At 38.9% G+C, this 115,343-nt stretch carries 86 protein-coding genes, 2 tRNA genes and 3 pseudogenes (1 of these 91 running past the window's edge); 53 read left to right on the top strand and 38 right to left on the bottom strand.

Annotated features, from left to right (window positions below; all coding sequences use genetic code 11):
* From EO98_RS17005 to EO98_RS16990, 5 genes are all read right to left on the bottom strand, one after another.
* Window positions 1-826: the 5' portion of a right-handed parallel beta-helix repeat-containing protein gene (locus EO98_RS17005; protein ID WP_048131223.1), read on the bottom strand. It extends 71 nt beyond the left edge of the window; the window shows 826 of its 897 coding nt (coding positions 1-826); it begins with the start codon at window positions 824-826; its stop codon lies beyond the left edge, outside the window.
* A gap of 1,209 nt (window positions 827-2,035) precedes the next feature.
* A complete protein-coding gene (locus tag EO98_RS18640) occupies window positions 2,036-2,179 on the bottom strand; it encodes a hypothetical protein (RefSeq protein ID WP_156161171.1) in 144 nt (47 codons plus the stop codon).
* A gap of 420 nt (window positions 2,180-2,599) precedes the next feature.
* The gene (gene mch / locus EO98_RS17000) at window positions 2,600-3,565 is read right to left on the bottom strand and encodes a methenyltetrahydromethanopterin cyclohydrolase (RefSeq protein ID WP_048137701.1); all 966 of its coding nucleotides are present in this window, start codon (window positions 3,563-3,565) and stop codon (window positions 2,600-2,602) included.
* 336 nt (window positions 3,566-3,901) lie between these two features.
* Window positions 3,902-5,098 carry a peptidase U32 family protein gene (locus EO98_RS16995; RefSeq protein ID WP_048137725.1) on the bottom strand — a complete coding sequence of 399 codons (1,197 nt, stop codon included), beginning with the start codon at window positions 5,096-5,098 and terminating at the stop codon, window positions 3,902-3,904.
* A 618-nt stretch (window positions 5,099-5,716) separates the two neighbouring features.
* Window positions 5,717-5,905, bottom strand: coding sequence for a hypothetical protein (locus tag EO98_RS16990; protein ID WP_048137700.1), 189 nt, complete (start codon window positions 5,903-5,905; stop codon window positions 5,717-5,719).
* Window positions 5,906-6,350: 445 nt separating this feature from the next.
* Here EO98_RS16990 and ppcA point away from each other — a divergent pair, with 445 nt between their 5' ends.
* Window positions 6,351-7,931 (top strand): phosphoenolpyruvate carboxylase, encoded by a 1,581-nt coding sequence (gene ppcA, locus EO98_RS16985; RefSeq protein ID WP_048137698.1) that lies wholly within the window; start codon window positions 6,351-6,353, stop codon window positions 7,929-7,931.
* A gap of 291 nt (window positions 7,932-8,222) precedes the next feature.
* On the opposite strand, the gene EO98_RS16980 is transcribed toward ppcA, so the two are convergent.
* Window positions 8,223-10,850, bottom strand: coding sequence for a U32 family peptidase (locus EO98_RS16980; protein ID WP_048137696.1), 2,628 nt, complete (start codon window positions 10,848-10,850; stop codon window positions 8,223-8,225).
* Between the two features lie 344 nt (window positions 10,851-11,194).
* Here EO98_RS16980 and EO98_RS16975 point away from each other — a divergent pair, with 344 nt between their 5' ends.
* The 9 genes from EO98_RS16975 (at window position 11,195) to EO98_RS19320 (ending at window position 20,420) form a co-directional block, all read left to right on the top strand.
* On the top strand, window positions 11,195-11,392 hold the full coding sequence (locus EO98_RS16975) for a helix-turn-helix transcriptional regulator (protein ID WP_048137695.1): 198 nt from the start codon (window positions 11,195-11,197) through the stop codon (window positions 11,390-11,392).
* Window positions 11,393-11,395: 3 nt separating this feature from the next.
* On the top strand, window positions 11,396-11,836 hold the full coding sequence (locus EO98_RS16970; RefSeq protein WP_048137693.1) for a hypothetical protein: 441 nt from the start codon (window positions 11,396-11,398) through the stop codon (window positions 11,834-11,836).
* 470 nt (window positions 11,837-12,306) lie between these two features.
* Window positions 12,307-12,669: a response regulator gene (locus EO98_RS16965; protein ID WP_048137723.1), complete on the top strand. Its 363-nt coding sequence runs from the start codon at window positions 12,307-12,309 to the stop codon at window positions 12,667-12,669.
* Window positions 12,670-12,764: 95 nt separating this feature from the next.
* Complete coding sequence (locus EO98_RS16960) at window positions 12,765-15,380, top strand: response regulator (RefSeq protein WP_235284801.1); 2,616 nt, start codon at window positions 12,765-12,767, stop codon at window positions 15,378-15,380.
* Between the two features lie 1,189 nt (window positions 15,381-16,569).
* Window positions 16,570-18,045, top strand: a complete 1,476-nt coding sequence (locus EO98_RS16955) for an MATE family efflux transporter (RefSeq protein WP_048137691.1) — start codon at window positions 16,570-16,572, stop codon at window positions 18,043-18,045.
* 609 nt (window positions 18,046-18,654) lie between these two features.
* Window positions 18,655-18,879: a hypothetical protein gene (locus EO98_RS18635; protein WP_156161170.1), complete on the top strand. Its 225-nt coding sequence runs from the start codon at window positions 18,655-18,657 to the stop codon at window positions 18,877-18,879.
* Between the two features lie 36 nt (window positions 18,880-18,915).
* Window positions 18,916-19,407 carry a hypothetical protein gene (locus tag EO98_RS16945; protein WP_048137687.1) on the top strand — a complete coding sequence of 164 codons (492 nt, stop codon included), beginning with the start codon at window positions 18,916-18,918 and terminating at the stop codon, window positions 19,405-19,407.
* A 513-nt stretch (window positions 19,408-19,920) separates the two neighbouring features.
* A complete protein-coding gene (locus tag EO98_RS19325; protein ID WP_048137685.1) occupies window positions 19,921-20,109 on the top strand; it encodes a hypothetical protein in 189 nt (62 codons plus the stop codon).
* Window positions 20,110-20,171: 62 nt separating this feature from the next.
* Window positions 20,172-20,420 (top strand): phosphatidylglycerol lysyltransferase domain-containing protein, encoded by a 249-nt coding sequence (locus EO98_RS19320; RefSeq protein ID WP_235284800.1) that lies wholly within the window; start codon window positions 20,172-20,174, stop codon window positions 20,418-20,420.
* A gap of 38 nt (window positions 20,421-20,458) precedes the next feature.
* On the opposite strand, the gene EO98_RS16930 is transcribed toward EO98_RS19320, so the two are convergent.
* Window positions 20,459-21,163 carry a type 1 glutamine amidotransferase gene (locus EO98_RS16930; RefSeq protein ID WP_048137718.1) on the bottom strand — a complete coding sequence of 235 codons (705 nt, stop codon included), beginning with the start codon at window positions 21,161-21,163 and terminating at the stop codon, window positions 20,459-20,461.
* An 804-nt stretch (window positions 21,164-21,967) separates the two neighbouring features.
* Between EO98_RS16930 and EO98_RS16925 the strand changes: the two genes are divergently transcribed.
* From EO98_RS16925 to EO98_RS16910, 4 genes are read left to right on the top strand one after another with little or no spacing between them, the layout of a single operon-like run.
* Complete coding sequence (locus tag EO98_RS16925; protein ID WP_156161169.1) at window positions 21,968-22,699, top strand: hypothetical protein; 732 nt, start codon at window positions 21,968-21,970, stop codon at window positions 22,697-22,699.
* Window positions 22,696-25,851 (top strand): tubulin-like doman-containing protein, encoded by a 3,156-nt coding sequence (locus tag EO98_RS16920; RefSeq protein ID WP_048137679.1) that lies wholly within the window; start codon window positions 22,696-22,698, stop codon window positions 25,849-25,851. The genes EO98_RS16925 and EO98_RS16920 overlap by 4 nt, the downstream gene beginning before the upstream one ends.
* On the top strand, window positions 25,838-27,292 hold the full coding sequence (locus EO98_RS16915; RefSeq protein ID WP_156161168.1) for a hypothetical protein: 1,455 nt from the start codon (window positions 25,838-25,840) through the stop codon (window positions 27,290-27,292). Before EO98_RS16920 ends, EO98_RS16915 begins: the two co-directional genes overlap by 14 nt.
* The gene (locus tag EO98_RS16910; protein WP_156161167.1) at window positions 27,264-28,973 is read left to right on the top strand and encodes a hypothetical protein; all 1,710 of its coding nucleotides are present in this window, start codon (window positions 27,264-27,266) and stop codon (window positions 28,971-28,973) included. Before EO98_RS16915 ends, EO98_RS16910 begins: the two co-directional genes overlap by 29 nt.
* 697 nt (window positions 28,974-29,670) lie before the next feature.
* Here EO98_RS16910 and EO98_RS16900 read toward each other — a convergent pair.
* Window positions 29,671-30,042: a response regulator gene (locus tag EO98_RS16900; RefSeq protein WP_048135407.1), complete on the bottom strand. Its 372-nt coding sequence runs from the start codon at window positions 30,040-30,042 to the stop codon at window positions 29,671-29,673.
* Between the two features lie 242 nt (window positions 30,043-30,284).
* Between EO98_RS16900 and EO98_RS19465 the strand changes: the two genes are divergently transcribed.
* The gene (locus tag EO98_RS19465) at window positions 30,285-30,413 is read left to right on the top strand and encodes a hypothetical protein (RefSeq protein WP_255350289.1); all 129 of its coding nucleotides are present in this window, start codon (window positions 30,285-30,287) and stop codon (window positions 30,411-30,413) included.
* Window positions 30,414-31,808: 1,395 nt separating this feature from the next.
* On the opposite strand, the gene EO98_RS19315 is transcribed toward EO98_RS19465, so the two are convergent.
* The 9 genes from EO98_RS19315 to nifS all read right to left on the bottom strand — a co-directional run bounded on the left by EO98_RS19315 (window position 31,809) and on the right by nifS (window position 44,771).
* Window positions 31,809-32,906, bottom strand: a complete 1,098-nt coding sequence (locus EO98_RS19315) for a restriction endonuclease (RefSeq protein WP_235283957.1) — start codon at window positions 32,904-32,906, stop codon at window positions 31,809-31,811.
* Window positions 32,907-33,605: 699 nt separating this feature from the next.
* Window positions 33,606-34,355 carry a hypothetical protein gene (locus EO98_RS16880; protein ID WP_048137669.1) on the bottom strand — a complete coding sequence of 250 codons (750 nt, stop codon included), beginning with the start codon at window positions 34,353-34,355 and terminating at the stop codon, window positions 33,606-33,608.
* A 684-nt stretch (window positions 34,356-35,039) separates the two neighbouring features.
* Window positions 35,040-36,425: a hypothetical protein gene (locus EO98_RS16875; RefSeq protein WP_048137715.1), complete on the bottom strand. Its 1,386-nt coding sequence runs from the start codon at window positions 36,423-36,425 to the stop codon at window positions 35,040-35,042.
* A 942-nt stretch (window positions 36,426-37,367) separates the two neighbouring features.
* On the bottom strand, window positions 37,368-38,978 hold the full coding sequence (locus EO98_RS16870; RefSeq protein ID WP_048137667.1) for a homoserine O-acetyltransferase: 1,611 nt from the start codon (window positions 38,976-38,978) through the stop codon (window positions 37,368-37,370).
* 6 nt (window positions 38,979-38,984) lie between these two features.
* Window positions 38,985-40,373, bottom strand: a complete 1,389-nt coding sequence (locus EO98_RS16865; RefSeq protein ID WP_082098663.1) for an O-acetylhomoserine aminocarboxypropyltransferase/cysteine synthase family protein — start codon at window positions 40,371-40,373, stop codon at window positions 38,985-38,987.
* A gap of 1 nt (window position 40,374) precedes the next feature.
* The gene (pscS, locus tag EO98_RS16860) at window positions 40,375-41,742 is read right to left on the bottom strand and encodes an O-phospho-L-seryl-tRNA:Cys-tRNA synthase (RefSeq protein ID WP_048137665.1); all 1,368 of its coding nucleotides are present in this window, start codon (window positions 41,740-41,742) and stop codon (window positions 40,375-40,377) included.
* A gap of 312 nt (window positions 41,743-42,054) precedes the next feature.
* Complete coding sequence (gene nadA / locus EO98_RS16855) at window positions 42,055-42,969, bottom strand: quinolinate synthase NadA (protein ID WP_048137711.1); 915 nt, start codon at window positions 42,967-42,969, stop codon at window positions 42,055-42,057.
* A 149-nt stretch (window positions 42,970-43,118) separates the two neighbouring features.
* Window positions 43,119-43,508, bottom strand: coding sequence for a Fe-S cluster assembly scaffold protein NifU (nifU, locus tag EO98_RS16850; RefSeq protein ID WP_048137663.1), 390 nt, complete (start codon window positions 43,506-43,508; stop codon window positions 43,119-43,121).
* Between the two features lie 105 nt (window positions 43,509-43,613).
* Complete coding sequence (gene nifS / locus EO98_RS16845; protein WP_048137709.1) at window positions 43,614-44,771, bottom strand: cysteine desulfurase NifS; 1,158 nt, start codon at window positions 44,769-44,771, stop codon at window positions 43,614-43,616.
* A 274-nt stretch (window positions 44,772-45,045) separates the two neighbouring features.
* On the opposite strand from nifS, the gene EO98_RS16840 reads away from it, so the two are divergent.
* The 3 genes from EO98_RS16840 (at window position 45,046) to cysE (ending at window position 47,990) form a co-directional block, all read left to right on the top strand.
* On the top strand, window positions 45,046-45,411 hold the full coding sequence (locus EO98_RS16840) for a transcriptional regulator (protein ID WP_235284799.1): 366 nt from the start codon (window positions 45,046-45,048) through the stop codon (window positions 45,409-45,411).
* 513 nt (window positions 45,412-45,924) lie between these two features.
* Window positions 45,925-46,851 (top strand): cysteine synthase A, encoded by a 927-nt coding sequence (gene cysK / locus EO98_RS16835; protein ID WP_048137707.1) that lies wholly within the window; start codon window positions 45,925-45,927, stop codon window positions 46,849-46,851.
* 167 nt (window positions 46,852-47,018) lie between these two features.
* Window positions 47,019-47,990 (top strand): serine O-acetyltransferase, encoded by a 972-nt coding sequence (gene cysE, locus EO98_RS16830; protein ID WP_048137658.1) that lies wholly within the window; start codon window positions 47,019-47,021, stop codon window positions 47,988-47,990.
* A gap of 218 nt (window positions 47,991-48,208) precedes the next feature.
* On the opposite strand, the gene thiE is transcribed toward cysE, so the two are convergent.
* The 6 genes from thiE to EO98_RS16800 form a co-directional block, all read right to left on the bottom strand.
* Entirely contained in the window at window positions 48,209-48,907 is a 699-nt protein-coding gene (thiE, locus tag EO98_RS16825; RefSeq protein WP_052734436.1) for a thiamine phosphate synthase, read from the bottom strand.
* A gap of 314 nt (window positions 48,908-49,221) precedes the next feature.
* Window positions 49,222-50,007: a hydroxyethylthiazole kinase gene (gene thiM / locus EO98_RS16820; RefSeq protein WP_048137655.1), complete on the bottom strand. Its 786-nt coding sequence runs from the start codon at window positions 50,005-50,007 to the stop codon at window positions 49,222-49,224.
* 134 nt (window positions 50,008-50,141) lie between these two features.
* Complete coding sequence (gene fdhD, locus EO98_RS16815; RefSeq protein ID WP_048137653.1) at window positions 50,142-50,930, bottom strand: formate dehydrogenase accessory sulfurtransferase FdhD; 789 nt, start codon at window positions 50,928-50,930, stop codon at window positions 50,142-50,144.
* A 16-nt stretch (window positions 50,931-50,946) separates the two neighbouring features.
* Window positions 50,947-52,128 carry a cysteine desulfurase gene (locus tag EO98_RS16810; protein WP_048137651.1) on the bottom strand — a complete coding sequence of 394 codons (1,182 nt, stop codon included), beginning with the start codon at window positions 52,126-52,128 and terminating at the stop codon, window positions 50,947-50,949.
* 533 nt (window positions 52,129-52,661) lie between these two features.
* Window positions 52,662-53,858 carry a PKD domain-containing protein gene (locus tag EO98_RS16805; protein WP_048137649.1) on the bottom strand — a complete coding sequence of 399 codons (1,197 nt, stop codon included), beginning with the start codon at window positions 53,856-53,858 and terminating at the stop codon, window positions 52,662-52,664.
* Window positions 53,859-54,231: 373 nt separating this feature from the next.
* Window positions 54,232-55,461 carry a hypothetical protein gene (locus tag EO98_RS16800; RefSeq protein WP_048137647.1) on the bottom strand — a complete coding sequence of 410 codons (1,230 nt, stop codon included), beginning with the start codon at window positions 55,459-55,461 and terminating at the stop codon, window positions 54,232-54,234.
* A gap of 796 nt (window positions 55,462-56,257) precedes the next feature.
* On the opposite strand from EO98_RS16800, the gene EO98_RS16795 reads away from it, so the two are divergent.
* The 3 genes from EO98_RS16795 to EO98_RS16785 all read left to right on the top strand — a co-directional run bounded on the left by EO98_RS16795 (window position 56,258) and on the right by EO98_RS16785 (window position 58,892).
* Entirely contained in the window at window positions 56,258-56,689 is a 432-nt protein-coding gene (locus EO98_RS16795; RefSeq protein WP_235283457.1) for a serine O-acetyltransferase, read from the top strand.
* A gap of 380 nt (window positions 56,690-57,069) precedes the next feature.
* A complete protein-coding gene (locus tag EO98_RS16790) occupies window positions 57,070-57,579 on the top strand; it encodes a nitroreductase family protein (RefSeq protein WP_048137641.1) in 510 nt (169 codons plus the stop codon).
* A 245-nt stretch (window positions 57,580-57,824) separates the two neighbouring features.
* Window positions 57,825-58,892 carry a hypothetical protein gene (locus EO98_RS16785; RefSeq protein WP_048137639.1) on the top strand — a complete coding sequence of 356 codons (1,068 nt, stop codon included), beginning with the start codon at window positions 57,825-57,827 and terminating at the stop codon, window positions 58,890-58,892.
* A 346-nt stretch (window positions 58,893-59,238) separates the two neighbouring features.
* Here EO98_RS16785 and EO98_RS16780 read toward each other — a convergent pair.
* Window positions 59,239-60,345: pseudogene (locus EO98_RS16780) on the bottom strand (transposase).
* 104 nt (window positions 60,346-60,449) lie between these two features.
* On the opposite strand from EO98_RS16780, the pseudogene EO98_RS16775 reads away from it, so the two are divergent.
* The 5 genes and pseudogenes from EO98_RS16775 to EO98_RS16755 all read left to right on the top strand — a co-directional run bounded on the left by EO98_RS16775 (window position 60,450) and on the right by EO98_RS16755 (window position 66,785).
* Window positions 60,450-61,412: pseudogene (locus EO98_RS16775) on the top strand (hypothetical protein).
* A 375-nt stretch (window positions 61,413-61,787) separates the two neighbouring features.
* A complete protein-coding gene (locus tag EO98_RS16770) occupies window positions 61,788-62,573 on the top strand; it encodes a winged helix-turn-helix domain-containing protein (RefSeq protein WP_048137637.1) in 786 nt (261 codons plus the stop codon).
* Between the two features lie 83 nt (window positions 62,574-62,656).
* The gene (locus EO98_RS16765; RefSeq protein ID WP_048137635.1) at window positions 62,657-65,275 is read left to right on the top strand and encodes a histidine kinase dimerization/phosphoacceptor domain -containing protein; all 2,619 of its coding nucleotides are present in this window, start codon (window positions 62,657-62,659) and stop codon (window positions 65,273-65,275) included.
* Window positions 65,276-65,278: 3 nt separating this feature from the next.
* A complete protein-coding gene (locus EO98_RS16760) occupies window positions 65,279-65,680 on the top strand; it encodes a response regulator (protein WP_048137633.1) in 402 nt (133 codons plus the stop codon).
* 565 nt (window positions 65,681-66,245) lie between these two features.
* Window positions 66,246-66,785 carry a response regulator gene (locus EO98_RS16755; RefSeq protein ID WP_048137631.1) on the top strand — a complete coding sequence of 180 codons (540 nt, stop codon included), beginning with the start codon at window positions 66,246-66,248 and terminating at the stop codon, window positions 66,783-66,785.
* A 149-nt stretch (window positions 66,786-66,934) separates the two neighbouring features.
* Here the strand turns inward: EO98_RS16755 and pap are convergent, their stop codons facing one another.
* Both pap and EO98_RS16745 read right to left on the bottom strand, forming a co-directional pair.
* On the bottom strand, window positions 66,935-68,449 hold the full coding sequence (gene pap, locus EO98_RS16750; protein WP_048137628.1) for a polyphosphate:AMP phosphotransferase: 1,515 nt from the start codon (window positions 68,447-68,449) through the stop codon (window positions 66,935-66,937).
* A 2,813-nt stretch (window positions 68,450-71,262) separates the two neighbouring features.
* On the bottom strand, window positions 71,263-71,727 hold the full coding sequence (locus EO98_RS16745; protein ID WP_048143996.1) for a hypothetical protein: 465 nt from the start codon (window positions 71,725-71,727) through the stop codon (window positions 71,263-71,265).
* An 844-nt stretch (window positions 71,728-72,571) separates the two neighbouring features.
* Between EO98_RS16745 and EO98_RS16740 the strand changes: the two genes are divergently transcribed.
* The 3 genes from EO98_RS16740 (at window position 72,572) to EO98_RS16730 (ending at window position 73,618) form a co-directional block, all read left to right on the top strand.
* Window positions 72,572-72,904: a DUF2551 domain-containing protein gene (locus tag EO98_RS16740; RefSeq protein ID WP_048133979.1), complete on the top strand. Its 333-nt coding sequence runs from the start codon at window positions 72,572-72,574 to the stop codon at window positions 72,902-72,904.
* 37 nt (window positions 72,905-72,941) lie between these two features.
* Window positions 72,942-73,343, top strand: a complete 402-nt coding sequence (locus EO98_RS16735) for a hypothetical protein (RefSeq protein WP_048139580.1) — start codon at window positions 72,942-72,944, stop codon at window positions 73,341-73,343.
* A 202-nt stretch (window positions 73,344-73,545) separates the two neighbouring features.
* A tRNA-Gln gene (locus EO98_RS16730) sits at window positions 73,546-73,618 on the top strand.
* Between the two features lie 364 nt (window positions 73,619-73,982).
* Here EO98_RS16730 and EO98_RS16725 read toward each other — a convergent pair.
* Window positions 73,983-74,147: pseudogene (locus EO98_RS16725) on the bottom strand (IS4 family transposase); the annotation flags it as partial.
* Window positions 74,148-74,321: 174 nt separating this feature from the next.
* On the opposite strand from EO98_RS16725, the gene EO98_RS16720 reads away from it, so the two are divergent.
* Together EO98_RS16720 and EO98_RS16715 are read left to right on the top strand one after the other, a co-directional pair.
* Window positions 74,322-77,489, top strand: coding sequence for a tetratricopeptide repeat protein (locus EO98_RS16720; RefSeq protein WP_048139583.1), 3,168 nt, complete (start codon window positions 74,322-74,324; stop codon window positions 77,487-77,489).
* A gap of 617 nt (window positions 77,490-78,106) precedes the next feature.
* Window positions 78,107-78,514, top strand: a complete 408-nt coding sequence (locus EO98_RS16715; protein ID WP_048139585.1) for a DUF1699 family protein — start codon at window positions 78,107-78,109, stop codon at window positions 78,512-78,514.
* 325 nt (window positions 78,515-78,839) lie between these two features.
* Here EO98_RS16715 and EO98_RS16710 read toward each other — a convergent pair whose 3' ends face one another.
* The 3 genes from EO98_RS16710 to EO98_RS16700 form a co-directional block, all read right to left on the bottom strand.
* Window positions 78,840-79,364, bottom strand: a complete 525-nt coding sequence (locus EO98_RS16710; protein ID WP_048139588.1) for a hypothetical protein — start codon at window positions 79,362-79,364, stop codon at window positions 78,840-78,842.
* Between the two features lie 248 nt (window positions 79,365-79,612).
* Window positions 79,613-80,134, bottom strand: a complete 522-nt coding sequence (locus EO98_RS16705; protein ID WP_048139590.1) for a tyrosine-protein phosphatase — start codon at window positions 80,132-80,134, stop codon at window positions 79,613-79,615.
* 301 nt (window positions 80,135-80,435) lie between these two features.
* Window positions 80,436-83,318, bottom strand: coding sequence for a disaggregatase related repeat-containing protein (locus EO98_RS16700; protein ID WP_048139628.1), 2,883 nt, complete (start codon window positions 83,316-83,318; stop codon window positions 80,436-80,438).
* A 1,653-nt stretch (window positions 83,319-84,971) separates the two neighbouring features.
* On the opposite strand from EO98_RS16700, the gene EO98_RS16695 reads away from it, so the two are divergent.
* The 3 genes from EO98_RS16695 to EO98_RS16685 all read left to right on the top strand — a co-directional run bounded on the left by EO98_RS16695 (window position 84,972) and on the right by EO98_RS16685 (window position 89,788).
* Window positions 84,972-87,347 (top strand): glycosyltransferase family 4 protein, encoded by a 2,376-nt coding sequence (locus EO98_RS16695; RefSeq protein WP_048139592.1) that lies wholly within the window; start codon window positions 84,972-84,974, stop codon window positions 87,345-87,347.
* A 21-nt stretch (window positions 87,348-87,368) separates the two neighbouring features.
* Window positions 87,369-88,376, top strand: coding sequence for a glycosidase (locus EO98_RS16690; RefSeq protein ID WP_048139594.1), 1,008 nt, complete (start codon window positions 87,369-87,371; stop codon window positions 88,374-88,376).
* 71 nt (window positions 88,377-88,447) lie between these two features.
* The gene (locus tag EO98_RS16685; RefSeq protein ID WP_082098659.1) at window positions 88,448-89,788 is read left to right on the top strand and encodes a glycosyltransferase; all 1,341 of its coding nucleotides are present in this window, start codon (window positions 88,448-88,450) and stop codon (window positions 89,786-89,788) included.
* A gap of 59 nt (window positions 89,789-89,847) precedes the next feature.
* On the opposite strand, the gene EO98_RS16680 is transcribed toward EO98_RS16685, so the two are convergent.
* Both EO98_RS16680 and EO98_RS16675 read right to left on the bottom strand, forming a co-directional pair.
* A complete protein-coding gene (locus EO98_RS16680) occupies window positions 89,848-90,192 on the bottom strand; it encodes a hypothetical protein (RefSeq protein ID WP_048139598.1) in 345 nt (114 codons plus the stop codon).
* A gap of 302 nt (window positions 90,193-90,494) precedes the next feature.
* Window positions 90,495-91,250: an MBL fold metallo-hydrolase gene (locus EO98_RS16675; RefSeq protein ID WP_048139600.1), complete on the bottom strand. Its 756-nt coding sequence runs from the start codon at window positions 91,248-91,250 to the stop codon at window positions 90,495-90,497.
* A 238-nt stretch (window positions 91,251-91,488) separates the two neighbouring features.
* On the opposite strand from EO98_RS16675, the gene EO98_RS16670 reads away from it, so the two are divergent.
* From EO98_RS16670 to EO98_RS17585, 3 genes are all read left to right on the top strand, one after another.
* Window positions 91,489-91,573, top strand: a tRNA-Leu gene (locus tag EO98_RS16670).
* Between the two features lie 306 nt (window positions 91,574-91,879).
* Window positions 91,880-92,077 (top strand): 4Fe-4S binding protein, encoded by a 198-nt coding sequence (locus EO98_RS16665; protein ID WP_048139602.1) that lies wholly within the window; start codon window positions 91,880-91,882, stop codon window positions 92,075-92,077.
* 674 nt (window positions 92,078-92,751) lie between these two features.
* Window positions 92,752-94,467 (top strand): retron St85 family RNA-directed DNA polymerase, encoded by a 1,716-nt coding sequence (locus EO98_RS17585; protein ID WP_082098658.1) that lies wholly within the window; start codon window positions 92,752-92,754, stop codon window positions 94,465-94,467.
* A gap of 177 nt (window positions 94,468-94,644) precedes the next feature.
* On the opposite strand, the gene cas1 (EO98_RS16650) is transcribed toward EO98_RS17585, so the two are convergent.
* Window positions 94,645-95,862 carry a CRISPR-associated endonuclease Cas1 gene (cas1, locus tag EO98_RS16650; protein WP_048139632.1) on the bottom strand — a complete coding sequence of 406 codons (1,218 nt, stop codon included), beginning with the start codon at window positions 95,860-95,862 and terminating at the stop codon, window positions 94,645-94,647.
* Window positions 95,859-96,743, bottom strand: a complete 885-nt coding sequence (locus tag EO98_RS16645) for a hypothetical protein (RefSeq protein WP_048139605.1) — start codon at window positions 96,741-96,743, stop codon at window positions 95,859-95,861. Before EO98_RS16645 ends, cas1 (EO98_RS16650) begins: the two co-directional genes overlap by 4 nt.
* 103 nt (window positions 96,744-96,846) lie before the next feature.
* Between EO98_RS16645 and EO98_RS18940 the strand changes: the two genes are divergently transcribed.
* The 5 genes from EO98_RS18940 to EO98_RS16625 all read left to right on the top strand — a co-directional run bounded on the left by EO98_RS18940 (window position 96,847) and on the right by EO98_RS16625 (window position 101,721).
* Complete coding sequence (locus EO98_RS18940; RefSeq protein WP_200895228.1) at window positions 96,847-96,987, top strand: hypothetical protein; 141 nt, start codon at window positions 96,847-96,849, stop codon at window positions 96,985-96,987.
* Window positions 96,988-97,223: 236 nt separating this feature from the next.
* Window positions 97,224-97,622: a hypothetical protein gene (locus EO98_RS19310; protein ID WP_235283960.1), complete on the top strand. Its 399-nt coding sequence runs from the start codon at window positions 97,224-97,226 to the stop codon at window positions 97,620-97,622.
* A gap of 12 nt (window positions 97,623-97,634) precedes the next feature.
* A complete protein-coding gene (locus tag EO98_RS16635) occupies window positions 97,635-97,967 on the top strand; it encodes an HNH endonuclease (protein ID WP_048139608.1) in 333 nt (110 codons plus the stop codon).
* On the top strand, window positions 97,960-100,632 hold the full coding sequence (locus EO98_RS16630; protein ID WP_048139610.1) for a DNA polymerase: 2,673 nt from the start codon (window positions 97,960-97,962) through the stop codon (window positions 100,630-100,632). Before EO98_RS16635 ends, EO98_RS16630 begins: the two co-directional genes overlap by 8 nt.
* Window positions 100,633-100,737: 105 nt before the next feature.
* Window positions 100,738-101,721, top strand: coding sequence for an RES family NAD+ phosphorylase (locus EO98_RS16625; RefSeq protein WP_156164108.1), 984 nt, complete (start codon window positions 100,738-100,740; stop codon window positions 101,719-101,721).
* 733 nt (window positions 101,722-102,454) lie between these two features.
* Here the strand turns inward: EO98_RS16625 and EO98_RS16620 are convergent.
* Complete coding sequence (locus EO98_RS16620; RefSeq protein WP_048139614.1) at window positions 102,455-103,840, bottom strand: transglutaminase-like domain-containing protein; 1,386 nt, start codon at window positions 103,838-103,840, stop codon at window positions 102,455-102,457.
* Window positions 103,841-104,501: 661 nt separating this feature from the next.
* Here EO98_RS16620 and EO98_RS18630 point away from each other — a divergent pair.
* Entirely contained in the window at window positions 104,502-104,657 is a 156-nt protein-coding gene (locus EO98_RS18630; protein WP_156161165.1) for a hypothetical protein, read from the top strand.
* 269 nt (window positions 104,658-104,926) lie between these two features.
* Here the strand turns inward: EO98_RS18630 and cas1 (EO98_RS16610) are convergent, their stop codons facing one another.
* Together cas1 (EO98_RS16610) and EO98_RS16605 are read right to left on the bottom strand one after the other, a co-directional pair.
* Window positions 104,927-106,144, bottom strand: a complete 1,218-nt coding sequence (gene cas1, locus EO98_RS16610; RefSeq protein WP_048139634.1) for a CRISPR-associated endonuclease Cas1 — start codon at window positions 106,142-106,144, stop codon at window positions 104,927-104,929.
* Complete coding sequence (locus EO98_RS16605) at window positions 106,141-107,031, bottom strand: hypothetical protein (RefSeq protein ID WP_048139618.1); 891 nt, start codon at window positions 107,029-107,031, stop codon at window positions 106,141-106,143. Before EO98_RS16605 ends, cas1 (EO98_RS16610) begins: the two co-directional genes overlap by 4 nt.
* Window positions 107,032-107,132: 101 nt before the next feature.
* On the opposite strand from EO98_RS16605, the gene EO98_RS18935 reads away from it, so the two are divergent.
* The 8 genes from EO98_RS18935 to EO98_RS16580 all read left to right on the top strand — a co-directional run bounded on the left by EO98_RS18935 (window position 107,133) and on the right by EO98_RS16580 (window position 113,758).
* Window positions 107,133-107,282: a hypothetical protein gene (locus EO98_RS18935; protein ID WP_200895229.1), complete on the top strand. Its 150-nt coding sequence runs from the start codon at window positions 107,133-107,135 to the stop codon at window positions 107,280-107,282.
* Window positions 107,279-107,524: a hypothetical protein gene (locus EO98_RS19305; protein ID WP_235283551.1), complete on the top strand. Its 246-nt coding sequence runs from the start codon at window positions 107,279-107,281 to the stop codon at window positions 107,522-107,524. The genes EO98_RS18935 and EO98_RS19305 overlap by 4 nt, the downstream gene beginning before the upstream one ends.
* Window positions 107,525-107,659: 135 nt before the next feature.
* Complete coding sequence (locus EO98_RS19300) at window positions 107,660-107,917, top strand: hypothetical protein (RefSeq protein ID WP_235283552.1); 258 nt, start codon at window positions 107,660-107,662, stop codon at window positions 107,915-107,917.
* 12 nt (window positions 107,918-107,929) lie between these two features.
* Window positions 107,930-108,262 (top strand): HNH endonuclease signature motif containing protein, encoded by a 333-nt coding sequence (locus EO98_RS16595; protein WP_048139620.1) that lies wholly within the window; start codon window positions 107,930-107,932, stop codon window positions 108,260-108,262.
* Window positions 108,255-110,066: a DNA polymerase gene (locus EO98_RS16590; protein WP_235283553.1), complete on the top strand. Its 1,812-nt coding sequence runs from the start codon at window positions 108,255-108,257 to the stop codon at window positions 110,064-110,066. Before EO98_RS16595 ends, EO98_RS16590 begins: the two co-directional genes overlap by 8 nt.
* Window positions 110,032-110,922: a hypothetical protein gene (locus tag EO98_RS19295; RefSeq protein ID WP_235283554.1), complete on the top strand. Its 891-nt coding sequence runs from the start codon at window positions 110,032-110,034 to the stop codon at window positions 110,920-110,922. Before EO98_RS16590 ends, EO98_RS19295 begins: the two co-directional genes overlap by 35 nt.
* A 76-nt stretch (window positions 110,923-110,998) precedes the next feature.
* Window positions 110,999-112,171, top strand: a complete 1,173-nt coding sequence (locus EO98_RS16585; RefSeq protein ID WP_048160077.1) for a hypothetical protein — start codon at window positions 110,999-111,001, stop codon at window positions 112,169-112,171.
* A gap of 423 nt (window positions 112,172-112,594) precedes the next feature.
* Window positions 112,595-113,758 (top strand): hypothetical protein, encoded by a 1,164-nt coding sequence (locus tag EO98_RS16580; protein WP_048139624.1) that lies wholly within the window; start codon window positions 112,595-112,597, stop codon window positions 113,756-113,758.
* Between the two features lie 153 nt (window positions 113,759-113,911).
* Here EO98_RS16580 and EO98_RS16575 read toward each other — a convergent pair whose 3' ends face one another.
* Window positions 113,912-114,820 carry a hypothetical protein gene (locus tag EO98_RS16575; protein WP_048139625.1) on the bottom strand — a complete coding sequence of 303 codons (909 nt, stop codon included), beginning with the start codon at window positions 114,818-114,820 and terminating at the stop codon, window positions 113,912-113,914.
* 57 nt (window positions 114,821-114,877) lie between these two features.
* On the opposite strand from EO98_RS16575, the gene EO98_RS16570 reads away from it, so the two are divergent.
* On the top strand, window positions 114,878-115,237 hold the full coding sequence (locus EO98_RS16570) for a transposase (RefSeq protein WP_048142471.1): 360 nt from the start codon (window positions 114,878-114,880) through the stop codon (window positions 115,235-115,237).
* A partial coding sequence (locus EO98_RS19650) for a transposase (RefSeq protein ID WP_156161176.1) occupies window positions 115,210-115,343 on the top strand: 134 nt, incomplete at its 3' end. The genes EO98_RS16570 and EO98_RS19650, both read left to right, overlap by 28 nt.

Raw genomic sequence — 115,343 nt, 5'->3', positions numbered from 1 at the left:
CAGGAGCAGCCAGGTCATGGAAATAGTTTCCAGAGGCTTCTATGTTTACAAGAGTTCCCTGTAATTCTAAGCCTGCATATCCGCCACCGGATGTAGTACATTCATTGTTTTGCATGACTCCGTCGGTAACGGAATCGAAACGAACGGACGAATTAGTTCGGTTAATAAAGTTAGAGTTCTTAACTGTAATGCCATTAACATGATATGCATATACACCGTCATGTCCGCATTTGTTCACGGTTACCGTGTCTATCATTATGTTGCTGGACTTTGAAATAAGCATGGCATCATTACATCCGTTCTGGAATGTAACGTTCTGGATTGTTAATCCATTACAATTTACTATGGTTGCCATGTTATAACAGGAAGTTCCAAGCCTGACGTCAGGATAATAGTCACTCTGACTACCATCAACAGTTAAGTTTCCTATTGTAACATTGCTTGCAGAACTACCTCTGATCATAAGCATAGCTTTCTTTTCTGCAATACTGCTCTCACGCCCACCCCAGACCGGTAGTCCTTTGGCGAGCTTAATTGTTACATCGGAATCTCCTTCAAGGGTTGTGTCGCTGCCTATCAGAAGAGAATCGCCTATGTCATATGTGAATGGGCCTTTAAGCTGGACGGTTGTGCCAGGATTATTTGCTGCATATTCAAGAGCCTGGTTAATCTGGACGTGATCGTCTACTCCATCACAGTTGTAATCTCCGCTTCCGTCTCCGGCAACAGTTACGGTTTGCGTATTCTGGCCGCCGAGTGCAGCAGGTACGGTTGTTAAAATAAGGCATGTTACCAGGAATAGGGTTCCTAGTTGTCTATTTAGCATCGTATCACCTTTGGGTTGGATTCTAGGGATTAAGTAAATCAAAATGTTATAGGGTAATTCTTTACTTTTCCCAAATATTTTTCAAAATTCCATATTACGTACTCGTAATACTTTTTTTTCCGAACTATCCAATCAGATCGGTTTTATGCCAAACATCTGATCAGGTCGGATCTATGCATTATTCAAAATTTTATATTACGTCTGCGCAATATTTTTGAACCTATCCAATTCGGTTCTCTGCGATTTATGTGGGCCGGACACTTTGCACACAGAGTTTCCACTCTCCAATCACTTTTCTAGGGACTGGTCACTGGAGGTGGCAGGACATAAGAAGTTCTGGCTTCTACCAATCAAAATTTGCTATTGACCAAGGGACATTACTCCTTCTGATCAATATCTCCTGTTTTAATTAATCACGACCTTTAGCCGGGTCAACTCCTCTGAAACAGGTTTAATTCACCTATTATTGAATTCCTGAGTTGACATTCTGGGCTTATGTGACCGTGTTATAAAAGATTTTTGGTACTTTGGTAAATAAATTAAATCAGTTGGCCACACATTTGTGGTTTATTGGTGGTGTTTCAGGCTTTTGAGACCCCAAATAAGCAGGATTTTGAAGGGAATTATTGTGTGAATTAAAAGGATTAATGTTATGATAATTAGAAATCATCAAGTATCATATACCTGTTTTTATTAGATCAGTGCGAAGTTCAGTACATGCATAGTTTCCCTTTTCCATCCACCGAGTATCATCCTTAATAATTTTATTTATATTTATTCTTCGACACAGATATATATAAGTTGAGTTTAGAACGAATTATCTACTGTCTTGCCACTTTACTATGTATGAATGTTACTAAATGTTACTTTTTATATCACAATTCCGAGACTTTAATTATCTTCCAGGATTGTCAAAATTCAGATCCATTTTTAGCATTTAAAGGCTTCAACTAATTAAATAACCAGTAAATAATATAAGTCGTATCTGGAATAAATTACTAATATTACTGTGGGACTTATGCAGTTGCAAATTTAGTATGTGGCTTTTTTCATTACTTCGTTAATGTTACAATTAATTTGATTTTTATCCAGGCGTATTTATATATCTCCTCACTGCCACTTTATGAATCTTGTTATTACTTTCAAATCAAGTGATTCCATTTTTAATTAATTATAGCTCCAGTCTTAGAAAATATCTCAATGAGAACATTACATGCGCCCTTTATGACCTTTCTTTCTGCCAGAGACCTTTCCATACCATAAAACTGTTTTATTCTTCTGTTTTATTTCTTCAATTATCCATGACCGGTTGCCATGATATTCTCCATTTTGATTCTCCTCCATATTTCTCATTTATATAGTACATTTGTGATCCGGCACTGCATCTCTCTGTCTTTGGGAACATGGTTTTGAACGTAAATGCTTACATCTAACTCTGGGGGCGCGGAGACACAGTGGGAAGTCCCCTTCCTCGGAGGGCATCAGCCCGACAGATGAGTGCAGTTCACGACTTTATAATAATGGAAAAAACGGGACGCACAGAAAAGCTGTAACTCTTCGAATTAGCCCTCTCCAGCTCATCAAGAAAAAACAAAATCAGAAAAAGAGCAGAAAAATTAGAGATAAAGTACAAAAACAGAAAAAAAGCAGAAAAATCAGAGATAAAGTAAAAAAGTAAAAAAGAGCAGAAAAATCAGAGATAAAGTACAAAAATAGAAAAAAAGCAGAAAAATCAGAGATAAAGTAAAAAAGTAAAAAAGAGCAAATGCCCTTTCAAACGTTCCTGATTCCGAAGGATTCGAGCAGGATTTCGGGATAGAGCCCGCCGCTTGAAATGGTCTTTGTGCTCTTGAGGTCGTTTACGGTTACCCGGGCAGGAGCGAACATGCCTGCGTCAACTTTGAAGAAGTCAAAGTTTGCTGCCTTGAAGGTCTGGTAGAAGGGCTTTCCGAAATCACCGGAGGTTGTTGAGGGGACTTTCTTTACGAAGTCTTCCAGTTCAGCCAGTTCGCCTTCGAAGCGGACTGTATAGTTAGTCTCGCCGCAGTAGATCACACAGTCATTGGTTGAGCCCATGCACTGGACATCGTTTCCGACAATCGGGGCTATAGGGGCAATTCCGTACCCGCTCTTGATACAGTTGATATCAAAACCTATGGATTCGAACTTGTGGATACCGGTTTCTACAACACGGGCTGAGATCTGGACAGAGCCTGCAATGGAAGCTGTAGGGGCAACGGCGATCACGACGTTTTCAGGGTCCACACTGCAGTGTTTTGCAATATACTCGACCACTTTCTCATCAGGGATCTTGTCGGATTCCATGACAAGGACCGCAGCTTCGAAATCATCCTCATACCCGATTTCCTCATAGAGCTCTTTGGGTTTCAAACCGAGTGCACGTGCAGGGCCTGAACCCATCCCGAAGTAATTTCCTACGGAGATTCTCCAGCCTGCGTACTGGGAAGCCATACAGGCAATTACCGGGTTGTCAGTTGCCACCTGGATGGCAGGCCATTTGATGCCGTTGAGGTCAAAGGTGCTGTATTTAAGGTCAGCAAGGTCAGCAAGGCAGAGTCTTGCCAGGTACATCCCGGCTTCATATCCGCCTTCGGCTTTAACTCCACAGTCAATGATCGTGGCGCCGTTTTCAAGCTTAATTACTTCCGTTTTCAGGTCTTCGCTCCAGTCGAGCATCTCTTCAATGACGTATGATCCCATTTCGTTGACGCTTATCAAAATATCACCTTATTTATCGGTCAGAGAATTGTTTATCGATATTGTTTATCGAAGTTGTTTATCGAAATTGTTTACAGTCCAGGATTTGACTGTAAACCATATTATTGATCAGATGGCTGGCCACCAATCGAGTCAATTTACCCGGCTGGAAATTTGTCCTGCCAGATGAGTATTATACTGAATAATACTGAATAAATGAGCTTATCCTGAATAACTGAACCAACTCGTTTCAGTTGTTTCCGTAAGCCGTAATTCGTATAAGGAAGAATCCAATATATAGATACTGTTATAATATTTTAATTGAATTATACTAGTTTACTTAGATAATACAATTAATCAGATTATAAATATTCGGTCGTTTTTTCTGACCGCCTTATCAACGGCAAGACCGACTTCATCCCCTTTTTCAGCTGTTTGCAGAAGCATGCCTTTTTTTATAAGAGAGCGGACCTGCTGCTTCAGATAGGTAGTGCTTCCTTCGATCAGGATCTCGTCTCCTATTGCAAGTCCTTCTTCAAGCAGTCTTATTGCTGCAGCCTGCTGTTTTGGATAATAATTTTCTACAACTCCTGCAGCCCGGCGTTTCTTTTCCGAGGCGTTCATGCCTTTTTCAGGGGAGAAGCTTTCGAGGCCCGGAACTCCAAAATAAAAACCGGTGGAAAAGCCTCTATTATACACAGAAGACAGCTCGGATCTCCATGCATCTGCTTTTTCGCGGGTATAGCTTCCTGCTTTGCAGGCATCGATTGCTTCCCTGTAGCAGCGGGAAACCACTTCCAGATATCCGGGGTCCCGCAGCCTGCCCTCTACCTTAAATGAATCTATCCCGGCTTCAATAAGTTCCGGGACATGCTCGATCATACATAAATCTTTTGCACTGAGAAGGTATTTCCCCCTGCTTTCCGTAACAAGCCCGTTTTCTCCGTGCAGCTCCCATTCCCAGCGACAGGGCTGGGTGCATTCCCCACAGTTTCCGGATTTTCCAAGGACATATGCCGAAAGGTGGCACCTTCCTGAAACTGCCATACACATCGCGCCGTGAACAAAAGTTTCGACTTTTATCTCAGTCTGCTGCCTGATTTTCCGGATCTCTTCCAGGGAAAGTTCCCTTGAAAGCACTATACGCTCTGCTCCAAGGGTTCTGTAAAACTCTGCAGTTTCATGATTCGTAACGTTTGCCTGTGTGGAGATATGGACCCTGAGCCCGGCTTTACGTGCCTTAAGGATGACAGCCGGGTCCCAGGCGATAACTGCATCTACTCCGGCTTTTACAGCTGTATCTACCACTTCTTCTACTTCATCAAGCCTGGCTTCATTTACGGCTGAGTTTACAGCCAGATAAGCCTTAAGCTCCCGTGCCTTGACCTCATATACAAAATCTTTCAGAGTTTCAAGGGTGATCTCTTTTGCCTTTGCTCTCAGGCTGAGCCTATCCGTTGAAAAATAGACGGCATCAGCATACCTGGAACATGCCTCAAGCCCTGCAAAGTTTTTTATGCCAAGGATGAGTTCTGGCCCCGAACTGTTATGCATGAGAGATGGAAATGCTTCAACTTTCATTTAAGAATATCTTTGCTGCATTCATCAGTCTCATAAATAAGAGTAAGAAATGTAAACTATTCACATGCCGTACTAAGATGAATGGTTAACAGAAATCTATATATAAGTGTATTTCATTGGTCACCGGTTAAGGAATTTTCTTTCCCGAAAGCTATCGATTTTGCACCAGAAGCCTGCCTTAAGTTTTGGCCTATTTACATGAAATCGATATCCTATTCCAGCCTACAATAGAATAAAATATTTGACACCTGCTGTGGAAGTGGGGACAATTCATCATGATTCTTCACTTATCCGAAGACGCATGAAGTGTATTTCAGTCTTCAAAATGGGGATGAATGTTAATTCAACAGAAAACAATTTAAGGCATAAACTATACAAATAAACAAAGACTGTAGATATCTCGATCAAGGGGGTAAACAAAATGGAATACGAACTCAAAGACACGGAACTCGAAGGCATAGAACTCAAAGAAGTAAAACTCGAAGAAGTAGAACGAGATTACGTAGAATTCAGAAGGGAAATGGGGGAAGAATAAACCGAAAACTAAATAGAAGTGAATTAAAAAGATGCGTGATGGGCACAGATAAATATTCAATCAATACTTTTTTCTGTTTTTTTCTTGAAAACGTCCAGCATGCCTTTTAACCGGGCTGGCAAACTCAATCCATCTTTTTTGCCCTGGCTTTTGGCTCTTGAGAGCTCATCTCTCTGCTTTTTGCAGGGTCCGTTTTTTGTACAGCCTTTTCCACTCAAAACTTCAGGGCACTGATCGCAGTACATTTTGTTACCTCAGACTTTTTTGCGGTATCATTGACTCGTATCATTGACTCGTATCATTGACTCGTATCATTGACTCGTATCATTGATTCGTATCATTGACTCGTATCATTGTTTCCTTTTTTCTCGGAATTAATTTTTAAGAATATTTGAGTATACTTTTGATATCAATATCCTTTAGATACTATATGTATGCTGTATTTTAATGCATATATAGCAAACAGTTTCAAAGCCGATACTTAAATGTCAAAGTATTGTTAACGTATTGTTAACGTATTGTTAACGAAAACATTTATCTCTAAGTAAACATTCTTTTCCGATGCCAGTTTATGTTTATTTTACGGTTAACAATAAGGTCAATAAGGCAATTGATCTGGCAGTCAACAAAAAGAAACAAAAAAATAAAAATCTAAAAATTTGCCCTGTTGAGCATTGAGGGTTCAATTTCATGAGCAGGAAAACAACTTATCCGAAAGTTATGTGCACGCAGCACCCGGACTCTGCATCAAGGTATATATCCACACAGGAAGAGCCTGGGGAAGCCATTGAAGCTGCAGTGGTATTCGGCTGTGACGAATATATGCCGGATTATGAGGGAAAGGCAACTCCCTATCATCAGAATGTCCAGGTCGTATCAAAATTCATAGAAGAAACAGGCCTTGTGCCCGGAAAAGATATTTTTATCACTCCCCGGGCTCCAAGTGCAGTCCAGGAGAACCGGTTCAGGCAGCTTATGGTAATGATGTCCATTGCCGAAGCCAACCATAGTGCCCTTGAATACTCGGATGTCCAGGCAATCAATGAATTCGTGCACCCCATGACAGGCACGGTAAGGGAAATCATTGATGCACAGCAGCATATGGTAGATGTAAGCGAGCTTGCAAAAAAGGAATTCGGGTTTGAAATGGAGGTCCCGCGTATAATTCCTCTTATAGAGGATGCTCCTGCGCTGCTAAATGCAAAGGAACTTGCAGAAAGTACGCTTTTTGCCTGGAAAGAACGTTTTGGGACAGCCCCCGAAAAATTCAGGGTCTTCCTGGGCAAATCCGATTCAGCCCTTTCTTTCGGGCATGTGGCAAGCACCCTCTCATGCAAATACGCCATAAACGGGATTTCCGAACTGGAATCAGAGCTCGACACCGAGATGGGCATCATATTCGGAGCAGGGACTCTGCCTTTCAGAGGGCACCTGGACCTGAAAAACGCGGAAAACTTCTTCAGGGAATACAGGGGCATCGGAACAATCACCCTGCAGTCAGCTGTCAGGTACAGCCATGAAAAAGGGGATGCTGAAGCCCTGGTGAACCTTGCAAAAAAGAGGCTGCCCGAAACCCCCGAGCTCTTTTCCCTCGAAGAAAAGGAAGAGATTGTAAACCTTATAGGGATTTTCGGGACTAGGTACAGCCGCATTATCCGCGAACTGTCCTCCACTATAAACCAGCTTGCTGACCTCCTCCCCCAGCAGCGGGACCGCCTGATGCACAGAGGAAGCGGCGGGTATTCAAGAAGTGCTCCCGATATTTCAGACATGGTAAGCCTCTGCCGCAGTGACATAGGAAAAGAACTCAATTCCAGCATGCCTGCAGAAAACCTGCACCTCCCACGGGCGATCAAATTTACAGGCGCCCTCTACTCCATAGGCTTGCCTCCCGAATTCATAGGTACCGGTACCGCCCTTGAAGAAGCCCGGGAAAAACTTGGCGATGAGGCCTGTGAAAGGCTGCTTACAAAATATTTCCCTTCCCTTGCCAGTGACCTGAGTTTTGCATCCGGGTACCTGGACCTCAACGTAGCCTCCCGATTCCTCTCGGGAGCCTGCCTGAAGGAAGTCCAGAGAGATATCGAGGTTTTGAGCGATACCTTCAACCTTGAAACCAGGCCCGAACCTTCATACCGCATCCTGCTCGAAATGATGCAGCCTGATCTCCTGCAGGCGGGTACGGCAGGAAACTGTATGGATGAGGAAGTCTCACAGCTCGTGTGCTCGACCCTCACAAAAATGGGAAAAATAAGAAAGGCTCTGGGTTGATGGAAAACTTTTCCTCAACCCCTAAACCTTTTTTGAATCAATGTATTATAGGAAACCCCGCCAGCTTGTCTGGCGGCTCTTCCCAAAAAGAAGAAGCAGAAAGAGGAAAAATAAACATAAGACTTGAAAACGATTGGAAGAACGCTTTCAAGTAGAATAATTTTTTGTTCTCATTTCTCCCAGGTTGCTCGGGTTAGAATTCAGAACTTAGAATTCCAAACAATCCCATGTTTCATTTTATCGCACATCATTCCCATTATAAATGAGTAAACGAAATTTCCTTACTCTGCCTCAGACTCCCTTAAAGTAATGCCCTGTCGTATATTCAATCCCTCTTATAGGTTTCAGCTTTACATCTTTTCCTGCAAGTGCCTCTTTATATGCCTTTAAGATTTCTTCTATCTCGGCAGTAGTGTTGAACGACAGGTCAAGCCTGAGCACATCCACGCCGTACCCTTTCATGTTATTAACGTACTTTAGCATGTCAAGAACCTTTGAATTATAGATCAGGGTCCGGGTGCCAAGGCGCTGGACGGGAAACTCTGAGCCGCTCTGGTCAACAAGGAGTACTTCGCTATCTTCTCTTACGATTTTCCGGTCTACGAGGGGCTTTAAGAGGTCATTTTCCGTAATAAGCATCAGTTCACTGCCGTAAACTAATATTTCGGTCTGGCCTGAACCCTCGCATGCCTGAAGAGCTTCACATACATGTTTTATTTCGCTCAGGTTCAGTTCGCTTGAAAGGGTTGTCCTGTACGCTCCTGCCTGGTAGAAGGTGCTGGCAGTAAAAGCATTAAAGATATTGAAGTCCTTCTGAGCGACAAAAGGTATGGAAAGATCTTTTGCAAGCTGTGCTGCTCCGAGGCTGGAACATGCCACACTGAAGCCGGCATCCCTTATTTTTTCCAGCAGGGGTTTTAATTCAGCCAGTTCACTGTCATGGGTTATCCTTGGGATCCTGAAGATGAGTTCGATTCTTTCTGCTTTCAAATCCTCAAGCTTCGCCGCATTTTTGGGAGACATCAGTTCTTCGAACAGTGATACAGGGATGTAGGCGATATCTGCTCCGGATTCGGCTGCCTGTAAGAGATACGAAATTCCCTGCACTTCAACGCTCAGGAGGAGTTTCTTTGAAGCTGTATCTCTTGTCCTGGTCCTTGTAATGCTTACTTCATTCTTGCTTACTTCATCCTTGCTGCTTTCATTCTTGCTAGCGTTATTCTTATTTTCTGCACCGCTTTCTACAGTGCACAGGCGGTTGAAATCTGCCAGGTCAGGGTGTTTTTGTTCTTTTTTATACCCCCCAAGGATTTTTTCCAGCAGAAGGTCTGCAGCCTTTCGTCTTGCATTCTTCAGCACACCGACCGGGATAAAGATATTTTCGTCAGCTTCGATCTCAATGGAGGCGGCTTCGAAAGGAGTGTCTCCAAGGCTTTCCATTGCCTTTCTTATCTGCTCTTCAGTGGTTGGGACTCTTTCGGCTTCCTGGACGATATAGTCGTCTGTAAACTCCGCATACGCGGATTCTTCTGTTCTGCGATCTTTTCCGTTTTCTTCGTTTTCTTCGCTTTTCCCGCTTTCTGCCCTTATCTCAACCGTAAACCGCTCCCCTTTTCTGGCTCTTGCATTCAGGCTTACGGGGAGAGCTTCCAGTTTTGTTTTCTGAAGGGTATCAAGGAGCTGCGTGTCTGTTGTGAGGTAGAGTTCGTCCCCCCGCTGGACAGCTCTGCCTGTCTTTGAGCTGATCTCAAGCCCTACTTTTTCGCCTTTTTTTGCGTTTTTTATTTGCTCCCCTGTAATCGTGATAATGCCTGTTACCGCAGAGCCGAGCATCCTTTCCCGTGTGAAGATGCTTATGCCGTCTTTTACCTGGATGTCTTCTTCAAGCCGGACTGTAAGTTTTGTGTTCCCTTTTGAACGGGAAAGATCCAGGACTTTTCCGAGGAATGCTCCGTAGTTTGAGCTGTATTTGGGATGGGACACGCCTTTTTCCCCGAGTATGAATCCCCGCGTAAAGCCCCTGTAAAAAAGTTTTGCAAGCTTGGCTTCCCTTGCTTCAAGCTCTTCCTTTGTCGGGTTTTCTCCGGCTCTGCAGATGTCTTCAACTGTAGCTTTGTAGGCAGCGGCACTTGCAGTCACGTATTCGGGCTTTTTCATCCGGCCTTCGATTTTGAGGCTTACGACCCCGGTTTTTACTATGTCCTCAAGCCCTGTGAGAGTGGAAAGTTCGGCACAGCTTATGGGGTAACTGCCTCCTATATGCCTTTCGTCAATTTCCCTGCCGTTTACCAGGAAACTGTATCTGCGCCGGCAGGGCTGGGCACAGGCTCCCCTGTTTGCGCTCCTGTCGTGCAGGAAACTGCTGAAAAGGCATTTGCCTGAGTAGGAATAGCAGAGGGCACCATGGACGAAGACTTCTATATCCACTTTTGAGCGTTCCACAATATCCTTCACCTCGGCTGTGGTAAGTTCCCTCGAAACTATCACTCTTTTTGCGCCCAATCCTGCTGCAAAATCCACTCCCTCTTTATTGTGGATAGTCATCTGCGTGCTTGAGTGAAGGTCGAGGTCCGGATAGATCTCTTTTAAAAGCCTGAGAAGCCCGAGGTCCTGCAGGATAATAGCATCGGTTCCGGCTGCGTATGCACGGTCCACTATCTCAAGGGCATGCTGCAGTTCTTTTTGTTTGATCGGGATGTTCAGGGCAAGGTAAACAAGAACTCCGTGTGAGTGAGCCAGGTCAATGGCAGCTTCCAGGTCATCAATGGTGAAGTTTTTGGCTCCCTGTCGGGCATTGAATTCGCCAACTCCAAGATAAACGGCATCTGCTCCTCCCTTGATTGCGCCAAGCAGGGCTTCGTTATCGCCGACCGGGGAAAGGATTTCCGGGGGGTTGCAAGAATAATTTTTGTCAGACATATTAGATCAGGGGTATTTTTCTTAAGGTAACTGTAATTTCTGGTGAATGGAAAATTTCGGTAGCTGAAAAGCTATGGTAACTGTAAAGAAAAAGGCTTACGCAAATCAATTCAGAGCCGGTTTAAAACATAAAGGTGCTTCTCGCATAAAAAATGGATGGTGAAGTCCGGAATGTCAACAAAGCATGCCAGTCTCTAGTGGTTGTTTTTTAATGGCAGTTGTGCGAGATATTTATATTATCTCAAGCCGGATATTTTATAATATCTGGCTTTCTTGCCTATCAAAAGTAATGTATATTTGACATCTATTAACATATATGTTAATTTTTCTGGTGAGGTGAAAATATTGGGAAAAACCTGAAAATCAAAGTTGCTCGTGCAGCGTTAGATATGACGCAGAAGGATCTGGCGGAAGCTGTCGGTGTTACGAGGCAGACGATGAATGCCATTGAAAAGGGAGAGTATAATCCGACATTGAAATTATGTGTTTCCATATGCAAAGTATTAGGAAAAACATTAGATGAATTGTTTTGGGAAGACTAAGATATGAATCCGAAATTTGATGAACTTCAAATGCTAAACAGACAAAAAATCGCTTTTCAGACATTGATTTTTACATTGGCGTTAATTTTTGTTGATGGTTTTGTAAAGACTTTTTATATTTGGGCCACCCCAATGGTTGAAGCATTGGTATTATTAAGTATACCCACAGTGTTCTTTACAACGAGAGCGATTATGAAGAATGCTTATTTTGTAATGGGAACCAAGATAAAAAAAGAAATTTGGGGATTTGGTGCAATATGTGCTTTTGGCATCATAATTTTCGCTCAGTCTATATTTTCCGGGACATTAAATATTATTGAGAACGGAATGCTCTCTGATGATGTCTCATTCCCGATTCTGATACTGACCTACATTTTTATTGTCTTAGCTATGGTCGTGAAAGCGGTACAGGAAAGAAAAGAAGGTAAAAATGTTGATGAGTAAAAATACTACGGATAACGGGCATACAACCTTTTGCTCACTATAAGTAATCTGATCAGCAAAATTTTTCTAATTCTGATAATGGCAATACCTACAAGTACGAATTTGTACTGTGGGTATTGCGTTATAGGGTCGTTTACAATATAGGCACTCGACTGATTTGGCATAACAGCCTTGAAGTTAATTGTTTTGCTAATATTTCCCTACGACTTACACCTTTTTGTTAGCTTGTTTTCATGGGGGTTTTTCTGATATGTGTCGGTTTTAATGTTTCCCCTCCTTATAACTTTATTAATTTATTTACTTAGATATATACTGAAACTTATTTAAATAAATAAGTTAGATATACTACCAATTCTTCGTATTATTGGAAAACTTCTTTATTTTTTGGAAAATGCATTTTCAGGTCAATGAGACTATACATGTAAGGCTAAGAAAGTAATGGGAATAAAATGGTTTGGAGGTTGTTGCCTATGAAAACTATACTTGTCGTGGAAGACAATCCTTTAATAATGGAACTTGTCAGGACTCTATTGGTTTCATTTGGATATGAGCCAATAGAGGCAGTGGATGGAAATATGGCTATTGAACTTAGTAAAAAAAATAAGTTTGACATTATATTATTAGATATACAGTTGCCCGGGATTGATGGGACTGAAGTATTAAAAATATTAAAAGAAGATCCTGCCACGTGTGAGATCCCGGTTATTGCTCTTACAGCCCATGCCATGCGCGGAGATGAAGAAAAATTTCTGAAAGCGGGGTGCAGCGGTTATGTTTCCAAGCCTATCGACATTCAGAGGTTCAGATCTATCATAGCAGAGTTCATTGCATGAAGTGAAAACAGAGAGTTGGGGTATTATTTTTGTTTCATGTGGACCATAATATATCAGATTTTTTCAGACGTACGTTTGGGAGAAAATCGGACGAGTTGTTGATTATTTTAGCCGTGGGCCTTTTCTTCACATTCTTTGCCTCTTACTTTGGCCTTTTTGAATCCATAGTTTTATTTGTTGAAGAATACAATCCCTGGAAACTCGGGGGGCTGCTTACTCTTTCGGTCTATCTCACTTTTGCTCTCGGGATTTTCTCTCTGCGGCGCTGGATGGAACTTGAAAATGCCCTGGTGCTCCAGGAACAGGCAAAAGAGATTCTCAGGGAGAAAGAGGAAAAATACAGGGCTCTGTTTGAACAGTCAAATGACGCGATCGTGATTTTGAACGAGGAAAAAGTCCTTGACCTCAATAAAAAAGGCCGCACAGCTCTCGGGATAGGCGACGGAGAGCTTGAGAATGTCTCGCTGAGCTCTCTGGTATCCGAAGAATATCTGCCGACAGCCCGGAAAGCCCTGAAAGAAACTCTTGAAAACGGGGCTGCACGTTTTGAAATTCAATTTAGGAAACAGGACGGGGATATTATTGATGTGGAGGTCAGCTCTTCTTTCCTGAGCCTTGAGGACAGGGAAGTCCAGTTTGTTGTCCGAGACATAACTTCACGTAAAAAATCCGAAAAAATGGAGCGGGAAAACAAAGAGAGGTTGAAAAAACTAATTGACAATACCCTCTGCGGGATTTTGCTGGTAGACGCCTCCACACACGAAATTGTGGAAGTAAATCAGGCAGCTGAAGAAGTGATAGGACTTCCGAAAGACAAACTAATCGGAAATGTTTGTCATAAATTCATCTGTCCTGCTGAGGTAAATAAATGTCCGATAACTGATCTGGGGCAGACTGTCGAAAGGTCTGAAAGAGTACTGCTCAGCAATGGAAGAGACGAACATTTACCTGTCCTGAAAAGTGTGGTACCTGTAAAAATTGGAGAGAAAGAATTCCTTATAGAGAGCTTCATCGACCTCTCCGAACGCAAAAAGGCCGAGCAGGAGCTATTGCAGGCAAAGCTTGCTGCTGAAAGTGCCAACCGTTCCAAGAGCGAGTTCCTGACAAACATGAGCCATGAACTGCGGACTCCTCTTACCGCGATCATTGGATTTTCGGATGTGATGCTCGGTGGAATGAGTGGAGAATTCAATGAGCAGAATAAAAAGTTTCTCAACAACATAGCTAACAGTGGAAAACACCTCCTGACCCTCATAAATAACATTCTTGACCTTTCCAAAATTGAAGCCGGCAAGATGGAACTGGAGCTGGAGATGTTTTCAGTGCATGAGGTATTTAATGATACCAGGGCTGTAACATCGGCTCTTGCCCTGAAAAAGGATATCTCAATGAAATTTAATGTGGAGCCTGAAATTTCAATCTATGCTGACAGGATACGTTTTAAACAGGTAATCTACAACCTTATGAGCAATGCAATAAAATTTACACCAAAAGGTGGATCAGTAGACGTTTCTGTCGCAAAAACAGGAGACTCTGTCAGGGTCAGTGTTTCGGATACCGGAATAGGAATCTCAGAGGAAAACCAGAAACTCCTTTTCCAGCCCTTCAGGCAGGTAGATTCCAGTATCAACCGTCAGTATGACGGTACAGGTCTCGGGCTGGCTCTGGTCAGGAAGTTCGTAGAACTCCACGGGGGCAGGGTCTGGGTTGAGAGCGAAACTGGAAAAGGCTCGACTTTTACATTTGAACTACCTTTGAAATACAGGAAAATTCCCGAAACAAGCATAAACGGTTCAGGCATTTCTAATAAAACTGTTCCACTGACAGCCGAAAAGGAAGAAGCCTTAAAGCCAGAAACCTTAAAGCCAGAAACAAATGATGAAACTGGGATTCCGGCAATGGCTCCGGTAATTATAGAGCCTTCCGGAGCCACAGGAGACGAATCTCTTGTGCTGGTTGTTGAAGACGATGAAATGGCAAGGGAGCTTCTAATTATTACTCTTTCGGAGGCCGGATACAGGGTTGCTTCGGTTTCCAGCGGGAAGGAGGCTCTATTGCTCGCCCGTAAACTGAAGCCTTCTGTAATTACTCTTGACATAATGCTGCCAGGGATCAATGGCTGGGATATCCTGAAAAACCTGAAAGAAGACTCTGCAACAGCCAGCATTCCTATCCTGGTCATTTCCATGAATGACGATAAAAACTGCAGTATTCTATGTGGTGCATTTGACCATCTGATTAAGCCTGTGGAAAAAGGCCATCTCCTTTCCAGCCTGCGGAGAGTAAAAGTAACAGGGGCTACAACATCCTCTCCTCAAATTCTAATTGTAGATGATGATCCGGCTATAGTCGAGCTCCTCAGTTCCATTATAGAGAAGGAAGGATATGAGTCAGTCTGCGCATACGGGGGTAGGGAAGCAATCGATAAAACCGTAATCAGTCGTCCTGATGCAATTCTCCTTGACCTGATGATGCCGAAGTTTACGGGTTTTGACGTCATCAAGGCTCTTAAAGAAAATCCGGAGACTGTAGATATTCCTATCATCGTATGTACCGCAAAAGACCTGAGCTTTGAAGATAAGGAGCTGCTCAACAAGAATGTCTCTTATGTTATGCAGAAAGGAAACATAAGCAGGGAAATACTTTTGAGCGTACTGGATAGGATCGAGGATGGAAAATTCAAAAGCAGGCTGAAAAACCCTTCATCCTAACCTTTAATCCTAACCTTTAATCCTAACCTTTAATCCTAACCTTTAATCCTAACCTTTAATCCCAACCTTTAATCCCAACCCTTAATTCTATTAGAAGCAGGAGCAGATTTCAATGATCTGCTAGCTCTTTTTTTTAAGGAAGTTCAGGGTTGCTTCTGCATATTTCTACGGGAAAGGGAGTCCTTATTCAGCCATATGGTCCTGAAAGGTTTCCAAATCTCTTTAAGTTTTCTAATTTTAAGTTTCCGAATTTGTTTGAATATCTCTGTCGATCTCCGAACATGGGAATTCAAACACATGACTGTTTTGTCAAACACATGACTGTTTTGAGTTTTATGAATCGAGTTCGTACATTTTAAGAGAATGGATTATTTTTAACAGAACACTTATATATATATGTAAGATCATTAAACATATCTAAATTAAACGTTATACATATTAAGTTTGGAATATTTTTAAACTTTCTGGGAAATATATAGATTCTCATATTTTTTGCATATAGTTTTTCAGATAGAGGCCGACAAAAGTCGTTTTTGGTCTCAGGATAAGTAACCTGGTAAAACAGGAGAGAATGTGAATGTATAAATATGGCATAAATATTTAGCGGCGCGTAAATATCAGTTGGTCAGACTAAATATCTGAGTATTGGCTAATTTGCTTTGTTTATATTACCATAAAATCTCTATTGAGAATTTCTATCTGATATTTCTATTCAGAATTTCCTATCCGGAATTTCTACTTAGAATTCTCTATCAAGGATTGTCTATTTCGATTGAATCCGTGTTTGCCAGTTAAAATATGATGAAGCTTTGTAAAAATTTAATTGTATTGCAGAGATGTAATACAAAATGACCCTAAGAATAATACAACCCTCAGAATGTATGCAATGATTGGTTTAGTACAGGCAGATAAATTAATTCTGCAAAAAACAGCTACACCTTCGATTTGCATATTTTCCGAAGCTTCATCCGGAACAAAAAATGTCTTTATAGCAACCATTCAAAAAAGTTGATCGACGTTGTCTCAATTTTTTAAAAGAATCCAAAACCCCAAAAAAGTATAATGTTACCGATCTCGCTTTGAACAGGTCCTTCTTAAGAAAAGCCCTGGCTTTTCTCTATCAGGAAGGGCTGGAAATTCGGCTTCACGCTCCCATAATACCGGTTTTGCAGCTTGCGGAGGCCCGGATATGGTAAGTGACGAAGAGATGAGGTCAGGGAGTATTTTGAGTTTGTTCTTGAAGTTTGCCCTTCCGGCAGTTGTGGGAGTTGTCATTGCAGGAATCCAGGGCATAATCGACGGTTTCTTTATTGGAAATTTTGTCGGAAGCCAGGGACTTGCAGGCATTACCCTTACATATCCCCCTTATCTGATTATAATTGGAGCTGGCATAATTATAGGAATAGGCTCGTCCAGCCTTACAGCTCTGGAACTTGGAAAAGGCAATACAAAGGGAGCACTGGATATAGTGAACAATGCTTTTCCTTTATGCCTTCTTGCAGGAGCCATTTTTACCATAGGCGGGCTTATATTTTGCAAAACCTCTATCAGTCTCCTTGGAGCCAGCGGTACTGCCCTTAACTTTGCCCGCGAATATCTTCAGATTATCTTCCTGGGTTCTGTCTTCATGACCCTTAATATTGCCCTCGAACCTCTCGTAAGGAATGACGGAAAACCGAAGCTTTGCATGAACATAATGGTTGCCGGAATCGTTGTAAACGTTGTGCTTGACTACCTCTTTGTCATGCGTATGGGAATGGGAATGTCCGGTGCTGCCATTGCAACAGTAACTGCCTTTGCTCTGCCTGCGGTGCTGCTCATGTATTACCTTTTCGGCAGCGAGGCAAAGTTGAGACTTCAGCTTAAAGCAATGAGATTAAATACCGGAATTGTGCTGCGGATCCTTAAAGCAGGTACGCCGTCCTTTGTAATGCAGATCTCACTGGCTCTTGTGCTCTTTGTTCATAATTACATGCTGCTCATATACGGCTCCGAGCTTGCGGTCTCAGCTTACGGTATCATAGGGTATGTCCTTTCAATCTTCTACATGCTCTTTGAAGGAATAGCCCTTGGTGTGCAGCCGATTATAGGTTTCAATTACGGGGCTGGCTACTATGAAAGAGTTTCGAAGACTCTGAAACTGACAATGCTTTCGTGTATCCTCGTCGGAGCATTAGGATTTCTGTTTATCTACTTCTTTTCCGAGAACGTAGTACAGATTTTCAACCGGGATGACTCCGAACTTCTGGAAGTTACGCTTCGAGGAATGAACATTTTTATGTTATCTTTGCTTGTTGAAGGCACAGTGCTTCTCACTGCCATCTATTACCAGTCAATAAACAGGATCAAAGCAGCACTCTTCATCCATCTCGGAAAGATATTCATTTTCCTCTTTCCCCTGCTGTTCATCCTGCCCCGGTTCTTCGGGCTCGACGGTGTCTGGTCTGCAGCGCCGGTCACAGAATATATTATGATGGGAGTGGTGCTGGTTATGCTTTCAAAGGAGTTCAAGTTCCTCAAGAACAACGGAAAGACAGGGATCAGGCAGCAGCCAACAGATACAAAACATGTAGTGTCGGTGTCCAGAAACAATGTAAAGACAGGGAGTGAGGAGAGTAAAGGGGTTGTTACTTTCAGGCACGCTGAAAAAGTGGAAACCTTGTGAATCCCGCCTTAATTTTTTTATGCCTTAATTTTTTTATATATGTATGCCTGCTGTTTCGACTAAGGGCAGAAATGCCCTGCATCCTCTCTAAAGTAACCTGTGAGTTCTAAGTAAGCAGGAATTTATTGATATTTTGTCTACTGATCGTTTTGTCTACTGATCTTTTTGTCTGGAATATTTAATCCAATGAGGTAGTTGGGCCCATCCATATTTTTATTTCATATCAAATAATTTTTTATAGTTTATATGCTTTGTATATCTTAAGTTCCATTCTTTAAAGAATCAGACATTTCTATGAGCTTGTTATTATGGACTACTGAAATTAAATGGAGTTTATCGATGCCCGACGATAAACAGAATTATTCCCGAGTAATTCCGGTATGGAAATTTGCGCTTTTTTCTATAGCAAGTTTAGGACTTTATCAAATGTACTGGAATTATAAAAGCTGGAAGTTTCTTAAGGAAAAAGATAATCTTGAAGTTTCTCCTTTCTGGAGAGCATTTTTTATGCCTATTTTTATGTCTTCATTATTTGACAAGTTTTCTGACATGCTTAAAGCTGAAGGCCGTCAGACAAGTTATCCGACGCCGTTTCTTATATTTATATGGATGATTCTGAATACAGTTTGCCCGTATGCAGAAGGTCCTCTCTTGCTGCTTATCTATCTCTCATTTATAGCGTTCATTCCGGTTTTAAATTCTCTTAACGTCTACTGGAGTGAAATGTCTCCTGAACTTCCTGAAAAGCCTCTTACAGGATGGCAGATAACTCTGCTAATAATAGGAATAGTTTTCTTTTCCATAATCCTGCTGGGTACATTTTTACTATCATAAACATCAGGCTAAGGGTAAATATGGTTAGGGGTTATTATGACTGAAAATGAACAGAATTATTCCAGGGTACTTTCGGTCTGGAAATTTGCACTTTTTTCTGTAGCATCCATGGGGTTTTATGAATTATACTGGAATTATAAAAGCTGGAAATATTTTAAAGAAAAAGATAATCTTGATGTCTCTCCTTTCTGGAGAACTCTCTTGATGCCCTATTTCATGTCTTCCTTATTCGATAGGTTTTCTGATATGCTTAAAAAAGAAGGTCACCATGTCAATTATCCAACAGCAATTCTCATAATTTTCTGGATATGGATAAATACGACCACCATATGGAAAGAACCAATCTGGCTGCTTGCCCATCTCTCTTTTCTGTCGTTCATTCCGGTTTTAAATTCCCTTAACGTTTACTGGAAAGAAAAATCACCCGAACTCAAAGAAAAACCCCTTACTGTAAAAGAGATTATATTTCTTACAGCTGGAATACTTGTTTTCGTTCTCGCCCTTATGAGTTCATTCAGTTTGGATTAATAAATTCCGCACAGGATCAGGCATCCATTCAGATATTAATCTCCTGAAAAAAGTTTTTCAATCTCAGGGTAAAGTAGAATACCCCCGCCAGCTTGTCTGGCGACCCTGTAAAAAAGAACAATAGCAGATTTGAAAGAGAGATAAAGATTGAAGTTTATGCCGTTTTGATCTTTTGGTTTATAGTTCTTACTCAAAAGCTTATTCATCAGCTTTTATTTTCTGGCTTTTATGTTCTCTCTTTTATGTTCTCTCTTTTATGTTCTCTTATTCTTTTTCGCAGGAAAGACCGCTCTCCTTCGTCGAGCGTAACATGAACGACATATTGCAGTGATAAAGGTTGTAAGGGTTAGATAAATCGTTATTTAACCATGAGAGAAGCTAACAGGCAGCGAACTGGCAAAAAATATATCTCCTTTAAAAGAATAGGCTCGAAATTAGAAATTTTTAATCCTTAACTCCAATTCATAACCTTGGCTGAACTCAGATCCAACAACAAAAGGACATTTGATCCTGATGGAAGAAAAAGGTACTATACAGGAAAAAGCCCTTAAATTAAAGAGGCTTGTCAGTTATCTCTTACCGGTTATCATATATGATGAAGAAATCGTTGCCTTTGCAAACATCTGGGCAGGAGGAAAGAAAGAAGAGCTCAGTGTTGACCTCATGCGCTACGGTTCCACCGCCCCTGACAGGACTATGTAATATCTTTTATCAAACTAATGCTCTGGGGTAAAGAAAACGGATACAGGCGATTCTCTCTCGGAATGGCTCCTCTTTCAGGCCTTGAAAAGAGGCAGTTTTCCCCTCTCTGGCATAAAGTAGGATCTCTGATCTTTGCCAACGGCGACTATATCTATAACTATAAAGGCCTGCGGGATTTCAAGGAAAAGTTCAACCCTGTCTGGAGCCCGAAATACATTGCTCTCCCCACAGGGCTTAAGAAGAGCCTTGCGCTGAAAGATATTGCAACCCTTATCTCAGGGGTGAAAGATCCTTTTAAAGACATCTTTTAAGGATGTAAAGACGTTTTTCAAGGATGTAATGACATCTTTTAAGAGTGCATAATTTTTTCGAACCTGTCCAGCACTTTAAACATGAATTTCTTTGTCTCAGCCAGATACTCTTTCTGTCCGAGCATCTCTTCTTTTTTCTGGATAAACTGCCCGTTTTCAATTATAGGACCAGACTTTCCTATCATGGTTTTAATCCTTTCATCCGTAGCTTCGGGATGAAACTGGAGAGCTACAACCCTGCCGTTATGAATAAAACCCTGATTTTTACATCCCTCGCTCCGGAAAAGATGCACAGCCCCGGCTGGAAGGTCAAAGGTTCTTAAGTGCCAGTGAAAAACCGTTATCTTTTCCGGCAGCCCTTTGAGAAATTCAGGTTCATTTTCCTCCGTCCGGACCAACTTTACAGGGAACCAGCCCATTTCCTTGTGCCCGTTTTCATATACGCGCGCGCCGAGTACATCGGCAAGTAACTGGGCACCGAGGCAGATACCGAGAACTGGCTTTCCTGCTTCGATTGCCTGTTTTATGAAGGCTTTTTCGTCTCTTAGCCAGGGGTTTTCTTCGTAATCATAGATTCCCATAGGACCGCCCATAATGACAAGCAGGTCAAAAGATTCAAGCGAAGGCGGATTTGTGATTTTATAAAAGCGGGTTGACTCAAGGGGGTGGTTGTTAGTTCTGGCGTATTCTTCGATTGTGCCGAGGGTGTTAAGGGCGGAGTGCTGGAGGACATGAATTTTCATGAAGATCAATTTATTGTTTTTTCATTTAAAGTGAATAGTTCAACACTTTGTTTAAACCACAACTGAAGCGAAACTATGGCTTCAACTCGAATTTCTGGTGCAAATTAGGACTGCAAAATCTCACCTGTTAATTAAACGCAAAAAATGTATCTGTAAGAAACATAAAAATTTTTGATGAATTTTTTGAAGACCCTATGAGATAAAGATAATTACGGATTTTAGAGTAATGCCAAAAAAGATAGTAAGAGAAATGTTATTTTCTTGAGAACATCTGCGGAATGTTGAGTGAAATCCAATACAAATTAATGATGGTATAGTTAAATAATGTTAAAACAGTGGGGTAGTAAAAAGTCCTTCAATAGTGTAAACTATTTATAGTCAACACACAAATTAAATACACTGTTAAACACTATAATTCAAACTCTATAATCAAAAACACCGATGGGCATGGAAAAACTCTATCCAGACTCTATAACCACGGAGAGTAAGGAATTCTCTGTGCCCGTGTTTCCTTCAGTCCGTGTTTTCCGTGCTTTCAGTGGTTTATCTTTTCGCTTTAATTATGGCCAACTGAGAAATTATATTCAACTCAAAAATTAACTGTATTTCTCAATGTTGAACTTACAGTTATCGTTCTTGCTTATATGTGTAAATATTTTCTACGTCGACTATAAATGAATAAATGAATAATGGTATAGTTAAATGGTATTAAATAGCTGTTTAATTAAAAAATCATATGTAGTATAAACTATTTAACAAAGAGGGTATCGTTAAATAATGTTAAAGCGGTGGTGTAATAAAAAAATGAAATCATTCAAGGGTGTAAACTACTTATTTTTATCACTGTTCTTACTTTTACTTCTTGCAAGTACGGTATCAGCAACAAACATTGAGATCAATGGTCAAACACCAGACAAAGTTTTAGAGGGACAGGTAATAAGTTACACATTAACAATAAATAATATCCCACCAGCTGCAGATTATATCTCTTTTGACACTGATCTGGTTAAAGTTGATGATTTCCATTTATATAATTTCACAAATTTGAACTTTACAAGTGATGCTAACAAATTTGATTTTCCAGTTAATGAAAGCACAACATCAATTATTGTTACTATTAATGGACAAATCCCACAAATCACCAATAAGAAACAGTATGATGGAGTAACACTTGTAACATATAAACAAAGTACGGGCTACGCTTATGACAGAATAACACTTACAAACAGTAAAGGAAATCTGATCGAAAGCGTGGAAACCCGTCCCTTCGAAATTTCAATACCGGAAGTTGAATCATTCAGAGAACAGATAAATCAAATCGATGATCCCTTTTTTAAAAAATATCTGCAGGATCTGCATGATAAAGGGCTTGTTAAGGAATCAAAAACACTCGCTGATCATTTGACTGAAAATGATAAATGGCCTTCATACTGGTGGCTCATTCCAGGCACAATTATAGGCCTTCTGCTCGGTTTTTTAATTGGTGTGAGGTTCAATTCTAAGGATGACATCGATGTAGGAGAAGATACCGAATGAAAAGGGTAGATGACTCAAGTCAATCTTTTAAGTATCCTCCAAATCTAACAATTGTGGGTGTGGGTGGATGCGGAAAAAAACTTGCTCGTGAAATATGCAATTACGATTGGTTACTCCACTATTACTCCAATGATGTGAACAGGCTTAAGATTTATACGATGGATACGGACGCCAATGAATCTGCAGAGGATCAGCGGTGGGAAACAAAAATCATGGAGAAAGTGGATAATTTGGAGGGAGCGGGGAACATCGAATTTAAGTCCTACTATCTACCAAACCTTGCAAATATTACACATGTGTCCGATTTAACCAGCGCTGAAGTTTCAGCAAGCATAAAAAGATCCCGCTCAATCAAAACGTGGTGGTTGAATGATCCCGAAAACAATGGAGTTACTTTCCAGGACTTGAAACGTATTGATCACTTCATCATGGATGATTTCGGGGGTGGTGTGCATCGCAGAAGAGCTGTTTCAAAAGCTATTTTGTATAAAGTTTTGAGTGAAGGACAAGCAAATGGGTTTCCGACCTTTTCGAATCCGGGAGTCACAGCCATCATAGTAGGGATCGGGGGAGGTACTGGCTCAGGCATGTTCATAGACCTTGCAAGATATATCAAGGAAAAACGGGATGATGCAATCTATCTCTTTGCAGTGCTTCCAACAACAAAAGAAGGAGAAAAAGAACAGCTTAATGCTGCCATTTCTCTTACAGAGCTTGAATACTTAAACGTGTCTCACGACGAGAGACTTTTCGATCATGTAATATTTACATCTCTAGGTCCCACGGAGTATACCAACGGACAGTATGAGCTAGAAGAAGTGGATGAATTTGATTCTGTCTTCCCGCAGATTCTCACTAACTTCTTCCATATAGAGAGAAGTGATCTTAACCTTAGTGACGCAAGAAAATCCTATTCTTCTTTTATATTTGCCGATTCGCATGTGATCGAATACCCCGTAGAAGAGCTCAGGGAATTAAAGGAGCAGTACAGCCAGATTATTCATGAACTGGAAGAAATCGATGCTGTCAGGAAAAATGTAAACGAGATTATTGAAAGTCTCCTTATTAAGTTCAACATCAGTGGAGAAGCCACTCCAACGATGGAAGTCTTTGAGTTCATAAAAACTGAGTATAGAAATATTGAAAAAGTGTGGACAAACAACATCGCAAAACTGCTTAATTATCACAGCGTGGAACAAATAGAGGAATTTATTAAATATAACATTTCAGAGATTCAATTTGAAAAGATTGGAACTTATAATGACCTGACATCCTATATTTCACGAGTTAATAATTTTGCTCAAGGTGTTGCACAGGAGAAACTCAAAGATGAAATCGATAAAAAATTATTCCGTTTGATTCCAGAAGCTCTCGAGACTCTTGAAAAAAATGCAAGTTTATTCAAACGGGTTGCAGCGGTTGAGAATGAAGATTGCAGGTCTGTAATGATTAATATCCTGAAAGGGAAAAAGGATATCTCTCCTCTTCTTGGAGCACTGAACGCCAAGAGTCAGGAAATCCAAACTCTGAACACAAAGCTGAAGCCGACCGAGCAGAAAATGGCCGAGCTAAATTCTCTGCCCATTGAGGTCGATAAAAAGATCAAAGATAAATTAAATGATATTGATCTTGACCTTGAGTCCTATGCAAAACTCAACCGGAATATCAAATACCTCCCGGATAATGAACAAAAATTGAAAGAAACATTAGATCGATATATAGAGAAATTGAGCATCGGGAAAGTTCGAGGGAACGATAAAAATAGCTGGTTTTTATCTGCTGGCACTAAAGATATTAGAATGGAAATTGAGGCTATCTCAAAAGAGAACGAATGTGATCTTGAAAGCTTAAGCAGGTTTATTGATTCCGTTACCAGTTATTATTTTTATAAATATAAGGTAAAAGAAGTTGAAAAGGGCGGCTTGCGTGCACTTATATTGGGGAAGAGAAAGCAACTCATAAAAAAATATAAAGAACATGCCGGGAAAGAAGAAGATTATATCAAATCAAATATGAAATACTGGGCGATTCATATCGACACACCCTTTAACATCGTAATTCCGGATAATTTTTTAACTGTCGATTTAATTAAAAAGGTTGAAGTACTTCGAGAAAGGATCTGTAATTCTATATTTGCAGATCTAAATACAAATAATATAGACAGTGAAAAACTTGACAAAATATTTGCATCCGATGACAGGGTAAAAATCAGGCAGTCTTTGCGAGAAAATCTGACAGAACTCCATTTAGAAGCTGCTAATTACTTCTATAGTATGGAAGAGTTAAATAAATATATTAAAGATATAAATGGAGAAATAGAAGAAAAGCAACTGCAGTATGATATGCTTGTTAAAGTCGATGCCACCAACACGGAAACATTTTCAAGCCGAAAAAATTTCAATCTGCATTATGAGTATTTCCATGAACATTTTGAGATTATCAGTAAAAAAATAGAAGCCGGAAAACGGACGAAAAAAGGCATATACAAAACTAAATTTGGAAGTGTCAACCCCCAGATACTATCTCTTGTGGAAGGCAGGTCTGATACAAATGCCAGTCCTGATATGGGCAACCTTGACATGGACAAAAACGGGAAATTAGAACTTGATAAACTCATAAACCTCGCAAAATCTACATATCAGGATTTGTTTGAAAGTAGAAAACTCGGTGTAAATTCTTTAAAAGTTTCAATTGGCGATACCGAAAGGTGGACTTTTGGAAAAGCTGCTTTAGTTGTATCATCAACTTCCGGATATGTACGTTCTGAGCTCATGAAAAGCATGATCAGCGTGGATATCAATCAGAGCCTGTCTTTGAAAAAACCTAATGATTCCCTGCTTACTCCTCATGGACATACAAAACCCTGGGAGATTGCTCTGACCTTTTTTGCCGCATCAAGTTTTCTTGACAACATTTATCCCCTGGTAGCCGGAGGAGGTTACTGGGAAATTTATGCAAGGAATAAGGAAAATATACTGCACCATGTACTGAAACTTCAGGATGGAGAGTACATAACTCGAAACGTCCTCTTAAGTTCGGAAGCAGCAGGAAAGATTGCAAATAATGAAAGGATAGAGGAAATTCCCCAGGAGATCAAGAGCCTTTACAAAACAAAGTCATTAAAGGAGGCCTTGAAGCTTGAAAATAAGTAGAACTCATACGATTTTTGAAATCATTTTGGTTTTATTGGGGGTTCTCCTATCCCTTATTTTTTTATATATGAGTATGCCCTACTGGCTATCAGATACGGGATGGTACATAAAACTCACTTTCAGCTTTTTCGTCGCATCCTTTATTTTCAGTGCAATTGGGATGATTCTCGAGTTTCGCTCCAGAATCGGGGGAATTTTCTTACTTGCAGTGTTCTTGCCGTTTGTGTACGTCTTTTACGTAAGCGGGTTTTTACGTATTGACGGATTTGTGTTTGGAATGTTGGAAGGTGGATGCTTAAGTTTTTATTCCTATTATAATAATCGCTTTGACAGGCTTGCAATGTATTTACGTCGATTCATCATGATTTTTGTTGTATTTACCTTATTGTATCTAATCCTGGCTTTGATTAAGATTATGTGGTCTTCTCAAGAACCGGAGTTCATGTCAAGTGGTTCAAACGAGCTTTTTGACTTTATGATTTTGATAGGAATTTTATTTACATTTTCTTTCCTTCTGACGAAGACAATTCGCGGTATAAAGGCTTATGATGTATTTGTGTATGGGCCTTCAAGATCCGGAAAAACATTGTTACTGCTTGCATTCTACAATCAGTTTGTAACTGTTTTGGGGGGCCAGAGAAAAGAAATTATCGTGTCGGAAAAAAACAAAGAAAGTTTAAAGATTGAAAATATGCTTGCAGATATAGAGAAGGGAGAACTTCCAAGAAGCAACCTCCGGACAGATCTTGCAATATATTTGTTATCAGGCAAAAAAGGAGTTAAACCTGTAGGGATGACATTTGTCGACTACGGGGGCGAACATACAAAAAATTTTGACCCGACGCAGTATGGGACAACAATTGCAGAACTCAATACACGTTTCAATATAGACGTTCCCACACTGGAACAGAATATGGGAAATATAGATTTCATAAAAAATCTGCGAGATAATCATAAAAATGAATTTGCAGAGGCTGTAGAGAAAGTCACTTTTGTCCATGTATATAAAAGATTTGAAAGTGCAGGGAAAATCATTTTCCTGGTAGATGGAGATCATATCGTTGACTATCATAATGGTGGCAAAACAAATTTGACACAACTCTTCGGTCACTATTCAAATATCATCAATATATTCGGGAATGAGAAATCGTATGCGATTGTGGTGACCAAGACTGACATGTTTAAGGATCTTTCCAAGATTATGGAGGATTCAAAAGAAGCCAGGGATATAGAGCATGAAATATATGATCTGTTCTGCGAGATTACCACATTCAAGGAAATTGTAAATATGGCATATCAAATGCCGATCTACATGTACACGGTCAGTGTGGATGCAACCATGAAACCTCTCACTATGGAAAGTGAGAATCCGGAAATGCAGCGGGAATATCCAAAAATAAATCCATGGAGGGTTGGAGAAATTGGGAAATTCAGTTTCTAATCACCGTGATCAAGCTCTAGAGAGCTTTGCTTTTTTCCCCCTCTCCAATGTCAGCCATAACTCGGATTATGGAATATATAATTCAACGGGCCAGCTATTAAAAGGCAATACACTTTTTGAACAATACACTGAACTGGCAACGCAGCTTGATACAAAAAGAAGTGCTTTTTACTTGGAATCAAAAGAGAATGAACTCATTTTTGGGTGCAGTTTGAGTGTAAAGGCTGAGAATGGAAGAGAAGAAAGAGTCGTATTCATCCAGGTCTACAAAAATTTACCATTACAGAACGAGATTGTTTCTGATATTCAGTTATTAAAGCAGTTCTATGAGAGGGTTAAATTTGAGGTAGAAAATCTCGACGTGAAGAAATATAAGCTAGTTGGATTTTGGGAGGAAGGGGATTTTAGAAATATTAAAGAGGTCCCTATCGAAAAAGAAGTTTTTGAATACACAGCAGGCAAGATTCGTTCTAACATAAAAGTATCTGTAAAGATTTCGGAACTCAGTAGTGGGCTTTCCTTTATCCTTAAATTAATTTCCATATTAAGGCGCAGATTTACATTTATTTTTGATGTTTCTCAATATCCATCAGAATCTAACGTTTCTGTTAGTCTCATCAAACCAAATCCGGATTTTGAGATCGGAGAAAACGGAACGTTCCTAGAATTTACTAAAGCGGGGTCATGGAATTCCTTTAAAGAATTGGGTGAAGAATTCTTTAAAGATGAAGCTTCTTATTCAAAAGGAAGTCAAACTATATCAGATTCCGTAAGCCCTGTTGTAAGAAAGATATTAAGTTCACCATCCGATTATTATATTTCTTCTAATTCCTTTTTAGACGAGTTTGATGATACATATAAAGTTGAAATATTTAAGGGATTGGTGCAAAAAACCACTGATGTAAATGATCCTACTATTGGAAAAGTTTTCATAAATATCTCACACAAAATTGAATCGTCAGAATGTAGGAAAGATTTTTATAAAATATTACTTTCTCGAAATATATTTATTGAATCTCTCATTGCGGATCTTGTACTAACTATACATAAAAAACATAACAAAGATTTGTTCAATTTGCTCTTTAATAAGACTTCACGGGAGAATTTCCCTCAAAATTCTTTAGGTGAATGGGCACATAATTCCAGAGGAGGTTCTAAGTACAATTCTTTTGAGAAAGGGGTTAAAAAAGCACTAAACGACTTAGAATATTCAGACAAGGTTAATTTTTTAAAATTTATTGCCAGTGAATCGCCTTCAAAGCCAAAAGCTGAGGGAAAAATCCTTCTCGAAAGCCTGATAAAAGATCTTGTTGATTATAAAGGCAATAACAACTTTATTTTGGAACTAAGCGATGAAGATACTGAAAACCTGGATTATATTCTGGACAGACACTACCTGGATTCAAAAATTAGGATGAAAAAAAGGAAAAGAAACAAAAATATCAAAACAGTTTTTTGTGCTGTCGCTTTGGTTATGATTATTCTTATGTCTTATTTATTCGTATGTTATATCCATTCAACGGGAAATGAAGGAGAGAACAATTCCTCAGACACCAGTATCAAAAATACGTCTACATTTCTTGAATATTTGAATGCAGTATATGATAATAAATCCATAAATAGTTTAGAGTATGCTATAATCTCCGAGGATGATCAAAAAGCAGGAATGATAAATAACTAAATATATAAATAAATACATAAATAAATAAACGAAACAGATGAGGGGGCATGAAAGTAAATTCATCGTTTATCGGTTAAGGAATATTCTTGCCTGAAAGCTATCGATTTTGTACCACAAGTCTTCCTCTTATTTCGATTAATTCATCTAAAATCGATACCCTGTTCCAGTTTATATTATGTTAATATTTTATACCACTGTTTCTAAAAGATGATTGAAAATGAAACTTGACATTATAATACGCAGTTTTATTATAGCAGTTTTAATCTCGCTTATAGCAGTACTTCTGGAGTCGGCTTACTACGGACTGTATACAAGGACTTATTCCGCCAGTAATGCTGCTTATTCTATTACCAGTCCTTTTATCAATAATTTTTCAGGTATAAGCAGCCCAACAAATACGGCAGTAATCGCTATAATATTCGTTTCCAGCTTCTTGATAGCCTTAAACCTGATATTCAAAAGAGAAAGAGCATAATAAGTCACAAAACACTGGTTGAAGGGCACATTCGCTTTGAACTGTTAGTTTTAGCTTTGAGGGAACCCTGCCAAATAATTCCGGAAGCACCAGGACATCAAAGTTCATCTATGCTCACAAACTTTTCTTTCTTTTCATTTACTATTTTTTGACCGTATTCTGCGAACCGATTTCTGTTGTGTTAGGTGATCAGCTTCTCAATAAAAGTTACCAGGAGCTTGATTAACTGCTATTTACAACCTGCCAGATTCGTTTTGATAACTCTGAATACTGAGTTTTTGGGTCACTGGTTTTCAGAATGAAAGAATTTGCACCATTTTGCATTGCCTGGTGCATAAGTTCTTCTCCGACTCCCGTAAATAGAATAAAAGGAATGTTGATTCTTTTATCACGGATAGTCCTTAGAAACGTGATACCATTCATAACAGGCATATCATAGTCCGAGACTATCACATCATAGGAGTCTTTCTCTAACATCTTGAGAGCTTCTCTTGCAGAATCCACAGTATCGGAGGGTATATCGTGGAAAACTTCTAAGAATATCTTTGATAGCTCTAAAAATGAGGGATCATCATCTACAATCAATACTTTCATGGGGGTTCTCCTTGCGGTTAAAACTCAGTCTCTGAGATAATATTCAAAAGCTTATAGCCGATTATGAAATTTAATACCTTCAAACTTATATTAAATTACTTAAGTGAAAAATTGTCTCAAAGCAAAAAAAATATTCAGATTAAAAATTTCAAAATTAGTATAGGGTTCTATATTTATCCATTACCACAAACGAAGAAAACAATCACGAACAAAGCTAAAATAAGAGGATAATGAAATTCCATATGATTGGCTACATCACCAAAAGTGCCTGTCCGTTTCCTGAGTACATGGCAAAGCTGGATCGGATCGAAAAAAAAGATACGATAGTTATCGGCTCCCCATCCGGCTTCCGAAAACGATACGGCATTTGATATAATGTACACGGTTATTACACCCACTTTCCGCAGATGTCCTTTCAATTTCCACAATTTTTACTGCTATCGTTTTGTCTGAAAACTACTCAGGTTATTCAAATATGTGTTTTTGAAATATCCCGCAATTTTCGACCTTTTGCCTTCATTGAAAACTTCCAGCACTTATTTCCAGAAGCTTCAGTTGAGATAATAACTGCAGATTTTCGAATAATTCTCCAAAAACGATAACAAGAAAAATGTTATTTTTTTTGAAGACATCTGCGGAAGGTCGGATTACAATCCAGTCTCGAATTTCTGAGAAAAATCTGAAGTTTTTGTTAGCTATCAACCAGATCTTTAATCTCCTGCCCTGCAAGTTTTACTATCTAAAATATTAAACTTAGTCACAAAGCCGAAAGTGCTTGATTTTGTACTTCAAATGCGTAAGTCCTACTTAAGAAAAGAGCTATAATGAGCTTGAAACTTTTTACGTCAAACTATTTTTTGCTTGAAAACAATTTTTTGTATAATTAATTTAATATAATTTATACTCTTAATTATGTACTGGAGTTGGGGAATAAAGGGGTATCATCAAAATAAAAGAATCTCCTGGAGGTCGCTGATTCTTCTTCGAATTAATTTGCTTGGGGGAGCATAATATTCGAAGAGACTGTATTGGGGGATACAGTAGATTCAGCGCCTCTGGGCTTCTTCTTGCATTACATATCCTGAAGATTCCCACCAAATTTGATGATGAAAATTCAAGAGGTTTTATTTCTGTCTAACAGATCAGCGACTAAATCAGAGTCATTATAAGTGGTTAAAATTTGAGTGCTGTTTGTATCTCTTTTCTCTGATAACTCTTCTAAGGGGTTTAGGATTTTGATTGCGGGCTTTTTGCTTTGAATAACATTTTCTTTTACTGTAACATCATTGCGTACTGTAGGCGTGACAACTCTGCCTTTTAATAATTCTGTAAGCGTTTCATCCTCGAAGTGTCTTCAACATTTCATTATATCTTTAAGCAATTCTTAGATGGAAAAAGACCACCTGAAAGAAGCTCCTGGAATAGGGACTTGTCCAGATGGTCGCAAAAAGCAGAGATCAGCCCGAAAGTCGGGAATAAAACTCCAAGAAAAACAATTGAGTCCTGGATGTTGAAATGTGAAATTCCTGAGTATAGCATATACAGTAGGCAGGGTCACGATCCAAAAACATCTCTTATGCATTATCAAAGTCTTTCTTTCACCGATTAAGAAATGAGATATATTAAGAAGCGATTGACAGAGTGGGGTATATTGAGTTCATAAGAGCTTGAAAACGAGATTGAAAAGTTCTTGTAAGAAACTGTAAAATAACAACAAATTGTGGCGGATATGGTGCTACTATCCGTCACTGCATGTTGACTATTATTTAGTGATATACCTTCTTAATCATTTTTATAAGTTCATCTCTGTCAATTAAATCAATATCATTGGCTTCAGCTAATTGTTTGGCAGAATTTGTAAAATAACTATTTGTAACTACCATACCCTCTGTACATTTATAAAAACCTTTTGAAGCTACAACTTCCTGTACTGCACCATTTGAGACCTTACCCGAGTATCGTTTGATCTGGACAGCGGTTTTTATTCTGTTTTTTGATGTTAGAATAAGATCTGCACCTTGATCACCTGATGATTTAGTACGATAGACTGAATATCCCAACTGTTCACAAACATGTTCCATAAACACTTCAAACTCATATCCTTCCATCCCATCTATCTGAGCTAATATTACATTTATATCAGTTAATCTGTTTCTTTTTAATCTTTTTTGTTCTGCCCTTTTTTCTAAAGCTTTCAACAAATTCTTCCATAAATATCCTAAACTTTTAAGAATAGTCTTTAGAAAACCTTCTAATTCGTACCCTTGCCGCCCATCTATCTTAGCTACATTTATATCTGTTAATCTGTTTCTTTCCGGTCTTTTTTGTTCTGACCTTTTTTCTGAAGTTTTCAACAAATTCTTCCAGGCGACCTTTGAACGAATTATTTGTTCTTCGGGATTCCATAAAAAAGCAAAATTTAAAAATATAATTGTCATCAAGAGGAAAAATATGCCTGCTACCGGCAAGCTTACTGTGATCAATAACCCAAAGATTAAACTAATCGATGCTACTATAAAATAAGTTATATACAGGACAACGTGTGAAAATTTTGGTTTTGCAGGGGCTATTAGAGTGCTAACTTCATATTTAAAAATAATAATTGCAATTGAAATGCAAACGAAACTTCCCCCTATCAAACTCTGTGACAACATGCTCAAGCCCATAAATATAAAAATTGAGCCTAATATAAAATAAGCTACTTTTCGGGGTAAATTTGAAAACTTTAGTTTTTGTGGGGGTGCGGGAGTACTAACTGTTGGATTATCTGCTAGAGTATTATCTTCTAATGAAATTGGTACTGCACTTACATCTGAGGGGGTTGTTAGAGTACTTTTATCTACAACTGACGAAGAATCTTCCATTTTTTTCGGTCCTCTTTATAAAATATAATAATAAAAATAGAGAATAATTTAAAAAGCTTTTCCTTTTTAAAATTCAGCATTTATATATATTATCAATTATAATAATTATTGGAAACATTTGAAGTTATAGAAGCTAAAAAGCCTTTATGCAATCTTGGCAACCTTATTTATCCAAATTTTTAATAACGTATTTCCATTATCGTTGGATATAATCTCTGATAACCCTTCTAAGGGGTTTAGGATTTTGATTGCGGGCTCTTTGCTTTGAATAACATTTTCTTTTACTGTAACATCATTGCGTACTGTAGGCGTGACAACTCTGCCTTTAAACAATTCTGTAAGTGTTTCATCCTCGAAGTGTCTTCAACATTTCATTATATATTTAAGCAATTCTTAGATGGAAAAAGACTACCTGAAAGAAACTCCTGGAATAGGGACTTGTCCAGATGGTCGCAAAAAGCAGAGATAAGCCCGAAAGTCGGGAATAAAACTCCAAGAAAAACAATTGAGTCCTGGATGTTGAAATGTGAAATTCCTGAATATAGCATATACCGTAGGCAGGGTCATTAAAAAAGATAAAGGATAGAACTTTAAGAGATGGAAAAATCAACCTGAATACTAATGAAGTAAAGAAATTAGTTTCTCTTTTTATTAAATAAAAGAATTGACAACAACAAATTGATATCTGATTATATATTTTTATTCTTTCAATTTTTTTATCAGTAATTTAAAAGAATTATAACCTAAATACCAAGCTCCCTGATTAAATTCTATTGTTGAAACACCTAATTCTGAACAGGCATCAACAATTTTTTCTCTTACATTTTCATCCCTTTCATCTAGTTTATTAATAATTCCTACCTCATATGCAACTTTTCTAACCCATGTATCAACAGGTTGTAGGCAAACTAAATCTTCTCTCTTTTTTATTTTTGGTTCAAGTGAGTAAAAACTTACCAAATCCCTTAGATAAAAAGAACTGCATTTTGGTCCAATTGAATGTATTTTCTGAAGCTCCTTAAAATGATCTGCTGTTTCTCCATTCTGAATTCTAGAGAGAGAATAGTTTACGATATTTCGCTCACTATTTTCAGAAATAAATCCCAAGATTGAGATTATCATCTCAATGTCTCGACTTCTACCTATTTTTCCCTTTCCGATACCTTCCATCAATCGAGACCTAATTTCGGGAAAATTCTCTTTATTTAAAATAACTTCTGGGATACCATTGTTTTCATTAATGTATTTCTCAAGGATATCTTTTGCACGTTTTTCAATTTTCTGTGAAATTTTATCTCTTCTGCCTTGATAAAAAGAATGACCAAAATGAAAACTCAAGCTCTCTTGCCAATTTGTTAACAAGATGTGTTTGTCGTATTTATCGTTAAGATTTTCTTTCACATACTCATCGCTATAACTAGCAACTTTTTGTATTAGTTCATTTGTCACATTAATCCCCAACAACTTTATTATTGTTTTATACTCTTATTGACTTTGGTCCAAAATCCAGTGATTTTTGCATTTTTTGATTGAAACACTGAATTTGCAGGAAGAATTCAGACTTCGACTAAACTCAATATTCGACATATAAAGAATTCAATCCCGATTACGTGTTCAAAAAATTATAACCAATTTCGAAATCCAGTGATTTTTTAGTTTACACCAATCACTGGATTTTGGAACTGAGTCCATTGTTTTGTTATTAATACAAAATTAAGCCATGATTTATATTAAGAATTAAAGTTCAAAAATATAATTTGTAGTATTTAAGATAGAGTTAGCTTCATTTGCTACTCCTATGCATAAGTTCTAATAACCTGCTTTCGGCAGGTCGACATTAAAAATTAAAATATTTTTTCCAATGCCGTTTTAGAACATTAGCTGACTATATGTTATGTTCAAAGCTGGTTAACTTGTGTCTAAACTCCCTCGACGCATATAAACACTGAACCATTTTTTCATTCAAGCTTAGTATGAGATATCATGTTTGGACCATATGTTAACCTAATAACTAAATATAATTATGGGGCATAATCCCAAAATCACCATCAGTAATAATTATCAAAAATTAAATGTCGACCTGCCGAATACCGGCTAATAAGTAAAAATGGAAAATTTATTATTCCACTTAGGTTAAGAAAGTTCTGGAAAATCAACGATCTTGCCTTCAGCTTCAAAAATTGCTTTCCTACACAGCTCCGCATACATTTGATCATCATTTTCCCGTAAATATTTTGCAACAAAAAATAGATCAGGTGTTCGGACTAACGCAACTTTTGCTCGTATGGCTCCTGTACTGCACTTTTGAGTGAAATACTCACTCCTTTTTTCAATTTCAGTAAACCTATAAGCATTACCAAAGAGTACACCCTTTGCGTAATCTTCAACACCTTCTCTTTCGAAGTCTTCATGAATATTCCTTTCTAGCTGACTAAGTTTCTCGATGTTTATCGGTTTATTATCCTTTCCTTCAGCCTCGCCTAGAAAGCGTCCTTCTTTACTACTAAAAATAGCATCAAATTCAGAATCTGAGTCCTGATATCCTTCAGCGTCAAAGCCCATTATCTTTAAAGCCTTTATAATAGCCTTTTCCAAAGGTTTCCCAGTCTCAAAAAGTAAGTTACGTAATAAGCTTTCTTCCTTCAAATCTATCTCTAATAATTTCTTTTTTTCTTCTAGTAAAGAAATTTCTTTTAAGATTTGTTCAATATCAGAGGTAATTTTGTACTCAGTGGCTAATTTATATGTATTTTCACAAGTCCATTTCGGTGCTGGAGTTAAAGATTGCCTGTAATTTAAAGCTTTGTCAATTCCAAGGATAATATATTCTACCTTAGCACCAAATTCTCTACCTTTTTTTGTCCAAACATCCTCACCATAAGCATTAATCCTAGTAAGCTTTTCAGTATTATTTATAGGTGGGAGTAGTATAAGAGTCCCTTCTTCTTTCTTTATGAGAGTTCCTACCAATTTATTTCCGACTTTTGTAGTCAAAAGGGGTTTCAATTCCGAGTTTTCTAAATATACTTCATAAGATGAATATGCTCCAAACTGATCCCAATAAGTTGAAAGAACTCCTAATTCTTTTGAAATTTTAATCTCTGAACCAGAGGATGAAATAATCTTTCCTAAATTTATTGGCAAAAAGGAATAGTTGTTCACTAGGTCTACATAATTTATTGTTTTTTGATTACGGCCTGTTCCTGATACCTCATTTTTGCCAGTGTATACATATACTTCTTCAAACTTAGCTAAAAATATAAATATGGTTTTTCCATGCTCAAAAGCTACCTTTAGTTCATATCTCCAACGTTTTAGATCCTCGATTAATCTCTGAGAATCGGATTCTGTTATTTTAGGTTTACCATTGTAAGCCTGATAGCTGTTAGAGTAATCTGAGAATGTAGGCATAAACAAAATAATGTCTGCATCTAACAAAGATTGTGTTGATTTAAGAGATAGAGTATCTACAACATCTCCAGGAAAAGGATACCCAACTGAAAATACTTTTTTTACCATACTTACAAGGAACTTAAGCAAGTATATAAATCTTAATGAAATAAATGATTCAAATATCTGAGATTACTACAATGAAATTAACCTTCTGAAGATGGAATATGCTCAAAAGAATCATATGAATAAAAGAGAACAATAGCCCAATTCGTTGCAACAACTAAAAAACAGGCGATTGTTAAATTCTTCTCAGAAATAGCCCGACTCACGCCATATTTTCCCCGCTACACTTCTTATTTTCGCTTTAGAACCACAAGAATTCTTATTTAAGCTAACATACTCATTTTTAGCATAGATTCAAGTCAGGGGCTTATAATTAGTTCAATTTTCTAACATTTGCCGATTATTTCAAAATCGCTTTTTTAATCAACATTTTACTTGCCTGTATATTTTTTTTAATTTTTCAAAATAAACCACAAGCGACCTCGTGGGGAAAGGTTTTTAAAAGATTTTCAGTATCCTCTTCAAATTCAAGGGAGAATTTTCCAGCCAGAAAAATATGAAATAATTCTGTCATACAGTTCTAAAGTTGAATGCATCTCAAGATGCTGGTTTTTAAACATAGTTAAATAATTAAGTTTTCAGTAAATATGTGAAATTTACTTTTACCCATACAATTTGAAGAGGATACGATTTTCATTCTGATCAGGACAAAATCAAGGATTTATTCTGGTCTTTTTTCACTTTTTTGAAAGACCGCTCTCCTGCGTCGAGCGTGACAAAAACGACGTGAGATAGAGAGTAGAGTTGTAAGGGGCAGATTTCAAGATTCAGAATTTCAAGCCAGCCAGGCCAGCAGTATTTTTGCTCTAAAAATCAACCGGGAGCGCTGCCTGCGTTTTAATTTTCATTACTCTAAGCCGGCCGACCTCATCCGCACCCGGGCACGGGACAGGAATAAGCGGAAGTTCTTATTCAGGCCGCCCCGGACTAGAATCTCCCGGTTAGTTAACCGAATCTGCCGATAAGGGCACTTATGCTTTCGCTTGTAACAAGGCCTATTACGCGGTGCTCGGAATCTATGACCGGAAGTGCGGAAATTGAGTAATCTTCCATTATTGAGGACGCTTTCTCAATCCTTTCGTCTTCATATACGTACCTGACATCCCGGGTGATAATTTCGTCCAGCTCGTTGATTTTGCAGGCTACTGCTTTTGTAATGTCCCAGGAGGTGACGATGCCTTCAAGCTTTCCGTCCTCTGAAATGACTGGCAGGTGGCTTACACGTTCTTTTACCATGAGCCTTGAGGCGTGCTCGATTGTTTCGTCTCGCGAGACCGAATAGAAATTCCGGTTCATAACGTCGCTTACGAGGATCTGCGAGAGGAAGCTCCTTATCAGGTAGTTCAGCTGTCCCTCTTCAAGCAGGAAAGCGTCGTGTCCGTATTGAGACCTGATCTCTTCGTACCTGGCATCAACTCCGTTTGCAGTAAGAGCCGATACGATATCCTGAGCCTGGTAAGGGGGATAGAGCCAGTCCGAGGATATGGAAATTACAAGGTACTTTGCAGTAACTCCGGAAAAGCCCTCTATAAGGGAGCCGTTCCTTGAAAGGTCGAAGTAGTCCACGGCTTTTGTAATATACAGGTAGGAATTGGCATCAAAACGCTTCGTGAAATTATCTCCCTGGTAGTTCAGGTAGCTCTCAACCTGGAAGTTTGGGGCGAGATCATGTGAGGCGTCATGTGAGGCGTTAGGGGAGGCATCCGGGGAGAGTTCGGACAAATTCGTGTTTGTCGTGCCCACCGTGCCTGTTATGCCTGCTGCATCCGCATCCTGCTGAAGCCTTCCGAACTTCTTTTGCATTGAAGCGTCGCTGAGGTATGTAATATGCCCGATCATCCGGGCAAGGGCCAGGCCCTGTGCAGGGATTTCTTTCCCGTAGTAGTTTCCCCCGTTCCATTTCGGGTCATCGGTTACGGCTTTCCTTCCGATTGCTCCGAATGCTATTTGCTGCGGGGTTGTGGAGGCTGTGGTCGCTATTGCAATTGCTTTTTTTACCATCTCGGGGTAGCTGACCGTCCACTGGAGCACCTGCATTCCGCCCATTGAGCCGCCCACAACCGCAAAAAGCTGTTTTACTCCGAGGTGCTCGACAAGCTTTTTCTGGGCCTTTACCATGTCTGCGATGGTAATTACGGGAAAGGAGATGCCGTAGTGTTTTCCGGTTTCGGGGTCTATGGAAGAAGGGCCTGTAGAGCCCTTACAGCCGCCCAGTATGTTTGAGCAGATGACGCAGTATTTTTCAGTGTCAAACGCTTTATTGGGGCCGATTACAATGTCCCACCAGCCGGGTTTTCTGTCGCCTGTATGGAACCCGGCAGCATGGGCATCTCCCGTAAGGGCGTGGCAGATCAGGATAACGTTGCTCTTATCGGCATTCTGCTTCCCGTACATTTCGTACTCTATCCTGACGCCGGAAAGGGTTTTTCCGCTCTCCAGGCTGAAGGGTCCCGGGATTTTATAGTTCATTGAGCGGACTATCCCGATGCTCTGGCCTTTTTTTTCCGAAAACAGTTTTTTAGATTTAGATTTCGAAGAACTCCCGGAAACTGCCATGCTCGCTCAAACCTCTGAAAGTGCCTGTTCGATGTCGAAAATCAGGTCTTTTTCGTCCTCGATTCCTACGGAAAGCCTGATGAAGTCTTCAGTTACTCCGCATGCCAGCTGTTCTTCTTTTGACAGCTGTTCATGGGTGGTTGAAGCCGGATGGATTACGAGGCTTTTGGCATCCCCTATGTTTGCAAGGTGGGAAAAGACCTCAAGGCTTTCAATAAACGTTTTGCACTCCCCGATTCCGCCTTTAATTCCAAAGCCTACTATTGCGCCGGAACCTGACTTGAGGTATTTCTTTGCAAGCTCATGGCTCCTGTGAGACTCAAGGCCCGGATAGGAGACCCAGGAAACTTTCGGGTGGCCCTCCAGGAACTTTGCAACTGCAAGGGCGTTGTCGCAGTGTTTTTTCATTCTCAGGGGGAGAGTCTCAAGCCCCAGCGTGAACAGGAATGAGTTAAAAGGGGAAAGGCAGGCTCCGGTATCCCTCATGAACTGCACCCTTGCTTTTCCAATAAAAGCTGCCTTTCCGAAGGCTTCCTTATATTTCAAGCCGTGGTATCCGGGGTCGGGCTCGCAAATCTCAGGGAATTTCTCAGGGTTCCAGTCAAAGTTTCCGGAGTCAATAATTACCCCACCTATCGAAGTCCCGTGCCCTCCTATGAATTTTGTTGCGGAACATACGACTATATCTGCTCCGTGTTCTATTGGCCTTAAGATCAGAGGAGAAACGGTATTGTCCACGACAAGGGGGATTCCTGCCGCATGGGCAATCTCTGCAAGTTTTTCAAGGTCAGCCACATCAAGTCCCGGGTTTCCTATTGATTCCACATACAGGGCTTTTGTGTTTTCGGAGATTGCGTTTTTAAATTCTTCGGGGCTGCTTGAGTCTACGAATTTTACGGTCCTTCCGAGTTTTGGGAAAGTATAATTGAAAAGCTCGTAGGTCCCTCCATAGAGCTTGTCCCCTGAAACGATCTCGTCTCCGGGTTTTGTAAAGGTGAGAAGAGCCGTTGTAATTGCCGCCATCCCTGAGGCTGTTGCAAGGGCGCCTATGCCTCCTTCAAGGGCAGCGATTCTTTTCTCAAAGACATCGGTTGTGGGGTTCATCAGGCGCGTATAAATATTGCCTGCTTTTCTAAGCCCGAAGAGGTCGGCTGCTTCTTCGGTGTCTTTGAATACATACGCTGCTGTCTGATAAATCGGAACTGACCTTGCTCCTGTAGCCGGATCAGGTGTTGTTCCTGCATGCACGGCAAGGGTAGAAACTCCCAGATTTTCAAACCTCTTTTTTTTCAGGCTTTCCTTACTTTCTGTATTTTCCTTACTTCCCGTATTTTCCTTACTTCCCGTATTTTCTTTACTTGCTTTTTCGTTCTTGTTTCCGTTTTCGTCTGTCATCTCATCTTACCTCCAGACCGTATTTCTCTGCTATCTCGACCAGGGAATCTCCCAGGTACTTTACTCTGTCCCGGGAAAGCCCGTACGTGCTCAGCTTCCAGGCTCTTGTTGCTCCGGGGAATAAGCCGACAATTCCTCTTTTTGAAAGTTCGTCGCTCAGGTAATAGCCCCTTTTCGGATGGCTTTTCGCAACCGTATCAAAACTGTCAGTAGTATCGATTTTGGAAAGGGCATGTTTTCGGGGGTATTCGGACAATACCTTGCTGCCGGAAATCGAAAGGAGCCTGTCCATCAGGTAGTTGGATTTGTCCACTTCTTCATCCCAGTGTTTTACCCGTTCCTTTACAGCCGGAAAAGACGCCATCATTGAGAACAGAGTCCCTCCCATCAGGGTGCAGCCGAGCATTTCAACTTCTTTTATGCCAAACTTGCGTTCAGTAAGGTCCCCTTTCATCTGAGTTGTCCTGAAGACGACAGGAGCCCACTCCTCGGTTGTTGCAAGGACCCCGGACGGTGCAGCGGACGCCATGCTCTTATGGCCTGACCCTATCACAAAATCAGCCCCCAGGTCTTTTCCGTCAACAGGCATTACCCCTACGGTATAGGCTCCGTTGTAGAGAAGCGGAATATCGTACTGGTGTGAGACCTTTGAGATTTCCTTTATCTCATGCTCGTTTGCCAGCTGGTAGTCAAAATGGTCCATCATCATGATTTTAGGGGTTTTTCCGGTTTCTCTGATGATTGCTTCGATTTTTTCTGCGGTTGCTTCGGCTGTAATTATATTATTTTCATTCAGGGGTACTTCCTTTACAATGCCGCCTGCGTTTTCCACAGAAAGAAACTCGGTATAATGAGAAAGGGAAGAGACGAGGGCAATATCTCCTTTTTCGAGTAAAGAAGATGCAACTGCCTGAAACCCTCTTCTTGCCCCCGGGACAACCCTGGCTTCATCCATATTGAGAAAGTCTGCAAGTTCGGAATGGAAATCCGCAATTCCGGGCTTTGTGATCTTGTCAAGCCTGAAAGGTTTTTTGCATGAATCACAGGTAGAATAGCCGTCTCCATAAGCGATAAGCGCCTTTCTTGCGTCAACGGTCAGCTTTCCGGCTGCCTGTATAGGCTGGATGTTTATGAAGGATTCTTCTCTGTCCCTGACCGGAAGATTTCCTGCAAGCCTGAAAACTTCGGGCTTTCCTGTCCCGCTTTCAAGCTCATTTATTACTTTTTTGAGAGCCGAGATCTTTTTCTGAAATTCCTGTTCTTCGGTTTCATTCAGACCCGTGGGTAAAGTCCCTCTGAAAATCTCCCTTATATCTTCAAGGGCAAACAAGGCTTCAAACGTCTTCTGTACCCTTATATCCTGCACCATTTTCTCTTCTACCTCTTTTTCAGCTGTTATTCAAAGTCAGAAGTGAGAATCGAACTCACGTATCTCCGGGTTGCAGCCGGAGGCATAGCCACTCTGCCATTCTGACATACATTTGCTTTTTACATATCATCACAATTGTGAAGACATAATCACAATTGTGATGTAAGTATAAATAATTTTCCGTCAATAAGAAAAAAAATGAACCGGGTAAAATATGATACGGGACAGATCCTTTAGGAAAAGATATTTCGCAAAAAAGTCAGGGAAAGGAAACTGCAGTCCTTTCTAACCCTGCAGTCCTTTCTTTTAGACTCAATTTCCCCGGATCTCAAGCATCCTGTCCAGCGCTTTTTTTGCTTTTACTCTTATATGCTCCGGAACATGGACTTCGTATTCCATATTCTGGAGGCTGTTGAGAATGGACTCGAGGGTGATTTTTTTCATATTATAGCAAAAAGCCTTCTCCGAAGCAGGATAAAATTTTTTATCCGGGTATTTTCGGTTCAGGTTTTTAACAATTTCCTTTTCAGTTCCTATTATGAATTCCGTTGAATCTGATTTTTCCGCCTCTTTTATAATCCCTGAGGTACTGAGAATGTGGTCAGCAAGGTTAAGGACCTCAGGCCTGCACTCGGGGTGTGCAAGAAATTCTGCACCAGGGTGCATTTTTTTTAATTCTTTTATCTCCTCATCCCCGATGTTCTCGTGAACATGGCAGAATCCGGGCCAGAGATGTATCTTTTTATCGGTATGAAGAGCTACAAATGCGCCAAGGTTTTTGTCCGGGACAAAAATAATCTCCCTGTTTTCGACTGAATTTACCACATTTATTGCATTTGCAGATGTGCAGCAGATATCGGATTCGGCTTTTACTGCGGCTGAACTGTTTACATAGCATACAACAGCTGCTTCCGGATATTTTTCTTTTTCTTCCCGGAGGGCCTTTACAGTGACCATATCCGCCATCGGGCAACCCGCATCCGGGACAGGCAAAAGGACTAACTTTTCCGGGGAAAGAATTGATGCTGATTCTGCCATGAAATGGACGCCTGCAAAAACTATAACCTCAGCTTTTGAATTCACTGCTTCCCTGCAGAGGGAAAGGGAATCCCCAACAAAATCTGCAACTTCCCGCACTTCCCTGCGGGTGTAAAAGTGGGCAAGGATTATGGCATTCCTTTCCTTTTTGAGTTTTTTTATTTCCTCTGCAATTAACTGATCTTCCATAATAATTCCATTTTCCATAGTAATTCCGTTTTCAAAGTGATTTCATTTTCAAAGTGATTTCATTTTCAAAGTGATTTCATTTTCAAATTAATTCCGTTTTCAAATTAATTCCGTTTTCAAAGCAACTTAAATTTCAAACATGCTGCGGCTCATTCTGTCCACGGCTCAAGTCCTTTATTCTTGAGATGATCGTTAATTGCCTCATGGATTGCTTCTTCTGCAAGCATTGAACAGTGCATTTTTATCGGAGGGAGCCCGTCAAGGGCCTCTGCAACTGCTTTGTTTGAAAGTTTCCAGGCTTCTTTCAGGGTCTTTCCTTTGATAAGTTCGGTTGCCATACTGCTTGATGCAATTGCAGCCCCGCATCCAAAGGTCTGGAACTTCACATCCGCAATCCGGTCATCTTCGACTTTAAGGAAGATCTTCATTATGTCTCCGCACTTTGCGTTCCCCACCTCTCCTACACCGTCGCAGTTCTCAATGCTTCCCATATTTCTGGGGTTTGAAAAATGGTCCATCACTTTAGCGCTGTAATCCATGATTTGTCCTCAAACATTAGTTTCCAATTTTCAAATTATTCCAAAGTCAGGTTCTTTTTACCCAAATTATCCTGCAGTTTTTCCTCACCAGTCTGCAGGTGCCTCTCAAAGAGTCCTGTAATTCTGAGGGGTCAATGGAGACATATTTCTGAGTCTCTGCACTATATCAGGCAGGACCTCAAGTACCCTGTCCACATCTTCCCGGGTATTCATTCTTCCAAGGCTCAACCTCAGAGAACCGTGAACTATCTCGTGCGGAACTCCGCAGGCTGTAAGCACATGCGAGGGTTCAAGGGATGTAGAGTTGCATGCACTTCCCGTGGATGCAAAAATTCCTTTAGCATTTAACAGAAGCAGGAGGGATTCACCTTCTATGTATTCAAAAGTGACATTTACGTTGTTTGTAAGCCGCTCTGTGGGATGGCCGTTGAGGTGGGTTTTCGGGAGTTTCAGAAGCCCTTTAATCAGGTGCTCTCTCATTTCCAGCAGGGTTTTATTCGTTTCTTCAATCTCGCCTGCTGCAAGCTCTATAGCCTTTCCAAGGCCCACGATGGCAGGGACATTCTCGGTTCCCGCCCTGCGTTTTCTTTCCTGAGCTCCGCCGTGGAGAAGAGGTTCTATTTTTGTCCCTTTTCGTATGTAGAGGGCTCCACAACCCTTTGGCCCTTCGAACTTGTGCCCTGAAAGGGATAGGAGGTCAATATTCATTTTTTTGACATCTATAGGGACATGGCCTATTGCCTGGACCGCATCCGTGTGGAAATATATCCTGTTCTCTCTTGCGATTTTTCCGATTTCTTCTACAGGCTGAATTGTCCCTATCTCATTGTTCGCAAGCATTATGGAAATGAGTATTGTGTCGGCTCGGATAGCATTTTTCAGCTCCTCAGGGGACACTCTTCCATATTTATCCACCGGCAGGTACGTTACCTCAAATCCCTGCCCTTCCAGCCAGATACAGGTGTGAAGGACTGCATGGTGTTCAATAGAAGAAGTGATTATGTGATTTCCTTTATTCCTGTTTGCAAAGGCTATCCCCTTTAATGCCCAGTTATCGGATTCGGTGCCTCCGGATGTGAAATAGATCTCATTTTCTTCAGCCCCGATGGCATCGGCGACCTTTTGTCTTGCTTTTTCTGTTGCACGTTTTGAGATTTTTCCCGGATCATAGATAGAAGAAGGATTTCCGAAGTTTTCTGTCAGGTAGGGAAGCATCTCCTCAACAACTTCTTTTCTTGCAGGAGTTGTAGCAGAGTTATCCATGTAAATGGTCCTGTTTTCAACTGTCACATTTGCACCTTTACAATTGTGAGTGATGATAACTGATGATAACAATTGTGAATAAACATAACAATTGTGACTATATAAGTTTTATCCTGGAAAATTTCCCTGATAGAAACGATGAAACAGCTGAAATTCAGCAGTCCCCTTGAGAATATTGCTTCGCAGGTAAATCTTATTATTATTTTTAACACTGAAAATAAATATATATGTATATCAGATATATTCGTTCTCAATTGTAAAACCTAAAGAAGTGATGATAATCATGGAAACTCCGTGTCAGAAGATTGTGTGGGATCTGGTCCCCGCAATAAGGGCCAGTCTTGCAATCGAACTTGTAAATAAAGGACAGTCACAGGCAGCTTCCGCAAAGCTGCTGGGGATTGCTCCCTCGGCAGTTTCCCAGTATATTTCGGGAAAAAGAGGATACAGGATCGAGTTCCAGGGCGAGACGAAAGAATTGATTGAAAAACTTGCTCAGGACTTAATCGACAATAAAGTCGACGATTTTGTACCAAGGATCTGCAAGATATGTACAAGTGCAAGAGGAATTGAGAGCGACTGCAGTAGCACCTGTGTTACGGAAGAACCGGCAGTTAAAAAGAAGAAAGCTAAAAAGTGAACTGAAAACAAAAAGTGAACTGAAAACAAAAAGTGAACTGAAAACAAAAAGTGAACTGAAAGAAATGACATACTCTGATATTTAATAAGTTCACTTTAAATCAGTCTATTTAATCAGTCTATTTAATCAGTCTATTTAATCAGTTTATTTAATCAGTCTATTTAATCAGTCTATTTAATCAGTCTATTTAATCAGTCTATTTAATCAGTCTATTTAATCAGTCTATTTTAAAACTTTTATCTCATTCTGGCATCCACCTTACTGACTCTTCCATATTCATCTTCTATAATCACGCCTATGATGTCTTTTTAGACTCTTAGTTTTTCCTTTGCAGTTCATTACAGTACACTGTCTGCTCGATAACTTTATATTTAAGACCACACGTAGTTCACAATTGTGAATCTCTCTGCATACTCCTTATTACAGCGTATGATTGAGGGTCCAATTCAAGCCGGTATGAACTATGGAGAACGGCAAGTTTCAGGAAAAAAACTGCAGAAAAAGGCGGATAATATGGAGCGAATATACTCAGACATAACCCGGACAATCGGTAACACGCCGCTTGTTCGGTTAAATCACATTACTAAAGGTCTTCATGCGGATGTGGTGGTAAAAATGGAGTCCTTTAACCCGATGGGAAGTGTAAAGGACAGAATCGGATTGGCAATGATCGAAGAAGCCGAATGTGAGGGGAAAATCAAAGAGGGTACCACCATTGTTGAAGCTACCAGTGGCAACACCGGCATTGCTCTTGCAGGTGTATGCGCTGCCCGCGGCTATAAGCTCATCCTTGTCATGCCTGAGACAATGACTGTAGAACGAAGAAAACTGCTGAAGGCCCTGGGAGCAGAGCTTTTCCTGACCCCCGGGCCTGAAGGGATGAAAGGGGCGGTCAACAAAGCAGAACAGATGGCTGCAGAAGATCCTGCTCTTTACTATATACCCCAGCAATTCCAGAACCCTGCAAATCCTGAAGTCCACCGCAGGACAACTGCCGAGGAAATATGGCGAGATACGGATGGAAAAGCGGATGTGATTGTAGCAGGCGTGGGAACAGGAGGGACAATCACAGGGATTGCCAGTGTTCTCAAAAAAAGGAACCCTGCTTTCAAGGCGGTTGCTGTCGAACCTGCCGAATCTCCCGTACTAAGCGGCGGAAAGCCAGGCCCGCACAGGATCCAGGGAATAGGTGCAGGTTTCATTCCGGATGTACTCCGGCTTGACCTTGTCGATGAAATTGTCAGGGTAACTGCAGATGATGCCACTGCCACAGCGAGAAGGCTGGCTAAGGAAGAAGGTATCCTTGCAGGGATATCTTCAGGGGCAGCTGTATACGCAGCCCTGCAGGTAGCATCCAGGAAGGAAATGAGCGGGAAAATGATTGTTGTTATCCTGCCGGACACAGGGGAGCGTTATCTGAGCACCGATTTATTTGACTGATCCATTTGACAATTATGATTGATCCATTTGACAATTATGACTGAGCCATTTGACAATTATGACTGATCCATTTGACAATTTTGATTGATCTTTTTGATTGATCTTTTTGATTGATCTTTTTGACAATTTTAACTAATTTATTTGACAATTAATGCTGGAAGATTTCAATGGGAATCTGGGAAGATATCAGAGAAGATATCAGGACAGTTTTTGAAAAAGACCCGGCCGCAAGATCCAGGCTTGAGGTACTCTGCTGCTATCCGGGGCTGCACGCTATCTGGATGCACCGGGTAGCGCACTCTCTCTGGAACAAACACTTCTATTTCCTTGCCCGGTTGACATCTCATATCTCAAGGATGCTCACAGGCATTGAGATCCATCCCGGAGCAAAGCTCGGGAAGCGGGTATTCATTGACCACGGGTCCGGAGTTGTAATCGGAGAAACTGCTGAAGTAGGTGATGACGTTCTCATATACATGGGAGTTGTGCTGGGAGGGACAGCCCTGGAAAGGACAAAACGCCATCCTACTGTTGAAAATGAGGTGGTTCTGGGTTCAGGTTCAATCGTGCTCGGGCCAATTACTATTGGAAAAGGTGCTAAAGTAGGCGCGGGTTCGGTTGTGATCCGGTCAGTCCCAGCCGAAGCTACCGTGGTGGGCGTTCCTGCCAGGATTGCAGGGCCGCAATCCTCCGGGCTCGTGGGGCAGCTGAATCACGATAAGTTGTCGGACCCTGTGCTTACTGTGGTAAGCCAGATGCTTGACCGGTTAAGCAGGTTAGAAGAACGGTTTCAAATTCATGGGGAATCTTCACCCATATCCGCGCCCATATCTGCAATAACCTCGCAAAAAACCGTGCTCAACGAAGATGAGCAAATTTATTCCCTGCTAAAAGACGTGATCGACCCTGAGGTTGGAATAGATATCGTCAACCTTGGCCTGGTCAAGGAAGTTATCGTGGAGGGAACAAGTGTGAACGTAAACCTTGTATTGACAACAAGTGCCTGTCCCATGATCGAATACCTTAAGGACCAGGTCAGGCGAAAAGTTCTGAGTGTCAACGGGATAGAAAAGGTTACTGTCAATATTCTTGACGAGCCCTGGAAATGGGGGCAGGTCAACAGAAAGGCATTCCATTAAGCCCTGTACCATGAAGTTTTAAGAGGACTAAATTACAAATCTTTCGACCGTACAACCGTATTTGCCATACCGGGTCGTTCCTGTTACGCTCGACGCAGGAGAGCGGTCTTTCCCAAAAAAGCGTAAAAAGAGAAAGGAAAAGCAAGAAAGGAAAAGTGCCATAAAAAGTCTGTGAGGATGTAATCAGGACAGAATTAAGTCCGGCCTGAAAAGTGCACTTATACGCTTCTGTTTTTCATTTTTTGAATTATATCTATGAAATATTCGGTTTCCCTTTTCACATCGTCGCTGCAAACGACTGCAGAAATTGCAACAAGGCTGTCAGCTCCATTTTCAACTACAATTTTGCAGTTTTCTTTATTTATTCCCCCAATAGCAGCTACCGGGATTTTTATCGCATTTTTAACTTCTCTTATTCTGGCAGGACCAATTCCCTTTCCTGCATCTTTTTTAGTGGAAGTATCGAATATGGATCCCAGGCCTAAATAATCAGCGCTACTTTTTTCTGCTTCGATTGCTTCCTCAACGTTGTGGACAGTAAGGCCGATTATCTTATCTGCGCCCAGAAGCTTTCTTGCGGTTTCAATTTGCATGTCGTCCTGGCCGATGTGAACGCCATCCGCATCAACTGCCAGAGCAACGTCAATTCTGTCATTTACAAGAAAGATTGCCCTCTCACCGCATATTCTTTTGATTTCGGATGCTTCGTTGACCATCTCTTTTGTACTCTTGTTTTTCTCCCGGTACTGGATAATCTTACAGCCTGCTTCAACTGCTTCCTTTACATCGGATAAAGTCCCTTTCTTTGAGAGTCCGGAGTCTGTTACAAGGTAAAAGTCAATCTCTTTTAATAGGGAAATTTTCTGGTTGAAATGTGTCTGATTGAAATTTGTTTGAGTGGAATTTTCCTGGTCCATAATGCTTCAACCCATTCAGCATACGTGTTTTAAAAATAATTAGAATCCAGCTGGTTATAATAATTATACTAATAATAAGGTAGCCAGCTTGTAAATTGTTGATATTGTGATAATCGGTTTTTCTGTGCCTGATATTTAGATATTCGTTTCTTCAAAGGCGGCGGCCCGGTCGCCTGGGCGCGGGACAGAGATGATTGGAAGATGCCATTCGGGATGGCATGGCAAGGTGTACTAGCAAGGGTGCACTGGCAGAGCACCCCGGAACAGTATCCAGACCAATTAAGCAAACCGCCGGAAAGTCCCCTTTTTCGGATTCATTTTTCTTCGACTTTCATCATGTCCTTTACTTTCTCATCTGACAGGTTGAACACTTCGTCATACAGGTGAACCTTAAAACTTCCGGGCCCGCTTGACTTTTCAGCTGCAAGTTCTCCTGCAACTCCAAAGTAGCATAAAGCATCTTTGGCGGCATCACAATAATCCGGATTGACTGAAGCAAATGAGCCGATTATTGAAGCAGCCATGCAGCCGGTCCCGACAATTGACCCCATTAGTTCATGCCCGTTCTTCACAATAAATGTCTTATTTCCGTCACTTATTATGTCTTCTTTTCCTGTCATTACTACGATGCAGGATTCTGCTTTTGCGAATGCTTTTGCAACTTTTTCGGGATCGGCATTAATTGCGGTTGCTTCTACGCCTTTTGTTTCAGCTTTTTCGCCTGCCAGTTTTGCAATTTCTGAGTAATTGCCTTTGATGATGTCAATGTGGACCAAACCAAGGATTTTTGCAGCCATTTCATCCCTGAATTTCGTAGCTCCAACGCCGACTGCATCAAGTACCACCGGGATTTTCTTTTCGTTTGCAGCGGCAGCTGAGAGCAGCATGGAATCTATGATTTCGGATGTCAGGGTTCCGATATTCAGCACAAGAGCCGACGAGATCTTTGTCATGTCAGCACATTCTTCAGGAGCATGCGCCATTACAGGGAGCGCACCAAAAGCTCTTGTCATATTTGCGCAGTCGTAAATAGTTACCCAGTTCGTGATGTGATGAATCAGGGGTTTTGTTTCCCTTATTGTTTTTAGTGGCTCATTCATCAGTATTCCTCAATAGACGTTTTAAATTGTATGTGGTTTGTAAGCAGTTTTAATTGTACGTGGTTTGTAAGCATTAGCAGGATATGTGTGTAGATAATGGTCAGGACCCGTAGTTAAGCATTAAGGGCCTGTAATTAAGAAAGCTCTTGATTTTTGATCCTTTCCGTACCTGTATAGATGTTCATTTTATGGCTCCGGACAAAGCCAATTATAGTAAGACCTGCTCGCTCTCCCATACTTATGGCAAGTGTGGTGGTTGCGCCTCTGGATACGATAACAGGTATATTAGCCATAAGACATTTCCTTGCCATCTCGGAGGAAAGCCTTCCCGAGCATGCTACGATTGTCTGGGAAAAGTCCACACCGTGTTTCAGCCCATAACCTATTGCCTTGTCAAGAGCGTTGTGCCTGCCGATATCTTCCATTACGCAGATTTTTCTGTCCGGCCCGAAAAGCCCTACAATATGTATGCCACCTGTTCTGGTGTGAAGGTCCGAAACCAGCGTTTCTTTCATTATGTCCTTTATAGTTGAAACATCAATGACCATATCCGATTGTATTTTCGGAAGCCTGTCAGCGTCCAGGTATGAAGCATCTCCTCCGCATCCCGAAAGAACTGTTTTGCCTGAAAGCATGATCGAAAACGGATCTTTTGTCAGTACGCTGGCACTCATGGTACCGGCACCTTTTTCATTTATTTTTTCTTCTATGCGCAACGATTCGATATCCTCGGGTTTGCGGATAATCTTTTCTGTGTATAAAAACCCTGTTACAAACTCTTCAAGCATCGCCGGGCTTATCATTGCGGTCAGAGCGTGGCGCCCGTTGACAAAAACTGCAAGAGGCGCTTCCATTACAACGTCATGCGATGACGGGACCATTGCTCCGTCATCATATTTTATACAGGGAACAGTGCTGTACATCCTTATACCCGACTCCTTACACCACACGTGCAATTTCTTCAATTGTTTCGATAAGCAGGTCAACTTCTTCTAAAGTATTGTATAAATAAAGGCTTGCCCTCACAGTTCCGTTTTCGAGCCCGAGATACCTCATTAACGGGATACAGCAATGGTCTCCCGAACGGACAAGAACCGCTGCCCTTTCGTCAAGCAAATAGGCTATTTCATGAGGGTGAACCCTGCCCACATTAAAAGAGACAACCCCTATCCTGTTTTTTGTGTCCTGCGGCCCGTAAATTGTGACATTATCTATCCCGGCAAGCCCTGAAAGAAGACGCTCAGTCAGCTTCTGCTCATGCCTGAAGATAGCATCCATCCCGAGGCTTTCGAGATATTTTACCGCCCGCGCCAGGCCGATTGCTCCTGAGATATGCGGCGTGCCAGCTTCATATCGCTTATAACCTCCGGTTAAGGTATATCCTTTGGTGGTTACATCTTCAACAGTGCCTCCCCCTACCATAAGGGGAGAAATAACAGCTTCCCGCATCCAGAGCACGCCGATGCCTGTCGGCCCAAGCATTTTATGCCCGGAAAAACAAAGGAAATCACATCCCGTTTCCTGAGCATTCACAGGAAAATGGGGGACAGACTGGGCCCCGTCAACAAGAAAATAGGCCCCCCGCTCTTTGCAGATAGCAGCAATCTCCCGGACAGGCTGCACGGTACCGAGCACATTTGAAGCGTGGTTGACTGCAACCAGTTTTGTGTCAGCAGTAATTGCCTCATCAAATGCCTCTATATCAAAGACTCCTTCCCGACCGGGGTAAACGACCGCGACCTCAACACCTTTTTGCCGCAGCCTGAGCCATGGAAGCAGGTTAGAGTGGTGCTCCATAATTGTTGTAACTACCCGGTCTCCGGGCTTCCAGTCCAGTCCGGCTGCAACCATGTTGATGGCTTCCGTAGTGTTTCTGGTAAAGACTGTTGTGCCTTCCTTCCCGCCAATAAAACCGCTGACTGAATCATGTGCGTCCTGATACTTCTGCGTTGCAACCCTTGTGAGCCTGTGCATCCCTCTGCCCACATTGGCGCGGTAATACCTGTCGTATTCGTTCATGGAAGCTATGACAGGCTCGGGGATGAGGCTGGTTGCAGCGTTATCCATATAATGCAGGTGCCGGGGTATCTGGAAATCTGCCATGCAATCTTCAATTTTCATAACATTTCATCCATGCTGCCGCTTCTGTATCCTTTAAGGTCAGATATCTTCAAGGTCAGAGATTTAAGGTCAGAGGCGATATAAGGAAAACCGCAAAAGCAGGTATCTCCTCCCTGAAAGTCTTTTGATCAATGCATTATGTAAATGTTCTTTTTGCATGGATATATACCGACCGTTTGTACTGACCGTTGATTATTCTGTTTGCCAGCACCAGAGACTTTTAGTTTTTAATTAATTTCACAATTGTGAATGTCCTGAAAAGGGCATTTCCAGATAAAATACTTTTTGTCCCGAAAACGAATTCATTATAGTTCGCAGGACTCCTTTTCCATAAAAACCCACCTTTTCCATAAAAACCCACCTTTTCCGTAAAAACACTGGCAGAAGAATAGAAAAAAGGCAGACATTAAAAATGGATTAATGGGGTAAACCTGTCCATCTGTCAAGAAACGCAGGCATCCCCACTATGCTACTATGACTGCTTCCTCCACTACTTCTACAGCTGAAATTCTTTTTTTACACTTATATAATACTTATTTTACATGTATTGTAGCTAACTTTGAATCCGTACCGTTTGCATTGTTTACTGTCAGACAGACGGTATAGTTTCCTGCTGATAAATAAGTATGAACCGGGTCCTGTTCGTTTGAAATATCTCCATCCTCGAAGTCCCAGTACCATTCATCCGGTGTTCCTGTACCGGTGTCGGTAAAAGAGACGTTTAAAGGTGCATTTCCTGAGCTAACATTGCCGGTGAAATTTGCGGCGAGATTATTCGATGTATTTGAGAGATCATACAGATAAATATCTCTTGCTTCACAAAATTCCGGATTATTGCGACAATCTGCATATACGATTTTATCACCATAGACAGACGGGCTGAATGCAAGGGTACTGTTAGTTATGCGGGTTGTCCTGGCAGCAGATATCTCATACATGTAGATGTCTTTATTGCCACCACTATAAGGATCGCCTACCGTATATACTATTGAGTTAGCGTAGATTGCAGGCTGATATGCACTTACGTTACTGGTAACCTGAGTCGTTTTGTTGGAAGCAATATCATGCATATATACGTTGCCTGATTCTGTCCAGACTACGATATTTCCGTAGATATCGAGTTCGGATTCGGGTATTGAGATATTTGTAGTTGTTATTTTGCCTGTTTGTTGAGTGGATATATCATATAAGTAGATATCATAAGTATTGTTATTATTCTCCTGCGACCACACTACTTTTTTACCATATATGGCAGGAAAGCTGTAAACCGCAGCGATCCTGGTTTCATTGTGAGTATTGAGATCGTAAAGATAAATCCCATCATTTTGGTGATCCTCACCATAATAATAGTTATTAGTATAGACTATGTAGTTCCCGTAAATATCAGGAATACGCCTTCCGGATGCTATAAGGGTTTCATTGCCTGTAGAAATATCATACATATAAACAGTTTCACTATCCGAGGTCCATACCACCTTATCTCCATATGCATTAAGATTACTTCCTGCCGAATTCCCTGTAATATCTGTCCGGTTTCCGGTAGTTAGATCGTAAGCATGTACATCATTCCCGGCACACTCTGTCCAAAAAACATAGTTGCCATAGATTGATGTTCTCAGTGTTAACCTCTCATCCTGTGTGAGCTTATTTTCCGTTCCAGCCGATGCAACTGTCACCAGTGCAACAGAAATAAAAAAAATTACAAATATCGCTAGAGTTTTATTTTTCATATCCAATCCCCACATGTGCCATTGAAAAGAGCCAGACATATTTTTGACCTGGCTTTGCAGCACACATTATTTATTTAGCTATTATAAAATATATAATATATGCATAATCATTGGATTGATAAATTATCTGTTATTAAAAGCTAAAACCGGGAAAAGTAGAGTGGTTTTACCAGAACTTCTGCTCAATTAAACAGGAAAAAAGAAAAAGCGAAAGAGTTGAGAGTAAGCAGAGACAGGAGAGTCGGCAAAGATAGAAGAGTCAGCAGAGATAGTAACCTGCCGACCCCCGGTGAAAGAACCCGAACCGGACTGATGGTAACAGTAAACCGGAACCACTGGTAACACTTAGAGCTTATCTGGTGACAGTAAGAGCTTATACGGTACCGATACTGGTATCGTTCGCCTCTAACTGGTAAAAGTGGTACTCGTATGGTTGCCAGGTATCTTCGATGGTTCCATCAGTAACATTCACGGTTCTGTTCTCCCATAAGACATCATACGTTCCGTCTGGCACGCCGGTAATTGTTGCATTATTTGCCGTGCCGTTTGCTTCGGTAAAATCAAGCATACTTGATGACACAACTAACTTTCTATCGTCTGCATCAGTAAATATGTAAGCTGTAACTGCATCGATTATGCCGCCCGGATCTGATGTTATATTTGTCCTGCCGCTGGTTACGTTTGTTGTAAGAAGTGTCCTGTTGTCGTTCATAATCCAGGGCCAGACCTGTTCATATTTCGGCTTAAAGCTGACCCATCCGGCATAGTTTGGAGTATCTTCTGCGTATTTGTAAGCATATGAGAAAACACCCTGCGCCCCGCCCAAAATTCCCATCACTATCTGGCTTTCATGACGTGCCGCCACTTTTTGCTCAGTATCAAGGTCCGGGTCCAGATCATTCACCTCAAGAGCCTGACCGAATGCTTCTGTTGTTACATATATTGTTTTTCCTGCATTTTTCCAGTCAGGGGCATTGGCAATAAGATTCCCATATACCCAGGCGTGCGGGCGTTCGGGATGAAATTTAGTGTAGGTGGTGAAATAACAGACGTCCAGCCCCGGAATAAATTCCTCATCATCAGGCCCGGTCTGCATATCCCCTAAATAATCGCCGGCAACAGCATCGGGGAAATATTTCTTCATACCCGTGCGCATGGCGATAAGCGTTGAAGGGTCTCCTTCCTCGTCAGGGAAATACACCCCATAGAAATCATCATCAGTAACCCCCAGATCCCTGACTTCTTTCCAGAAGCTTTCAGACTCCATCTGCGGGCCGCCGGTAGCTACCAGATATTTTGAAATCCCCAGCTCTTTGCCTCTATTTACGTTGTCAACAAACTGCTGCGGAGTTATAGAAGTGCTCCATCCGAGGTGGACAAGCGTGGCGTTATCCGTTAAAAACTGAGTGCCTGTCTCCCATCCCATCATCCCGTATGCCGGAACCATACCGCGCGGATACGGAAATTCATTATTGGCCGCCGAGTCATTATCCGAAGCATTTTGCTCGCTAGATACCTGTGCAGCAGATGAGTCGATAATTAAAAAACAAGCCAGGACTGCTGAAGTCAAAAATGTTAAGGATAAATTATCCTTATTTTTCATTTATTTCAATCCCCCATTTCCCCTTTTGTTTGTGTATGTCAGTTATCCAGTGATTATTATAAAATTGGATGATATTTATAATTACAGGTGAATGGGAGATTGAAAAACATCAAATTTTCATTCATGCACACGTTTTTTATTCAAACGTATGTTTTTTATATTTTCCTAAATTTGCGGCTTTTTGCCTTCATTGAAAACTTTTAGCAGCTATTTTCATAAGCTTCAGTTGAGATAATAACTGCAAATTTTAGAGTAATTCTCCAAAAACGATAGCAAGAAAAATGTTATTTTTTTGAAGACATCTGCGGAAAGACAGCTACATATACATGTTACTTATTAATGATAAGGAAAATTGATTCTGCTTAATTTATTTACATACCAGTTATCTAAATATATATTCATGTGTGTGTAATATTTGGACAAATTAATCTAAAAATAGTTATATATAACCAAAATAATTAAGATAATAAAATGTTGTGAGTATCACACATAGATTCACATTTTTAATTTTCTTACATATTATATTCTACAGTTAAACTGGAAAACCAGTAGCATAAGACCTCAAACCATATAAATAATCATATATAAAGAGGGAATATCTATTATCAAATCAAAGGCAGATTACGATTTATACATTGAAGCAGACAAATTAGCTTTAGGGAAAAATTACAACAGGCCTAAATTAATTGGTGATGATATATGGAAATTTCAGAGATTATTAAGAAAGGCTGAATATTATAATAACTGTAAAAAATCTTTAATTCATAAACTATATTTCAAATATATACTTTTTAGATTGCATATAAAGAGTATCCATCTCGGGTATAGTATTCCAATAAATGTTTTTGGTCCTGGATTATGCATAGCCCATAGAGGAACTATCGTTGTAAATAAAGATGCCAGAGTTGGAGAGAATTGCAGAATACATGCCTGTACTAATATAGGATCTGGCAGAGGTAGCGTTCTTTTGGCACCAAAAATAGGAGATGATGTATACATCGGCCCAGGTGCCAAAATCTTTGGAAACATTGAAATTGCTGATAATATTGCAATTGGGGCAAATTCTGTAGTAAACAAATCATTTTATGAAAAAGGGATTTCAATCGCAGGAGTTCCTGCTAAAAAAATAAATAATAAAGGATCCGAGGGAATGATAATTTCAGCTACAGAAATTCTTTCAGTCCCTAATTCACAGGAAGCTATAGATCGCGTCACTGTAATTGAGTAAGTAAAGTGATAACTATTCAAACTGAGAAAAGCAGCCTCAATAAATTTGCCATAGCCATCTTTCTTAAGATTCGATTGGCAAATTTCTCTAATTTTATTTTTTAAAATTAATGGCTATTGATTGTGTTTTTTTAGAGTTAGATGAATTAGCAGTTACATATCTTTTAGAACCAAATTACGGGCCATCTTACGGATCATTTTACGGATCATCTTCTTCTTTTGAACTTTCTGATTCTTTTTCTGATTCTTTTTCTGATTCTTTTTCTGATTCTTTTTCTGATTCTGTGATTTAGATCTTTTTAACTGCTCTACAATTTATTCAGATCTGAACAATACTTTTATCCATTATAATAATACATTAATAAATGGGGGATAATATTTATGGAAACAATGGACGCGATTTTCACCAGAAGAAGCATCCGGAAATACCTGCCAGAGCCGGTTAGCAGGGATATAATTGAGAACATTTTGAAAGCCGGCATGAGTGCACCGTCAGCAGGGGATGAACAACCCTGGCATTTCATTATAATTGACAGACGTGATCTGCTTGAAAAAATCTCGGAAATGCACCCTTATGCAAAGATGTTAAAGGACGCTCCGGCTGCATTACTGATCTGCGCAGACCAGAATGTCCCGAAATTCAAGGATTTCTGGGTTCAGGACTGTTCGGCTGCAAGCGAAAACATGTTACTGGCTGCCCATGACATGGGGCTGGGGGCGGTCTGGATAGGGGTTTACCCGGCTGAAAAACTTGTCACCGGAATCCGGGGATTACTTAACATTCCTGAGCATATAACCCCATTTTCGGCAATCGCAATTGGCTATCCGGCAGAAGAAAAACCCGGAAGGTCCAGGTACGAAGTCTCAAGAATTCATGATAATTCCTGGTAAAGCTTCCCTGAATACAGGTTAGGGAAAAGATTGGAGAACTGATTGGAGGTTTTTTCTTCCTATTTTTAATCTTTAAGTGCCTTTTAATTTTCTAAGGGATTTTCATACATATTCATCGTGTTAAGTGGGAATATACCAGCAAGTGGAAATATAATAACAAGTGGGAATATACCAGCCAGAATATCCTGGTATTCGTCCGGAGCAGTTAACTGGAAAGACTCAATGATACCAAAGAAGGTGATTCTATGGAAAAGAAGCTGGCATCACTACTTATTTTATTTATGGTACTTTTTGCTGCACTGCCTTTTTCGGCAGGAGCCGTTGATGAAGAGAGCTTACTTAAATATACGAGCTCAGGAAACGTTTTCGGTGGAGGAGATGACCTTCAGATCGATCAGGATATCCCGGGAGATCTGGTGCTTGGGGGGTCCAGGCTTGAGATAAACGGAAACGTTATAGATGATTTCATCGGCGCCGGCGGAGAACTAATTATTAACGGGGATGTTTCAGGAAACATCATAGCTGCCGGAGGCTCGATTCGGGTAAATGGAAATGTTGGCGGAGACCTGGTAGTAGCCGGAGGTCAGATTTTTCTCTCGAAGGACAGCACAGTTGAAGGTGATATCCTGCTGGCCGGAGGGGGGGTAACTCTTAACGGGATCGTCAATGGAAACGGGTCAGTCTCTGCCGGGACCCTCCAGACAGGAGAGGACTTTGAGCTTAAAGGGAACCTTGAACTTGAAGCCGAAAATTACCCCTCTGACCTTGAAGATAAGGTAGAGGGAAACCTGAGTATCACACCCGTAACCAGAGAACAAGACCAGTATGCAGGTGAAGTTGAAGGTTTCAGCATCTTTTTCTTCATTATAGGGCTGCTGGCATCTCTTGCCCTGGGCTTTATCCTTATCTATACCTTCCCGGGTTTTGTAACCGGACTTGCGGAAATTTTAAGGGGCTCAGCTTTGAAAGCCGGACTGCTGGGCTTTTTGCTCCTGGTCTTCATTCCGGTCCTCTCCTTTATCCTGCTAATTACATTCTTCGGATGGAGTCTTTCGATCTTGCTGATGCTGCTCCTGACCCTCGCAACCCTTATTGCTACAGTACCGGTCAAACTGCTCGCAGGAGAGATGATTTACACCAAGGTCTTCAAAAAAGAAACAGGGAATATGATATATTACCTCACCGGAGCGGTTGTATTTGCAATAGTTTATGAAATCCCCTACCTTGGCGGGCTCATACAGTTTATTGCCCTGCTGGTAGGGCTGGGGGCACTCGGAATCTGGCTTGGAAAGAAGGCAAAGCCGGAAAATTAACCTATCAGCCGTCCGGTCTTTCAGAGCGAGTTTTCCGCGAGTTTAAGGAAGTTAGGGAAGGACTTCTTCCCTGTATTTTTCAATATACCCTGACTTTGACAGTTAAATAAAAATAAGTGCTCTTTGTTTTGTTTAATTCGGTCCAATGAATACAACTGGCTTTCCGCAGATGTCCGTTCAATTTTCACAATTTTTTCTGCTATCGTTTTTTCGGAAAAACTCCATGTTTATCCAAACGTATGTTTTTTATATTTTCCTAAATTTGCGGCTTTTTGCCTTGAGGCTCTCAAATTGAGGCTCTCAAATTAGCTCTTAAAATCTCTTATCTAATTTGATACCCATTTCTTCAAAAGTATTTCCCAAATGAATTTTTATTCCCAACTTTATTTTGCATTTCTGTCAGCGCCAGTAGTTGATATGCTATGAAACTCAATAGAGAGTAGAGTTTCCTACTCTCATTTCTCACTCTTCTGATATCGAATTTTACTGTGCCCTTAATATGTCCATGTATCTTTTCACATTCAGCTCTCTTTTTATATTGGTTATCAAAATATTCATCTCTGATGTTCTGGTTTCTCAGGTACATTCCTACCTGTTCTTTCCTTTCATTCTCATAAGAAATTTGAGTTTGTTTACCATTGGTGCATGAACATCTCCACCGATTCTCCATTTTTTATTGACCCAGTGATTGATTCTTTCCTCTTCACCTTCTTGATTGATTACGGCATTTGAGGCGTAGGAGATAATCGGTTTTGCATCCAGGTGATACCAAATATCAGAATGGTTACAGAATGAATCATAACCTCCATCTGCAGAATACAATTCGAGATCAGCATTCATCTTCTTAAGAGCTTTAATATGGTTGATAAGTTCTGGAGAGTCCCCAGCAACTCCTTTTATATGAGTCATAAAAACAGGGTAAGTTCCAACCATTGTAATATGCGCCCTATCCATTTTGCATTCATAATGAGGATTGTAATCAGCATATGTATCATATCTTGAAGCTTCGAGTGGAGTGGAATCGATCTTAGCTTCCTTTTCCGGAGAAAGTTTGAGAATTTTTTCACCTACAGCATCATTATCTCATTGATTCCCTCCTCACCAAGCCTATACTTTACAAAATGATGAAGGGTTCCACTTGAAGGAAGTTTTATCTGGCCGGTTTCATCAAAAAAGAGAGTAAGATAGTTTCTTCCTCTGTTAAGGAAGAAATGGCTTTATCATATGAAAGTTTCCTGAAACATTTCACAACAAAGAGTTTTATCATAGAAGATACACTGTATTTAAAGTGCCAACTTTTGTTGGTATAAAAAGTACGCTCGATGTGCTTTGCAATATCGTCAATGCAGAGGAAGTACAGGAATTGGCAAATTGAAGTGCTTTCTCTGCTAAGATAGTTATCGAGGGAGTCCTCGAAGAGGACTCCTTTATATAACATACTGTTTTTCGACATGAGAACGGCATATCTGGCATTGTTTAAAGTTGCCGTTATCGAATAAAGACAAGTATATCAGAGTTAGTGAAAAAAAGAATAAGTTTTTAAGTCAAAATTCTAATTTGAGAGCCTCAAATATATGTCTTCCGATTGGAACAATGCTTGCCGTCCAATCCTACTATGAAAAGCTTAATTTTTACGATATTTTTAGCAAGCATAAAAGCAAAGGTCTTGATCTCAATAGTTTACTGATAGGATTGGTAAGCTATAAGCTCACCGAGAATTTTAGTATCAAAGAAGCAGGTAATTGGTTAAACCAGAAAGACGAGATGGAGTATCTTACCTCCATGAAACTGAATACAAGTGACGACAAAATAATTGAGAAATTTGATCCGGAAAAAGCCGAACTGATAGATGCCAAAAAAGGTTTATATGGGATAAAAATCGTCAAGCCAAGTAGCATTAAATATTTCTACTTCTCTGAAGCTTTACAGAAAAGACAGTTGGAAGCAAAAGCAAGAGCTATTATGAGGAAATTAAAGGAAGCAAGAGAGATTCAGAAGGCCATTGTAAACAAGAAAAAGCTTCCTAAGAAGTTCAGAATAAATAACGAGTTAATTGAGATTGATTACTCTTTTAGGACTAAGCTTGAAGAGCTTAGTGATGAAGAAGCTATAGAACTCTTAAAAGCTTCACTGATTAATGGAAGAGAAGGATTTTTCTGCCTCAAATCAAACAAGGATTTGACACTTGAAGAGGCATTGAAAATATACCGAAAAAAGGATTCCATTGAAAAAATATTCCACTCGTTAAAAAATGAAATTCAAATTAAGCCGTTAAGAGTGTAGTCCGATGATAGCATTTATGGAGCTATTATCCTGGGATTTATTGCCCAGTTATTCATATCGCTGATGCGATATGAATTTGAGGACATTAAACACAGGTCTACGAAATTCATCAAAAAAAGCTTGAAGAATTTGACACTTACAATCAACTTCAAGAAAAATGGGGTCAAAAACTATATTTTTGCGAATTTTGACCAGATCAATAGCTTGATTGTAGCAAAAATGAGTGGGATTACGTAGAATATATAATAAATTTTTATAAATTTATAGAACCTGTCAAGTCCAATCGGACCAAAAAAAGGGAAATATTCAGTACCAATTAGTGGGTACTGTCAAACTTAGGAGATATATGAAAAATTAACCCAAAATCTAAACTTTATAGATAAAACACTGCAGTGAGTTCCTATATCTGGCTTTTGTCCAAGGTCCATAACTGATTTATGTTTTTCTATCGTTTTTTGCCTTGCTGGAATGCCAACCGTAGCCGTATATTGTGCGGGGGAAAAGGCCATGAAGATATCATCTTCGGATATTCTGGAATAATATCTCCCGATTAATTAGAGATAACCAAAACATAACATATTAATAAAAGTTTATTTATATTAGGGGGTAGCAATGAGCTCCTCTTTATGCGATACTATCTGGCTTTCTGAAAAAAGAAAAAACCTCCTCCTTTTACTTATGGAAGGACCCCGGGACATCGAGCAAATAAAGACTTCTCTTAATGTGAATTCTAAAGCTATGATGCCTCAAATCAAGATCCTGAAAAAGCAGGAGTTGATTCTCCAGAAAGGGGGCACCTACGAGCTTTCGGAGATAGGAAAACTTGTGGTCGGGAACATGCTTCCTCTCCTGAATACACTTGAGGTCCTCGAAGAAAATAAGGAATACTGGGCAAGCCGGGATACTAGCGTCATACCCCATGACCTTTTCATGCGCCTCGGTGAACTTGGAGAATGTATGGTGATTGAGCCTGACCTGAACCACCTCTTTGACCTCCCCAGGGAATTTACGGAAAATCTTGCGAAATCCAGGTGCATCCTGAGTTCTCTTTCCTATTATCACCCTCTGTATCCTTCTCTATATTCGAAGCTTGCAATGAGTGAAGTTGAAGTGAAACTCGTGCTAACGGAATCCGTGTTTGAGAGACTCAAAAATGACTATCCTGACGATCTCAGGTCCTTTCTTGATTCCAAAAATACAATTGTAGTGGTCTGTGAAGAAAGTCTCAATATTCCCACCATTGCCGTTACGGATCGTTTCATGTATCTCTGCCTTTTCAACAGGCAGGGAAAATATGACCACCGAAAGGTGATGAGCTTCGATGCAAGTGCACTTCGCTGGGGCAGAGAGCTTTTCATGCATTACAGAAAATCCGCCCGGGAAGTAACAGACTTTTAATGTCCTCTGTTTTTTAAAAACGGTAGTTGACGGTCCATGTTGAGTCTTTCCCCAAAAGCTCTAATTTATGGGAGCCTGGTACTATGAGGTTCAAAGACGTCCCCTTAAAGCCAAAGCTGGTTATTCTTATTGTTGTCGGAATTTTTCTCGTTCTTGCCGTATCCATGGCAGTCATCATCGGGACAGTAACTACTCAGGAAGAAAAGCTTGCTTATGATAAATCCATTGAGATGGCAGACAACTATGCAAATCAGTTCGATGCCCATATGAAGGCCAATCAGGCTGTTGCACGAACCCTTGCGCTTACAATGGCTGAGTATGAAGCTTCTGACAGGGAAGAGGCAATAGGCATCCTTGAAAATGTCCTTGAAGGGAACCCCAGTTTAATCGGCGTCTACCTGGGTTATGAGCCGAATGCCTTTGACGGCAGGGATCGAGACTATGTTAATACCTCCGGACACGATGCAACCGGCAGGTTTGTCCCGTACTGCAACAAGATTGAAGGGCCTCTGGTGATTGAACCTCTTGTTCATTATGATTCTTCTGACTACTACCAGCTACCAAAAGCTACTGGTGAGGATATTCTGACCGAACCCTACTTTTACGAAGGAATATTCATGATGAGTTACGACTCTCCTATTTTTAAAGACGGAGAGTTTGCAGGGATTGCCGGTGTGGATGTCCCGCTTGAATATGTGGACGAGGTCGCAAGCAATATCCGGACTTTTGATACGGGATATGCTTTCATGGTAAGCAACACCGGTGTTTTCCTTTCTCATCCCACGCGGAAAGACTGGATCGGCAAAAAGAGCTTTTCTGATTTTGATTCAAAAGAGATTAAAAATGCCTCAGATGATATTCGGCAGGGGATAGGAGGGCACATTGAAGTTAAGGACCCGACCACAGGCAAGACCGTTATTATGTTTTACGAACCTGTTGAAACAGGTGAATCTGCATTTGTGCTGGTAGTCCCTAAAGAAGAAATGCTTGCCGGGGTTGCTGATCTGAGGGACCGGCTTCTTATCATCTCTGCAATCTCGATAATTTTTATGGCGGCTCTGGCTTATATGATTGCACGGTCCATCACAAAACCTATCGATGAAATTGTTGATGATTTCAGGAACATTGCGCAGGAAGCGGTTAAAGGGAGGCTCGATGTAAGGGCAAATACCGATGTGGAAATTGATTTCCGGGAAATTCCAAGCGGTCTGAACGAAATTCTTAGGGCCGTGATTGTACCTGTCCGGGAAACCATAAGGGTAACCAACGCCCTTGCAAAAGGAGAGTTGAAGGAACGGGTCAATGTAGATGTACAGGGAGAGTTCAGGGATCTTGGAGATACCCTTGATAAGTTTTCCGAAACCCTCAACAGGATCATTGATGATTCAAATGCTGTTCTGACTGCTTTCCAGCACAACGATTTCAAGCGAGAGATCCTTGTGCATGGGCACGGAGACTTTAAGCTCCTTACGAACGGGATTGAAGAGACCCGCAGGGCTCTTGATCTTGTTACAGCGCAGCGCAGGGCAGCAGAAAAAGCCCTGCTGGATTATGCAATGGAACTGGAACGTTCCAATAAGCTTAAAGAGGAAATGGAACGAGTCATCAACAATAGTCCGGTAATCGTTTTTTTATGGAAATATGAACCCGGCTGGCCTGCAAAATTTGTCTCGGAAAACATTACGCGGTTAGGGTATGAAGTAACGGATTTTACCTCAAAGAAGGTTTTCTACGAAGATATCGTCCACCCGGAAGACCTTAAAAATATGCACGAAGAGCTTGCCCGGAATGTGGAGTCCGGCTGTGATGTCTATACTTCGGAGTACCGAATATTCACCAGATCCGGGGAAGTCCGCTGGGTGGATGAGAGGACTTTTATTCAGAGGGACGAGAAAAATGAGATCCACCTTCAGGGAATCATCCTTGATATAACCGAACATAAAAAAGCTGAAGAGGTCCTGTTACAGATCGAAGAAATCCATAAAAAGGAAATTCATCACAGGATCAAAAATAACCTGCAGGTAATCTCAACCCTGCTCTACCTGGAATCCGGAAACTTTTCAGATAGGAAGGTAATGGATGCCTTCAAAGAGAGTCAGCACAGGGTGAAGTCAATGGCACTTGTTCATGAAAAACTCTACCAGTCTGAAGATATGGTAAGTGTGGACTTTGCAGATTACATTCAGAATCTTTCCAATTATCTCTTCCAATCCTATTCAGTAGGGAGCGGAAAAATCAGTCTGAGACTTGATGTTGATAACGTTTTTCTCGGAATGGATACTGCAGTTCCCCTGGGCATTATTATCAACGAACTTATTTCAAACGCCCTTAAACATGCCTTTTCGGAAGGAGAGGACGGAGAAATCTACATCCAGTTACACAGGAACCGAAGAGATTCACTTTCTTTTAGAGAAAATTATAAAAATACAGAAGATCAAGTGGCTAAGTGCGAGAAAATTGATTGTACTGGTATTAGTGGCACACAGGGGCTAAATAAAGTAGAGGATAGGCTGACCCTGATTGTCAGAGATGATGGCAAAGGGTTCCCTGAAGGCCTTGATTTCAGAAATACGGATTCCCTCGGGCTCCAGCTGGTGACTGCACTTGTAGACCAGATTAACGGGAGCATAGAACTTGACACCAGTAGAGGAACCGGGTTTATAATTATCTTTCAGGATCTGAAGTACAAACCAAGGGTGTAAAGAATGGCAGAAGGACGAATTCTGATAGTAGAAGATGAACACATCGTTGCGATGGGAATTAAGCGCATGTTGAAGGGCCTGGGATATACGGTTACAGGTGTCGCTTCATCCGGAGAAGACGCCATAAGCAAAGCTGAGAGCACTTTTCCTGACCTGGTGTTGATGGACATAATGCTGAAAGGAGAACTTGACGGCGTGGAAGCTGCAAAGGAGATCAAAGCACGCTTTGATGTGCCTGTGATTTTCCTTACTGCTTATTCCGACAGCAATATTCTCGAGCGGGTTAAAAAGACCGGACCCTCCGGCTATATCGTAAAACCTTTTGACGAAAAAGACCTGCACAGCAATATAGAAATAGCCCTGCACAGGCACAGGAATGAAAAAGAAGACCTTGAGAAGAATTGAAGGGGAAAGATAGGCAGGTAGAGAAAGGTAATCTTTTATAAACTTTTCAGCACGATTATTCTTGAGTTCAGCTCTTCAACCCTGATTCAACTTTCTTCATGGGGGGAAAATTATTAAGGTTAAAATTTTTAATGGCGTTAAAATATCATATTCCCCTTGCCATAACCTTTCTTCTCGGCACAGGATAAAGCCTTTAAATTATCTCTTCTCTTTTGTCAGTGCCGTATAGTGGAGGCTATATAGCTTCATTTATATAGAGACTTCGCATAAGGAAAAACTATCGGTTTGAGTCTTTGTTTGACCACGTGGTTTTTACGGGAATAAAGTCCTCTGGATAGATGGAATAATGGTAATCAAGGGGGTTGCCCGAGGATTAATATTGACTACCATCAATGAGCCTGCGTCAAAAGCCCTTAAGCATGCCTTTTCTGAAGGGGAAGGGAAGATTTGAATTCAGTTGATATATAATTAAAATGATGTTTATTATGAAATCAACAATTTCAGCAGGGTAATAGGGGAGTTAAAAATAATTCCGGAGCTGAAGTGCAAAACGAAGGTGTAATGAATGTCAGAAGGAAAAATTCTGATTGTCGAAGATGAACATATTGTCGCAATGGGAATAAAACGGATGTTAAAGAGTTTGGGGTATACACTAGTAGGCGTTGCTTCATCCGGAGAGGATGCTATAAATAAAGCCGAAAGCACTTTTCCTGATCTTGTGCTGATGGACATAATGCTAAAAGGGGACATGAACGGGATAGAAGCTGCAAAAGAGATCAAAGCACGCTTTGATGTGCCTGTGGTTTACCTGACTGCCTGTTCTGACAGCAAAATAGTGGAGTGTGCCTGGAAGACGGGACCCCTGGGGTATATTGTAAAACCCTTTGATGAAAAGGACCTGAAAAAAAGTATTGATGTGGCTCTGCGCAGGCACAGGATGGAACTAAATGAGCTTGAAAAAGGCTCTGATAATGCTGAAAAAGGTTCCGATGAGCTTGAGAAAGGTTCCGATGAGCTTGAGAAAGGTTCCGAAAAGTGTGAAAAATGCTCCAGAAAACTTCCTGAGTCTGTTGAATGTACTGAAAGTCTTCTGAATTTTAAATAACTCTCTGACTTTTTGGATTATATATTCAATTTTTTTGGATTATATATTCAATTCTTCATCTCTTTTTTGATAACTCGGTTCCATTTTTGAATTTGTTTCGAATCTTTTAACTCCATTTGAGTTTTTACACCTTTTCAATTTTTGATTTATTAAGCTTTCTTCAATTCATCTTCAAGGGTTTCAGCTACGGTTTTCAGGACTTTTGCCCTTGAATACCGCTTGTCCCTGGATTCGATAATTGTCCATGGGGCACCTGTGGTACTCGTTTTCTGGAGCATCTCCTCGGCTGCAACTTTATAATCGTCCCATCTGTTCCGGTTTCTCCAGTCGTCTTCTGTAATTTTCCAGCGTTTTTCCGGGTCATTTAGCCTGCTTTCAAAACGCTCGAGCTGGGTTTCTTTATCTATCTGAAGCCAGAATTTGAGGATAATTGCTCCTGCATCGGCAAGGATTTTTTCAAACTCATTGATTTCCCTGTAAGCTCTTCTCCATTCTTCTTCAGTACAGAACTCTTCTATTCTTTCTACGAGGACACGCCCGTACCAGCTTCGGTCAAAAATAGTTATATGTCCTGCCATTGGGATTGCGTCACAGAAACGCCAGAGGTAATGGTGGGCTTTTTCAGTATCATTCGGTGAACCCACGGGCACAACCTTGTAAAGCCGGGGGTTGAGTTCTTCAACAAGGCGGCGAATGTCCCCTCCTTTCCCTGCAGCATCCCAGCCTTCAAAGATTATAACAACTGAACGTTTTTTTCTAAAAAGCTCATACTGGAGGGTTTCGAGTCTGTGCTGGTAAAGCTTTTTAGACTCCCTGTATTCTTCCACAGAAAGGTTTTTTGAGAGGTCTGCCTTTTCCAGAGCTGAACCGTTAAGTACCGGGAGATTTGTAGTTACTATGTCAAGATATTTGATTGTCTGCTGCCCGGGAATCTTTGTGATCTTTTCAATAGATTTCTCGATTGCGTGAGTTACTGTTACCATGATTTTCAGGACTGCAAAGTTCCTGTCATTCGCCTCGACTATTGTCCATGGTGCATTGGGGACATCTGTTTTCTCAAGGATTTTTTCTACAACAGGCAGGTGTTCATCATATTGTTCGATAAAATCCAGTTCTTTTCCGTTTTTTCCTTCATATTCATCAAGAATAAGGGGAATATCTTTTTTTTTGATTTCCTTGAAACGCTCTTTCTGTTCTTTTTCACTGATGTGGAGGAAAAACTTGAGTATCAGGTACCCATCATCCACAAGCTGGCGCTCAAAGTAGGTTATTTCTTCCAGGATCTTTTCCAGGGCTATTTCGTCTTTTTCTTTTCCGAAAAGCTCTATTACTGCTCTGCTGTACCAGCTCCGGTCAAAGATTCCAATTCTTCCTTTTACAGGAATTCGCGCCCAGAACCGCAGAAGGAAAGGTTTGAGGCGGTTTTCGTAACAGGGCCTGGCCATGGTGTGGAAATCAAATCCTCGCGGGTCCAGAGGCAGGATAAAACGGTTGATGTCCTCTCCCATCCCTGATGCATGCCAGCCTTCAAAAACAAGTATAATGGGTATTTTTAGTTCCCATGCCCTTCGTTGAAGCTCACCGAGTTTAACCTCAAGTGTTTTCATACTTATCTTATATTCTTCGTTTGTTATTGCCTGGGATAAATCAACGTTTTCAAGCATGTGGGAATCCTGTGTTATTTTTTAAAACCAGATTTCTAAGTGTTTAGAATAATATTAATTATGTAACTATGCAGGTATAAGTTTTGTCTTTATTTCCTAATAATAACGATATAGATATGTCCAACTAGTTATTTAAATTTTTGAGGTAGATACTATAAGTAGAGACTAAAGACAGGTAAGAAGTAATGTATGTAAAGGGGGATTATATTATCCAGAATTATCTACTATAATAAATAATATATATTTTCCATATGATCCACTATAAAATATAATTTTTATAATATTTATACGCTTCAAATATTTTGAAAATTCAAATATATTTATCCAGATACGTTCATATGTATTAAAACCTGGTTTTTTACTTACTAATATGTTTATTGCATACGATGTGCCCCAAATCGTCTATACAGACGAGATCTAAAACTATTTTATAAATATAGTCTAATACTTTACTAAAAAAACTTAAGGTGGATCCGGCAATCGCCCATTTAATATGCACTATTTATTATATGCATCATACACAATATTTTAATTAGGGTTATTATTCCATCACCCTTTTAATCAAATATATGATAAATGTCATATCAATCGATGTATGTTATGTGGTCTCTGTAATATATTTATCTACATTTATATCAAATATTAGTTATATGTATCTAAAGTTACATAATCGAATATCTCTTTTTTATAGATGCATCATTAATTTTAAGGAAACTGTGTGAATCATACATTATATATTATGACTAATATATGTTTTGCTACATATGAATAGTAGGCCTCTGCAGGGATTTTTTCCAAATGGTTCCTTGATATATAGGGTATCATATAATGCATACCTACTCAAGTTGATGTTCTTATTATGATTACAATCTCCTGACACATACAATTAACAAATGATTCCATGATCTACTAAATAATATGACGTTTTCATAAATACCTATTTTACTATATGTTTTTAAGTATCTGTGATTAAAAAATGTCTAATGTCATCCAATATATATTGATATATAAGTAATTACCATAATGATTAATAAAAAAAACTAGCTCCTTAATTATAAATTAATAATTATTCTTTTTTTAGATAATTTAATTAAAAGTTACTTATTAGGTGTAATTAGTTGTTATCATATGAGTTATATGCAATCTAATGCAGCTTTTTAATAGTTACTCAAAAAATATACTTATATTCTAGAAAAGATATTTCTTTTGTGAAGTCGTGATTCATATTATTACATCATACAACTTTTAAATATTTTTTTGCCTATGTGGTGATTTTATATATAGTGTATTTAAAATTATGTTATATTTATAATATGCTTTTTTAACCAAATAGGGTAGACTACACAGCCCATATAATCTCAAAAACACATACGTAATGGATACTCACGTGTCTAATAAATATCTTAAAATCTGATCATTGTTTGTGAGTATGAGTCTTTTTTTTGAAAACATGGTTTTCTAAAGAACCTCTGCAACAGATCCTCCTATACACATAGTATATGGGTACAATTGTCTTTATTTTCAGAATTATTTTTCAGTAATATTGTTTCGTATCTAATATTGCGGTGGTCGGCAAAAAGTACCCCATTCCTATAGTTTATGTAATGATTGACTTTACTAAATTGGGGGTTGACCTGGAAATGACGCTCAATGCAAAATTTGTTCCTATATACCATAGGAATGAATTATTTGAGACATATTCATTGGATATGGAGACTGGCTCAAAAATGAGGGCCTGAAAATAAAAAGGACTGATATGCAGATTGGTAATTATTGCGATACAAATATATTAAAAAATATAGGTTTTGTTCAGTAAAGGCGGCATTTAGATATTTGGGAGAGAATCCAGTTCTTTTGTCGACTGAATAAGTTCTAAAATTCATATTTAGGGGATAAAATACAACACCCGGTTCTGAGTAAAACTCATTTTTACTTAATTACAGTCACTTTCTCGATAAATTTATTAGACTCACTATTCATTCATCATGTATTAATTATGTATATGTTTACAAATTAAGATATTATATACCTATATTTATATATTCATATTTAGTTTGAATCCTCTACACTAACTCGGTTGTAAATGGGCCAAAACACATATGTGGAAATGAGGGAAATGTCTCCAAAAATAGTAGGGATTAATTTTCAGTTAAAAGATTGGTTAATAAATAAATATTCCGTTTGCAATTATATCGGCGGATTCGTTTATCCTTAGACGCATAATATGTATTTTCTGGGAGTAATTATATATTTATTGACATATTTATTATTTTATTGCACTGTATTTATATATACACATTTAAACCAAATCCCCTACACCAATTATGTTAAAAAGAGGTTGAAACATATATGAGGATGAATAACACAATATCATTATATATTGCCCTGTACTTTTTTTATATATTTAATTTAACTAAATACACCATTCTTGGTTTATTTGTTGTATTGGACTTGTGGACCTGGACAAGTCATTAAATAGAGTTACATAATAAGTAAATTCTTGTTAGTCACATATTGACATATTAATTTTATCACGAACTAATTATTAATATCACATCATTTTCTGATTTAACATTATGTCCAGAGTTTAAGCTCATAATTTAGTATTTTATTTTTAGATATTTTTGCAAGTATATTGCTTAAGTTTACAGTAATTAGTTATATTTTTGAAATGGGGTTGCTGTTACCTATTATTATATCCACTCGATGATCTTATTTTAAGTAACTTTATATTGTTACGTATATTTAAGCAGGTTTTAGAGTCGATTTATTCCCCATTTTTGCTAAAAAACAGAAAAACTCATGTAACGAAATTATAACTCCAGCTTTAAATCAAAAATTTCTTCAAAAAGTTCATACTTTTTGCGAGCTCTATAGAGGTACTGACGGACCGGGTTTTCATCTTTTGCCCGTGCAACAAGGGCTTCAATTTCCCCTTTTGAAAAAACTGCTTCCAGTTTTTTTATGGGGACGGCCTCAAGTTCTTTCCAGCTGTCAATCACAGGGTTACTCAGAGGAATGGGGATGGGAAGAAGCGTTACCTGAGTTTCGTCTACCCAGTTCCAGTCGGAATCATATATATTTGCATAGAAAGCCCCGCATGAAATGCACTTCGTTATGACTGCGATATTCCCCCCTGTGGAATGATAGCTAAGGCTCATGAGCATGGAGTCACAGCTGGTGCAATTTCCAATCTCGTTTTTTTCCAGGCTATACGCAGGTATTCGGTTTTCTTCGATGTAAAGAGTTTTCTCATTAAGGTCATACCTATATTCCACATTATCCGCTCCTGAATGAGGCCTGAAGTCCCGGAAAGTTAATTTTTTCTGATCCAGGTCCGGGTACTTAATTTTCCATATGATTTCTGTCTAAGGTAATAACCTTATTAATATTAATCCCTCTTTTGATAAAAACTTGTGAGTTCAAGGCCCCCTTTGTTATCCCCTTACTCTTATTTTTCCCAGCATTTATAACTCCAACTAAAGTTGCCGCACATTTATTCAACAATATACTTTTAAACCTCTTTCTTGTAGGTAATCAAATTACTTAATGAAAAAAATACCATGCCGCGTTATTATATAATCAAACTAGATATCAGCCGCATCACCCTGTTTTTCGGGATATTGCGGGACCTGGGAATACCACTGACAAATATTATTAACGAACCGAAAAACCATACTTCCATTATATCAATCAAATAACTCAGCGTATTTTAGTGAATTTAACACAAGCTTAATATATATGTTCGTAAGAATGTAATAATTTTGTTGATTAAATATATTATTTGAGTATTCAAATTTATATCAGGAAATTCAGGGCTTTTAGCCCCGAACGGAGTAAAAAGCTTTATAAAAAAGAGTCGTTAAAAACAAAAGTATAAAAGTCCTGAATCAGTGAAGGGCGACTTAAAGATAAGTCCAAGAGTATATAATGGAAATGGATCATAAAAAGCGATATATTGGAGAAAGGATATATCTATACACAAAACTGACCTTGAAGCAAAGTAAAATTGCCTGAAGAGCAGGAGCTTTAATGTCCATTCCCATCATGACGAATATATTTACAAACCTATATATAGAGCTATAACTGACATAGTTTACTACATCAGTAAGGTGGTAATTTATGGTATCCATCCGAGCTAAAATTAAAGCCAGATTAGAGAAATTTCTTGAAGTAGATTCCAGTGGATATCGAAGGGCTATTCTGTGTATCTTCATCAGGGTAAAGAAAGCAACTATTGATGAGCTGCATGAAATGCTTTCAAGTAGATATAATGTATCAAGAAATACCGTAGCATCCATGGTAGGATACATTCATTCGAAACTTGGAATTCTGAGAGCACATAAGGAGTCCTACAAAACCCCCATGGTTTATCTTTTAAGAGAAGAGTACGTAGACCTGCTTATGAAGATAGTCGCCTCTTCCACGAAAAAATCTACTAATTCCGCAGCCTGAACAGTTTATCACTTCAACCCCAATTGCCTGATAGAAAATGTCACTTGTGAAAAACGCACCAAGAACTGCAACTACCATCGTAGTGCGATCGGATGCAAATGCCCGTATAGGCCAATCAAGAGACCCATACTATAATCTTATGAGGCGTATTTTTCAGGAAGACGCAACTGCTGTACGGGGCCAGAAATTCCTGTCAATGGTTGAAGAGCGACAGGCAGCAGGCAATGCCATCCGAACTGATGAATGGAAGACCATTCTGGAAGAACTCCAGATAGGCCGTGCCTCTTTTTATGCAATGCGCAATAAACTCCTCGGAGCGGGGCTTATCTCAATAAAAAACAAGGAGTACCGGCTTTCCGGCCAGTTCTCAAAAGACCTTATAAACATGGCCCGCTGGTGGTGGACTGCTGTCCTCAACCAGTCCGAAGAAAGCCTGTGATTCGATAAGGAGTAATATCCTTCGGCCAAAATAATTATTCCTTTTTTCAAATTAAACTTTTTAGAATTCTGATTTTCTATCCAATATCTTAAACTTTTAACAAATTCAGAGGCGTTCAGACGAAAGTTATATATAGGAGATCTTCCTTTAGAAGATACGCTTCAAGGCGCAAGAATCACGCCCCACAGCGAAAAATCATCGAAGCCCGGTAGTGTAGTGGTCAATCATGCGGGACTCTGGATCCTGCAACCTCGGTTCGAATCCGTGCCGGGCTATACCCATTTTGTAAGTAACCCCCTTCTTTTGATTCATAGCGAAATGTCTTATTTTTTCTAACCTTTTAATTAAATTTTTTCTAACCTTTAAATTTAAATTATACCACATTAATTCTGAAGTTTTGCATCAGTATTATTTTCCACTCGTCCTCCTTAGAGATTAGCAGAAGGTGTCTCCAATTAGCTTTTTGGCAATATATTCAAAAATTTTTTTCAAAAACTTCATCACTATTTGTATAAACCAGGGGTTTTTGTTAAATATTGATTCATTGCCCATCAGTTAAGATTCTTTTTTATTCTTATATTACTGTTTTTCCAATCTACCATTTTTTATTCTTACGTCACTGATTTTCCAATTTACCATTTATTCAAACCATTTTTCTCTAAACCATTCTCTGTTTACATGCAAATCCAATGCTTGGTTTTCATATGCGCCCATCACTGTTTCAAAAGTAATCTCAATTCCACATCTATGCAAAATCACTGCCAATAAATTTGGTGCGTTTTCAGCAAATATATGCCCACCTCTCCCGGGAGAGATAATTGCGTGATCCATAGTCGAGTTTAAGGGGGAAAGTTTTTTTCTTTTATATGGGCTTCTTTTTTAATATGCCATACCTGACAGCAAATTAACAAAGTATATAACATATAAAATCAACTAAAATTATTAGAAAGAAAGCATAGCTTAAGTGGGGAGTTTACAATGATGGGCTTGTTTGCCGAAAAAGCAGCAATCGGAGATAAAGTCAATCTGACTTTGATTAATGGGGGAGTGTTTGAGGGAAAAATAGAAAGTTTTGGCGAGGACTTCACCATAATCAAAACTAAAAGAGGGACTGCCGGCATATATTATAAAATGGTCGGAGCCTGGGAAATCTTCTCGGACTCAAATCCGGACCAGAGTTTAGAAGACCCTGTAAGCTATATGGACCCGGGATCTGAAATTACACTATTGAGAATAGAACCTATACTGGAATCTGTGAATCCTGAATCTAAAAATCCTGAATCTTCAGGTCTGGAATCTGCAAATGAAGTGATGGGACAAACTCAAAATCCTGAAACTGGAGAAGAGATATTAGAAAACGAAGCCGATGGCTGCAATTTGATTGAAATCCGGATCGAAGAGGCTCTCGGAGATTTTAAAGCAAGAGTTGCCTCTGCAAAATTGACTCTTCATGAGCCGGATATGTCATTTCCATTAAACAGCCTCGATTCAACCCATTTGCAGGAAGATAAAAAGAAATGGGATAAAATAAACAGCCAGTACCAGAATTGCATAAAAAACAAAAATTATTCTCCACTACCTTCTCTGGTCACGGAATTGTTGAAATTTGCGGAAAAATACCCGAAAATCGGTGTTTTTCACTACAACGCAGGTTGCTATCTGGTTCACCTTGAAGCTTTCCGGCAAGCCCAGAGTTATTTTGAAGAAGCATTCTCCAGGGAACCCTTGCCTGAATATATCTATAATACTGCATATGCTGCCCTTAAAACTAATGACTATGAAAAAGCCCATATTGGCCTGGCAGCATACTTTAACCTGATACCTCTGACGGAAGATCCCGATGCATGGTACATGTTCTGCAGCCTGACTGAAAAAGAATTCGAGTATTCAACATTTGAGGATGTCCTTCTTTCATTACCGGGACAAAAACCCGGAATAGAAGGGGCTGCCAGAAAGGAAAATGAGGAGTACGTTAATGATACTCTCCCTCTTTTGCTGAAATCCGCGCTTTATGTCCTTCAGAGGGATAAAAAATACAAAGCTGCAGAACCTCTTATAACGGCCTTGCAAGAAAAGGACCCGGAACACAAAACTCTTGATCTGAAAAATGTAACGTCCCTGCTCGATTTGGCCTTCAAAAACTATCCCAGACAAACGTGTAAGGAATATGAAAGGCTTATCGGCTATGGAAAACTCACGGGCCTTTTGAACGAATATAGAGGTTCCCGCATGGAAAACTCTTCTTCTATTAAGTCTTCTCCCCCTATTAATTCCCCACCTATTATTAACCCCAATAACTCTTCCATTAACTCCTCTAATACTTCGATTACCTCCAATAACTCCCCTATTACCCCCAATAACTTTGCCATAATTACTGATAAGCTAAAATCATCCCTCGATAAAATAGATTCTTTCAATGGAAATGGGCCTGAAGATGAAGCCGGGCGAACAATGGAAGAATTCTGCAGTAAAATTCCCCGAAAGCAGGGCCAGATTTTCAAGTATCTTGCACCGCAGGGTTACGGGTTTATAATCGGCCAGGACGGGAAAACCTATTTTTTCCATGTCAGTGCAATAATCGACAGTTCGATATCTGACGTTGATTTAAATAATGTATACTGGGGAGCCCAAATCCAGGTGATATTTCAGCCCATAAAAGGCTCGCAGGGAGATATAGCTGTTCAGATCTCTGCATACCCTGTAGTGAATGAGATGCAAAAGCTAGCTGAGATATATGCGGATTCCGGAGATTTCGGAAAAGCAATAGAGCAAATAAAGTATGTGCTCTCAATTGATTCAGAACATCCTGACTCAAGAGACCTCCTTGAAGCCTGGACGAAAAAGCAAACTGAAATCCTTGAAGAGGAAAGAGCCCTTAATGAATTGATTGAAACAGACCCTGGCAATACGGAAAGCTGGCGTTCTAAAGTTGAGTTCCTCATTGGGCACAAAAGGTATGAAGAGGCACTTTACACACTTGATGAAGTAATCAGGATTACTCCAAACTTTATAAATTCCCTTTCATCAAAAAAACAGTTATCTTCCTTTAGTGAACTCTGTGATTTTAATCCCGAATACGTGAAAGCCATATGCAAAAAAGGTTTTGTGCTCTATCAGCTCGGAATGTATAAAGAGGTATTAGGACTCGCAAATAAAATACTTGAAATTGAACCGGACCATGTGGGTGCCCTTTGCCTTAAAGCTTCCAGCCTCCTGAAACTCCAGAGATTTCAGGAGGCTTTCGAGATTGTAGTCCTTGCACTTGATCTGGACCCAAAGAATGGTGAACTCCTCTTTTTGAAAGGAAAAGCACTTTTAAAGTTCCATAAATATGAAGAAGGGCTTGAGTACCTTGAAAAAGCTTACCAGCTTACGCCAAAAAAGCCAGAGGTCCTCCTGAGAAAAGGATATGCCCTCTCCAAGCTAAATAGATTTGAAGAGGCTTTAAAAGCCTATGATAAGATGATAAACATCCAGCCAGATAATGTAAAAGCGCTGTCAAACAAAGGTTTCATCCTTGTAATGACTGGAAAATATGAAGACGCGCTCAGCCTGTATAACGGGCTAATACAGCTAAATCCTTTCAACTCAGTCCTCTGGTCAAAGAAAGGAGCAATCCTTACTAAAATGCACAGGTCAGAAGAAGCTTTGAAAGCTGTTGACCGGGCTCTGGAAATTGTCCCTGACGACTCAGATTCACTTTTTACAAGAGGCTACATTTACTCTAAAAACGGAATGTATGATGAAGCATTAAGGCACTTTAACAGCGTTCTGGAACTTGATCCCTATGACCAGAAAGCTCTTGCAAAAAAGGCTTTTATGCTTTCAAGGTTGGGTAAACACGATGAAGCCTTTATATCTATTGAAGATGCGCTCAAAATTAATTGGCATAATTCAAGAACCTGGTATTACAAGGGTGTCCTCCATTACAACATAGAAGAATATGATAAAGCACTTTCAGCTTTTAACAGGTCTGCAGAATTAAACCTCGAAGATACCCGTATTGAAAAAATGAAGCAGTTTACTCTTAGTAAACTTGGCATACCTGAAGGAAAAACGGGAGTTGCAGCCAATACGTTAAAGGTTGAAGAGGAACTGTTTGATAGAGAACTGCAGGAAGAGTATGATCTGGAGTTTGAAGATTAAACCCACACCAGAAGAAAATAGGTATAGAACTCTCTTTAATGTTTACGGCAAGGATTTTTACAATATTTTCTACGGGGATTTTTGTAATGTTTACTGCGGGGATTTTTGAATCTGGTTCTCTCTGAGCATTTCCTGTCATTTGACGGAATATCTCCCACCGCTAAAGCAAGCGGACTTCCTCCTTTATAAACCGTGATCTTGATCAGCCTTTCAATTCTTTTTATTATCTGTCATATCATGTATATGAGACACGAATACTGTTCACATAGGTGGCTTCTATGTCCGTCGTAAAATCACCAAAATTTTAAGTTGAAATGCATAGAAATTCCCGGTGTTAGTGATTATGATAAGTCAAATAGTTATAAAAAAATTATACTAAGAAAAACGGCAAAAATCAAAGTAAATATAATAAAATCTTCTGTATAAAGTGATTTTATTCCATTTTAGGCTTTTTTAGGTCATTTTCCAAGGACTTAGTAGAAGTAAACAACCAATATACTATCTAAATAATGTTAGTGCAATGAGATAACTATTTATAATAAGTATAAGTAGTTCCTACTGTAGTAAAAACATAAAACAATTAAAAAATATAAAACAACCTACAGTGGGGGAAAAACATGAGAATAAGAGTAGTTAGTTCCAGAGAAGAAATCTTTACATTGAATCCAAACGAAAGAATAGTTCATCTGGCTTTCAGGCCTTCTAACAAGGACATCTTTGGATTGGTTGAAACCTGCCCGAAGATTGAAGTTATTCAGTTGCCTAAATCTTACAGGCGCACGGTTTCAAAGTCCATAGAAATGTTCCTTCAGATGCAGAGAGTCCAGCTTATTGAAGGGGATGTCTGGGGACACAGGAAAGATATTAATGAATACTACAGCATTTCATCCTCAATAATTGAAAAGATTAAAGAAATGAAAATAGAAGGTAAATCCGCTGAAGAGATTGAGAAAAGAGTTTCAAGGGAGAGCAAGTTAAACTCCGAAATGGTTGCTTATATCATGAGTAAGGAAATTACTGCCTGAATCTACATCGGATAAGGTATACACCTTGGTAATGTATGACCCTTAAGACTTTGCTGGAGATTAGACCTTACAGAACATCGATTCCACATTTAGCACCTAATCTCCAGTTTTAATCCTCTTCTAGATATATACTCCTCGTCTTATAGAATGTGGAATTTTTGAGTTAATAACTGCTTCAATTCTGAATCCTATTGACCAATATATTCAAAGAAGCTTTCTACTTGTTTCAAAATGACACTTTTCCTGAGTATATCTGCAAGTGCTTCCACTGCACACATAAAGGTGGGGGGTTAGGGTCTTTGATATATCTGATCTGGTTTGTTTTTCAATTATTAATAGTCCTTTCCACTAATTCTCTTTGTCCGATGCTGTCTTCTCCCCATTTCTGTTTCATCTCTTCACTCCATTGAAGTTTGTACTCTCCAATCATAGATATCGGAATTGTAAAAACTTTTGCTCTTGTATTTCGGGGAGTGCTGCACTTTAACCATTTATACTGGTTTGTTTCAGCATCATATACTAAGCAATAATCAAGTTTAAATGCGCCCGGTATCTCTGAGGGTTTATAGTAAACTTGCTTTAATCCTCCTTTTGGCTCCTTTCTTTGCTTGTGCTTCCCGCCCGTTACCTTAGCTTCTTCTTTTCTTATTTCTTCTAAATACTTTAAGCTTCTATCAATTTCATTTCTAAATATAATCATATGCCATTTTAGGGACAGGGGATACTGTTTTCTTAAAAGTTCCTTTAATTCGACTATTAGATCAAAGTCGTTTTTTGTGTTTTCAATTTTTACCATTATTTCTTTCATTCTGGATAGATTTGACCTCTGTCTTTCCTGACTTGTTACCATAGCCATCGCCATCATTTCAATTATATTTGTACAGTTCTTATACGAAGACTTAGTTCTTAAATTTTTTCCTCCGGAGATGATTTTCAGTAGTGAAGGACAAGGGTAAAAATGAAGCTGAAAAAAGGAAATAAAAGAGAAATATAGATACCTTGTCAAAAATTCTATAAAGAAAGTTTATGTTAAGAAATTAAAGGATTAATCAACTGAGCGTCAATTTTCACAGAATGAGTTAATTTTCACAGAATAAATCAGTACTTTCGTACCATTTCCTCCTGCCATTTTACCTCCGGCCACCCCCTTACACCCCTGATTCTGTTTATTTTGTCCAGGTAACTTATTACATCATCAGCACGAAAACCAAGGTCCCGGAGTACACATCCAAGAACAGTGCCAGTCCTGCCTATCCCGCCCATACAGTGAACAACAATTCCCTTCCCTGCATCCGCTTCTCGCCTTATTACTTCAGTTGCGTCTCTTACAAGTTCCTCCTGCATTTGAGGGTTAATTGGCGGAAAACCGTGGTGCAGATCTTCCAACTCTGCAGAAAACAGTACTTCAAGAGGATAGGGGTTATAGGAAACCTTTGAATCGCAGAGGCAGACCACACCTGAGAAACAAGCATCCCCAATATTTTCCCAGGGGGTACGCATTCCGGGATAAGACATACCGGCAAGAAGTACTGGTTCCTTAAGCACGACATATAAGTTCAGGGGAATTCTGATGCCATCTATTGCAGGCATTTCCAGAGGGCTCAATAGAGAAAGGGTCATGCAGAAGGTATGAAAACAGGATGTATAAATTATTTATTCAGTTTTAAATTAATTTTAAAAATTAAAACCAGAACATATCATGCTCTGAAAAAATGAGAAAGCATGTTTTTCAGAAGGCCTGTTTTTCAGAAGGCCTGTTTTTCAGAAGGCCTGTTTTTCAGAAGGCCTGTTTTTCAGGAGGCCCGTTTTCTAAAAAAGTTATTCGAAAGAATATACAGGGATGAAGGTTAAGCAGTTGACGTTTTTATGCTCGCCTGCATCCTGTAGAAATACCTTTCCTGAAACTAAATCTGCTAATTGATTACGATTTCAATTGCAGGTTCAGTTTAGGGCGCTGAGTCTCACTTCCTGCTTCGGTGCTGTAGAAAGCTATGTAATTATTGTTTTCCGTGCGGGCTTTGATCAGGAATCCCGTATTTTCGTATTTGCCACTGGCATATTCATTTACCAGGTCAGTTACATCAATCTCGTGGTATGTGCTATCCGGAAGTTCACTGGCTTTAAGGGTTATCGTAGCGTATGGAGTACTGCCCTGCAAGACACCATTTTTATCGTACCAGTCTCCTCCTACATTATTCCATGCAACACCTTTGTCTTTTTTACTCCAGCTCACATAATCAGGATTCCATGAAGCAGCAGGTCTGTAAACCTCGATCACAGTATCCTCAGGTCTTGAGGTTCTTGAAGGATAATACCAGTAGAGAGAAAGGGCTGCGTTAATAACTTCCCCGGAAGCTTCATATTCACTCAGGTCAAACCGCATTACATCCCTGTACCTTCCAACTCCACCAATTCCGCCGATGTCAATAAAGGACGAACTCTTGTAGACTGTGTTAGAGGAGGCTTCACGCAGGCGGTTGTCCTTTGCCCCGGTCACGGTCACATCAATAACCGGGTTTACAGCTGCCTGTTCGGTTACGGTGAGCCTGGGTTTCTGGTTCTCGTTTCCGGCTTCGGTGCTGTAAAAAGCTATGTAATTGTTGTTTTCCGTACGGGCTTTGATCAGAAATCCAGTATTTTCATATTTGCCGCTGGCGTACTCTTTTACCAGGCCAGTTACATCAAGCTCGTGGTATGCACTATCCGGAAGTTCACTGGCTTTAAGGGTTATTGTAGCATATGGAGTATTGCCCTGCAAGACACCATTTTTATCGTACCAGTCTCCTCCGGCATTATTCCATGCAACACCATTGTCTTTTTTACTCCAGCTCACATAATCAGGATTCCATGACGCAGCAGGTCTGTAAACTTCGATCACGGTATCCCCGGGTCTTGAGGTCCCTGAAGGATAATACCAGTAGAGAGAAAGGATTGCGTTACCAACTTCCCCGGAAGTTTCGTACTCGCTCAGGTCAAACCGTATTACATCCCTATACCTGAAACTATTCATTCCCCCTACGTCAATAAAGGATGAGCTCTTGTAGACTGTGTTAGGAGAAGCTTCCCGCAGGCGGTTATCGTAGACCTCTTCTGTTGCGGGCGAGGGGTTTTCCTGATTGACAACGCTTATAGCTGCTGTAGCCGAATCCTTTAGTTTTCCATCACTTACCTCAAAGGTTACGCTGTACGTCCCTTCCTGTCCGACAGCCGGGGTCCAGCTGAAAACCCCTGACTTGCTGTCAAAAGTCGCACCTGAGGGAGTACCTGAAGCAGAGTATGCGAGGCTGTCTCCGTCTGCATCCGAAGCGCTTACTGTAAAGGTAAGGCTTTTTCCAGCTTCAACACTAACATCCGGGATGGAATTTATCACAGGAGCCTGATTATCTATTATTGGTGTTCCTGATTTTGAAGCATACTTTGTGTTCCCGAATGCCCCTATGTTAATCCTGCCTCCGTTGTCCTGAGGTTCTGCAGAATAGTCCGAAGAGCTGTATCCTGTGTCGATGCAGGAGGAACTCATGCTGTCAGTTATCCAGCCGTTTCCGTTCCATCGCCCTGCTTTTGATTTCAGGTGGTAGTCGCGGCTGTTTCGGTCAGCGTACTGCGGGTCTGCCTTTATATCTGAAGATGAGGCCTGGACATTTTTGTATTCTCCACCTGCATTTCCGTAGAAGCAGTTGTTCTGCAGGACAAAAGAGTGCGTACCTTTAAGTTCGTTGTTCACCCCATACCCGCTTCCCCCGGCTGAAGAAGATCTGGAGTTTGTAATTATGTTATTTCTTACTGTAAGTACAAAACCTGACCCGGACGGGGCTGGAGAATACACCGTTTTTTGGACAATACCAGCTCCATAGGTCCCATCGACCACGTTATTTTCAATGAGTCCACCGAACCCGTTGGATAAGATTCCTCCTATTATGCTGTTGCTGGTTTTAGTTCCGGTATCGTATATCTGGTTATGGTGGATGTGAACGTTTGCCGTTGAAGCGGAATAAGATCCTGATCCGAAAATCCAGATCCCTGCAAGAGCAGTTTTGTATATTACGTTGTTGTAGACCTCAATATCGTTCATTGAGGGAGTGTTATACTTCTGGATTTCAATTCCTGCCCCACCGGAACCTTCCGATGTAATAACATTATCATGGAAGCTGGCTTTGTTTGTATTATAAAGCCTGAGGCCGCTGTTTGTCCTGCAGGTTATTATGTTGTTGTAGGCTTCCACATTTGAACAGCTGCTGGCATAGAGGCCGTCGTGCCCGAGCAGGTATATTTTGTTATTATAGAGTTTCACACCGGTGCATTTATCGGTTTTCAAACCGTCCCCGTGGTTATTGGTCAGATACATATTATACACATTTATGTTCTGACAGCTGCTGAGGTGGATAAGGTTATAATATCCTTTTCCGCTAACCACATTCGAATTCCCTCCCCGGTTTCCATCGATTGTAAAACCGCGAATGGTAATTCCGCTGCTGCCTGTACTTCTTTCTTTAATCATTGGTTTCCAGGCTGCCCAGTTAGCATTGCTGACAAGCTTTATTTTTGCACTGGAGTCGCCCTCAAGGATAGTATTGCTGCCTATAAGGAGGGTCTCGTCAATAACATAGGTAAAGGGTCCCTTGAGATGAACAGTTGTATATGCAGAGTTTTCTGCCACGAACTTGAGAGCCTGATTTATCTGGATATGGTCGTCTTTTCCATCACAGTTGAAGTCTCCGCTGCCGTCTCCTGCAACATAAACAACTGGTGCCGAACTCATGCATAAAGCTGCAGGAATGCCTGACAGGACAAGGCAGCTTGTCATAAAGAGTATTACTAATTTTTGATTCAACAGAGCTATCACCTGTAATACTATTTAATAAAATTTTAATTGACTTAAAATAAAAATTTATTCTGTATGATTCCAATTTATTCTGTATGATTTCCAAATTTGTTAATAATTTGAATTCTGGCTCGGTGCACATTATGATTGTACTTTTCACGTATGAGAAATAAGGAAGGATCTGGCAGACAGTATCCACTATCACAGTTTTGAAATTCCAGAAATAATCCTAAAATGTATCCGGATCAGAGGCTATCTCATCAGGTTAATGGACCGTAAAGATAGCACATGAGCTTCCATTTTCAGGATTTTATCCCTCGCTTGAATAGATTCTCCCAGTATCAAACAGTATAAATAAATCTCATTCTATTTACTAAATTAATTTGACATGTGATATTGTACTTTATATGTTATATTATAAAAATATTCGCGATACATATTAAAATATTTTATACAGTTTGGAAAAAGAGATAATGTGAAAGCAGGAAAAACAAAAATCATTATCTATTGGGATATTTGACTTTAAATCATAGAGATGAGTTATTTTTTAAAATGCCCTGGAATTTTATGAAAAAATGATTTTTTGTAGATTATGCTCTAACAATTTTGAATTCATTCGTATAACTTCGAAGATGCTTAAAAAGCTTTATTTTCCGGTTTCGTTTTTACCGCGCTTTCAGCAGGTCACATATTATCAATTATTTACTCTGAAATGCCTGGTTTTCATATTCACGGTTGCGCCCGGATCTACTTTGGATTAATTCTCCTGAACAAAATACAGATCTCACTGCAGAATTTTATACATTATAACAGCTTTTATTTTATTATTTTACGAGAAATATCACAGCAGGCTCAATTAAGGTAAAAATCGATATGGTTAAAAGTTATTCACATTCAAAATCCATAAGTTGAAAATCAGAAAAAATAATCATACTGTATACAGTAGCAGGAAACAAAAATCTAGTTTAAGATTACTATGCTACTTTATTTCCCCCATAATTTTTTGTTTAAAAGATATTTGTCGGGCCATTTAAAATTACAATATATTATAAAAGTTATATCATTTTTTTCAGTTAACTAGTTTAATTATATTTATAAATAATATTAAATATCATTGAATACAATTGATATATCTAATCAATATTTTGTTACTCATTTAGCTAAATTTTTGCAAAGTATGTGAGCGGGCGTGGATCATAAATTTATCGCGTGTTATCAGTAAGTTGAGCGGTTGATGATAAGGATCCTCGAAACAAAACGACATGTTTTCGATTAACGACATGTTTTCGATTAATAACTACATCTTTTTCAACCAGTTGCGGATTTTACGATAAAATATATCCAATATATGTTTAATCCGATACGGCAATAACTTTGTGGACATATAGTCTTCACATCGATACAGAAGCTGTTCACATCGATTATAGAAGCTGATATGTATTGATCTGAAAACACAGCAGAGAAATGAAGTATAATTGAAAAAACTGGGGAGTACGACTTAATTAAGCGTTACTGAGTGGGGAGCATGCTTAATTAAGTGCTTAAAGTTCTGTTAGTGGGAATTTATGCTTACTTAAGTGCTTTTTCTGTTAGCGGGAGTACAACCCTGATTACTATAAGTTAGGGGGAAAATAGTTGAATAAGCAATTGAAAGTTTTGTTTATAGGAACTTATGTTCCGAAAGAATGTGGGATTGCTACATTTACTTTTGATCTTTTGAATTCAGTATCCGGGGTGCATGACGATATACATTGTGAGGTCATTGCCCTTAATGACCCTTCCGAAACCTACAATTATCCTGAAGAGGTTGTTTTTCAAATAGAGAGGGATAAACTCGAAGATTACTACCGGGCTGCAGATTTTATAAATCGGTCCGATGCAGATATCGTATGTCTTCAACACGAATTCGGCCTTTTTTGGGGAAACGCAGGCGATTATATTTTCGCTCTTCTTTCAGGAATAAACAAGCCTGTGATTACTACAATGCATACAGTTATCCGGGAACCGGAACCGGAATACCGTACATCCACAGAAAAACTCATAAGATACTCGGAAAAGCTGGTTGTGATGAGCCAGACTGCAGTCGAGATGTTAAAAGATGTTTATAAGGTACCGGCTGAAAAAATAGAGATCATTTTTCACGGCTTACCCGACTATCCGTTTAACAATTGCAGCAAGTATAAACAGATGCTGAATCTGAAGGGGGCTCCCCTTATTCTTACCTTTGGCCTGCTGAGCCAGAATAAAGGCATCGAAAATATGCTCGAGGCTCTCCCTGATGTTGTAAGCCAGTATCCTGATCTTGTTTACCTTATACTGGGCGCCACCCATCCGGTGATCAAAAAACATTATGGTGAGACATATCGAAAGTATCTTATGAACAGGGTTTCCGAACTCGGGCTTGAGAATAACGTAATGTTTCACGATAAATTTGTCAAGAAAGAAGAGCTCTGCAATTATATCCTTGCCAGTGACATTTACGCATCTCCATATCTTTCCAGAGAACAGATAGTAAGCGGCGCTCTGACCTATGCCATAGGCATGGGAAAAGCAATAGTATCCACTCCTTACTGGTACGCCCAGGAAATGCTTTCCGATAATCGCGGGCTGCTCGTAGATTTCGGAGACACTGCCGGCTTTAAAAACTCGCTTTTATACTTAATCGAAAATCCGGACGAGTGTGAGAATATGCGCAGAAAGGCATACGGTTTTGGCAGGAAAATGACCTGGAAAAACATAGGTAAAGAATACAATACTGTTTTTTCCAGGGTTTTAAAGCACTACAATTCCTATCCAAAAGTACAAAACAGATTTAATTTCCTTCCAGATCAGCTTCCGGAAATAAAACTTGACCACCTCAAACTGCTGACCGATGACGTGGGCATTATCCAGCATACCAATCTGGGTGTGCCGGCCCGACATTACGGATACAGTACCGATGATGTGGGCAGAGGACTCGTTGCACTGACACAGCTTACCGATAGCCAGGAAAAAGCCGAGGAACTCCGGAAGTTGATTACCACATACATGAGCTTTCTTGAACATGCCCAGACCGGTACAGGGCACTTCCATAACTTTATGAGCTATAAAAGGGAGTTTCTGGACGAAGAAGGCAGCGAAGATACTCTAGGACGTGCGATCTACGGGCTTGGGCATGTGATAAGCTGCCCTTACCTATCAAAAAACACACGTACGCTTGCACACACGCTTGTAAGTAAATCTAAAACGCAGATGGAAAAACTGAGTTATCCGAGGGCAAAAGCCTACACAATGTGCGGGCTGTATGAAATGCTCAGGGCAGGCGTGGATGCGGACTCTTTTGAATCCATATTTAACTCTCGCAGGGATGCTGTAAGGGCCGTAGACTCCCTTATAGACAAAGATACCGTTGAATCCATATTTACCAGCCACGCAGACTCTCTGGTCGACCTGTATGAAGCTAACCGGAAAGAAGACTGGAACTGGTTTGAACCCACAGTTACCTACAGCAATGCAAAACTGAGTGAAGCCCTTATACTGGCGTATAACTATGCCAAAGACCGAACTTACAGAAGAGTTGGGCTTGCCACCCTGGACTTCCTTACTGAGGTCCAGTGGAAAGGCGACTTTTTTGATATTGTTGGAAATCAGGGCTGGTACTCCTGTGATGGAGAAAAACCGATTTTTGACCAGCAGCCCATCGAAGCAGGCTACCTGACTCAGGCTTATATTTCGGCTTATGAAACTGTCCATGAGAGAAAATACCTGGATCTTGCAAGATACTCTTTTGAATATTTCCTGGGCAGAAACCGCCTTCGAACTCCTATGTATGACTATTCGACAGGTGCGATCTGCGACGGACTCAACTGCGATGGGATGAACTGCAACCAGGGTGCAGAATCCGTAATCTGCTTCCTCATGGCTTTAAGTTCCTTAAGTAAACACGCAGGTGAAGCTTATAGTGCTCTATCCCAGCTTACCGTAAGTGAAGAAGTCCTGCCGAAGAAAAAAGAGCCTGTTATTAGCAAATAAGGTAGAGTGAGAAGTGACAGCATGATCTGGAAGGACCACGGAGAACTGTTTGTAAGGCATAAAAAAAATCCCATACTCACTGTTGAAGACTGGCCTTACCAGGCTAATTCGGTGTTTAACCCTGCAGCCGCTATTGTTGACGGTAAAACTCTGTTGCTTGTGCGTGTTGAAGACCACAGGGGCTTTTCTCACTTTACGGTAGCCAGGAGCAATAACGGGATAGATGGCTGGGAAATTGACACCGAACCGACCTTAACTCCGGACGCTATAAACTACCCTGAAGAGATATACGGCATTGAAGACCCGCGTATAACTTATATTGATGAGATGGGAAAATGGGCTGTAGCATATACTGCTTTTTCGGATTCCGGCCCCTTAACATCACTTGCCTTTACAGAGGATTTTCGCAATTTTGAGCGAATAGGGGCTACTCTGCCTCCTGAAAATAAAGATTCTGCCATGTTTCCTGTAAGGTTTAACGGCAGGTGGGCAATGTTACACAGACCGGTCTCTTCAATGAGCGGCGCGAAGGCAAATATCTGGATTTCCTTTTCCCCGGATATGAGATACTGGGGAGATCATCAGGTCCTTCTGTATGCCAGGGAAGGAGGATGGTGGGATGCCCGTAAAATTGGTTTATCCCCACAGCCAATTCGTACATACGACGGATGGTTAATTATGTACCACGGAGTCCGCCCAACAACGTCAAAAACAAGTTATCGACTTGGGCTGGCTCTTCTTGACCTTGAAGACCCGAGAAAAGTCCTTCACAGGTCAGAAGGATGGGTTTTCGGACCCCGTGAACTCTATGAGCGCAGTGGAGATGTAAATGATGTTGTTTTTCCCTGTGGATGGGTTTTAAATGACGATCAAATCCGTATTTATTATGGAAGCGCGGATACTTCTGTCTCCATGGCAAGCGCAAAACTTGGTGACGTCCTTGAGTATATTCATGAGTGCCCCGAGGAGCAGTGTCCTGCAGAGTTTTGCAGGGCTTTTGAAGGGCACAGGCATATCATTTTCGAATAAAAGCGGGAAATGGAGTTTAAATATCTAAATTAAATATTTAAAGTACTGGGGGGACTTTTATTAGAATTGCTATGTTATCTCCGATTGCCTGGAGCACGCCGCCTAAAAAGTACGGCCCGTGGGAGGCAATGGTATCCTTATTAACTGAGGGACTGGTGAAACGGGGTATTGACGTTACGCTGTTTGCAACAGCTGACTCGCACACTGCAGGCAAACTTCATTCGGTGTGTCCGAGGCCGTACGAAGAAGATAAAGATATGATTATAAAGGTATACGAGAGCCTTCATATATCAGAGGTTTTTGAAAGGGCAAATGAATTTGATATAATTCATAACCATTTTGATTACCTGCCTCTTACTTACAGTGGGCTTGTAGACACGCCTGTTGTAACAACTATCCACGGCTTTTCTTCACGGAAAATTCTGCCGGTCTATAAAAAATATAACGACAGTACTTTTTATGTATCCATAAGTGATGCCTACAGGTGCAATGAACTGGACTATATAGCAACGGTCCGGCATGGAATAGATATCGAGAGTTTTCCTTTTAATGCCAGTCCGGAGGACTATCTTCTTTTTATATCTCGCATTCACAGGGATAAGGGCGCAAAAGAAGCGATACAGGTTGCAAAAAAAGCCGGGATGAAATTGAGAATGGCTGGCTTTATTGCAGACTCTGAATATTTCAAGAATGAAGTTGAGCCCCATATAGACAACGAGCAGATAATTTACGAGGGGCATGTATCCCAGGAACGCAAAAAAGAGCTTCTCTCAAATGCCCGTGCTCTTCTGCACATGATCAATTATGAAGAGGCTTTCGGGCTCGGGGTGGTCGAAGCCCTTACCTGCGGGACGCCCGTAATTGCGATAAACAGAGGGGCAATGCCTGAACTGATCCTGGACGGAGAGACCGGGTTCCTCGTAAACAATGCAGATGAAGCCGTAGAGGCTGTTCAAAAAGTCAGCTCCATATCACGCAGGAGATGCCGGGAAAGCGTGGAAAAACGCTTCTCTGTTGACCGGATGGTAGAGGACTATATCAGGGTATATGAGACAATTCTGGAAAAGTGCAAACGTGAGGCAAAAAGGCCCTGGGGCTTCTATGAGGTGCTTACAGAGAAACCGGGGTATAAGGTCAAACGCCTTACGGTCCTGCCCCAGGAAGAGATCTCACTTCAGCGCCATTCCCATAAAAGTGAGCACTGGCATGTAATCAGCGGCGAAGGGCTTGTAACTAAAAACGGTGACCAGATCAGAGTTCTTGCCGGAAACTCGGTCGACCTGTTGGTAAACGACGTACACCGCGTTAGAAACACAGGCAGTCAGAACCTGATATTTATTGAGATTGCGCAGGGGGATTACCTTGGAGAAGACGATATCGAAAGGCTCGAAGATAAATACGGAAGAGCATAAGAAGGCTTATCCGTATTTTATTGATTTCCTTCGTTAAGTTAATTCCGAATCAGTCTTTTTCAGACCGGACATTCGGAATCATCATATGATTTTCTGACCTGAGATGCAACTTCTTCACCCAGCCTTTCTGATACATTTTCCACAAAGAGGATAATGTAATTAAAAGGCACGCATCCCAGGCTTTCTTCTCCGGATAAAATGAGCCTGACAAGGTATTCAAGGTCAGACATGGACAGCAGCTTGATCCTCCTCAGAAAATCGTCTGCATCTTTTGAGTAGTGGTTTGCCAGAGGCGGGAGAATGGAACGATAATGTACTCCTGAGCCGGAACAGAGGAGCCCCTCACATTCCGGGGCAACGGTTTTCAGAATGCCAATATCAAGTTCGGAAAGTATTCTTGCCATGATAATCACCGGGGGTAAAATGTAATTCTGGTCTTTCAGAGCTTTTCACAAACAAAATTCCAATAAGGTAAATTCCAGTAAGTAAAATCCAGATAAGGCAAATCCAGGTAACATAAATCCCGAATTAAGCCTCAAATTCTTGAAACAGGTGGGAAAACCGGAGAGTTAAAATCTCTGTATTTCTCCGGATTCCACAAAATTTATGATTATAATCAGATTTCAAATATTTATTTCAAATTTTCATAGTTATAATTTTCATATTTATAATTTTCATAGCTCTAATTATTACAATTTAAATTCCTTTATATTTCAAGTTTCATCAGGTCTTCTGCAAGGATCACCTCTCCATCAACATAGTCCTTGAGGCGGTGTATTGCTTCTTTTCCATGCCCTTTCATTTCGGGATAGAAGTGTGTGAGGCAGATACTTCCGATCTCTTTGTTGTAGTCTTCAAGCATTTCAGCCAGCGTGCTCGGAGTTGTGTGGTTTGTTACTTTTGTGCCAGGGGGGAAGGAGCATTCGTGTATCAGGAGGTCGGCTTCAACTGCCAGGTCCATTATATTCCGACAGGGCTCGGTATCCCCCGAGTAAACAAATTCTCCGTCTTCTGCAGTCACGCGGTATGCCAGAGTCGGAACACTGTGGGAAGCAGTTGCGCAGGTAATCTCGCAGTCAAAACCCTCAGGCGTAAACTCCTTTCCGGGAGAGATCTCTATAACATCCACGTCCACTCCATCCAGAATATACTCATAAGCCCCAAGTACCTTCGAGAACCAGTCATCGGTCCCTTCAGGTCCATATACTCGCATTTCAGTTTTTCCTCTGAGCCAGTTTGCTTTAATGAGAGGGAGCAAATCAGCTACGTGGTCAAGGTGAAGGTGTGAGAGAAATACGGTATCCACTTCTGTATGTGGGACTCCTGCATCGGGAAATCTGCTTAAGACGCCGCTTCCACAGTCAATAAGCAGAGGTTTGTCCTCAAGCCTGACAAGTATGCCGGACTGTACCCGACCCTTTTCAGGGATCGCAACTCCAGTACCAAGAAATGTAATCTCCATGAAGTAGAGAATAAACTTTAAATAATTTAACTTTATTTAGTGCATGTTCGCATAAGGAAATTTTTGCGGCTCAAAACCAGCCTGCTTTTATTCAAGCGCAAAGGTTGTTCAGCCAGTCCAAAGGCATCAAACTTAATAAACTATTTACAGGACTGAACAAAATCCGAGGAAAAGAGCTAAAAGCAAAAAGGCTATTTAAAGGTAGGACAGGCAAAAATAAAAAGTTACTCTTCAATTTGCGAGGGTTGCCCAGCTAGGTCAAAGGCGCCGGACTTAAGATCCGGTATCGAAGGATTTCGTGGGTTCGAATCCCACCCCTCGCACTGAGTTTGTTATAATTTCTTATTTTAGTTCAGATTTTCCTGACATTAACTGTTTTTACTTTATTGTGGCAATTTTAAGTCTTGCAACCAGATTAAAAGAGAAAAATATTTATAAATATGGCATAGATTTTTATATATCAAATCAGAAAAAGGAAGTGGGCTTCCTAGCAAGTAAATACTTGATGCCCCCTGGCTGTATTTGTCGAAGACTTAACTTAACGTTAGACTACCAGAACCATCAACCATATTCATATATAAAATTCGGTGAGTGAAATCAACTTCTTGATGAAATGAGGAGTGAAAACCATGGTAGCAAAAATCAATGCCAACTCCTGCGCTGGTTGCGGAAGCTGCATAGGCGAATGCCCTGCAAACGCAGTTTCCTTCAATGACGATGATATTTCATTTGTGATTGAAGATAAATGCAATGACTGCGGCTCATGTTTAGATATATGCGCACACGGGGCAATTACCATAGTACAGAGCACTAAAAAACTTATGTAAATGTATGTGCTACTCTAGAAACAGAATAAGATCAAGTTCTTGCAAAGATTAAAAATCAAACTTATTATATTTATTTATAAGTCGGTAGACAAAGATGCAAAGGGTGCCCTGCCCGGTCAAAGGCGACAGACTTAAAATCGATCTCGAAGGATTTTGTGGGTTCGAATCCCATCCCTCGCACTAAAGTTATGGGATATAGGTATCTTCAAAAAAGTGTACGCTACAGGAAAATTCTAACAGCACTGTTTTTCTTAAAGTTGCCCTAGTCTAAAATCACATTTTATAATGCTAACTATATAAAAGGTTAAAAAAGTGTACACTGTTTTGTAGCGATTATGCACAACCGTTAATTTTGAAAATTTGCCCTAACCAAAATTAATTTCTATTTTTATAATGGTCATTTGAAAAAATGAAATTCTTTAAGATCAATTTAGTACAATATTTATAATAAGTTGTCTTACTACAATTAGTTGCTCTCAGATCTGAATTATCTCTCGTCAGGGAGATATGTGTGGTGTTACGCCATGCAAATGTCATACTAAGGCAAAGGTAAACTTGACCGAAAAGTGCATGAACTTCACGAACTTCATGCACCATAAAATCGCAAGCGATTTTGTGAGGGCAACTATCCATACTATTAACTGAATTTTAAGTCATATTCGGTGGGATAAGTAATAAACAAATTAACAAAAAATGAAAAGTTAAAAATTTTATTTGATAATTATTTTGAAGAAGGTATTATTCCAGAACTAAGCAAAGAAGAATATGACGAAAATTTTAAATCTTTCAAAAATTTAAAGTCCAAAAAATTACCTTATATATATGATATTGATCATTTTTGTAACTTATCAAATTCCTCATCAAAACAAATTAGACTTTTTTTGTCAAATAAAGAGAAGGCTTATTCTACATTTAAAATACCTAAAAAAAATGGTGGTTTAAGAGAAATCAACGCTCCATCAAAAAAAATGAAGAATATTCAAAGATGGATTCTAAATAATATTTTGTATAAATTGAATGCTGGAAATTTAGCTCATGGTTTTATTCCAGACAGATCAATTTTGACAAATGCTTCGATTCACGTTGGTCAAGATCTAGTTTTAGGGATTGATATAAAGGATTATTTCCCAAGTATAAGTTTTAGATCTGTCTACTATATCTTTAAGTCCGCTGGATATACCAAAAAAATTGCGTGGTCGCTTTCTGATTTATGCACATATCATTGGAAATTACCTCAAGGGGCACCAACTAGTCCAATGCTCGCTAACCTATCTACTGTAGACCTTGACTATGAAATCGACAATTATTGTACAAGAAGAAATTTTCGATATTCAAGATATGCGGACGACATCACGATTTCAGGTTCCTATAAACTTCCAATGCACAAGCAAAAAATAATAGAAATTATTGAAAGAAATGGCTTTGTTATCAATGAAGAAAAAACTAGGGTACTTTCAAGAGGTTCACAGCAAAAAGTAACCGGCTTGGTTGTTAATGACAAGGTAAGTATTGGTAGGCGCAAGAAGAAAATTCTAAGAGCAATAGTGCATAATATTCAGAAAAATGGAGCTGAAACAGAGAATAGAGAGAAGGATCCATTTTTCAAAGAAAAGATTTGTGGTGAACTGGCATTTGCTAAAATGGTAGACCCTGACTTTGCAAATCCGTTAATAGAGAAACTTAAAGGTTTTAATTGGCTAAGTTATGATGAAAATCTAAAAAATTCAAGAGACAGCGAACTTATTGTAAGATCTCTTGAGAAAAAACATTATTTCCATCCAGTTGATGCGAATAATATTATTGAGTCAGAAAGTGATTTTTTAAAAGCCATAGCTACTACCATTACAGAATTGAAACACTATATAGAGGATCGAAGATGGACTGAACCATTTTGGGATGAGGCTCGTGAGGTAGAGATGGATGGAAAAAAGTATAAGATACCAGCTGTTCCCAAAAAAGAATCAAAAATTCAACCTACAATTCATATTTTCTTTTGTCGAAATTTACTACCTTTTGGGATACATGTTTTAAGAGAAACAGATGAAGGAATCGGAAAACTTGACTTCAAATTCCTGGTTACAATAAAAGGTAACATTCCTGTAAATGTTTGTGCAGAGTTTAAATTGGCACATAATGAAGAGTTGGAACATGGTCTAACTAAACAATTACCATTATATTTGAAAGCAAGTCCTTCCAAATCAGGTTTATTTTTGGTCATGTGGTTTAAAGATGAAAAAGAAGAGTACTTTAAAAGACCAACAAATCAAAACAAGACCCAGATGCTTAAATATTTAGAAGAAACAATTAAAAAAATAAATGAATGTGGGAAATTTAAAATTGAATCAGTTTTAATTGATGCATCTAAAAGACCTTCTGCTTCACATAGTTAATCGTTACTTTTTTACAATTGCTCTTTTTATCGTTTTACAATTTTACTGTAAATTTTACACTTTCTCTTGATACTGTTTTACTATTTTACTGTAAATTTTACAACTTCTCTTGATGCATTTTTACTATTTTACTGTAAATTTTACATTTTTACATTTTACAGTAAAAACATACACATTTTACCTTTGACTTGAAACCAATGCTTCCCACTTATTTACCCTTTCCAGAACGTGAGCATTAAGAGTAAATGGCTTATCGCTCTTGGCGTTCTGTTTCATATAATGCAATGTACCTTTAGAAAACCCTAATTTCTTCCAATCAACATAAGAAATATTGAGAATCTTTTGCCTTATATCATAAGAATCAATTCTCTCAATTTCATATTCAGGCTTAACAAAATCCAGTTTTTCTTTTTTGCTAGTAAGATAATGGGCTAATTCTCTAACCTTCAGAAAGATAACATAACTCCATGTGCTTTCTTTTCCCTGGTAGCTTACCTTTTTATTCAGCATATTGGTAAACTCATTAACAACCTTTTTGGCTCCACTAGGCTTTAACCTGAGATTGTAATTTTCTGTCCTTATGAAATCCTTACTTTCCATAGCCCCACTTTCAACCAGGCTGATTACTGCCAGATCTACAAGAAATCTGAAAGGCTCCTGAAGATCATAGGCTAAACTGTTCTTGCTTGGTGTCATTTCATGTAAAAACCCTACATGAGGATCTAACCCTACAGTATTTATGGCTCTCAAACATTCAGCCTCAAGCAAAGAATAACCATAATTGAGCATGGTGTTTACCATATCTCCAGAATTCATAGATCGGCTGTACTGGTCTATTCTGTTACAGAAATCGTATTCCTTTGGAACAGCCTTTGAAAACTCAGTCCAGTATTTACCGGCTAAGGTTCCCTCTACTCCCAAAATTTCCCTAGTGCTTTTTACATCTTTTAGTTTTGTGAGTCCATCCGAAATATCAAACTTAATTTCAGGATACCTTTGGCTCAGGAAATCAAGAACAGCCTTAGATTTGTAAAATTTGGCTTCAATGAACTTCTTTGCTATCTCAAGCCTTACTTCCTTATCCTCAAAAGCATGATACTGAGAAAACTTTGTTTTTACATTGGTACTTTCAGGAGGAAGCATTGTGGTTAAGAGCTTGCCATTCCAATCTAAAATAGAAACCTGAACATTATGTTTAATAAGCCATCTAACAGCCTCTAAGGTAAGGTTCCCACTCTTTCCATATATGATAATGCCGTCAATATCAATCCTTTTCGGAGAAAATATGTATTCTTGAGGCTCTTCAGTAGTTGAAAATCTTCCATCTTTAATATGGAGCCTGGCTCCATCAACATGCATATTTATGCCGTGACCATTCAGAAGAAGAAGTTTCACCAAGAATCATCCTCCTTTTTAGCAAAAGGGTTTTTACGCAAGCCCAAAGAAATTAGAACATCACTTCTGATATTGGAAACAAACTGAGAAGCATTCTCTTTTCCTTCTATTGCTAAATCTTCTTGCAGTTTGTAAAGTTCTTCTCTATGTTCTTCAATAAGATTAGCTGTGTATTCGGTACTGTAAACGTTTTCTATGGGTGAAAAATCTTGTAAGGTTCTTGCATCTTTTATAAACCTTTCAATTACAGCTTTATGCCCATAATGCCCAAGAAGATAAATGATGTGCGTTCTTAGATTTACTTGCCTTGGAACAGGAGCAGGATACTTATCTAGCAGTTTTACTAACAGGTCGATTGTTTTTATTTTATTAGCTGGTTCGATACCTTTTTTCAAAATATATGTGTATAATAAAAGTAATAGCGTATTAGCAAGGTCATCATCTATAGTTTCCTTATCAATACCCTTATCAAATTGCTTTACCACTAAATCCAACTGTTCAGGAGTTAAAACATATACTTGCTCATAAAGGGCAATCTCTTTTAAAGCCATTTTTTGCTTCGTGGGTTCTTTTGAAGCGAGCCTTTCTAAAATCTTATCCATATGCTCCTTTATTTTGGATATATTTTTTAAGGTTAGGTAACTGGCTCTTTTATCAGCATCTTCTATTCCTAATTTTTCAAAATCGGAGTATTTGAGACTTATAATTATTCCTTGATTAATCAAATTGTCCAGTTTGCGGTTTATACTCTTGAGGCTATATCCTCTTTCATTTTTGTGTGCTTTCATTAGGTCTTCTATGAGTTGCCGCCTTCTTGCATACCCTTTTTGGACAAGATAATTCTTTATTTCTGTGTCAAAGTCATACTCTTTCTTCTTCATATTAATCCCAAGTATATATAAAATATACATCAAACTTATACTTAAAGTTATACTCAATTCTGTACATAAGTAAGATCTGAGCATACTGTTCTTTGTGAGCTACATGACCACAAAAGACAGAGTTTTGATAACATTATCTCCTTACCTTAAGGAGAAACTGGAACAGAAAGCAGAAGAATACGGATGCTCTCAGGCTGAAGTTATGAGAACAGCTTTTATCAGAATAATGGAGGCTGACAGATGAGCCGCCCAAGATTTTCCAAAGACTACAGAACTTATGGAGAATGGCTCAAGGCTCAGCCTAGGAATACAAAATATGCAAAAGAAATCATCAGGAAACACAAATTTTTCCCTGATAAAAGCCTCAGCCAGCTTAGAAATCCGAAGATAGGCGATTTTGATCTAAGCCAGACAGCCTGGAAAACTCTTTCAGCCCAGGATAAGAGAGATAGAAATCTATCTTTCCAAATTTTAAGAGAAATGAGAAAAGGTGAAAATCTTTCTTCTGTGCTTGAAAAAATAGGCAAAAGGACAGAATTTGCAGTTAAACACCTTGGGAAGAACCTGTACAAGTCAGGAGGGAACTGGAGGGTTACAAAAGCCGATTCTATCCAGGTTAATATGCTGATCTATTCCACAGAAGGACAAAAAACGATTGTTACAGCCAGTTCTAAGGATAGGTCTTTAATTGGAGAATATTTTGCCAGCGTTCAGAAGGCAATAAAAAACAATGATCCCTCAGTTCTTGCCAAGTTCAAAGATGTTCAACTAGTGGATGCTGAAGGCAAAGTCCACCACTTTGAAACCGACCTTGATAAGCTCTATGAGATCCTGGAAGCCCAGGAAGAGCCAGAGTTTTTGGAAATTTATCAGCACTAAGGGGGTGAAACTATGGACAAGGAAACTTATCAAAAAAGTTTGAACAAACAGAAGAGAAATGGGAGCCCTTCTCTTTGCTGTGTTGTCTGTGGGGAAGATGATCCAGAAGTTATTGAAATGCATCATGTCTATGGAAGGAGCAATTCAGACAAGGTTCAGTCTCTCTGCAAAAACTGCCATTCCAAGATAACAAAGGAACAGAATAAGTTCAGCCCAAAAGTTAGGTCTAAAAACGCTTCTCCTGAACAAAAGAGAGCCTTTCAGTTAGTTTCTATTGGTGCTTTACTGAAAGAATTAGGAACTCAGCTAATTGATCTTGGAAATGAGATGGTGCAAAATGTCTAAAGTTGCAGTCAGGGGATATACTCAAAGACTTGAGAAAAAAGGAGAGTATAGGAGCTTTAGGCTTTATGATACTCCTCTGAGGCATTCAAGAGTACTGGTTTTTGATACTGAAACCACTATAGACCAGTATCAGAATTTTAAGATAGGATACTTCCAGATCTACCAAGATGGAGTTATTCAGCATGATGGTTTATTCTATGATCCAACTATCCTGAATGAAAGAGAAATAAAGATACTGGAAGCCTATTCCAAAAAGCATAACATAAGCCTGTATTCCCTGAATGAGTTCATAGACAATGTGTTTTATCCTGAAGTCTTTGAACTTAAGACCCTCTGCAATGGGTATAACCTGGCTTTTGACCTTAGCAGAATAGCCAAAAAATCAGGAGATTCAAGGGGAAGGAATAGAGGAGGCTTTACTCTTACTCTTTCAGATGATCCTTTCAACCCTCCTATAATTATCCGAAAACTTGGATACTCTAACAACTTTAAGTTTACCACAACCAAGCAGAACAAGGGAGAGAGTCATTTCTCAGGCTATTTCCTAGATACTCAAAGGTTGGCTGAAGTTCTCCTTCAGGAAAGGCGTATTTCCCTTGAAAAAGCCGCAGAAAGGCTCAATACTCCTGTTAAGAAAATGAAAGGAATTGAACATGGAAAAGTTACTGAAAAGTATATTGATTATCTGATAAAAGATGTTGAAACTACTCAGGCTGTGTATGAAAAGCTTGTTAAGGAGCTTGACGTTTACCAGATCCATATACCCATAACAAAAATCTTTAGTGAGGCTTCCATTGGGAAATATGCTCTTGAGCAGTTAGGGGTTAAACCTTTCCTAGAACTGAATCCAGATTTTCCAGATTCAGTTATCGGGAACATGATGACTTCTTATTATGGGGGAAGAACAGAATGTAAAATCAGGAAAGAGCCAACAAAGGTTACAGTTCTTGATTTTACAAGCATGTACCCTACAGTTACAATGTTAATGAACCTCTGGAAATACATCATAGCTGAAAGCCTGGAAATTCAGGACATTACAGAAGAAACAAAGATATTTATTTCAAAACTGAAGCTTTCAGACCTTCAGAAACAGGATACATGGAAAAAGCTTGTTGTTATGGTCAAGATTCAGCCTGATAATGATATTTTGCCTGTAAGAATGGATTATAAAGGGAATAATACAGGGTTTAACGTAGGAATCAATTATCTGAGTTCTGCCTCTGAGATGTGGTATTCTTTACCGGATGTTATAGGCTCATACCTTCTTACTGGTAAGGTTCCAAAGATCATAGAGGCTATAAAATTTGTTCCTGAAGGCGTACAGAAGGGGTTAAGGAAAAACAGGGTTCTTGGAATTGATATTGACCCATCAAAGGATAATATTGTTCAGGTTCTTGTAGAAGAGAGGCAGAGGATTAAGCAGGAATTGAAAAAGATCGATAAAAATGATCCTGAATATCAGCATCTATCAAGCAGAGCCCAGGCTATCAAAATTCTTGTAAATGCCCTCAGTTATGGAATCTTTATTGAGCTTAACCCAGAAGATAAGAAAAGTGATTTTCAGGTTTATGGGCTTGAGAATTTTGTTACAAAGGAAAACAGGTTTGAGAAGTCAGGCAAGTATTTTCATCCTCTCCTGGCTGTTATGATTACTTCAGGAGCCAGGCTTTTCTTAACAATGGCTGAAGCCAGGTTAAAAGAACTTGGAGCTATTCACGCTTACATGGATACTGATTCTGTGTTTGTGCCTCCTGAAAAGGCTCAGAAGCTTGTAGAGTTCTTTCAGCCTCTTAACCCCTATAAAATTGATATTCCATTGCTTAAGCCTGAGAAAAAGGATCTATGGTTTTATGGAATTGCTTCTAAAAGGTATGCTCTGTACTACTATGAGAATGAAAAAATCAGATTCATGGAAGATGAAAGGTCTTACAAGCTTCATGGGCTTGGGCATTTAACAAACCCATTTCCTAATTCAGTTGAGGATTGGCAGGCTGAAATCTGGCAGGATATTCTGAAACTTCATTATGGGCTGATTACTGAAAGGGATATTGAAGAAAAATATTCTAACCTTTATGCAATTTCTAGGCTTACTGTTAGTACTTCCAATGTATTGAACAGGTTTAAGAAACTGAATGAGGGGAAAAACTGGAAAGACCAGATTAAGCCTTTTAACTTCTTCCTTGTAGGATTCCAGGCAGTTGAAGAAGATTATAAGGCTGTCAAGCCTCTGGCTCCATTTACTAAAGACTATCAGAAGATAGTTTATGAGCCATTCATTGATTATGAAAAAGGAGAAGTTAAGGAAGGATCTCAATATTTCAAATCATTGAGCAGGACGATTTTACAATATGTTGAACATCTTGAAAATAAGTTTGATGGGAATATTGGGGTTTTAGAGAGAAGACATATTCAAGCTGATGGGTTAGTTTACATTGGGAAAGAAGCCAATAATATTGAGGATCAGCCTTTGGATGTTACCAAATCTCAAGTTTTCATTAATGAGGAAGAGATTAAACAAAAAATTTTAAACATAAGCCCAAAAGAAGCTAGGGAATTTGGAATAAAATACCGGAGCACTTTAAAAAAGATAAAGGATAAGATAATAAAAGATGGGAAAATCAATATGAAAACTAAAGAAGTAAAGAAATTAATTTCTCTCTTTTGAAGGATAATGAACTATTCCGAACTTTGAAACAATTAGGGTTTTTATTCATCAAGAGATTGAGAACAAATTTTAAAATATTAGTAAGATGGATATATCTTTCAATTGGTGCAAGAAATGGTTGATCTAATCAGATTGGATTGTTTTATAGAGTTATTCTGGCATTATTTTGAAAAGTGGTTCGATACAGACTTCTTTTTATGTGAATCTTGTGTCGATGATTTTCAGATTAAATGGGCCGGAATTAACTTATTGGACGAGCAGTTTTTAAGTACTAGTTTAGATTCTTTTTATTCAGGATCACATTTAGTAGATGTCTATTCTTTTTCAGAATTCAAGGGGTTTGTAGAAGAAATAACCTGCCCATATTGTGGAAGTAGCTTAAAATCTAATTCTTATATTTGGCCTTATATTTTAACAATAGATCTTGGTGAATTTTCAGAGGAGATTAATGATATTGCTGAAATAGCTAAAAAAACTCCTTTTATGCTTTTATCACATCCATTTGCTGAAAAGATATATGAATTAATCAAAGAAATATCAAAAGAAACCTCTGAATTAATCTTCGACTTTAATTTATATAGATGTAGAAAATTAGCTGAAACTGGCAGTCTTTATTCTTGTGATGAATTAGGGGCTGTTCCAGATAATAAAGCGACAGAAGGTAGATTCAATCATACAGGGTATGGATTCTTATATGTGGCTACAACAGAAGATGTCAGTTGTAGTGAAGTGAGATCAAATGAAAAATACCCAGTTTGTATGGCAGAAATCAATTTCTTGAAGCCTTTAAAAATATTAGATTTAACAGACCTAGAGGGTTGCAAACTTGACAACGAATTATATAAAACCCTTATTTGTTCGTCATTAATATATAATACTCCAAAAAGTAGAGAATGGGATAGACCTGAATATGTTTTTACTCGTTTCCTCGCAGATTGTGCTCTTTGTGCTGGTTTTCAAGGCATTAAATATAGAAGTAGATATGGTCGTAAAGGCGGAGATAATTTTGTAATATTTAAAGACAAAACAGATATAAATTTCCAATGGAAATCGATATATGAAATAGAAAGAATATATTTAAAAGAATAACGAGATTTGTTAAAGAGCTTTCCATAAAACTATTTTTTATTTTTAAATCATTAAGGTTTTATAACAATATATCTCACACTTAAGTATAAAACTGGTCTTATTTTTAGACACAATTATAAAAATATGAATTAATTTTGGTTAGGGCAACTTTCAAAGATTAGTGTTTGCTCATTATCTCAAAAAAACGTACTCTTTTTATTAAACTTGATTTATAAAAACTATTTATGTTTAAGCGTGTCAACTTTTGAAAAATGGGTACTGTAGAAATTTTTCAGTAGCGTACACTTTTTTTGAGATACCTATATCCCCGCACTAAAGTTATGGGATATAGGTAACTCAAAAAAACGCAACGCTGTTTTGTAAGGAATTTGCACAACCGTTTTATTTTCAAAAGTTGCCTCAACTAAAAAACTCTTTTTCTACAATTTTTGATTTAATAAGTTAATATAAATAAATAGTTAGTTGGGTGAGAGTAATAATAATGCATCAAAAATAGGACCAAGTTCGAGGAAGGACGAAGCTTGAGAATTCAGATGGATTTTTAGAACGTTGAACTTTGAACGTAGCAGTAAATTAATAGGCACAACTCATTAAATGTTTTTAGTTAATTGTTAAAAAATAAGAGAAGTTAAAAAATAAACGTGACATATATTATAAGTATATGTGAACTGTCCCTAAGCTAAAGACCTGGACGTTCATGCTTCTTTATATAAAAAAAGGAGTATTGCACCCCTCAATTGTAAATTAACTCTAATTCAGGGGTATAGGTGAAGATAGAATCAAATACACCATGCAAAATACCATCTCCATCTGGACCGTCAACACTACTCCTGCTGTCATCTGAATCATAAGCCAGGTGCGTATAATCAACAGCCTTATTATCATTGTTATAAACATGAGGATTATCATATGCTCCTGTTGCATCTGAGTGAACCCAACGGCTTCCATCCCATATCTCATTAAATTGATGAGATATAGTAGGTTCTCCGGGTTCCACTAAATTACATGCAATAGTCCTTGCTGGTACACCTAAAGCTCTTGCAAAATCACTATTTAATACAGAAAATTCATCGCATATTCCTTCATAACCATTCTCAATTATCCAATCATCTGATCCAGTTAATGTTGGGTCTAATGCAGATATATTGTATTCCATTACACCATCAACATATAGAACAATTTTACGTCCTGTAGTATAAGGAGTAGATGTATTATCTCCAGCTTGAGCTGCTAATACAGATATTTCATATTCGTTATGATGATGGAGGTCAGTCAGTTGCAAATTTCTGCCATTATCAGGGTCTTCAAGATACCCTACATTATTATTGTAGACTTCAACAAAGGGTGCACTGACGGTTGGAGCACTTGTTAAATAAACGCTTGAATTGACCACAACGTAATTTCTTATAGTTATTGACTTGCTACCCACAGTTGTGAATAAATCAGGATCTACATAAAATGGAAGGGAAATTGTAACTTCTTCACCTGGTAAAAGGTTTACGTAATTTCTTGCCCAGCCATTCGAATCTTCATAAGAATAAAGCATAACAAATCCATTAGCAGCAACTGTGCCATAATTTTTTATTGTAATTTGATTGGCTGCAGATTCATTCTGAATCCATCTCCAGTCACAAGTAGCACCCGTAACAACAACATTTGGTACCACTGTCTTTATAGAGTATTCGGAAGAGTCAGATATTGCCTTATTTTTTGAAGTTGACCAAACCATAACTATTTTATCATCCTTGATTGTGACATTTTCAGGCGAATTACTTTTTACCGAAACATCTTCGATCCCACTTATTAAGAACATTCCTTCTGGAGCATTAGCATTTATTTGAGCTATTTTTTCAGGTGTAAGTGGTTTTTTAATTAAATTTTCTTTTTCATCTTTTTCAATTTCTATTCTGAGTTTTTCCCGTTCTTCTTCGCATTTTTCAAACCAGTCGTCAGGTAATATTGGAGTACTATTTCCAAAAATTGCAATTAGTTCTTCTGGCGTTGAAACTTTTCCGGAATATAGGTCAATATTGTAATTTTGATCTTCATCTTCCTCTACTGCTGCTCCTAATCCTATCATATTGATTAGTAGGAGTACTAGAAGTATCTTTAATTTCATATTTTTACCTCTATTATTTTCTGTAATTCTGAATCATATTCACAAAATAATGGAGTTATTTGAGATCGATGCGCGAGTTATTTATCAAGAAGCAGAATCATTAAAGCTAAGTCTTAAACGCAAAGCTAACATAATTGTGCTTCTTGATATACATCTTAGAGATATTTTGTGGAGTTCAGATAATCTGAAAAGTAGATTTGAACTTCATATGATCATCTTTGGCAATGTATTTATAAATTTTACGGCAAATGTCTTAAATTAATCTTTTTTTGGAATCATTTTAATGTCTATAATTATTTTCTAATTTTGATTGTTTGATGTTCTGGCCATAAAATATATAAGATCATAGATGCCGCAAGAAGTTCCAATGTAAAACTATAAGAAAAGATATGAGTAAATATTGTATCCTCTTCAAATTGTATGGGGAAAAATAAGTTTCACAGATTTGCTGGAAAATTAAAAATTTAGCCAGGTATAAAAAACATACTTGGGAGACACAATCAACTTCATAAATGTATGACAAAATTATTGTATATTTTTCGGGGTAGAAAATTCCCCCTTGAATTTGAAGAGGATACTAAATATTATCTTATATCCTGCCTTCGGCAGGTAAACCTATAGCTTAATATTATTAATTTTATATCTCTTTCCTGGTTTTCCCATGGCAGATAAAAAAGCTCAGGATAGATTCAATAATTATCTTGTTACAAATGAAGAGAAGGAAACGAATATTTACTCACAGGGTATATATCAGATTCCAGATAGCGCTAAGGAATATAGCAGAGTAACATTAACCAGAAGGTGGTATGATAAATGATACTTTTAAGCTCCAAATTCTAATATAGACATATCAAAAATTACTTGATTTTGAACTATATCACAGAATTTTACAAAGAGATACAAAATCTAATTTACTTGTTACAATCCTTATTGATACCGTTTTACAATTTTACAGGTGAAATTTACAATTTCCCTTGATATCGTTTTACAATTTTACTGTAAAATTTACAATTTCTCTTGATACCGTTTTACTATTTTACTGTAAAATTTACAATTTTACACTTTTCAGTAAAAACATACATATTTTTACTTTTGACCTGAAACAAGAGCTTCCCATTTATTCACCCTGTCCAGAACATGGCTGTTAAGAGTAAACGGTTTATCTGACTTTGCATTCTGCTTCATATAATGCAATGTGCCTTTAGAAAACCCTAATTTCTTCCAATCAACATAAGAAATGTTAAGAATCTTTTGCCTTATAACATAAGAATCAATCCTCTCTATTTCATATTCAGGCTTAACGAAATCCAGTTTTTCCTTTTTGCTAGTAAGATAATGGGCTAATTCCCTTACTTTCAGAAAGATAACATAACTCCAGGTGCTTTCCTTTCCCTGGTAACTTACCTTTTTATTCAGCATATTGGAAAACTCATTAACAATCTTCCTGGCTCCACTAGGCTTTAGCCTCAGATTGTAATTCTCTGTCCTTATGAAATCTTTAGTTTCCATAGCTCCACTTTCAACAAGGCTGATAACTGCCAGATCCACAAGGAACCTGAAAGGTTCCTGAAGGTCATAGGCTAAACTGTTTTTACTTGGGGCCATTTCATGCAAAAAGCCTACATGAACATCCAGACCCACAGAATTAATGGCTCTCAGGCATTCAGATTCAAGAAGAGAATAGCCATAATTCAGCATAGTGTTTACCATATCCCCAGACCCTACAGGTCTTCTGTACTGGTCTATCCTGGAACAAAAATCATATTCCTTTGGAACCGCCTTTGAAAACTCATTCCAGTATTTCCAGGCTAACCCTCCCTCTATACCCATAAGCTCCCTGATGCTCTTTATATCTCTCAACTTTGTAAGTTCATCCGAAATATCATATTTAATTTCAGGGTATCTTTGGCTCAGGAAATCAAGAACAGTCTTGGACTTGTCAAATTTAGCCTCAATAATTTTCTTTGCTATCTCAAGCCTTGCGTCCTGATTCTCAAAAGCGTGATACTGAGCAAACTTTGTTTTTACATTGGTACTTTCAGGAGGAAGCATTGTAGTAAGGAGCTTTCCATTCCAGTTGAGAATAGTGACCTGGACATTGTGCTTAATTAGCCATCTAACAGCCTCTAAGGTCAGGTTTCCACTTTTCCCATAAATGATAATGCTGTAAATGTCGATCCTTTTTGGAGCAAATATGTATTCTTGAGGCTCTTCAGTAGTTGAAAACCTTCCATCCTTAATATGAAGCTTGGCTCCATCAACGTGCATATTTATGCCGTGACCATTCAAAAGAAGAAGCTTCACCAAGAATCATCCTCCTTCTTTCCTGTAGTATAAGGGTTTTTATATAAACCCAAATTAATTAGAGCATCAGTTCTTATATTGGAAACAAACTGTGAAGCATACTCTTTTCCTTCTATTGCTAGCTCTTCTTCTAGCTTGTAAAGTTCTTCTCTGTGTTCCTCAATAAGATTGGCTGTGTATTCTGTATTGTAAACATTTTCTACAGAAAAAGGATCCTGTAGGGTTCTTGCATCTTCCATAAACCTTTCAATTACAGCCTTATGCCCATAATGCCCAAGAAGATAGATGATGTGAGTTCTAAGGTTTACATGGGTTGAAACAGGGACAGGATATTTATCTAGCAATTTTACTAACAAGTCAATTGTTTTTGCTTTATTCGTTGGCTCAATATCTTTTTTCAAAATATATCTGTCTAACAAGAGCAATAACTTATCAGCAAGCTCATCATCTATGTTTCCTTTATCAATGTTTTTATCAAACTGAGCTACAACTAGATCCAGTTGTACAGGAGTTAAAACATAAGTTTGTTCATAACGGGCAATCTCTTTTAAAGCCATTTTTTGCTTCATGGGCTCTTCTGAATCAAGCCGTTCTAAGATCTTATCCATATGCTCTGTTATTTTGGATATATCTTTCAAGGTAAGATAACTGGCGTTTTTATCAGTATCCTCTATTCCTAATTTCCCAAAATCGGAATACTCCAGCCGTATAATCATACCTTGATTCTTTAGTTTGTCTAATTTACGGTTTATACTTTTGAGGCTATATCCAAGTTCATTTTTATGTATTTCCATGAGGTCTTTTATGAGTTGCCGCCTTCTTGCATACCCTTTTTGCGTAAGATATCGCTTTACTTCAGTGTCAAAATCATACTCTTTCTTTTTCATATTGATCCCAAGTATATATAAAATATACGTCAAACTTGTACTTAAAGTTATACTCAATTCTGTACAATACCTAGTAATGCATACTGTTTATTGTGAGTTACATGAATACAAAAGATACAAAAGACAGAGTATTGATAACGTTATCTCCTTACCTTAAGGAGAAATTGGTACAGAAGGCAGAAAAATACGGATGTTCTCAGGCTGAAGTTATGAGAACAGCTTTTATCAGAATGATGGAGGCTGAAAGATGAGCAGACCAAGATTTTCCAAAGAATGTAGAACCTATGGAGAATGGCTCAAGGCTCAGTCCAGAGATACAAAATATGCAAAAGAAATCATCAGGAAACACAAGTTTTTCCCTGATCGGAGCCTCAGCCAACTTAGAAAACTCAAGATCGGAGATTTTGATCTAAGCCAGGTAGCCTGGAAAACTCTTTCAGCCCAGGATAAGAGAGATAGAACCCTATCTCTTCAAATTTCAAGGAAAATGTGAAAAGGAGAAAACCTTTCTTCTGTACTTGAAAAAATAGGCAAAAGACCCGAATTTGCAGTCAAGCATCTTGGAAAGAACCTGTACAAGTCAGGAGGAACCTGGAAGGTCACAAAAGCCGATACTATCCAGGTCAATATGCTGATCTACTCCACAGAAGGACAAAAAACGATTGTTACAGCCAGTTCTAAGGATAGGTCTTTGATTGGAGAATATTTTGCCAGTGTTTACAAGGCTACAAAAAACAATGATCCTTCTGTTCTTGCCAAGTTCAAGGATATTCAAATAGTGGATGCTGAAGGCAAAGTCCACCATTTTGAAACTGACCTTGATAAGCTCTATGAGATCCTGGAAGCCCAGGAAGAGCCTGAATTTTTGGAAATCTATCAGCATTGAGGAGGGGAAACTATGGATAAAGAAGCATATAAGAAAACTTTGAACAAACAGAAGAGAAACCGAAAAACTTCTCTTTGCTGTGTTATCTGTGGGGAAGATGACCCAGATGTAATTGAAATGCATCATCCCTATGGGCGGAACAATTCAGACCAGGTTCAGCCTCTCTGTAAAAACTGCCATTCCAAGATAACAAGGGAACAGAATAAGCTAAGCCCAAAAGCCAGATCTGGGAATGCCTCTCCTGAACAAAAGAGAGCTTTTCAGATTGTATCTATCGGTGCTTTACTAACAGAATTAGGAACTCAACTAATTGATGTTGGAAATGAGATGATGCAAAATGTCTAAAGTTGCAGTCAGAGGATATACTCAGAGGCTTGAGAAAAAAGAAGGATACAGGAGCTTTAGGCGTTATGATACTTCTCTCAGGCATAACAGGGTACTGGTTTTTGATACTGAAACCACAACCGACCAGTATCAAAATTTCAAGATCGGATACTTCCAGATTTACCAGGATGGAGTTATTCAGCATGATGGTTTATTCCATGATCCAACTACCCTTAATGAGAGAGAAATAAAGATACTGGAAGCCTATTCAAGAAACCATAACTTAAACCTGTACCGCTTGGATGAGTTTATAGACAATGTATTTTATCCTGAAGTCTTTGAGCTTAAAACCCTCTGCAATGGGTATAACCTGGCTTTTGATATAAGCAGGATAGCTAAAAGATCAGGAGATTCAAGAGAAAGGAACAGAGGAGGCTTTACCCTTACCCTCTCAAAGGATCCCTTTAAGCCTCCTGTAATCATCAGGAAGCTTGGCTATTCTAACAGCTTTAAGTTTACCACTACCAAGCAGAACAAAGGAGAGAGCTATTTTTCAGGATATTTCCTGGATACTCAAAGGCTGGCTGAAGTTCTCCTTCAATCAAACCATATTTCCCTTGAGAGAGCAGGAGAGAAGCTTAACACGCCTGTTCAGAAGATGAAAGAGGTTAAGCATGGAAAGGTTACTGAAAAGTATATTGAATATCTGGTAAAGGATGTTGAAACCACCCAGGCTGTATATAAGGCACTTGTTAAGGAGCTTGACGTTTATCAGATCCATATACCCATAACAAAGATCTTTAGCTCTGCTTCCATTGGAAAACATGCTCTCAGCCAGTTAGGGGTTAAGCCATTCTTGGAAATGAATCCAGAGTTTCCAGATTCAGCTATTGGAAACATGATGACTTCCTATTTTGGGGGAAGAACAGAATGTAAAATAAGGAAGGAGCCAACAAAGGTTAATGTTCTGGATTTTACAAGCATGTATCCCACAGTTACAATGGAAATGAACCTCTGGAAATACATCATAGCTGAGAGCCTGGAAATTCAAGACATCACAGAAGAAACCAGGGAGTTTATCTCAAAACTGAAGCTTTCAGACCTTCAGAAACAGGATACATGGAAAAAGCTTGTTGTTATGGTCAAGATTCAGCCTGATAATGATAATTTACCTGTAAGGATGGATTACAAAGGAAATAATACAGGGTTTAACGTAGGAATCAATTATCTGAGTTCTAACTCTGAGATGTGGTACTCTTTACCGGATGTTATAGGCTCATATCTCCTTGCTGGCAAGGCTCCAAAGATCAAAGAAGCTGTAAAATTTATTCCTAAAGAAGTACAGAAGGGGTTAAGGAAATCCAGGATTCTTGGAGTTGACATTGATCCGTCAAAGGATAACATTGTTCAGGTTCTTGTAGAAGAGAGGCAGAAAATTAAGGAAAGGTCAAAAAAGACAGATAAAAATGATCCTGAATTTCAACATCTATCAAGCAGAGCCCAGGCTATCAAGATCCTTGTAAATGCTCTCAGTTATGGAATCTTTATTGAGCTTAACCCAGAAGATAGGAAAAGTGAGTTTCAGGTTTATGGGCTTGAGAATTTCGTTACAAAAGAAAACAGGTTTGAGAAGTCAGGGAAGTATTTTCATCCTCTTCTGGCTGTTATGATTACATCAGGAGCCAGGCTTTTCTTAACAATGGCTGAAGCCAAGTTGAAAGAGCTTGGAGCAATTCACGCTTACATGGATACTGACTCTGTGTTTGTGCCTCCCGATAAGGCTCAGGAGCTTGCGAAGTTCTTTCAGGCTCTTAACCCTAATTGATATTCCATTACTTAAACCTGAGAAAAAGGATCTCTGGTTTTATGGTATTGCTTCTAAAAGGTATGCTTTATACTACTATGAGAATGGAAAAATCAGGTTCATGGAAGATGAAAGATCTTATAAGCTTCATGGACTTGGGCATTTAACAAACCCTTTCCCTAACTCGGTTGAAGATTGGCAGGCTGAAATCTGGCAGGATATTCTTAAACTGCACTATGGGCAGATTACTGGAAAGGATATTCAAGATAAGTACTCTAACCTTTATGCAATTTCCAGGCTTACTGTTAGTACTTCTAATGTTTTGAACAGGTTTAAAAAGCTAAATGAAGGGAAAAACTGGAAAGAACAGATTAAACCTTTTAACTTCTTTCTTGTAGGATTTCAGGCAATTGAAGAAAATGATAAGGCTGTTAAGCCTCTGGCTCCATTTACAAAAGATTATCAGAAGATAGTTTATGAGCCATTTATTGATTATGAAACAGGAGAAGTTAAGGAAGGATCTCAATATTTCAAACCATTAAGCAGAACAATTTTGCAGTATGTTGAGCATCTTGAAAACAAGTTTGATGGAGAGAGAGGGGTTTTAAAAAGGAGAAATATTCAAGCTGATGGTTTAGTTTACATTGGGAAAGAAGCCAACAGCATTGAAGATCAGCCTTTAGATATTGTTGGGGCTCAAGTTTTCGTGAATGAGGAAGAGATTAAACAGAAGATTTTGGCTTTAACTCCTGAAGAGGCTAGGGAATTCGGAATCAAACATAGAAGTACATTGAAGAGAATGAAAGATAGAGTTAAGAGAGATAGTAAGATGAACTTGGACACGAAAGAAGTAAAGAAACTTGTAAATGAATATTAATGAATTTAATATTAGATATTTATCTTTCTCTAAATAAAGAATAACTTAAATAGATTAAATTCAAACTTTATTAGGTATGTCTGACGACTTAAATGAAGAAACTAATACTTCAGATAATAAAAAAGGGAATATTGATACAAAATCTGAAGAAACTAATACTTTAGATAGTAAAAAAGAGAAAACCAACATTTACTCTCCTGAATATCAGAATGCTCTGGCAACTAAAACAATTAAAGATGCCCATAAGAGGTTTTCAGAAGTCATTTTCCCTTCAACGTTTAAGGTAATTGAAGATGCCCATAAGAGGTTTTCAGAAGTCATTTTCCCTTCAACGTTTAAGGTAATTGAAGATGCACAAAAGAGCCTTTCAGAAGTTTATTCTCCTTCAATGTTCAAGGCAATTGAAGATGCACATATAAAACTATCAAATTTAATTTCGAAAGAACTAGTTTTCGATAATTGGGTAAAAACAAATGTACAGCTTTTTGATTTTGTGAATAAACGTCTTTCTTTTGTTGATAGCGTTGATTCAAAAATTATACCTATATTACAAAAACATAATTGGTTTATAACGGTTTCATTAGAAGATGATTTCATTTTGAACTTTTCACGAACAATCGAAAACCCTTCAGGAAAATTGGGAAAAGAAATACGTCAAGAGTTTATTAACTACTTTTCAAGAAATAATTTTGAGAAATTAGCCTCTATGATTGAATCTTGGGAAGAGAACACTTTATTCAAACCAAGAATGAAGATATTTAGAGATAGTTATAATCTATTGAAACACTCTCACAATAGTTATAATCCTTCAAACTTTTTGATTCCAACATTAATTTCTCAAATAGATGGCATTCTCACAGATTACCTTATTCAAAATGAATTTACCATTATACAAAAAGGAAAGGGTTTAGTTTGGACAGACAAAATGAACAAGAATAATTGGAGAATTAGTAATCGAAACAAAATTTTCAAAGATATATTTGACCCAAATATCATTGAATATTCATTGCCCAATGGTTCGATGTCGTCGGCAGCTTTAGGAATAGGGAATAATTTTATTCTTAATACTCTTTTTCAAACAGCTTACACAAAACAAAAGCTTGAAAACCCCTTTGGACTAAGTAGACATAAGATAATGCATGGCGAATATGTAAAGTATGGAAGAAAAGATCATTTAATTAGGACATACCTTATGTTAGATTTTTTGTTTGGATTAGAAAATGTTGATTACAATGAACTCAGCACATGAATTAATTAGATCTTAAACTGAAAATGTTAAACCCAAAAAAATTTAAACCAATTATTTAATATGAATTATAATAATAAACTAATTTTTAGTGATGTAACTTTTGAAAATATACGGTTGTGCATAATCAGTACACACGCGTTGCGTTTTTTTGAGTTACCTATATCCCCGCACTCTTCTTTTGGGATATAGGTAACTTAAAAAAACGCAACGCTGTTTTGTGAGATTTATGCACAACCGTATATCTAAAAGTTCATTTGACTAAATATCGCTCTGTTTTTTATAAAGAATAAATAATAAAAATTCCGTTTTTGTACGCTGTTTTGCAGTATATAAATTTCCAAAAGGGGATTACTTTCAAATTTTTATTAACAAAGACTAAACAACTTTTTATATTTTAATATGTTAAAAATAAATAGATAATTTATGAAGGATGAAATTTTTTTATTAGATTTGATTAGTCATCGTAGACTTAAGAAAACGTCGGGTACATATAAGAAATTATATAAATATGCAATATGCGGTATCTTTATAAACATTATCTATGGGAAACATTATACAGATATGCAATGTGATAATATACGATTTTTAATATCGTTCTTAAAATCCCCCCCTAAAAAAACAGATGTTGATTTAGTATTCAAAATTATCTCAACAAATGTTAATTCAAGTCTAGAAAACTCCCATTTCAAGAAGCCATACGATAATATATTTTTGGGTAATGTAATCACTTTCTTAAGATGTAGATTAAAAGAAATAGACAACAATGAAATCTCTTTATTTCAAATAAAGGAAATTTCTCAAATTTTTGATGTCAACAAATATTATGGAATATCTTGCTTAACCGATCACCATTGGGTGCAGTTCAGCTTGGATCAACCTATCACTGTAACATTTCCTGAATATATACTTTTTAATGATTTGAAAGTGCAATGGAATTATTATCTGGATGTAAGAACAAATTTGTCAAATTCCCAGACGGATATAAAAGATATGCAAGATAAATATGAGTATCTCAAAGATAACCAAAACAGACATGATTCTTATTCATTAGGAGCTCTTCATAGGACTTTAATCATTTTGTGTGTAAGCTTTGTTGAAGCGTATCTTTATGATCTTTTATTATCAATAACAGAAAATTTGTCTTATAATGAAAATATTAACTTAGATATGAATAAAAGAAAAATTCAAGATAAAGAAATCGTTGACCGAGTTCTTTTTAAGCTTTTTCCTAACATAAAAAATGATGCTAAGATTGGAGAATTGTTTACTAAATATAAAGAAGTTATTAATATCCGCGATAGGTACATACATGCTTCTGCATTTATCGACCCCTCTTCTAAAGAATCAGAATTAAAACCATTGCTCAAGTTAAATGAAAAATCATTAGTAGAATCATTGCAACTTTCAGTTGATTTTGTAAAAAAAATTAATGAATTGTTACCTGAAGAATTAAAAATATTATATTGGATGGATTCTAATAAAACTGATGAAAACTACAATACGGCAATCAATTTCAATAACTTTTCAAAGTTGACATTGATAAATAGTAAATCGCATTTCAATCAAAGAGACTACTATAATCCATAAATCTTAACCAATATTTTTACTTTTATTTGAGAAAATTAGAACTTAATATTTTCTTCATCTCTTTCGTATTTAAAAAAGTCCCCTTCCCTTACTCCACTTTTCATTTTTTTCAGCATACTCCTGTAATAAATCTTAGTTTCTCCAACCTTTCCCTCAAATTAACTTTTGTACCTCTTTAGTTTTTAAACTTATCCCCCCATAATTTATAATCCTATCTTTCATCCTTTTCAAAGTGCTTCTATGCTTAATTCCTAGTTTCCTTGCCTCTTCAGGGGTTAAAGCCAAAATTTTCTGTTTAATCTCTTCCTCATTGATGAAAACCTGAGCCCCTGTTACATCTAAAGGCTGATCTTCAATGCTGTTGGCTTCTTTCCCAATGTAAACTAAAACATCAGCTTGAATATTTCTCCTTTTTAAAACCCCTCTCTCTCCATCAAACTTGTTTTCCATATGCTCAACATATTGCAAGATGGTTCTGCTTAATGGTTTGAAATATTGAGATCCTTCCTTAACTTCCCCAGATTCATAATCAATGAATGGCTCATAAACTATCTTCTGATAATCCTTAGTAAATGGAGCCAGAGGCTTAACAGCCTTACTATTTTCCTCAATTACTTGAAATCCTACAAGGAAGAAGTTAAAAGGTTTAATTTGTTCTTTCCAAGTTTTTCCCACATTCAATTTCTTAAACCGGTTCAAAACATTGGAAGTGCTAACAGTAAGCCTGGAAATTGCATACAGATTAGAATACTTATCCCCAATATCCCTTTCAGTAATCAGCCCATAATGAAGTTTAAGAATATCCTGCCAAATTTCAGCCTGCCAATCTTCAATTGAGTTAGGAAATGGGTTTGTTAAATGCCCAAGCCCATGAAGCTTATAAGACCTTTCATCTTCCATGAACTTGATTTTTTCATTCTCATAGTAGTATAGAGCATACCTTTTAGAAGCAATTCCATAAAACCAGAGATCCTTTTTCTCAGGTTTAAGTAATGGAATATCAATTAGGGTTAAGAGCCTGAAAGAACTCTGTAAGCTCCTGAGCCTTATCAGGTGGCACAAACACTGAATGAGCCTATCCCGAAACTAATATTATGTTGAAATTATATATTTAATATTATGTCCTTTCAGGAAATCGATGATGATCTGTGGAAATCCATAGAACCTTATCTTCCTCCACAGAAACCACATACAGGACGGCCTCATGCAGACTTAAGGAAGTTAATGAATGGAATCTTGTATGTCGTTACAACAGGTTGTACTTGGAAAGATGTTCCTCGTATCTATGGCTCTAAGTCAACAGTTCATAGATTTCATCTCTACCTGTGTGAACATGGTACCTATCAGAAGATTTTCAATGAACTTTTAAACAAAGGTTATGACTTGAAGAAAATAGATCTTTCTCATTGCTTTACTGATACAAAGGATGTTCCTGCTAAAAAAGGGGAAACATCGGTTATGATGGCTACAAGAAAGTAAAAGGAGTAAAAATAAGCGTTTTAGTAGATTTAGAGGGGCTACCCCTCTCTATTATTGTTGTTCCTGCAAATGAGAATGACTCCACGCTTTATGTACCTACACTTAA

This window comes from Methanosarcina sp. 2.H.T.1A.6 (genome assembly GCF_000979455.1).
Taxonomy (GTDB): domain Archaea; phylum Halobacteriota; class Methanosarcinia; order Methanosarcinales; family Methanosarcinaceae; genus Methanosarcina.
The sequence above is the reverse complement of the archived record's forward strand: the minus strand, read 5'-3'. Positions and strand labels throughout refer to the sequence as shown.

Coding starts and splice junctions, on each gene's coding strand:
- EO98_RS16715 (WP_048139585.1), top strand. CDS start 78,107: ATGAGAATAAGAGTAGTTAGTTCCAGAGAAGAAATCTTTACATTGAAT.
- EO98_RS16680 (WP_048139598.1), bottom strand. CDS start 90,192: ATGGCAAGAATACTTTCCGAACTTGATATTGGCATTCTGAAAACCGTT.
- nadA (WP_048137711.1), bottom strand. CDS start 42,969: ATGGAAGATCAGTTAATTGCAGAGGAAATAAAAAAACTCAAAAAGGAA.
- EO98_RS16765 (WP_048137635.1), top strand. CDS start 62,657: ATGAGGTTCAAAGACGTCCCCTTAAAGCCAAAGCTGGTTATTCTTATT.
- EO98_RS16805 (WP_048137649.1), bottom strand. CDS start 53,858: ATGAAAAATAAAACTCTAGCGATATTTGTAATTTTTTTTATTTCTGTT.
- EO98_RS16585 (WP_048160077.1), top strand. CDS start 110,999: ATGTCTGACGACTTAAATGAAGAAACTAATACTTCAGATAATAAAAAA.
- EO98_RS16990 (WP_048137700.1), bottom strand. CDS start 5,905: ATGTACTGCGATCAGTGCCCTGAAGTTTTGAGTGGAAAAGGCTGTACA.
- EO98_RS16690 (WP_048139594.1), top strand. CDS start 87,369: ATGATCTGGAAGGACCACGGAGAACTGTTTGTAAGGCATAAAAAAAAT.
- EO98_RS16595 (WP_048139620.1), top strand. CDS start 107,930: ATGGATAAAGAAGCATATAAGAAAACTTTGAACAAACAGAAGAGAAAC.
- nifS (WP_048137709.1), bottom strand. CDS start 44,771: ATGGATAACTCTGCTACAACTCCTGCAAGAAAAGAAGTTGTTGAGGAG.
- EO98_RS16965 (WP_048137723.1), top strand. CDS start 12,307: ATGAAAACTATACTTGTCGTGGAAGACAATCCTTTAATAATGGAACTT.
- EO98_RS16735 (WP_048139580.1), top strand. CDS start 72,942: ATGTCACTTGTGAAAAACGCACCAAGAACTGCAACTACCATCGTAGTG.
- EO98_RS16870 (WP_048137667.1), bottom strand. CDS start 38,978: ATGGCAGTTTCCGGGAGTTCTTCGAAATCTAAATCTAAAAAACTGTTT.
- EO98_RS18935 (WP_200895229.1), top strand. CDS start 107,133: ATGAATACAAAAGATACAAAAGACAGAGTATTGATAACGTTATCTCCT.
- EO98_RS16605 (WP_048139618.1), bottom strand. CDS start 107,031: ATGAAAAAGAAAGAGTATGATTTTGACACTGAAGTAAAGCGATATCTT.
- EO98_RS16770 (WP_048137637.1), top strand. CDS start 61,788: ATGAGCTCCTCTTTATGCGATACTATCTGGCTTTCTGAAAAAAGAAAA.
- EO98_RS16710 (WP_048139588.1), bottom strand. CDS start 79,364: ATGGTAACAAGTCAGGAAAGACAGAGGTCAAATCTATCCAGAATGAAA.
- EO98_RS16675 (WP_048139600.1), bottom strand. CDS start 91,250: ATGGAGATTACATTTCTTGGTACTGGAGTTGCGATCCCTGAAAAGGGT.
- EO98_RS16970 (WP_048137693.1), top strand. CDS start 11,396: ATGAATCCGAAATTTGATGAACTTCAAATGCTAAACAGACAAAAAATC.
- fdhD (WP_048137653.1), bottom strand. CDS start 50,930: ATGTACAGCACTGTTCCCTGTATAAAATATGATGACGGAGCAATGGTC.
- EO98_RS16590 (WP_235283553.1), top strand. CDS start 108,255: ATGTCTAAAGTTGCAGTCAGAGGATATACTCAGAGGCTTGAGAAAAAA.
- EO98_RS16925 (WP_156161169.1), top strand. CDS start 21,968: ATGAAATCATTCAAGGGTGTAAACTACTTATTTTTATCACTGTTCTTA.
- ppcA (WP_048137698.1), top strand. CDS start 6,351: ATGAGCAGGAAAACAACTTATCCGAAAGTTATGTGCACGCAGCACCCG.
- EO98_RS16570 (WP_048142471.1), top strand. CDS start 114,878: ATGTCCTTTCAGGAAATCGATGATGATCTGTGGAAATCCATAGAACCT.
- EO98_RS16700 (WP_048139628.1), bottom strand. CDS start 83,318: ATGACAAGCTGCCTTGTCCTGTCAGGCATTCCTGCAGCTTTATGCATG.
- EO98_RS18940 (WP_200895228.1), top strand. CDS start 96,847: ATGACCACAAAAGACAGAGTTTTGATAACATTATCTCCTTACCTTAAG.
- EO98_RS16955 (WP_048137691.1), top strand. CDS start 16,570: ATGGTAAGTGACGAAGAGATGAGGTCAGGGAGTATTTTGAGTTTGTTC.
- EO98_RS19320 (WP_235284800.1), top strand. CDS start 20,172: ATGGCTCCTCTTTCAGGCCTTGAAAAGAGGCAGTTTTCCCCTCTCTGG.
- EO98_RS16580 (WP_048139624.1), top strand. CDS start 112,595: ATGAAGGATGAAATTTTTTTATTAGATTTGATTAGTCATCGTAGACTT.
- EO98_RS16920 (WP_048137679.1), top strand. CDS start 22,696: ATGAAAAGGGTAGATGACTCAAGTCAATCTTTTAAGTATCCTCCAAAT.
- EO98_RS16790 (WP_048137641.1), top strand. CDS start 57,070: ATGGAAACAATGGACGCGATTTTCACCAGAAGAAGCATCCGGAAATAC.
- thiM (WP_048137655.1), bottom strand. CDS start 50,007: ATGAATGAGCCACTAAAAACAATAAGGGAAACAAAACCCCTGATTCAT.
- EO98_RS16630 (WP_048139610.1), top strand. CDS start 97,960: ATGTCTAAAGTTGCAGTCAGGGGATATACTCAAAGACTTGAGAAAAAA.
- EO98_RS16995 (WP_048137725.1), bottom strand. CDS start 5,098: ATGCATAACAGTTCGGGGCCAGAACTCATCCTTGGCATAAAAAACTTT.
- EO98_RS16720 (WP_048139583.1), top strand. CDS start 74,322: ATGATGGGCTTGTTTGCCGAAAAAGCAGCAATCGGAGATAAAGTCAAT.
- EO98_RS19315 (WP_235283957.1), bottom strand. CDS start 32,906: ATGGAAGATTCTTCGTCAGTTGTAGATAAAAGTACTCTAACAACCCCC.
- EO98_RS16620 (WP_048139614.1), bottom strand. CDS start 103,840: ATGAAATTAAAGATACTTCTAGTACTCCTACTAATCAATATGATAGGA.
- EO98_RS19325 (WP_048137685.1), top strand. CDS start 19,921: ATGGAAGAAAAAGGTACTATACAGGAAAAAGCCCTTAAATTAAAGAGG.
- EO98_RS16755 (WP_048137631.1), top strand. CDS start 66,246: ATGTCAGAAGGAAAAATTCTGATTGTCGAAGATGAACATATTGTCGCA.
- EO98_RS18630 (WP_156161165.1), top strand. CDS start 104,502: ATGGCAGATAAAAAAGCTCAGGATAGATTCAATAATTATCTTGTTACA.
- EO98_RS16930 (WP_048137718.1), bottom strand. CDS start 21,163: ATGAAAATTCATGTCCTCCAGCACTCCGCCCTTAACACCCTCGGCACA.
- EO98_RS19305 (WP_235283551.1), top strand. CDS start 107,279: ATGAGCAGACCAAGATTTTCCAAAGAATGTAGAACCTATGGAGAATGG.
- EO98_RS18640 (WP_156161171.1), bottom strand. CDS start 2,179: ATGAGAAATATGGAGGAGAATCAAAATGGAGAATATCATGGCAACCGG.
- EO98_RS16900 (WP_048135407.1), bottom strand. CDS start 30,042: ATGAAAGTATTGATTGTAGATGATGATCCCTCATTTTTAGAGCTATCA.
- EO98_RS16645 (WP_048139605.1), bottom strand. CDS start 96,743: ATGAAGAAGAAAGAGTATGACTTTGACACAGAAATAAAGAATTATCTT.
- cysE (WP_048137658.1), top strand. CDS start 47,019: ATGGGAATCTGGGAAGATATCAGAGAAGATATCAGGACAGTTTTTGAA.
- EO98_RS16785 (WP_048137639.1), top strand. CDS start 57,825: ATGGAAAAGAAGCTGGCATCACTACTTATTTTATTTATGGTACTTTTT.
- nifU (WP_048137663.1), bottom strand. CDS start 43,508: ATGGATTACAGCGCTAAAGTGATGGACCATTTTTCAAACCCCAGAAAT.
- EO98_RS16810 (WP_048137651.1), bottom strand. CDS start 52,128: ATGAAAATTGAAGATTGCATGGCAGATTTCCAGATACCCCGGCACCTG.
- EO98_RS19310 (WP_235283960.1), top strand. CDS start 97,224: ATGAGAAAAGGTGAAAATCTTTCTTCTGTGCTTGAAAAAATAGGCAAA.
- EO98_RS19465 (WP_255350289.1), top strand. CDS start 30,285: ATGATTGGCTACATCACCAAAAGTGCCTGTCCGTTTCCTGAGTACATG.
- cysK (WP_048137707.1), top strand. CDS start 45,925: ATGGAGCGAATATACTCAGACATAACCCGGACAATCGGTAACACGCCG.
- thiE (WP_052734436.1), bottom strand. CDS start 48,907: ATGGACCAGGAAAATTCCACTCAAACAAATTTCAATCAGACACATTTC.
- EO98_RS16665 (WP_048139602.1), top strand. CDS start 91,880: ATGGTAGCAAAAATCAATGCCAACTCCTGCGCTGGTTGCGGAAGCTGC.
- pscS (WP_048137665.1), bottom strand. CDS start 41,742: ATGGTGCAGGATATAAGGGTACAGAAGACGTTTGAAGCCTTGTTTGCC.
- EO98_RS16740 (WP_048133979.1), top strand. CDS start 72,572: ATGGTATCCATCCGAGCTAAAATTAAAGCCAGATTAGAGAAATTTCTT.
- EO98_RS16705 (WP_048139590.1), bottom strand. CDS start 80,134: ATGACCCTTTCTCTATTGAGCCCTCTGGAAATGCCTGCAATAGATGGC.
- EO98_RS19300 (WP_235283552.1), top strand. CDS start 107,660: ATGCTGATCTACTCCACAGAAGGACAAAAAACGATTGTTACAGCCAGT.
- EO98_RS16980 (WP_048137696.1), bottom strand. CDS start 10,850: ATGTCTGACAAAAATTATTCTTGCAACCCCCCGGAAATCCTTTCCCCG.
- pap (WP_048137628.1), bottom strand. CDS start 68,449: ATGCTTGAAAACGTTGATTTATCCCAGGCAATAACAAACGAAGAATAT.
- EO98_RS18635 (WP_156161170.1), top strand. CDS start 18,655: ATGATTCTGAATACAGTTTGCCCGTATGCAGAAGGTCCTCTCTTGCTG.
- EO98_RS16865 (WP_082098663.1), bottom strand. CDS start 40,373: ATGACAGACGAAAACGGAAACAAGAACGAAAAAGCAAGTAAAGAAAAT.
- EO98_RS16875 (WP_048137715.1), bottom strand. CDS start 36,425: ATGGTAAAAAAAGTATTTTCAGTTGGGTATCCTTTTCCTGGAGATGTT.
- EO98_RS16840 (WP_235284799.1), top strand. CDS start 45,046: ATGATAATCATGGAAACTCCGTGTCAGAAGATTGTGTGGGATCTGGTC.
- EO98_RS16685 (WP_082098659.1), top strand. CDS start 88,448: ATGTTATCTCCGATTGCCTGGAGCACGCCGCCTAAAAAGTACGGCCCG.
- EO98_RS16760 (WP_048137633.1), top strand. CDS start 65,279: ATGGCAGAAGGACGAATTCTGATAGTAGAAGATGAACACATCGTTGCG.
- EO98_RS16635 (WP_048139608.1), top strand. CDS start 97,635: ATGGACAAGGAAACTTATCAAAAAAGTTTGAACAAACAGAAGAGAAAT.
- EO98_RS16945 (WP_048137687.1), top strand. CDS start 18,916: ATGACTGAAAATGAACAGAATTATTCCAGGGTACTTTCGGTCTGGAAA.
- EO98_RS16800 (WP_048137647.1), bottom strand. CDS start 55,461: ATGAAAAATAAGGATAATTTATCCTTAACATTTTTGACTTCAGCAGTC.